Raw genomic sequence first — 115,343 nt, forward strand, 5'->3', positions numbered from 1 at the left:
CCGGGCTCAGCAGCCGTTCGGCGACGAGATCAGGCACTTCCAGGGTGAGGACGCCGCTGCCCCAGTCGGCATCAACGGTCCACGTGAGCAGCGCACCGAGCGTCCAGGTATCCAGTCCGTCCAGGAAGTCCCGGCTCCCATGTTGTGGCGTGGCTTCGGGTGCTTCCGGTATCTGCGCCGTCAGCCGGCATCTGTGTGCCCGGTCGGCCAGCGTCGCTGCCGTCCGGGCCTGTTCGTCCCAGGAGGCGATCAGGCGCGCTGCCTCGGCGCGGGCCTCGTCGTAGCCCTTCCGATTGCTGCGAATGCCTCGCACGATCTCGTACGAGAGGTACGCACGCGTCCCCGGACCTTCCCAGGGCCGCTCGGCCGCGCTCTGCCACCGGTGCCACAGGTCCACCAGTGCCCTGGACACCCGGCTGTTGCCGCCGAGCACCGCGAAAGCTGGATCCGCGTGCGGAAGCTCGGGCACAGGGAGTGCCGTTGCGGCAGCAGCCACGACAAGCTCCTCCGGGTCTACGAACCGCGCCGCCTGAGACCGAAGCGTCTCCAGGTACCGCGTCTTGACCGTCAGTGACGGCTTCGCCCACTCCTCCAGCCAGGGAAAATGAACAAGGACGGCCTGTGCCCGATGCAGGCTCCGTCCCGCGCCGCGCCAGTGGGCAAAGATCAGACCGCGCAGCTCCTCTGCATCCTCACGTGCCTCCCGCCGCGATATGCCGCCTTCCGCCTCCTCCTCGTCATCATCGGGGTCGACATCCTGTTCAGTGCGAAGGAGTTCGGCGGCTTCCCGTGCCTCGCGATCGGTCCAGCGTTCGTCCTCGTCCGGCTCCACGTAGGACTGCAACTGGTACAGCAGCCCCGTTCCGCCGAGAGCCCCGAGGAACATGCCCAGTCCGGTACCCGGCCGGCCCCAGACACCCCATGCCGCGCATCGCGAGCACAACCGCCGCAACATCGCCGTCTCCAGCGGCACGTCGGCGGTCCGCACCTCGGACGTGCGCAACTGTCCGCACTGCCTCGACACGTGCAGATTGGCCCCCTTGCTCTTGGCCGAATACACGGTGACCAACGAACCCTCGAACGGCCCGAGCGGAACGTCAGCCAACGACAGCTCGATACCCACAAGTTCCCCCGACTCTGCTCCTCGGCAACTCGAACCCCGCAACACCGCTACCCCTTCCAGGCACCAGAACGGCGTCTCGTCCAGTCTTTGAAGGACGCCGTTTCATCACTTGCATGCTCTTCATCAACACCGACACTGCGAGGCCACTGCGTGCACCATGCACTGGTCCCCAGGTCTGGTCCCCGACCGACGAGCATTTTCCCCCTCCCACCCGCACGCACGCAGTCATCGCCTGGCGCAGGCAAGGAGATCCCAATGTCCGTCAACGAACGCAGACAATGATCAGGAGAAGCGCCGGTTTGGCCAACCGGCGATCCCGTGTTATGGCCGCCAGGCATAGCCGCCGCCGAGGCTGCCTCAGTGACGAGTGCAACAGGCGGCTTGCGAGCACTTGACGGCACGTTCGAGTCTCCGCCCGTATGCGGGGGACGTTTCTGATCACAGCAGCAAGCCACGCACAGGAGACCTGCCGGGCCGGTCCCCAAAGAGGGCAGAAAGGGGCAGTGAAAACTGAACATTGAAGCGGAACTCCACCACGTCGTCGACTCAGCGACTGACGATCTCCTCCTGCGCCAGGCGTACTCGGCCTCGGCTGCCGCCACTGAGACAGAGCAGGTGCCTTCTAAGACCGTGTCCTATGTGGGGCTGGGTCGTTGGGCTTGGTTATGGGGCGGGGTACGTGGAGTTGGATTGTTCCGGACGGGCTGTGGGAGATCGCGGAGCCGCTGATCCCGCCGTCTCGGGTGCGGCCGCAGGGCGGTGGGACGCAGGACACGCCTGATGAAACGCTGTTCGCGGCCATCATCTATGTGCTGGTCAGTGGGTGCGCCTGGCGGGCTTTGCCACCGTGCTTCGGCATATCGAAGTCGACCGCGCATCGCCGGTTCCTGATCTGGTCCCGGGCGGGAGTGTGGGGTCGGCTGCACGAGGAGATGCTGCACCGGCTCGACGACGCCGGCCTGCTGGACCTCTCTCGCGCCGTGCTCGATTCCGCCCACGTGAGGGCGAAAAAAGGGGCGAACTCACAGGTCCGAGTCCCGTGGACCGAGGCAAGTCCGGTTCCAAGATGCACGTTCTGTCGGACGCGAACGGACTGCCCCTCCTCGTCGGACTCTCGGCCGCCAACGTCCACGACAGCCTCGCGCTGAAGCCCATGATCACCGGGCACCAAACGAGACACGACCCCTACAGGGGACGCTACTTCAAGCCTCAGCGTCTCCACGCCGACAAGGCCTACGACATCCCCCACCTGCGGAAATGGTTACGCGGCAGGCGCATTGGCGTTCGTATCGCCCGCAAGGGCATCGAGTCAAGCGAACGGCTGGGACGCCGAAGGTGGGTCATCGAACGGACCATGTCCTGGCTGACCGGCTACCGCAGACTCAACCACCGCTACGAACGCCACCCCCGCAACTACCTGGCGTTTCTCGGCCTCGCCGCAGCCCTCTGCTGCTACAAACGACTCGTCCGCCTCACCACATAGGACACGGTCTAAGCACCTGCTCCTTCCCTCTTCAGCGATCGGGTCGGCACAGACCGCCGTCCAGACAGCGCTTCGACACCCTGTGCGGGGTCGCTCATGGGCGACGAACGGAAGTCGTGATCTGCTCCACGGCGGCGATGTCGCCGCGATTTGGTCAACGGGGGTTCGACTGTCAGACCGAGGTTTTAGTGTGGAACGGTGACTTCAGACGTCAGCAAGGTCTCAAGCGAAAAGGCAGCGCTATCTGTAGAAGAGACCATCCTCGGGCAGAGTGCCTGGTTCCTTCATGAGCGAGGAGACGTTCAGGCGGCAGCCCTTCTACTGGATGTGGAAGGAATCGAGTGGTCTCCCGGCAACAGGTTCGGCGACTGGATGGATGCCCGCCTTCTGGTTCCCGGATGGCTGATGGACCGGTTCTCTGAGGACTTGCTTGCGCAAATCCGGGACGCCCTCCTACCGATCGCTGAACGGAACGGCGTCGAAGCACACTCCGTCTACGTCGGGCCAGCGCTGCCAGACGTGGCCGCGGACTGGAGGTCAGCTCTTCAGGGGCGGCTCACCGCCGATACCACAACGAACCACGCCGCGCGTGTCACCGATCCGAAACCGGAACTGCGACGCGACGGATTCGTTTTTGACTCCTGCGAGGAGATACGGGTCTATGAGGCGCTTAAGCGCGCCCAGGCTGCCCTCCCCGCCGATGCCACCATCTCCATCTTTCCTTTGTCGCTGGGACGCGTAGGAGTCGGCAACACATGGACGCCCGACTTCCTAGTCGTTCGCGAAGGCAGGGCGGGCCTTATCGAAGTCGACGGACCCCATCACCGCGGCCGACTGGCGGCTGACGGGACCAGGGATCGACACTGGCGGAACAGCGGGTTCGTTCACATCGAACGAATCCTGGTGGAAGAAACGGCCAAGGACGCTGAGTTGGACGCCCTGGTCAGGACGTTCCTCAAGCGGCTGCGCACACACTAGCCGTCCGTACTCGACTCCGTCCCGCATGTCTGTCGGGCACTCGGACACTGCTGGGTCCCGCCCTCCGACGGAAGCGCCGTGCCCAGCATGTGCGGCACGGTCAGCGGGCGCTGCGATCGATGAGAGGGCCGTGCCTCCAGCGGATCACGTCGCCAGCGGCATGATGACCCCGTCCAACAGCGCGATGCTGTGGACGCCACCAAAGAGTCCGCACCCATCATCGAGATCGGCCCCGCCGGGCGGGTCGCGTCAGTGAACCTGGGCGCGGAGTCCCCGTGCGTCCGTATCAACGCCTCCACGAGCGACGGCAAGTCGGTGACTCTGCGGTGCATCGCCCTCCTCTTGACCGCAGCCCGCGCCTGGTTCCCTCCGAGAGGGGCAGGCGCTACCGGGTGCGCCGGGTGGTGACGAGTTGGCCGTTGTGGAGACGGTGGTCGAGGTCGAGGCCGCTGTCGAGCATCGCAAGGACATCGAGGTGGCGGTCCGCCGGCACGGTCGCCACCCGGCGGCGGTCGCGAGCGACGCGGATGGTCGGGTGACGCTCGTTGGGCCGTGCGACGTTGACCGGGCCGTCGGGTGTCCCTGCCATCAGCCGGGTCAACGGAGTGGTGGCGGCGCGGTTCTCGAGGAGTTGGTTGATCGGGTCGGATGGAGTGCGGACGTAGTCGAGGAGATCCTGGATCTCGTAGTCGCTCGCCCCATACTGCTGCGTCCAGCCGTCGATGTGGTGCTGGGCGGTCCACTGCCGCAGGCCGGCCGACCGGTGCCCTAGGCGGGCGGCGTCGCGGCCAAGGAGGTGGGCGATGCGTCGGGAGGTGATGCCGGAGGTGAGCAGGGTCAGGGCCTGCTCGGTGTCGACGCCGTGGCGGATGTGCCAGGCAGTGTGTGTGTTGAGCCTGGGTACGCCGGGAGGGAGCGCGGGGCTGGTATGGACAAGGTTGATCAGGGCGCCGACGGTCCAGCTCAGGGCGTGCCCGAAGGCGGTGCTGATGTTGCGTACCGCCTGTTCGAGCGCCCACCCGGCAGCGACGCCGGGCTGCCAGGAATGGGCGAGGTCGGGGATCGTGGTGCCGGAGATCCACTCGCGGAGCGCGGGGGCGATCGGGACGTTCATCTGAGTGCCCCGCGTCTCCTTGTCCTTGAAGCTCCACGTCTTGGTGACCTCCGGTACGTGGTCGAGCAGACGGTCGAAGACCTGGTGCTCGGTGAGGAAGTCGAGGGTGCGCTGCAGCGGCCATTCCTCCGGCTCGGCGAGCCGGTCGCCCCCAGTGGTTCCGGTGGCGTCGTCCACCGTGTGCCGCTCGAGCAGCACGGCCAGCTGCTTCGCGAGCCAGTCGAGGTAGCGGGCCGACCCCAGGCTGGTGCCGGTGGCGGCCCACCGGCCGGCCTGGGTGGGGTCGGTGTTCTCGAAGACGGTGGCGACCCTGTCCGCGAGGGTGAGCCACCGGCTGGTGTGCCGCCCGTTGCCGCTCTGGGACAGGGCGAACAGTGCGTCCAGGGCGTCGATGGGATTGCCCTGCGGTGCCGGCGAGGTGGCATGGAGCTGCAGGACGAGCCAGACGAACGAGGCGAAGTCCGCGGCGATGCCGTCCGCCAGCGCGAAGACTCCGTCAGCGTCCTGCCGCAGGGTGTCCTCGGCGGCGGCGAGTTCGGCCAGGGCCTCGCCGGTCAGCAGTGCGGAGACGACGCGCAACTGCTCCGGGTCGGGGCTGAGGGAGTCGAACTCGGCAGGTCGGGGCGGGTAGGGGCGGGTCAGGAAGATCCACCCCTCACTCTCCCGGCCGGCCCGCCCGGCGCGGCCGATGGCGTTGAGGAGTTCAGCGGGGGACAGAGCGCGCTGGCCGTCGTAGGTGAGCGGGTCGCCGTCGACCTTGTGGTGGACGATGACGGTGCGCACGGGCAGGTTGACGCCGTCGGTGAGGGTACTGGTGCTGGCGATCGCCAGGAGCGCGTCGCGGCGCAGCGCGCCCTCGACAGCGTGGAGGACGTCTTCGGGCAGGGCGCCGTGGTGGTAGGCGACGCCGTGCAGGGTGCAGCGCACCAGCGGGTGCTCCGCGCCGAGGGTGTCGGCGAGGTAGTCGGTCAGGGCCGCGGACTCGGGCCGCTCGGGCAGGCGTTCGGCGATGGCGAGTGCCGCGTCACGGGCTGCCCGCCTGGTGCCGACGACCATCAGCACGCTGCCGTTCGCGGTGAGTTCCGCGGCGCCAGCTGCGAAGACCTGGTAGTCGGCGATCCCGCCTGGCAGGCGGGTCCGCGCATTCCACCGACCTGCGGAGCTGGCGAAGCGCCGCGTGCCTACCTCGCCGGTAGTCAGCCGGGCGATGGCAGAGGAGGCGGTCGGCCGGACATCGAGGAGTGTCTCGACGGGCACGGCGGCGAGCACCGGCGAGGCGTGCTTCGCGGTCGGCCGTCGCTCCGTCAGCTCGGCGTGCTCCGCCATGAGGTTCGGGTACATGAGCCCGTGCATCCGGCGCGGGCCCCGCCAGGTGTCGGTGAAGTAGACCTCTCGTTCGGGGCGATGCGGGTCGAGCCACGAGGCGATGTCCCCCTTGTTGCCGACTGCCGCGGACAGCAGCACGAGTCGGATGTCGCTGCGGGCCTGTAGCAGCGTGAGCAGGCTCTCCAGCACGAAGCCGCGCCGCCCCTGGCCCAGGTGGTGGGCCTCGTCGACGACGACCAGCCCGACCTCCGCCAGTGCTTCGCCGGGGTTGTTGCGGATCATGTGCATGAGCCGCTCGGGGGTGACGATCTCCACGTCCCCGCCGTCCGGCTCGGCCGGGGAGGTCCAAGGGCCCAGCGGGAACTCCGGTTGCTCTGCGGCCAGGCGCCGCCCGAGCACCCGCAGCCGGCCTCGTAGCGTCCCGCGCATCTCCCGCCCCAGGCTGCGCATCGGGGACACATACACCACGCGCCCAGGGCGCTGCGCCAGGTGCGAGCAGATCACCAGCTGGGCCATCAACGTCTTGCCCGCGCTGGTCGGCACGCTGATCAGACTTCGTGACGTCGCCGGGTCTAGCGGGTTGCCACGCTCGAGCTTCAGGAGCTGGCGCTGCGGCGGCCAGAGCGTCATCACCGGCGGCTTCGACAGTGCAAAGCTCCGCGCCACTTCTGGGGGAGTTCCCGGGGGGAGCAGCTGGTACAGGCTGCTGGCCGCCATCTCCCCGCTCAGCTGGAACAGGTGCGCGGCAACCCACCGCGCCAGCCGGTCGCCTCGGCCGGCCGTCTGCGTCATCACGTCCCGCAGCAGCCGCTGCGCCGCCAGCAGATCCCGCTCCTCGCCGAACCCCAGGAACCTGTAGAGGTGGACAACGGCCTCCACGACGGCCTCTGCGGGCCCGTACATGGTCCCTGCCAGGGACTCGCGGCGCATCAAGGCCCGCACCCCGCGCAGCTGCCGCCGCCACGCACGCACCGCCCGGCCCAGCTCCGGGCGGTCGAAGCCGAGGAAGACGACGCCGGCCTCCACCGCCAGGGTACCGATGTGCCCGCGCAGTTCACCGGTGATGTCGACGAGAGCGCGAACCTGCCGGTAGACGGCGGTGGCGTTCGGGTCCTGCTCGCTGCGCCGGTACCCGGCTTGGGCGGCGAAGGCGATCTGGAGCCGCTCAGCCTCGGGTCGGCGTTCGTCGCCCAGGGCGAGGTCCATCAGGTGCGCGCTTGTGGCGAAGGCTTGCCGCACCCGCACCGCGTCGTAGCCAGGAGTCTCCGGGGCGAGCGCGGCGAGCCCGTGCAAGTACCACGCCGTGGCGAGGGTCTCGTCCTCGATCTCCCGCTCACCGCGGAAGGCCGCGACCTCTAGCTCGGTCATCGCCGCCAGCAGGTCCTGTGCGCTGGGCAGCACCCCGCCCGCCCGGTGCTCGCCGAGCGCGGACGCGAGTAGCTCCGGGTCTAGAGTGCGCTCCATACGTACCTCCTCACGTCCTTCGCGAAGTCTTCAAGATCCTCGATCGCCACCACCACGCCCTGCAGCGCGCCCGGGTGAGTGTGGGTGGTGAAGTGCTGGTGCGAGCGCTCGAAGGCCGTGTCCGGGGTGTACGTGGCGTCGAGCGCGATGCTGACCCCGCCGTTCCCCGACGCCTTCGCGTCCACCCATTGCCGAGCCATTGAGGCGACGAACTCCCGGGTGTCGGGGGTCAGCTCCCGACCTCCCCACGAGATCTGGCCCAGGTACCGCGCCCCCCAGGTGTTCAACTGCTGCCATGCCTTGCGGATCGTGTCGCTCGGCTTCGTCTTTTCCGCGGTGAATTTCTTCATCTCCCACAACCGGAAGACGAACCCCAGCTCGCTGCCGGGCACTCGGTGGATCACCAGCCCATCCGGCCCGCTGTCCGTCACCGTCGATGAGGGCGGGTCCAGGATCTCCACGCTGCGCCCCGGCTCGGGGGGAAGGTCGCGGGTGGAGAGGTACCAGAGCCACTCGCCCACGTAGCCGGTAACACCGGTGGGGTCGTTGGCCTCGAATACCGGGCCGGTGTAGAGCAGGACGTGCGCGCGATCGGGGCCGGCCAGCGGGGTGCCGGCCAGGGCACTGTCGCGCCAGAGCCGGTATGCGAGGTCGTCCAGGTCGGTGCGGGCCCGCATGATCTCGTCGGCGATAATCCAGGCTGCCGCATCACGGTCCTCGGGCTCCGGCCCGATGGTTGCCACCAAGTCCCACAGGCACACCTGTCCGATGCCGCGGCTCTCCCGCTGAGTGAAGTCCACGAGGCGGCCTCCGGCGGCCCGGGCGCGCTCCATGGCCTGCAGAGCGGGTATCGACACCCGTCCCCACCCCCGCTCCTGACTCAGTGCCGAGCCCTGCGGCAACACGGATCACCCTACCCAGCAAGATCTGGTCTGTGAGGGCGGCTTCTCTGCGTGAGCATGGCCGTGGGCCTGCTGCGAGCGCGGCTGTCCGGGCGCCGGGCTTGAACCCATGATCGGTGATGGCTACCCCGTCACCACCGACTACGGGCCAGACCTACATCTCGAACAGTTGCAGCTGCCCTTCCGTGTCGACGTCGAGCGCCTCCAACTCCAAGTTCGGCACAGGCTGTTCCACCGGCGATGCGTCCTGCGCGTCATCCACATCGTCCGAAGCACCGGATTGAACCGCGGCCCCTGCGTCTCCCGTTTCCGCCTCGTCGTCCTTCGGTGTCGGCAGGACGTACTCCTGCGCCAGGCCAGCCAGGTGGAGCGGCAAGGGCAGGGCGAGGGCCTGGTCGTAGTCCGAGGGCTGGCGAAGAACATGGGTGAGGAGCGCGAGGGACTTCGGGTCGTCTCCGTCATCCCGGTGGCAACCGACGACGGCGATCTCCACCAGCCCCGGCATCCAGGCGGCCTGGCCGGTGTCAATGGTGGGTTCACCCTTGCGTTTGCCCTGGGCGATCGGCCGGGGCGAGAGCTTGTCGGCGGCCACCGCCGCGTGCTTGAACTGCACGGGCTTGGCCGTCGTACTGAAGAACACGCGGGCGTCTTCAGCGGCATCCTCTGGCACCCACAAGCCCTGCTGGATGCCGTTCGCGGTGCCCTCCGGGGCATTCCCCCACCACTGCGGTGTCTCGTTCCGGGCGCCTGCGCGGACCCGGACCATCCGCAGGTCTGGGTCGAGGCGGCGAGCAGGAGCGAGGCCGTCCTGCAGGCGATCCCGTTCGATCCGGCCGTCCTGGAGCCAGGTCCAGTGCGAGCGGGCGTTGTGGGCCTCGGCGAACAGGACGGTTGGCCCGGTGCGCAGGGAGGCACGCAGGCCCTGGAGCCACTCGGCGGCCTCACGGCGCTGCCGTTCGCGTTCTTGGTAGCGCTTCGGACGCTCAGTCCCACTTTCCTTCTGCGCATCCGAGATGTCGGCCTCGTCCTCCTGTGAGCCGCGCTGGCTGGGCAGAACGGGCTTAACCTCAGCCTTGATGGTCAGCCTAAGCAGGAGTTCGGGGTAGGGGACCCAGGCGCCGGCGCCAGAGCGCGCCTCGGGGTCCCAGCCTTCGACGCGGGCCGCGCCGGTGCCGGCCGGGTCGGGGGTGACCATGACGCCGACCGGGAGGTAGGCGGCCCAGCGATTCCGGGTCGTACGGTTCTTGCGGACCATCCACAGAGCGGCATATCGCAGCCCGTCGGGCAGTCCGTCGTCCTCGGCGAGCCGGGGGAGAGTGCGCGCGCCGAGCTGCCGTAGCCCGTCGTTCCAAGCACTGAGCGTGCGGTGCCTCAGGCTGGACGCTGTCTCCGCGCCCTTGCCGCTCTCGTCGCCTGTCACAGGCACCGTGGTGAACTGTGTGACGAAGCCCGCCTTGGCGCAGCCCAGTCGCATGGCGAACTTCGGGTCGTGGAGTCTGCTCGGATAGGACGCGGCGCGGCCGATCTCCACAAGGGCGAGGGCCGGCGCGTCGAAGGTGCGTTCCGCGGCCAACCACTGTGCGGCACTGTCACGGCGGGCCACTGTCGCAGCGGCCACCTGGGCGTCCTTGACGTGGGTGCCGGTGGGCAGATCGAGGGGAGCAAGGAGGCTGTCGGCGGTACGGTCACCGAGCGCGACGAGCGGGCGCAGGCAGTGGACCCGCACGGTCAGCTCCGGAGCGGACCACTCGTGCACAACCGGTGCGCCGGCCGTGGCCTCGTCGTACTGCTGTGCGGTGAAGGACCCGCCGTCGCCCTTGAGGCCCAGATGCTCGGCGAGAGAAGCCAAAGCGGCGTCGCGCAGCCGCGGCGACTGCCACAGCAGCCGTGTCTCCAGCACGGGAGTGCCATCCTGGCGTGCCACGCCGTCGAGAGCGTCCAGCGCGTAGGCCGTCGCCAGTCGGCGCTGAGCGCATCGTTCCGCTTCGACCGTCTCCTTGTCGCCCTTGGGGATGTTCGCGGGCGTGCCCCGATCGATCAGCGCGAGGTCCGGGGCACGGCGCAGCTCGGACTTGAGGGCGCCTTCCGCCCAGGCGGTGAGCTGCGAGAGCTGGTGTGCCATGAAGCCGGGGCCCACGTCGTGCCGGCCCATCGCGGTGCGGTACAGGATGCCGGCCCGGGCGTCGTCACGCAGCCAGGACGAGGGGTCAGTCAGGAGCGCGTCGGCGTCTGGGAAGGGCTCGCCCAGGGGCAGCCCGGCGAGCATCGCTGCGGGGCCGCCCGCGCGCCACCGGTCGGCGAAGTCGCCCTTCTCGCCCAGGTTCTTGTCCCAGTAGCGCTCCAGAGCGGCGACGGCGAACCGCTCGCTGCGGGGGGTGCCCGGCAGGAACGGCCTGCGCGGGCGCAGCAGGACGGTGGTGCTCGCACCCCACGGGAGGCGCAAACGGCCCGTCTTGGCGCTGGTACGAGTGGCCCAGCGGCGAACCGACCAGCGGAGGTTAAAGCGTGGCAGCGGGTCGAACGGCACAGTTTGGAGCGTGATCGACAGCGTTACTGACCACCAGGAGTCCTGCTTCTCGTCCGGCCCGGGGAACCGGATCGGCTCGGAGACGAGTTGAGCACCCTGGTCACGCGGTCCACGTGGCATGGCCCGGAAGGTGAGCTGCCCCCCGTCGTACGGGTACGGGCCCAGGGCGAGGATCCGGCGTGCCAGCCAGTCCGGGCTGAGGCTGTACTGGTGCGTTGACGGACGTGCGGTGCCACCGTCGGTCGGGGTGTCACGCGGCATGAGTTCGTGGTGGACGGTCTCCCAGCGCGGCGGATGGGCGGCCAGTTCTGCGATGGTCTCCTTCAACAGGCCGCGGTACTCGGGCTCGGGCCGCAGGTCACGCAGCCAGTGCTTGAGCACGGTGTCCAGGACCGGGCCGGGGAGCGGATCGGGGAGGTCGGCGGGCGCGCAGAGCCAGTGGGCCGGCGCGCCCGGGTCGCGGTCGTGGAATGGGCGTGGCAGAGCGAGGACGTCGGGGGCGAACGCTTGCAGGACCTGTTCCAGGCGCCAGGTCGGTGCTGTCTTCCAAGGTTCCTGGCCCGCTGCCACCCGGGGCGCGTTGCTCAGGGTCAGGACGGCGTCGCGCCACTGCTCGGGGAAGGGCAGGACGCGGTAGGGCGCGGTGTGAGAGGCCAGGGCGTCGGCTGGACGCCAGGCCGTGGTGCGGGCGGAGCGGTAGACGGGTGGCATGTGACGGCTCCTCGCGAGCAGAGTCCGGGGGGGGTCAGCGGTGCGTCATCGTGCGGAGGGCGTTGTAGAACGGCTGGTACAGGAGACGGACGAGAGAGCGAGCCGCCGGGTCGGGGTGGGGCGGGGCGGTGTCGGGCCGGTCCGTCAGGTAGGGGTCAAGGATGCCCGCGAGGGCGTGGAGCAGGCCGTCGGTGCCCGGCACATCGGTCCCGGGGGACGGCTGGCCTGTGCTGGCGGGTGCGAGCTGTCTCGCCAGGCGAGGCGAGAAGGCGGCATCGATGAACACCACTCGGGCGGGCACTCCGCCGCGCACCAGACGGCCGATGACCTGCCACAGCGTGACGAGCTGGTCCCAGGCGAAGGCGCGCTTCTCCCAGGCGGGCAGTGAGCTGTAGGCGTACCTGCGGTTGAGCAGTCGGCGCCACTCGCGGCGGCCCTGCTGGCGCAGGGCTCCGGCCGCCTCGTCCAGCGATCCCACTTTCTCCATGAGTTCGGTGAGCGTGTGCGGGCCGTCGAGGCTGTCGCGGCGCGGCTGGTCGCGCAGCATGCCGCTCAACCAGTCGTTAACGGCGAACACAGACAGGTCGAGGTCGTCGGGGCGGGGGTGCGGGCGGACCAGGAACAGGGCCGTGCCGAAGGCCGCTTTGCCCTCGTCGTTGAGGATGTTGTGGCCGCGCTCGACGGCCAGCAGCGGAGCGACCAGGACTTCTGCCGTCTGATCGTCGGCGAAGCGGGCGACGTCGCCACGCCGTAGCGTCGTCGGAGTCTCGTCCCGCTGCCCCGGGGCGGTGGCCGGTCCGTCGCTACCGCGGGCCTCGTCGTCCGGGATCAGCGCACTCACCTTGCCGCGCCAGGCGTCGAACCGGTGCAGTGCCTCGGCGACCGCAGCGGCTTCCCTGTAGCTGCCCACGAGGATCAGCGCTCGGCGCCGGGTCGTCTCAGGGATACGGCTGATCTCCTGGCCCAGCACCGAAGTGCCGCCCGGGCCCGGTTCGCCGAGCCTCCGGGCCATCGCGACCGCCTGGGCTAGCCGGTCGCGCGGTGGTGTGCCGGACAGGCTCATCGGGCGGCCGTCCCGGTCGTATAGGAAACGGGTGGCGAACGAGGTTCGGGCCACCGCAGCCAGGGACGCGTTGGTGGGCTTGAGGACGAGGCTCACCGGTACGCGGACATGGGCGCGGCTGGACTCGCCGGCCCAGCTGGTACCGGACATCAACACAATGTGCGGGCCGCCACGGCCGGTGGCCGGGTCGGCGCCGAGGCTGTTCAGGTTCAGCAGCAGCTCGCGTCCCACTCCGGCACACCGGAAGAAGCGCAGGGTGCCGCCGCGGCGGCCAGCGTCGTCGCGTTCCTCTCCGTCCGGGAGGTACTGGTAGCCGAGAATGTTGCCCATGGGCGCCTCGGGCACCAGCGGGGCGTAGTCCAAGGGGACTCGCCGGGCAAGCTCCCTGCCCTGGGAGTCCAGTCGCAGGGCGGCCTCCACGTGCGGCCACAGGAAGGTGAGCCGCTCCAGCCTGTGGTGGAGGGTGCTGAGCAGCAGGAGGAAGGAGAGCCGCAGGCACAGGACGTCCCACCAGTCCTTAGTCGGCTCGGGCGGGGGCGTGGCGGATGCGGGCTGTTCGGCCCGTACCTCCTCTGTCACCCGATCGACGAGCTGACCGGCCAGCTCACGCACCCGATCCCTCGTGCGGCCCGCTGCCATGTGGTGCAGGAGGGCGTCGGCAGTGTCGGTGAGGACGCCAGTGAGCGGGTCGGGGGCGTCGCCTTCTCCGAACGGATCATCGCGGAAGGCGTCCCAGGCTTCCTCGAGCAGGCGGCGTGCCGGTGAGAGCGCGAGGTGCGGGGAAGAGCCGGGCTCGTGCACCACGTCGTCGTAGCCCTCGTAGAGTTCAGCGCTGTCGTCGACCATGTCGTCCGCGGCGGACGCGTCCCCTTCCGCCTGACGCTGCACGCCTTCGCGGTGGCGTCGGGTCACGTCGCGGAACAGGTCGTCGAGCAGGCTCTGCTGGAGGGTCCACGGGCTGAAGTAGGCGGGATCAGCCCACTCCCGGAGGTCCTCGTCCTTGATCAGCAGAGCGCAGAGCGGATCGACGGCAAGAGTTACGGTTCCCAGGGCCCGGTTCCACTGGGCGACCTGGCCGTCGGTCAGCGGCAGGCGGGCGCGCCTGCTCAGTTCCTCGATCTTGTAGCGGTTCAGCTGGTCGAGCCAGGAGTCGGTGTCGGGGCGAACCAGCGTGCCGGACGGAGTGAAGAGGCGGTCCAGTGCCATCTGGACGCTGTCCGCCTCGTCCACAAAAATCAGATCGCTGCGTAGACAGGCCAGTTCCAGCTGGCGCAGCCGCTCGTCGTTCAGATGCGCGGGCACCTGGCTCTGCACCAGGCTGGCCGGGTTGGCCACCCAAATCAGAGCGTCGACCTGCGCGCGGGCAGCCGCGTGGCGCGGGCAATCGGCCCACAGAGGGCAACCGTGCGGGCGGCCGGGCAATCGGTCCGGGGCGTGGGCCTGGCGGGGTGCGGTGTTCCTCCGGTCGGGAGTCCATTGCTCCAGAACGACCGACTCCGGTTCCGCCGGGCCGCGCTGTGGCTCGGGATGCAGACGGGCGCATGGTGCGTCGCGGTATTCCAGCGGATCGCCGTCCACGCCGCGCAGACCGCTCACCGCGCAGGCAGTGCTCAGCAGGTCGAAGCCCGAGTCGTCGTGGTCGAGGAGGTTGTCCAACCCTCGGGCCGAGAGCCGCCGGTGCAGCCGCTGGACGTGCTGCTCGCGTGTGGTGGTGCCGAGCACCGGCGCGACGGCGATGTCGAGCGCCTCGAAGAGACCGCACAGCCGTAGCTGTTCGGCGACGTCTCCGACGACGAGCGTGGTGCGCAGCGGAATCTCGCGCCGGGCGGCCCAGACTGCCACCAGAATCATGAACGTGCTCTTGCCGGCACCCACCATGCCGGCCAGGTGCACCATGCCGGCCAGTTCGACCTCGTCGGCCTCGGTGTAGTCCGTTCCCGCGACATCGCGGGGCGCGAACCTGACCCCCTCCAGCCGGTGTTCCCAGTGACCCGGATGCGGGACTTCCGCCTCACGCTCATCCATCCACCTGGCCGTCGCGCGCAGTTCGGCGCGGCACACCCGGAGTGGCTCGCCGCCCCCGGGCCGTCCTACGGCGAGGTCGTGGCCGGGTGGGTTGGCGCGGACGAGTTCCTCGGGAATGGTGACCGAGGCGTTGCGGCGGCGTTCCTGGAAGGAACTCGGCCCTGCGGGGGCTGGTTTGAGGGCACGGGTGACCAGGTCCGGCAGCCGGCTGAGGGCCTGGTCGTAGACGTCCATCCGGCGCCCGGCAACCATCGGCACCACGGGTCGAGGACCGCCGGTGGTTCCGGCCGGCGGCAGCTCGTAAGCCCTCAGCCTGTCGGAGACCGACCGGTAGGCGTCGAGCGCCTGCCGCCAGGCGCGCCGCCGCATCGGCCACAGGAGGTGCCGGGCGGCGGCGAGGGCCGTGCGCTGCCACGGATGTTGTGCCAGCCCGGCGTGTTGCGCGAACGGATAACCGCCGAACAGCGCATAAACGTCCCCGGCATCCGACGTAGGGGAAAGCCGTTCGAGCAGCCGCAGCCCGAGCTCGACGCGGCACAACTCGACCGGGCCGAACCCGTCCGGGGCACCGGCCTCGGGCCACTCGTCCCTCAACTCCCCAGCTACTGCCTCGCACCAGGCTTTCTCGTCACGCATCTGTGCCCTCCTGGCTGTCGGCGTGGGTGCCACGGCGCGACTCGGCCAGCCGCTGCCGGGCAGCCCGGAGCAATTCGTCGTCTGTGAGCAGGCGTACGGCAGCGGCCGCCGCGGGCCGGGCTCGCTGAAACGCCTGCTGATACCCGGGGCGCTCGCGCACTCGGTAGACAGGCACCACATAGAACGCCTCGTCGTACGAAGGCTCGGGCCGCACGGGGCGGGCGGCCCGGCCGAGGAAGGCCGGATGAGCCCAGTCCTTGACGTCGACGGCCCAGCGGTGGCCGTCAGGGAAGACCACCAGCACGTCGTAGGCGTCGAAACCAGGCCACATGGTGACGTCGAGGCCCAGACTGGTGAGCCGGTCCTCCAGTTCCACCTCGGCCAGTCCGGGCCCGGTGACGTGTCGGCGCAGCGGGCGCTCCAGCTGATACACAGTGCCGGCGTGAGCCGCTTCGATCAGACGGCCGACCGGCGGGTCTCCCTGCCGTCGGCAGCGATCCCGCTCGCACCACCACTCTCCGCCCGCAACCGGCGTCAGCAGTGTTCCGCAGCGGCCACACACCGCGTAGCAACCGTGCCGACTCCAGGAAAGAGGGACTTCCGGATAGATCAGATCGATGAGCTCCCAGACCGGCTCCAGCGTGAAGTCACCGTGCAGGGCGAAGAGTTCGTGGGCCGTCAGCACCGGCCGCCGCACCAGCAGGCTGCGGAACTCGGTGTACGCGTCCTGCTCTCCGTGGCTACGGCAGCGGTCCAGAGCGGTCCGCATCACCTGCTGGTCGCGATGCCGCACGGCCGGGTCGGGCGCCGAACGTTCCCATTCGCTCCACTCATGGCACAACTGGGTGGGGCGGTGCGAGTACGGGTCGAGCAGAACGTCGTCCGGGCCGACGGCGTCCGACGGCAGCGACAGCGGCCAGTCCTCCAACGGGATGTCGGCACACCGCTGGACGAATTCGGCCAGTGAGGCGGGAGGCCGGAGCCCGCCGCGCAGCCAGGCGACGACCGCCCGGTCCAGGGCGAGCTGGACGACGGGAGGATACGGAAGACGGAAGGCGTCCAGCCCAGTGGTGTGGTCCAGGACGCACAAGGCCCTGGCCACGGTGGCTAGCAGCGGCACGCCGTCATGGGCGGCCCAGGCATCGAGCGATTCGGCGGACGAATCGAAGGTGGCAAGGGGACTCGTGGGCACGGTTTCCACTCCAGGTGGTGCGATGAGCGACGTGGAGGAGACAGCAGGAACTTCCCTCAGCCGGCGGCAGCCACGCGCTCTTTACCGGTGGCACACCAGGGCAGTGCCTCGCAGCCGATGCAGTCGTAGCCGGGCCGGGGCACCGCGTCGTAGCGGGTCTCGGCGGACCAGGGCACGGTGTACGAGGCAAGGACGGTACGGGCGTGGTCGATCGTGGCCTCGTCGCCCGGATCGAACTCCTCAAGGGACACCCCGTCCGGTCGCAGGATCTCCAGTTCCACGCGGGACCGTCGCGAATCGCCGCCGAGTACGCCGGCCGCTAGCAGCAGTACGGCGAGGGCGAGTTGTGGATGCTTCTCCAGCAGAACAGACCGGCTGCCCGGTGGAAACGCAGTGGTCTTGGTCTCGCGAACGACGACGCCGCCGCGTTCCTCGTAAATCAGATCGCACGAGGCGATGACCATGACGTCGGACTGCGGGTCGTGGGCCGTCACTCGATGCTGCGGGCGGAACCGCGTCGCCGCCGGATTGTCGAGCGGGCACCGGGCCTGGTGGGCCCGGAGCATACCGAGGGCGGGGGCCAGCTCGCCGTCCGTGAGGCCGGGCAGGTCTGCGGGTAGAGGCACTTCGCGGCACGGCGGGGCGTCCGCCGAGGCGTGCCGGACGTTGAGCCAGCTGTCGACGGCCCGGCCTCTGCGCACAGCCTCGTTCTCCTGACCCGGGTTCGGCAGCTTGAGTACGCGGGTCAGGTGGTAGCGGGCGGGACAGTCGTGGTGTGCTCTCAGGTCGCTGACCGATACCGTGCGCCGCTTGCGAGGCCGCGTGGGGGGTGGGAGCACGAGGAGAGCGGGCACCCGCGGTACGACGGAGCACTGGGGTAACACCTTGCAACCCGCGCAGTGGGGGCCGGCGATGCGTTCGCGGCCGTCGAGGACACGGCCGAGCCGGGGCACGACGTGCTGCTCGTGCAAGTCCATGATCTCTTCAGCGGTCCAGTCCGCGAAGACGTCGGTCTCCGTTGTGCGCAGAAGACGGACCCGGCCCTCGGTGAGACCAGCGGAGTAGACCCGGACGCGTTCTGGCCGCGGCGGTGGCACCGGGTGTCTGAGGGCTGGGCAGTGGTGCTCGAAGGAAGGAATGCGGGCCGGAGTCCCGTAATACAGGACAGAGGCGACAGCTGCGAGTTCAGGCAGCGGGAGACGCTCCTTGGCACTTCCTTTGGCGGGAATCACGAGTTCACGCAGCGTTGCGTCGTCCGAGACGTACTGCCTCCCCCAGACAGTGCGCTCGTAGGCGGTGATGCCACGCTCGTCGGGTTCCTCAGGCGTGCGGAACGCGATCCATGCGTCCGGGGCACGGAACGTGCGGGGGAGGCCGGCGCCGTTGCGGCTTTCCTGGTCTCTGCGCCAGGCACCAAGGTAACGCTCGGCGGCCGCCACCGACCAGGTCACGTGCTGCGGCAGGCACCGGGACCGGGTCCGGCGACATCGTTCCAGGGCTTCTTCAATGCTCTGCGCCGCGCCGGACTCCAGTTGGTCGAGCAGTTCCTGCACGAGCGCGAACGGGAACTCCTCGCGTGGAGTCTTGGACGAAACCCGTTCCGCAGCGAACACGTCGCGGCGAACACTGAGAGCACGGTTCATCGGACAACCGGGCTCCTCGTCGCGCAGATGACGGACCGGGATGCGGGCCAGACACCCGACGCCGACCGTACCGGGGGGATTGGCCCAGGGCTGCACGGTGCGGACTCCTTGCGGTCTCGACGGTGAGGGCATCACCGTGACAGAGGCGTGTGAACAAAGTCAAGGCACGCAAGAATCTGCTGTAGCTTGATGTCTGACGGTTCGCCAGGAGAGGCAGGGAGTGTGCGTGGTGGAGCCATGGCCGGCGGGGAGGAAGCTCGCGGGCAGATTCAGCCGCGCCGGCGAAGGCGCCTGGGGTGGCATGGGGGTCGTCTACCGGGCGACCGACGAAAGGCGTCCCGGGCAGGTGGTCGCGGTGAAGTTCCTGTGGCCTCGAGATCCGGACGCCGCCCTGCGCGGGTACCGGACTCCCACCCCACAAGAGCTACAACGTTTCGACCGCGAGTGCGAGATGCACCGACGCTTCGGTGGCCGGGGTGTGCCAGCCTTCGTCCACGCGGATCTCTCTCCGCCACGGCCGTACCTCGTCACCGAGTACGTCGACGGCGATGACCTGCATGCTTTTCTCATCAGGAACAGACCCACCCTGTCGGCCGCGGCGTGTGCGATCGTCCCGCTGTTGGAAGTGCTCGGGCGGGTGCACGGCGCGGGCGTGGTGCACCGGGACGTCAAGCCAGCCAACATCCTGCTGGCCCGACGCGACGGGGTCCTATACCTCACCGACTTCGGCATCGCCCTGCCGAAAGATCCGGCGGCCACCCGGTACACCAACGGCCGGACGCCCGGCACGATCGGCTACATGGCCCCGGAGATCCACCGAGGCGAACGCAACCCGGGCCCGGAGGCCGACCTCTACAGTGTCGCCTGCATCGCGTTCCAGATGGTGACCGGACGGCTGGTCTTCGAGGCCGGCCACTCCGACTACGACTTGGCCCGCCTGCACTGCGAGGAGCGGCCGCCGCTGCTCAGCGACGACGTTCCCGGCCTGCCGTCCGAGATTGTGGACATCACGGACCGTATGCTCGCCAAGTCGCCCGCCGATCGGCCGCCTCTGCAACTGGCGCTCGAGATCTGGCGGCCCCTGCTGCCCTCGCCGGGCGACCCCGCTCCACGCCCCGCCCTCGACCCGGACCCGACGCTGCCCCATCGCGCCCCGGAGACCGCTGCGGCCCCGCTCCCGGAATCACCGCCCACGGGTCCGCGCCGCCCTCGGGTGCATCGCCGACCCGTCGGCGGTCCCACCCGGTCCGCGCTCCGGAATCTGTGCGCCGAGGCCGAGATCGAAATCGAACGCGGCGAACCGGGCAAGGCCGTCGATGAGCTGACCGCCATACTGGTGCGCGCCGAGCAGTGCCTTCCTGGGGCAGTCCGCGAGGTGCAGGGTGCGCGCCTCGTCGTGGCGCGTGCTCAGCTGCTGCGCGGGGAGACCGCCTCCGCAGGCCGCACCTGCCGGGATGTCGCCAGGCGGCTCGCGGACGCGTCGGCCGGCACGGATACCGGTGAACTGCGGGCACGGGCACGGCTCGGCGCGATTCAGGTGATGACCGCGGAAAGGAGCCCGGTCCAGGCAGTGGCCGACACCTGGCTGACGCTGGCCGAGGAACTCGCGTCCTGGCCCGGGCCGGGACCATCCCGCCAGACCGTGGAATTCTGCCGAGAAGTGGGACTCGAAGTGAAGGAACAAGTTCTCGACGCGAGACAGGACGAAGTGTCCCCGGCGCTCCCCGAGGCAATCCGCAAGCTGCTGGATCGCCTGCCAGGGCCAGCTTGACAAGCTCCGCGGAAACTGGGGCCCGGCCTCTGCCGGGCCCGGGCCCCGCCCCTCACTCCCCCGTCAGCCTGCCCTGGGCCAGCAGCCCCGACAACGTGGCGGAGAGCGAATCACCGTGCCTGCCCAGGTCGGCCACCGACTCCTGGAACCGGACGAGTCGGCGGTGGACCTCCCCGATCCGCCGCTGCTGCGTCGCCGGCGCGCGCAGGACGCGCAGTCGGCGTACGTCGACCCGGGAGGAAGAGGAGGCACGCGTCCCTGCCCGCTGGTCGTTGCCTGGCGCACTCAGACACGCGGCGAGGAAGAACGGATCGAGCACAGCAGGGTCGGTCCGCAGCCGGACGGTGTGGGCACCGAGCAGTCGCGGTCCAGCCGTCTCGACCCAAACGTCGAATCCGCCGGCCGCGGTCACGACCACTACATCGCCGAAGGACGTCAGAACCCCCTGTCCTTCAGCCTCCAACTCGGCGGCGTGCGCCGCGGCAACCCAGGGTTCCTCACCCCGTACGGCCCAGGGGGTGACGACGCGCAGAGCATCCTCGGCCGGCGCTCCCTGCTGGATCAAATCGTCGGCGACAACCTTGCCGGGCGTCACGTCCAGAACACCGGAACGCTCCAAATCACCCACGAAGGTATAGCCGAAGTCGTCCGGCACTGCGGCACTCGCCTCGTGTTCGCGAACGGCCTTGGCCGCATCGTCCATGTCCATCAGCGCCTTGTCCCAGCCGGTCCAGGCGCGCCGCAGTTCCACCGGCCCCACCGGTCGCTCGGTCACGGTACGGCGAGAGGGCGTCAGGTCGGTCTCGTCGTCGAGCAGTTCAGCGGTCGGCACCCGTGTGACGCCATGTAGGTCACTGCCACGCAGGGCCGCCAGGGTGCGCTGACGCAGACTGTCCCAGTCGACGGCCGTGCCGCGACCGGTGAGCGCGGTCGTCCGGCAGTCCGCAGCGTCGACGAAGGTCACGTCGTCCGCGGAGTGTTCACGGGGTGTCGCCAGCAGCCACAGGTGCAACCCCACCCCATGCGGCGGCGCGCTCCCGGGTGGCAGCGCGACTACGGCTCGCACGGCCCCGGTGCGCACCAACCCCGCCCGGATTCGCCGTCCGGCCCGGCGCGAAGCGACACCCGGCGGCAGTACCAGCACTGCGACTCCCCCGGGTTCCAGCACGGACAGGCAGTGCTGCACCCACGCCAGCTCAGGCTCGGTCCGTGGTGGCGTGCCGTACGTCCAGCGAGGATCGGTCGCCAGTTCGTCGTGTCCCCAGGAACGTTCGTTGGTCGGTGGATAGCTCAGAACCACATCGGCACGGGAGGCGTGCCGCAGGGGGGCATCAAGCAGTGTGTCCCCAGACTGCACCTGTCGCTCACAGCCAGGCAACTCCAGAGCCAGCCTGGCTCGGGCCAGGCGAGCGAGTGCGGCATCGTTGTCGACACCTGCCAGCACAGGCGGAGGAACCTGCCCCGACCACCGCCGACCGGACGCAGCCAGCAGCGAACCCATTCCGCACGCAGGGTCCAGCACCCGACGCACCGGCGCACTGCCCTCACGTAGTTCGTCCGCCAGGGCCACCACGGTGTCGGCCAGTTGCCGGGGACTGACGATCAACTGGCGTACGTGGACAGCATGCCAACGATCCAGCAGCACGGCGAAGGCTTCCCTCGGCGACTGACGAAGAGCCAGCCTCACGACCTCGTCCGCCAGCCCCCGGTCGGCAGCACCGAGTTCCGAGGATCCACGCGGCGGGTTCATCGCCGGGATCGCCAGGCGCTCCCCCGCCGAGGCTAGTAGATGGGCCATCCCGTCCCGGTCGCCGAGGTCCTCGATCCGCGGCCAGAGACGGTCCCAGCCACTGGAGGACTCGTCGATCTTGCCGTGCCTTAGAAGCCAGGACTCCGCATCCGCCAGGGAGAACAAAGGGCTGGCATCCGTGCCGCCGACCGGTTCCGGGAAGTCGCTGTGCCGCCGCCTCCAGTTGCTCACGGCGGCACGACCGACTCCGGCAAGCCGCGCGATCCCTGCAAGGCTGAGCGTGACCGGTTCATCGTGCTGCTCCATGGTCTCTCGTTTCAGGGATGGTCCAGCTGGATATGGCGGGCAACGACGCACCTGAGGCACGGTGCAGCCGACGAGCGAAGCCTACGCGTTGACTCTGTCAATGCACTAAGACCCAGGGTGCACGAGAGCCGTGCCCTGCAGCGAGCCACACGCACCGCTGTCATTCTCGACGCCGGCCCGCTCCTAAGCAGATGCCACAGTGGAAGGGCAGATGTCTGGATTCAGTGGACGCTCCGCCTGGACAGCTCAAGCGTGGATCCCCGGCTACTCCGCCACCAAGCTGGTCGTGGCCTGGCGCTCGGGAGACTCACGAACCCTCGTGCGGTTCGTTCCGGCCGCACATACGTTGACCGTACCGAAGTCATGACCAGGTTCCCGGTTTCGACTGGATGAACTGGGCCCGCCAGCAGCACCCGCTGGCCGACCCTGTAGTCGAGGCCACCGGGGACAGCTTCGCCTCTATCACCGTCACGGTCTTCGAGAACATCATCGCGGTCCCTTACCCGCCCGCTCGAAAATCGCCACGCACTCCACATGATGCGTCACCGGCAGCAGGTCGGCGAACTGCTCATGCGCGCGTCACCGACCGCCCCGCCGTTCCGGCCCGTCAGGGCTCCATCCCCTGAGATATGGCTTGATTTCCTCCGGCGTGGGTTCTCGTACGTCTGGCATCTTCGGCAGCTCACTCAAGGGGTCGATCGACCTCACGTACGCCCGTGCCCACTCCAACCAGCGCCGGGTCTGACTCAGAGTCGGCTCGTCTACAACGCCGTGAAGCTCGCCAATACGATGTTCCCATGCCGTGCAGTACGCGCTGAGGGCAGCAGACTCCTGCCAGCGCCCGGCCTCTTCGCGTAGTGCCTGGGTAAGTTGTTCGCGAACAGCCTGTTCTTTCGCCGCCTCCACGGCCGCTCGCCAGCGAACTTCGCGTTCCACAATGGCCTGCTGCTCGTCCTGCCTGCGCCGGGCGTCTTGTGCCGCTCGTACCTCGATCTCTGCAAGGACCGCGTCCAGGGCCTCTTCGAGCGTCCGGGTCTTCCGATCTCGCCAGCGGCCGGGCCGGTCGGTCAGGCCATGAGCGAGCTCCACGACGAGGCGAGAGGAGCGGTCGGGATCCAAGGACTGCGGGAACTCCTGCCTGACACTGACGGTGTAAGGGAGGCCGTCGATAGCAATGTCCACTCCGCCCTCGCGTGGGTGGAAGAACGAGTGGGCCTTCCGCACCTCGTACCCTCGCCGGACTGCCTCAGCCGACAGTCCCTGCAGCAGAAGGAGCGACCTTCGGCGGAGCACAGAAGGCATGACGAGTCGGCGCTCGTCGTCTTTGAGCGCGGTCACGATCGGATGGAGGTTCCCCAGCCGTGAGGGAACGGGAACTGGATCCCCGCCTTCCTTCGGCCGTTGACTCCGCGCATTGGGATGCGGGCCATCCGCAAGGAAAAGCTCCAGGCCCGGCCCACCGTACGGAACCTTCTCAATGCGCTTGCCCGCTGGTTCCAGGCCGTGCCGTTTCGCATAGTTGACGACGCGCCGCCACTCCGCGACCTCGCCGTCATCAGGGCCGGTGATCCGAACGCGGTCCTCGGCGACGAGCCGCTCGATCAGCTCATGAGCCTTCGCCCGCCGGGCCCGCGCGACGGGCCTCTCGCTGTAGGGCGTCCGAGGTCTGGCGGACGTTGCCGGCTCACCGCCACCAGCGACCGCAGAGTCGTCGTCGATCATCAGACCCCACCATCCCGCAAGGCATCGGCCGAGCGCCAGTCACTCGACATCCAGGCTCCACCACCTTCGCTGGAAACGAGGCCGTTCGACGGCCCGTACGCCCGTACAGAGCCGAAAGACACCCGTCAGCAGTGGGAGTCCCCTGGGACTTTTCTGGGACTTCCGGCCCCATCAAGCGGCACGAACGTGAAACAGCCGAAAGGTCATTCGCGCAGGTCATCGACCACAAGTCACTCATCGCGGCAGGTCACCGCGTTCCCTGGTCTCTTCCGGGACATCTGACCGTCAGGAACCAGCAACTCTGCGCAGAGCGTCGCCCACCCTCGGCGCCCCATCGATATACGCCACCCTGACAGGGCCCGGCCTGCCCAACATATCGCCTGACACCCCATCAGAACGAGCGTCAAATGAGCGTCACGAACGTCAGTTCAGCGTCAAGATATCGCCCGTAACGCCCACATCGCACATAACACGCATGCATAAAGCCGCAGGTCAGGAGCCCTTTGCCACCGGCTCCAGGATCGCCACGCACTCCACGTGATGCGTGCCGTCGACGATGTAGACGGTGTCCTTGCGCGGCCGACGCGCGGGCGAGATGGCCAGCAGCGGTGCGAGATGGTCCACGATGCGGTCGGCCGTGGACTTCGAGACTCCGAACAACGGCGCCAGCTGCCGCAACGTGAGGTTCGTGCGCCAGTACGTTGCCACCAGCAACACCCGGTCCTTCAGTGACAGCCGCCACGGCCGGCCATGCTGAACGTCGCCACCTCGGCGCCGTACCAGTGCCACCAGCCTCGCGAGCGGCACCTCGGTCAGACCCGCAAACGGCTGGTCCACTTCGGATCATCTGCTGAGATCACCCCACCCACGCCCGACCAACGCACCAGCCGCACCACCGGTCACGGGACAACCTCTAGGAGAACCTAATGTCCACCACCGTCACCGTCCGCCGCGTGCAGGCTGCACGCAAGTCCCCCGCCAAGCCGACCCCCACCGTGAAGGTGGGCACGGTGGTCCAGGCCGCCGTAGACGCGGGCCTGGTCCCGAACACGAAGAGCGGCCGCAGCGACTACGCCGCCTGGTGCCAGCGAGACTCGACCGCCGCCGTGCAGGCGTTGGTCGGCTACCGCAAGATCGCAGCCGCCGCGAAGACCGCGCCGCCGCCCAGCACGCGACCGGCCCCCGCCACGCCCAGCGCCGAGCCGCAGTACCCATCGTCGTGGACTCCGCCCGCGTCGCAGGCGCAGTCCAAGGGCGTACGGCGAGACTCCGCAGGACAGCCGTCGGTGGTGCGCGCGGCGCAGGCCAACGGGTTCCGCACCCGCGCCAGCGCTGCGCGAAAGTCGGCCGTGCGGGCAGACCAGACCATCCTGGCGCCGAGCGACACCGGGGACTACCTGGCCGCCCAGGCCAAAAATCGCCGCCGACACCCAGGCGCAGGCCCAGCGGCGCCTGCACGCCCACACCGACCGGCGCACGGCTGTCGCCGCTGCCAGCGCCCCGGCGCGGGCCCAGCAGGCCGCCGAGCGCGCCGGGCCGGACCGCCGCGCCGCAGGCCACGCCCGCCGGTACGGGCGCTGACCCCATGACTCCTCGCGCTCGTCCCGGTGTCGCTTCCGGGAAGATGTCAGCCACCGCCGACGAGCGCGAGGTCGCAACACCCAGCCGGGCCGACCGCCAGGAGGTACGCCTTCCCCCCGAAGCGGTCGGCCCGGCTGGTGTGCGAGCAGCCCGTCGTGGACCCGGCCGCCGACTACAACGACGGCGGCCCGCACTCGTACTGCGCATGGAAGGCCAAGCGCATAGAGCGCGACCTTGCAGGCCCTCCGCCCGCGACGGGCTGGTCCGACGTTCGCTGGTAGATCCGGACGTCAGGCAGCGGGAAGCGCGGCGGCAGCAGCAGCGATCTTGGCGGCGACGGCGTCGAGCGACGACTCCTTCGTGCTCAGCCCGGAGTGCGACGCGAGCATGGGGCTGACGTCATAGAGCTCGTCGAAGGTCACCCCGTGCGTCACGGGCACGACGCGGTTGGTGCCGAGCAGGACGGCGAGCTCCTTCTCGGCGATCCCCTCGTTCTTGATGCTCTCGAGCAGGGCTGGCGTGACCAGCACGATGCCGATCCGGGAGTTACGAAGCCCCTTGTCGATCTCCCGCATCTGCAGCGAGCCCAGCGGGATGTCTTCCTCGCTGAACCACACCGTCGCACCGGTCGTCTTCAGGTGACCGTAGAGCTCCTTCGCGCTGCCCTCGCGGTCGTTCCAGGCGTGGCAGAGGAAGAGGTCTCGCTTGTCCGGGTGTACCTGTGCCTGTACCGCAGCCTTGTCGGCGTAGGGCTCGACCGCCCGCCACTCGGTCGGGGTGTACGACACCGTCCTGCCGGACCTGGTGCGCCGCGAGGTGCCGCCGCCATACGACCCGCCGGACGACCGACCGCCACCGCCGCCACCACCGTAGGAGGGTCCGGACGAATACGACGGGGTGTGCGACCTCCGTCCCCAGCTGCTGCACGCTGGGCAGTTCGCGGCCCCACTCGCGGTGCGGTGGCCTCGGGAGGGTGCTGTGCATTGCGCCATGCGCCCATGGTAGAGCGAACCTCCGACACAGTGTCGTGGTTTGTTGAACGGTCGGCAGCAGCACGTTCAGGGCCGTCGCGGGTGTGGTTCGTCGGTGGTGCGACGTACGCTCGTTGCCCAACGCGGAAGGACGCAGGATGACGGATCCCACGCCCGACCAGATCGCCGCCGCGCAGGCCGACGCTCGGCTCCGACGGACCGACGTCGGGCACCAGCCCGATCATCGAGCGCTACCTCGTGCGGTTACCGCTCGACAACAGGTGCGCGCACCTGCGCGCGGTGCCGTTGCAGCCGATGTTCCTACTGATGCCGACCGACCTGTGGCGCTGCCGTGACTGCGTCGCCGCGTACGCCGCCAACCCGCTCCAGCTGACCGACGTCGAGGAGAACACCTGCGACATCTGCACGATCCGGCGGCTCCGCATTGAGCGTCACCAGCCCTCGGCGTCACATCGTCACTCGCAGCTTTGACGCCACCTGACCTGCCCAATGCACACCTGACACCCCATCAGAACAAGCGTCAAATGAGCGTCACGAGCGTCATTTCAGCGTCAAGATATCGCCCGTAACGCCCACACCGCCCATAACGCGCACGCGCAAAACCGCAGGTCAGACACCCTTAGCCACCGGTTCGAGGATCGCCACGCACTCCACATGATGCGTCATCGGAAAGGTATGAATCAGCACGGCACCTGATACGCCAACCATGTACGCGATCGTCCACGCATCCGGCGAATCTCGTCACCCCGTGGGAGCCGCGCTCCGGCGATCTCGTCGTGAGCGAGGGGAACATAGCCGCACATCGCCGGTTAGCCAAACCGGCGTTCCTGCAGACGATTGTTGTCCAACGTCTGCCCCGAGCACCACCGCGGATCGATCCATCGGCGAGAACTCACCACCGCTGCTGAGGTGGAATCCCTGCTCTCCGTCTGCGCGTCGTCCGTCGCCGGAGGTTCTTCTCCCGTACCCGTTTGGTGCTCCATAACGCCCGGAGATCCACCACCCTTGCCCCCCGAACCGATAGCAGCTTCCACAAACCGTCAGCCGCGCAAGCAACAGGAGGGCGCGCCACCCTCCGTAGCCAGACGCACTGTCTCCGTCCAAGATGACAACCGTTCGTCTCTCCTGGCCGACGCCTGGTATTCGACGAGCGACCTCGCCGCCCGTCTGCACGTGGACGCCTCGACTCTGCGGCGCTGGCGCACCGCTCGGCCGCCGCAGGGCCCGCCGTTCGTCTCCATTTCGGAACGCGTCGTCCTGTACAGCGCGCTCGACGTGGCGGAATGGCTGCGCAGCCGCCGGACCGTCCCGGGCCGAGAAGCCTGATGGCCGAGAAGGCCATTGTTCCGGTCGGTGTCCGACTCTCCACCGACATCGAATACCGGCCCGATCGCCCCCATCCCTACCGAGCGCGAGTCCGCTGGTTCGATCCCGCTACGAAGCGGCGTCTGTCCCTGTCCGAGGGGAAGGCGGACGAGGACGAGGCGCAGGAGTGGCTCCAGGACATCATCGAGGCCGCGCAGGCCGGGCTGTCCCCGTCGCTCGCCACCATGAAACTCGCCGAATACGGCGACGCGAACATGGATCTCGCCCTGCGCGGGCTGGAGTTGAAGACCCTCGACCCCTATCTCGCGGGATGGCGGATGCGCGTGATCCCTGCCCTGGGCCACCTCGCCGTAAGGATGATCACCAACGGCATCGTCGACCGCACGGTACAGAACTGGATCGTCGACGAACTCAGCCGCTCCACGGTCAAGAACACCATCGCCGTCCTGGTCCGCGTCATGGAACAGGCGGTCCGCGACGGCATCATCAAAGTCAACCCCGCCCGCATCAGCGGCTGGCAGAAGCTCTACAAGCAGGCCGAGGACGAACTCCGCGACCCCCGGGCCCTCGCCCTGCCCGACTGGGACACGCTCGTCGAGCTGGCCGACGCACTCGTGGCCGCCTCCTACAACCAGTACCGCGGCTGGGGCGACGTCGTTCTGTTCGCCGCGAGCACCGCTGCCCGGATCGGGGAAGTCTCCGGGTGCCGCGTCGGAGATATTGACACCAGCCAGTGGATCTGGACGGTACGGCGGCAGACCACGCCCGCGCCCGGCGGACTCACCGACAAGGGCACCAAGGGCAAGCGCGCCAGGAAGGTTCCCATCATCGAGGAGATCCGCCCGCTCGTGGCCCAGCGCATCCTCTCCGCCGGCCCCGCCCCTGACGCACGTCTGTTCACCGGCCCGCGCGGAGGACGCATCTCCACCGCGGTCCTGCGCGACGCGACCCACTGGGACGAGGTTGTCACCCGCCTCGGCTACGAGCACCTGCGCCGCCACGATCTCCGCCACACCGGACTGACCTGGTTCGCGGACGCCGGAGTCCCCCTCCACGTACTGCGCAGGATCGCCGGCCACGGATCGCTGACGACCACTCAGCGCTACCTGCACCCGGACGTCCACAAGATCACGGCTGCCGGTGCGGCACTCTCCGCACACCTCAGCGTGCTGCGCGCCCCGCGCACGCTTCCCGCAACGACTGTCCTCACCCGCTGACACCGGTCAAGGACCGCTGGTCCCCATCTGGTCCCCAAGAATGATCGAGGGGCGGTTTCGGATTCCTCCGAAACCGCCCCTCACCTGCGACTCCATAGAGTCGGGACGACAGGATTTGAACCTGCGACCCCTTGACCCCCAGTCAAGTGCGCTACCAAGCTGCGCCACGTCCCGATGCGCTTCGTCGCGGTGAACCGCGTGATCGCGCGAACAGAACTTTACCCCACTTCGGGGGCTGCTTCGCCGAGGGCGTGGTGCGGGGGACAATCGTGGGATGAGCAGCACTTCTGGTGACGGACGGGACAGGGACACCGAGGGGCGGGCGCGCAACGCGCGGCCCCGCGACGGCCTCGGGCGGCCACTGCCGTACGGGACCGACGGCGTGGAGCGCCAGCCCGAGGGCGTGGTGCGCACGCCCGAGGAGACGGTCGCCGAGGCGCAGGCGCTGCTGACGGCGGGGAAGCCGTTCCACGCGCACGAGGTCTTCGAGGACGCCTGGAAGTCGGGGCCGGAGGCGGAGCGGTCCCTGTGGCGCGGGCTGGCCCAGCTCGCCGTGGGGCTCACCCACACGGCCCGGGGGAACCTCACGGGCGGCGTGCGCCTGCTGCGCCGGGGGGCCGGTGTGGTCGAGGAGTGGGGCGCGGACTCCGGCCGGAGCCGCCCGCACGGGCTCGACCTGGCCGGACTGGGCGCGTGGGCGACGGAGTTGGCGCGGGAGGTGGAACGCGACGGCAGGCCGGTCGACGCGGGCGAACGGGCGCCGCTCCTGCGCGGCGGGACGCCCGGTCGACCGTAGGGCCGGGGCCCACCGGACGCACCGCACGCACCAGACGCACCGGACGCACCGGCCGGAGACGTGCCGCGCCTCCCGGGACCGGCACCGCGCTGCGAAGCCCGCGCCCCGGGGTCAGCGGAGGAGGAGCTGGAGTCCGCCGACCACGGTCGCCGCGATCACCAGCTGCTCGAACAGCCGCTGGTTGATCCGGTCGACGGCCCATTTGCCGATGACCGCCCCGGGCACGACGAAGGCCGCGAGCGCGGCGTCCAGGAGCAGCGAGCGCCCGTCGATCAGGCCGAGGCCGACGCTGAAGGGCACCTTGGAGACGTTGACGATCAGGAAGAAGAAGGCGGAGGTGCCCAGGAAGCCGAGCTTGCGGAAGCCCGCGGACAGGAGGTACATCGACATGACCGGCCCGCCCGCGTTGGCGACCATGGTGGTGAACCCGCCGAGCACTCCGTACGACCGGGCCTTGACTCGCCCGGCCCGCGTGACCACCGCGTCGGGGTCGTCCTCCGCCTCGGCCCGGCGGCGCCGCCACACCGTGACACCGGCCATCAGCAGCAGGATCGCGCCGATCGACGTCCGGACGGCGGCGTCGTCGGCCCACACCAGGAACAGGGTCCCGACGACCACGCCCGCGGCCACCGCCGGGAACAGCCGCCAGAGCGTCGGCCAGTGCGCGTGGCGCCGGTAGGTGAGCACGGCGAGCACGTCCCCGACGATGAGGATGGGCAGCAGCACCCCCGTCGACGCCCGGGCCGGCAGGACCGCCGCGAAGATCGCGAGGCTGACCGTGTTGGCGCCGCTCACGGCGGTCTTCGAGAAGCCCACGAGGAGGGCCGCCGCCGCGAGTACGGCGAACTCCCACAGGGATATGTTCCAGAGCGTCATCGTGTTCATGCGGGGACCGATGCTATGCCCACGCATCCGGCGGCGTACGGGCGGTCCCGCGGGGCGGACCGCCGCGCCGACGGCCGCGTGCCGCGGACCGGCGCACTCCGCCGCCTGGAAAGATCCCTCCCGAAGCTTCGCCGACGCCGATGGAGGACCCATGGCCGACTCCCGCGAGCACGTCCTGACGGGCACCCGGTGCAGCGTCACCGCCCGCGAGTGGCCACTGGACCGGCCCCGTTACGTCGCCCTGCTGGCGCACGGCCACGGAGAGCACATCGGCCGGTACGCGTATGTGGCGGACGTCCTGCGCGGGCACGGCGCCGCGGTGTTCGGCCCGGACCACATGGGCCACGGCAGGTCCGCGGGCGAGCGGGTGCTGATCGAGGACGTCGAGGACGTGGTGACCGACCTCCGCGCGGTCGACGCGCTGGCCCGGGCCGCCCACCCCGGTGCGCCGGTCGTGCTGGTCGGCCACTCCATGGGCGGACTGGTCGCGGCGCGCTTCGCCCAGCGGTACGGCGACTCCCTGGCCGGGCTGGTCCTGTCCGCTCCGGTGGTCGGCGGCCCGGAACCGCTCCGCCGGCTCCTGGCGCTCGATCCGCTGCCGGACGTGCCGATCGACCCGTCGGCGCTGTCCCGCGACCCGTCGGTCGGCAGGGACTACGCGCGGGACCCGCTCGTCTGGCACGGACCGTTCAAGCGGCCCACGCTGGAGGCCTTCACGCACGCTCTGGAGACGGTCGCCGGACACGGTGACGTGGGCGCGCTCCCGCTGCTGTGGATGCACGGCGACGACGACCGAGTCGTACCGCTGTCCGCCACCCGCGCGGGCATCGAGGACCTGCGCGGCACCGAGTGGACGGAGCGGCTGTACGCGGGGGCGCGGCACGAGCTGTTCAACGAGACGAACAAGGACGCCGTCCTCGGGGACGTGACCGCCTTCGTGGACCGGGTCCTGCCGGCCCGACCCTCGCAGACCGAAGCCTGACCTGCCCCACGGGACGGCTGCCGGCGTGCGGGAGTGCGGCGGTGTCCAGGCGGGCGGGCGCCACCCGCCCGGAGCCTGCGGGCGACACACGGTCGAACAGGCCGGCGCTCAACCCACACTCCATCAAGTTAGCTTAGGCTAAGCTAACTTCCTCGTATCCGGACTCGGCAGCCACTCCACCAGGGAGGAGTCCGCCCATGGGCTTTCCGGTCATCAGCTCCTATCCCATGCCCGACCGTTCCGCGGTCCCTCCGTCCGGGCCGCCGTGGACGATCGATCCGGCACGGGCCGCTCTCCTCGTCCACGACATGCAGAACCACTTCGTCCAGGCCTTCCCACCGGACCTCTCCCCCGTCGTGGAACTCGTGGACAACATCGCCGCCCTGCGCGAACTCGCGGGCACCCTCGGCATGCCGGTGGTGTTCAGCACCGAGCCGGCCGCCCAACGACCGGGCCAGCGCGGCCTGATGACCGACATATGGGGTCCGGGCATCGGCCAGGAACCGGGGGACGGCGCGGCGATCGTCGCGCAGCTCACGCCCCGGGTCGGCGAACACGTGCTGGTCAACGTCCGCCACAACGCCTTCCTCCGCAGCCACCTCGGCAGACTGCTGCGCTCCACCGGGCGCGACCAGCTGATCCTCTGCGGTGTACGGGCGCACCTGGGCATCCTGCTGACGGCGGCGGACGCCTTCATGAACGACATCCAGCCGTTCGTGGTGGCCGACGCGGTGGCCGACTTCACCCCGGAGGACCACTCCATGGCGCTGCGCTGGATCGCCCGCACGGGGGTCGTGTGCACCACGGACCGGTTGATACGCCACCTGCTGCACGGCAGGGCCGCGCACAGCGTGTGAGGCAGCGCGGGCCCGAACCGGACCCGGCGTTCACGCAGTCGACGGCCGCCGACCCCGGTCAACGGCCCTGCGGTCACGGCCCGGCCGTCACCGACAGCGCCCCCGGTCGGCGGGAGCGCCCGGGCGCCCGGGGGCGGGGCCCGGGCCGACGGTCACGCGCAGGGGCGCCCCGGGTAGTCGCCGCTCTCCGGAACGCCCGCCGCGCGCATCCGGCCCAGGACGTCGGGCAGCACGCTCTCGTCGTCGAAGTCCACCAGGCAGTTGGTCTCCCGGTCGAAGACCAGGACGTCGCCCGCCGTGTCCCAGAGCACCCACCGGTGCGGGTACGCGGGCTCCTGCCACAGGTGCTCGTACCGCTCGACCTCGTCCGTCCGCGTGCTCACAGCGCGTCCTCCTCCGTCTCTCGGCCGCCGACGAATGTCGCGACCACGTCGATGCCGCCGATGCGCGAGGCGTCGACGCGCGTGGGGTCGTCGCCCAGGACGACCAGATCAGCCCGCCTGCCCGCGGTGAGGCTGCCCGCACTGTCCTCCCAGTGGCAGGCGTGGGCGCCGTCCACCGTGTAGGCGCGCAGCGCCTGTTCGACCGTGATCCCCTCGTCCGGGCCGATCGCACGACCGGACAGGGAGGCCCGCTCGACCATGAACTGGACGGCCCTGAGCGGCGATCCGTCCGCGACGGGCCGGTCGGAGCTGCCGACGAGCCTGATCCCATGGTCCAGGAAGCCCTTCCCCCGGTACAGCCAGGGTGCCCGCTCCTCCCCCATGATCTCCGCGTAGTCGTCGCCGAAGTGGCGCAGGAAGTTCGGCTGGACCACGGCCGCCACCCCGAGGCGCGCGAAGCGGGGCAGTTGGTCGGGCCTGACGAGTCCCGCGTGCTCGATGCGGTGCCGCGCGTCCGGGCGCGGCCGGATCCGCTGGGCCCGCTCGATGGCGTCCAGGGCGACGTCGACGGCCCGGTCGCCGATGGCGTGGACGGCGAGCTGCCAACCGCCGAGGTGGCCGTCCACGATCGTGCGCGCCAGGTCCTCCGGCTCCTCCTGCAACTGGCCCGCGTGGTCCAGTCCTTGGTAGGGGCCGGTGAGAGCGGCCGTCCGGGCCATCATGCCGCCGTCCGTGTAGACCTTCAGCGCGCCGACCGAGAGCATCTCGTCGCCGAAGCCGGTGCGCAGTCCGAGGTCGAGGGCGCGCGGGATGCCGTCGGCCTCGTGCGCGGCGACCGGGCGCAGCCGGTCCGCCGACACCATGAGCTGCACCCGCAGGGGCAGTCTCCCCTGCTCGCGCGCGAGTTGGTACGCGCCCAGCTCGACCGGGGTGTGTCCGAAGAGGGCGCCGCCGATGCCCGCCTCGGCGCAGCCGGTCACCCCTTCGGACAGGCAGGCGCGGGCGGCCCGTCCGATGGCCTCGGCCAACTCCTGCTGGGCGTACGGCAGCCGCAGGGCCCGCGCGGCCCCCATCGCGCCCTCGGCCAGGAAGCCCTGGTCGTGTGCGATGTCGGCGGGCAGCCTGTCCAGCACGGCGGTGTTGACCATGCAGCCGTGGCCCGAGTCGTGCAGCAGGTACACCTTGCGTCCCGCGCTGACCCGGTCCAGTTCGGCTGCGGTCAAGTGGCGCCCCAGACCGCGCTGGTCGTACCCGGCGAGGTTGGTCCAGCCGCCCTCGGGCGTGCTCAGTACGGCCTCGGCCACCGCGGCGAGGACGTCCTCGACCGAGTCGCAGGGGGCCACGCTGGGCGTGACCGCCTTCAACCCGGTCCAGGCCAGGTGGACATGGCTGTCGATGAATCCGGGCAGCACGGTGGCGCCCTGGAGGTCGACGACGCGGCGCGCGGGGAGCCGGGCCACCTCCTCGTCCAGGCCCACGATCCGGTCCCGCCAGATGCCCAGTTCGCGGGCGACGGGCCGGTCGGGGTCCATGGTGAGGAAGCGCGCGTTCGTCAGTCTCGTGGTGAGCATCGGGGGTGTGCCTCAGCCGGTCCGCTCCATGTGCTCCACCAGGCTCTTGGGCCGCATGTCGGACCAGTTGGCCTCGATGTGGTCCAGGCACTCCTGGCGGGGAGCCGGTCCGTGCGCGACGGTCCAGCCGGCCGGGACGTCCACGAAGTCGGGCCACAGGCTGTACTGGCCCTCGTCGTTGACCAGTACGGAGTAGACGCCGTCGGGGTTCTCGAAGGGGTTGGTGCTCATGAGGATCCTCCGCCTCTGCAGTGCCGTATGGGGGTGGTCGGGGCCGGCGCCGGGAGCGCCGGCCGGGCCGTCGGGGTCGTCGGGGGTGTCGGTGTCGCGGTGTCGTCGGTGTCGTTCGGGGAGTCCTGCTTCGTTCCGGGTCACGCCGATCCGGACGGCTCCTCCCGGTCGCGTGACGCGGCGCGCGCGACCAGGGCCCTGAGCGCGCGGAACCAGGTCTCGGCGAGGTCCCGGACCGCCTCCTCGGCCAGGACCGCGCCGGGCCAGGACCAGTGTGCGGCCAGCACCGGGCCGTCGGCCCGGTCCTCGGTCACGACGTTGATCCCGAGTGCGTGGCCCTCGCGCATCCCCGGCTCGGAGCCGATGTCCGCCACGTCCTCCTCGGGCGCGTACGACCAGTCCGTGGCTTCCGGGATGCCGAACCGGCCGAGGTAGTTGAACTCGATCGGCGGTGTCGCGTGGGCCGCGAGGACCGGCGCGGTCCGCGGGTTGAGGTGGCGGAGCATTCCGTAGCCGGTGCCGTTCGCCGGCAGCACGGCGAGGTGGCCGCGGATGCGCCCGAGTGCCGCCTCCACGGCGGGGCCGCCGTCCAGGGCCTCGTCCAGGTCCACGGGGCCCGGGTCGAGGAGGACGGGGAAGACGCTGGTGAACCAGCCGACCGTGCGCGACAGGTCGGCGTCCTCGGTCAGTTCCTCGTCACGGCCGTGGCTCTCGAGGTCGACCAGGACGGGACCGCCGGGGCCGTCGTCGTGGCGCCGGCGCCAGTCGGCGACGGCGAGTCCCAGGGCCGTGAGCAGGACGTCGTTGACGTTGGCCGAGAAGGCGGTGGGCACCGCCGACAGCAGCGGCCCCGTGTGTTCGGCGGGGAGCCGCAGCTCCATCTCCCGCACGGTGGCGGTGGTGTCGCGTTCCGGGTCGAGCGGGCTGCTCAGCGGAAGGGGCGCGGCGCCTTCCAGCACAGCGGTCCAGAAGGGCAGTTCCGCCTCGCGCGCCGGGTCCTGGGCGAGTTCGTCGAGCCTGCGCGCCCAGGTGCGGAACGACGTCTCGACGGGGGCGAGTTCGGCGGGGCGCCCGGCCCGGACGGCGCGCCAGGCCGTCTCCAGGTCGGGCAGCAGGACCCGCCAGGACACGCCGTCGGTGACGAGGTGGTGGGCCATCAGCAGCAGCCGTCCGGGCTCCGTGCCCGCGTCGAACCACACGGCCCGCACCATGGTGCCGGCCTCCGGGTCCAGTGCCGCGCGGGCCCGGTGGGCGTGGTCCGAGACCGCCGTACGCAGCGCGTCGGCGTCGAGTCCGGCCACGTCGACCCGTTCGATCCAGGTCTCGGGGTCGACCGAGCCGGCGGGCGGCACGTGCACGCTCCAGTGCTCCGCCCCGCGTTCGGACCGGGAGTCGCGGCCCGCGTCGGCGGTGCCCTCCCCGTGCTCCTCGGAGGCTGCCGCCCCGGTCCTCACGAGGGTGCCGCGCAGCATGGCGTGCCGGTCCGCGAGCGCCCGCAGGACGGCCGCGAGCCCGGGCCGTTCCAGGGCGGCGGGCGTCCGGACCAGGGCCGACTGGTGGTAGCCCGTGAACGGGCCGCCGAGTTCACGCAGCCAGTGCATGACCGGTGTCAGCGGCACGACGCCCGTGCCCTCGTCCGCCGTGCGCGCGTCGGCCGCGCCGGTGGCGGTCGCGACGTCCGCGAGGCCGGCCACCGTGCGGTGCCGCAGGACGAGGCGCGGGGTGATCCTGACGCCTGCCGCGCGGGCCCGGCTGACGAGCTGCATCGCCATGATGCTGTCGCCGCCGAGGGCGAAGAAGTCGTCGTCGACTCCGACTTCGTCCAGGCCGAGGACGTCGGCGAAGACACCGCACAGCGTCCTCTCCAGTTCGGTTCCCGGGGCCCGCCCGGTGGACAGGGCCGCGAAGTCCGGTGCGGGCAGGGCCGCTCGGTCCAGCTTGCCGTTGGCGAGCTCCGGGAGCCGGTCCAGGAGGACGACCGCGGCGGGGACCATGTGGTCGGGCAGCCGGCCCGCGACATGGCCGCGCAGCCTGCCGGGGTCGGGCTGCGCACCGGGCGCCGGGACGACGTACGCCACCAGCAGCTTGCGTACACCTTCTTGACGTACCGTCACCAGAGCCTGTGCGACGTCCTGGTGGGCGGTGAGCACGGACTCGATCTCGCCGGGCTCGATCCGGAAGCCGCGGATCTTGACCTGGTCGTCGGCACGGCCGAGGTAGTCGAGCCGTCCGTCCGGCGTCCAGCGGGCCAGGTCGCCGGTCCGGTACAGGCGCGAGCCCGGCCCGCCGAACGGGTCGGCGACGAAGCGCTCGGCGGTCAGGGCCGGCCGGCCCAGGTAGCCGCGGGCGAGTCCGCCGCCGGCCAGGTACAGCTCGCCGGTGACCCCGGGCGGCACGGGCTGGAGGCGGTCGTCGAGGACGTAGGCCCGGGTGCCCGCCACGGGGCGTCCCACGAGGGGCCGTTCGCTGTCGCGCACGCGTGCCACGAGGGCGTCGACGGTGGACTCGGTGGGCCCGTACAGGTTGAACGCCTCGGTGCCGCGCAGGTTCCCGAGCCGCTCCCACAGGGCGGCGGGGACGGCCTCGCCGCCGACGCCGACGACCGCGAGCGGGCAGGTCCCGTCGTCGCGGACGAGTCCGGTCCCGGCCATCTGCGCGAAGAACGAGGGCGTGACCTCCAGGAAGTCGAAGCCGTGCTCGACGACGGCCGCCGCGAGCAGGTCGGGGTCTCGGCGGGTCTCGTCGGACACCACGTGGACGCAGTGTCCGTCGAGCAGCCACAACTGCGGTTGCCAGGAGGCGTCGAAGGAGAACGCCCAGGCGTGCCCGGCGCGCAGCCTGCTGCGGCCGGTGATCGCCTTGGCGGGCTCGTACAGCGTCTCGCGGTGGCTGTGGAAGAGGTTTCCGACGCTCTCGTGGGTGACCACGACGCCCTTGGGGCGGCCGGTGGATCCCGAGGTGTAGATGACGTACGCGGGGTGCCGCGGGGTCAGGGGCGCGATCCGGTCGGTGTCGAGGAGGTCGCCCGCGTCCTCGGCCGCGAGCAGTTCGGCGGTACGGGGGGCGTCGAGTTCGAGCACCGGCGGCCCGTCCGGGGGCAGCAGGGGCGCGATCCGGCCGGTGGTGAGGGTCAGGACGGGCCCGGCGTCGGCGAGGGTGTCGGCCAGGTGGCCGGCCGGGGCGTCCGGGTCGAGCGGCAGGTAGGCGGCGCCCGCCTTGTGGACCGCGAGGACGGCCAGCAGCGTGCGGGCGCTGCGGGGCAGGGCCAGCGCCACCAGGGTCTCGGGGCCCGCCCCGTGCGCGACGAGGACGCGGGCGAGCCGGTTGGCCTCGGCGTTGAGCTGGGCGAACGTGAGCCGGACGCCGTCGGAGGCGACGGCCGGGGCGTCCGGTGCGAGCGCGGCCTGCCGTTCGAAGAGTGCCGGGACGGTGGTCGGTGCGGCGGGCAGGGGGCGCGCGTTCCACTCGGTCAGGATGCGCCGGCGTTCGGCGTCTCCGAGCACGTCGATGCGGCTGATCGGGGCGTCGGGTTCCGCCACCACGGCCCGCAGCAGCCGGACGAGGCGCCCGGCGATCGCCTCGGCGGTCGCGTGGTCGAAGAGGTCTGTGCTGTACTCCAGCACTCCGTCGACCCCGCCGTCGCCGCCGTCGCCGCCGTCCTGTTCCACGAAGTCGAAGGACAGGTCGAACTTGGCGCCGGCCGCGCCGACCTCCTCCCGCCGCGGACGGAGTCCGGCGAGGCCGGGCCCGTCACCGCCGGCGGCCAGGTACACGACCATGACCTGGAACAGCGGGTGCCTGGACAGTGAGCGGGCGGGGCTGAGCGCGTCCACGACACGTTCGAACGGCACGTCCTGGTGGTCGAAGGCCGCCAGGTCGGTCTCCCGCACCCGGGACAGCAGTTCGCGGAACGCCGGGTCGCCCGAGGTGTCGGTGCGCAGCACCAGGGTGTTGAGGAAGAACCCGACCAGGTCCTCCAGCGCCTCCTCGGTCCGCCCGGAGATCGGGCTGCCGAGCGGGATGTCGGTGCCGGCTCCCAGCCTGGTGAGGAGTGCGGCCACCGCGGCCTGGACGACCATGAACATGCTGACGTTGCCCGAGCGGGCCAGTTCGCGCAGCCCCGCCGTCAGCGCGGGGTCCAGGGCCATGTCGACGACGCCGCCCCGGTAGCTGGCCTCCAGCGGCCTCGACCGGTCTGCCGGCAGTCCGAGTTCCTCGGGCAGTCCGGCCAGCGTCCGCTTCCAGAAGTCGAGTTGGCCGAAGGCCAGGCTCCCCGGGTCCTTCTCGTCGCCGAGCAGGGCCCGCTGCCACAGGCTGTAGTCGGCGTACTGGACGGGCAGCGGCTCCCGGTCGGGCGCACGGCCCGCCGCGCGGGCCTCGTAGGCGGCGGCGAGGTCGCGGGTGAGCGGCTCGTCGGACCACTCGTCGCCCGCGATGTGGTGGAGCAGGAGCAGCAGGACGTGCTCGTCCTCGGCGGCGCGGAAGAGGTGCGCGCGCAGGGGCACCTCCCGGTCGAGCTCGAAGCCGTACTCCGCGGCCTCGGTGAGCATCCGGCCGAGTTCCGCCTCGTCGGGGGCGTCGGCGGTGCGCAGTTCGACGCGGGCCTGTTCGGGGGCGAGGATCCGCTGGTGGGCGCGGCCGTCCTCCTCGGGGAAGACGGTGCGCAGCGGTTCGTGCCGGGCGACCAGGTCGTCGACGGCCCGTTGCAGCGCGTCGGCGTCGAGCCGCCCGGTCAGCCGCCAGGCGAGCGGGATGTTGTACGTGGGGCTGGGGCCCTCCACCCGGTACAGCACCCACAGGCGCTGCTGGGCGAAGGAGAGCGGCAGCCGCTCCGGGCGCTCGACGGGGGCGAGGACGGGCGGTTCGGGCCGCTCGGTGGCGGCCTCCCCGGTCCCGTCCCTGAGCCGCTCCGCGAGCCGGGCGACCGTGGGCGCCTCGAACACCGCGCGCAGCGACACCTCGGTGGTGAGTACGGCACGGATGCGGGCGGCCAGTCGCATCGCGACGAGGGAGTGGCCGCCGAGGGCGAAGAAGTCGTCGTCGACACCGACGTGTTCGAGCCCCAGGACGTCCGCGAACAGGCCGCAGAGGATCTCCTCGCGGGCGGTGCGCGGCGGCCGTCCCGAGACGCCCGCCGTGAAGTCGGGGGCGGGCAGGGCGGACTGGTCGAGCTTGCCCGCGACGGTGCGCGGCAGCGCGTCGAGGACGACGAGGGCGGCCGGCACCATGTGCTCGGGCAGTGCGCCCGCCACGTGGGCGCGCAGGGCGGCCGGGTCGGGCTCGCGCCCGGGGGCCGGGACGACGTAGGCGACGAGCTGCCGGACTCCCGGTGTGTCCTCGCGTACGACGACGGCGGTCGCGGAGACGTCCGGGTGGCCGGTGACGACGGCCTCGACCTCGCCCGACTCGATGCGGAAGCCGCGCAGTTTGACCTGGTCGTCGGTGCGGCCGAGGAATTCGAGGGTGCCGTCGGCCCGTCGGCGCACGAGGTCGCCGGTGCGGTACATCCGCTCACCGGGGCGTCCGTGGGGGTCCGCCACGAAGCGTCCGGCGGTGAGCGCCGGGCGGTCCAGGTAGCCCCGGGCGAGGCCCTCGCCCGCCAGGTACAGCTCGCCGGGCACGCCGACGGGGGTCGGGCGAAGCCGTCCGTCGAGGACGTGGGCACGGGTGTTGTCGAGCGGGGCGGCCCAGGGGTCCTGTCCGGTGTCGCCGCCGTGCCAGCCGTAGGCGTCGACGGCGCACTCCGTGGGCCCGTACAGGTCGTGAACGGCCGTGCCGGGGAGGGCGCAGAGGCGCTGCCAGAGCTGCGGCGGCGTGGCCTCACCGCCGACCGCGACGACGGCGGGGACACGGCTGCCGGGCGCGAGGAAGCCGTGGTGCAGCAACTCGCGCAGGTAGGTGGGGGTGAGGTCGACGAAGTCGATGCCCGCGTCGTCGAGGTGGGCCAGCAGCGCGGCCGGGTCCATCATGGTGGCCTCGTCGACCACGTGCAGTTCGTGGCCCGCGAGCAGCCAGATGAACGGCTCCCAGGAACCGTCGAAGCTGAACGAGGCGGCGTGCACGGCGCGCAGGACGTCCCGCCCGGTGTCCCGGACGGCGGGTTCCATCACGTCGCGCAGGTGCGCGGCGTGGAGGTTGCCCAGGCCCCGGTGCGTGCCGATCACACCCTTGGGCCGTCCGGTGGAGCCCGAGGTGTATATGACGTAGGCGGCGGACCGCGCGTGCGGGGTGACCGGTTCGGCCGGCGGGGCCGCGGGCAGCGGCCCGTCCAGGAGGAGACGTGTCACGCCGGGTGCGGCCGGCAGCCGCTCAGCGAGGGCGGAGGTGGTCAGCAGGCACACGGGTGCCGCGTCGGCGAGCATGAACTCCAGCCGGTCGGCCGGGTGTTCCGGGTCGAGCGGCAGGTAGGCCGCGCCCGCCGCGAGCACCGCGAGGATCGCCGGCACCATCTCGCGCCGGGGCAGGGCCAGGCCGACGACGGACTCCGGCGTCACGCCCTGCTGCCGCAGCAGGGCGGCGAGGGAGTCGACCCGGTCGGCGAGTTCGGCGAAGGTCAGCCGTACGCCGCCGGTGACGAGCGCGGTCCGGTCCGGGTGGGCGCGCGCGGTGTCGGCGAACACCTGGGGCACGGCACGGGTCTCGACGGGGTGGGCGGTGTCGTTCCACGCGCCGGTGGCGGCCTCGCGTTCGGCGGCGGTCAGGACGTCGATCGCGGCGAGCGGGGCGTCCGGAGCCGCGGCGGCCCGCCTCAGCAGCAGGACCAGGCGTTCGGCGAGGAGTTCGGCGGTGCCGGGGTCGACGAGGTCGGTGGCGTACTCGAGGAGCAGGACGATCCGGCCGCTCTGCTCGCCCTCGTCGACGAAGGTGAAGTCGAGGTCGAACTTGGCGGTGCCGGTGTCGGTGTCGGACCACTCGGTGGGCAGGCCCAGCAGGTCCGGGTCGCCGTCGGGGCGGTAGTGGTAGCCCAGCATGACCTGGAACAGCGGGTTGCGGCCCGCCACGCGGGGCGGGTTGAGCGCCTCCACCACCCGGTCGAAGGGGAGGTCCTGGTGCTCGAAGGCGGCGAGCGACGACTCCCTCACCCGGTCGAGGAGTTCACGGAAGGTGGGCTCGCCCGTCAGGTCGGTGCGCAGCACGAGGGTGTTGACGAAGAAGCCGACGAGGTCGTCGAGTCCGCTGTCGGTGCGGCCCGCGATGGGCGCGCCGAGCGGGATGTCCTCGCCCGCGCCCAGCCGGTGCAGCAGGGCCGCCGTGGCGGCCTGGAGCAGCATGAACATGCTGGTGCCGGTGGCGCCGGACAGTTCGCGCAGCGCGAGGGCCAGTTCGGCGGGCACCTCGTGGCGCACGGTGCCGCCTCGCCCGGTGGGCTCGGCGGGACGGGGCCGGTCCAGGGGCAGTGTCAGGGCCTCCGGCAGGTCGCGCAGCACGTCGGTCCAGTGGGCGAGTTGTGCGTCGCCGACCTCCGCGAGCAGTCGTTCCTGCCACAGCGTGTAGTCGGCGTACTGCACCGGCAGCGGGGCCCAGTCCGGTGCCGCGCCCGCCGTGCGCGCCGCGTACGCGGTGTTGAGGTCGGCGAGGAACGGCCGGTCGGACCACTCGTCGGTGGTGATGTGGTGGAGCACGACCGCCACCACGTGGTCGGCCGGTCCGATCCGGAACACCTCGCAGCGCAGGGGCAGTTCCCGGCCGAGGTCGAAGGGGCGGCGGCGGGCGGCCTCGATCGGGCCGTCCAGCGCGTCCTCGGCGCAGTCCGTGACGGTGACCTCGGGTTCGGCCTCGTCCACGGGGACGACGTACTGGTACGGCTCTCCCTCGTGCTCGCGGAACACCGTGCGCAGGGACTCGTGCCGGGCAGCCACGTCCCGCAGTGCGGCCCGCAGGGCGTCGGTGTCGAGAGCGCCGCGGAGCCGGACGACGAGCGGGAAGTTGTAGGCGACCCCGCTGCCGGTGATCCGTTCGACCAGCCACAGGCGGCGCTGGGCCGCGGACAGGGGGACGCGTTCGGGCCGTGCGGCGGGGGCGACGGCGGGGCGGGCCGGACGCCCGGAGTCCGCGCGGGCCGCCAGGAGTTCGGGCGTGGGCGCCTCGAAGAGGTCGCGGATCGCCAGTTCGGCGCCGAGTTCGGTCCGGGCGCGGCTGATCAGCCGGGTGGCGAGCAGCGAGTGCCCGCCGAGGTCGAAGAAGGCGTCCTCGGCGCCGACTTCGGGCAGTCCCAGGACCTCGGCGAACAGCCGGCAGAGCACCTCCTCCTGCGGGGTGCGCGGTCCGCGGCCGGTGCCGAGCGCGACGGCGGGCTCGGCCTCGGGCAGGGCGCGGACGTCCAGCTTGCCGTTGTCGTTCATGGGCAGCCGGTCGAGGGTGACGAACGCCGCGGGGACCATGTAGTCGGGCAGTTGCTGCTTCAGGTCGTCGCGCAGCCGCCGGATCAGGCTGTTGGCTCCGCGTGCCACGGTGGGTTCGTTGGCGTACGGGGCCTCGCCGCCGCCCGGGAGGTAGAGGCCGGCGGTGCGGCCGGGGGTCCGCTCTCCGTCGGTGGCGGGCAGGAACACGGCGTCGTAGGTGCCCGGTTCGCGGGACCAGGTCGTCAGGACGGGGTGCCCGAGCGCGCGCAGCGACTCGGGGTCCACTCCGCCGGGTGCTGCGACGCGGGCGTCGGGGATGCCGCTGAGGCGCACGGGTGCCGTGCGGGCGACCTCCGCCGGGTCCAGGCCGGCGGTGAAGGCGACCACGGGCACGTCGTCGAGGCGCAGTGCCGGCTCGCCCGCGTACAGGACCACGTCGTAGCGGTGGCGGGTGAGTTCGTTGTGGTGCCGGGCGCGCTTGGTGCGCAGGTCGACGCCGTGGCCGAGCGTGGTGAAGTAGTCCGGGTCGACGAGGAGTTCCTTCTCCAGGCGCAGGCCGCGTTCGACGGACCGCTCCAGGCACTCCCCCGTGATGCCCTTGGCCTGCTGGATCTCGGTCTGGAAGGTGCGGGCGAGCCGCAGGTTCCGCACATCGCCCACGAACAGCGCGCCGCCGGGGGCGAGGAGCGCCATGGCGCCCTCGATCACCGAGGTGAGGTAGTCGATGCTGGGGAAGTACTGGATGACGGAGTTGATGACGATCGTGTCGAAGTAGCCGTCGCCCGGGAGTCCGGAGAGGTCGTCGGCGGGCTGGGCCCGGAGTGTGACCCTGGCGGCGAGTTCCGGGTCGCGGCGCAGTTCCTCGCCGATCTTGCGGATGACGGGGGCGGCGAAGTCGGTGGCCCAGTAGGCCTCGGCGTCGGGGGCCAGCCGGGACAGGAGCAGGCCGGAGCCGACGCCGATCTCCAGGATGCGGCGGGGCGCCAGCGAGCGGATCCGCTCGACGGTGGCGGCCCTCCACTCGTGCATGTGGTCGAAGGGGATCGGCTGCCCGTCGTAGGAGGAGTCCCAGCCCGCGTAGTCCTCGGTGAAGACCGCGGTGCTGATCTCCTCGTACTCGTCGGAGTAGATCTCCTGCCATTCGCCGACCTGGTCGCGTTCGGCGTCGTAGCGGTCCGGGCCCGTGAGCCGGGCCGGGACGACATAGCCGACGAGCCGCTCGTCGCGGACGACGACGGCCGCGTGCGCGACCTGCGGGTGCCGGGAGAGCGCGGTCTCGATCTCGCCGAGTTCCACGCGGTAGCCGCGGATCTTGACCTGGTCGTCGGTGCGGCCGAGGAAGTCCAGGTTGCCGTCGGGGTTGCGGCGTACGAGGTCACCGGTGCGGTACATGCGCTCGCCGGGTTCGCCGAAGGGGTCGGCGACGAAGCGTTCGGCGGTCAGGCCGGCCCGGTCGAGGTAGCCGCGGGCCAGGCCGATGCCCGCGATGTACAGCTCGCCCGGTACGCCCTCGGGCACCGGCCGCAGCCAGGCGTCCAGGATGTGGGCGCGGGTCCCGCGGATCGGACGTCCGACGGTCGGGGTGGCGCTGTCCAGGGTGCCGCCGCCGAGCGTGTTGATGGTGTACTCGGTCGGCCCGTAGAGGTTGTAGCCGTAGGTGCCCTCGGTGTCGCGGAGCCGGTTCCACACCGTCTCCGAGACGGCCTCGCCGCCGAGCAGCACCAGCGGCGGCCGGTGGCCCTCCAGCAGGCCCTGCTCGATGAGCAGATGGGCGTACGTGGGCGTCACGTTGACCACGTCGACGCGGTGGCGCTCGCAGTAGGCGACCAGGGCCTCGGCGTCGCGCCGCAGCTCCTCGTCGCAGATGTGCACCTCGTGGCCCTCGACGAGCCAGAGCAGCTCCTCCCAGGACATGTCGAAGGCGAACGAGACGGTGTGCGCGATCCTCAACCGGCGACCGCCCGCCGAGGCGATGGCCGGTTCGAAGATCTCCCGCTGGTGGTTGAGCTGCATGTTGGTCAGACCCCGGTACGGGGTGACGACGCCCTTGGGGCGGCCGGTGGAACCGGAGGTGTAGATGACGTACGCGGGGTGCTCCAGGCTGAAGACGCGCCGCTCCAGGTCGCCCGGCAGGGCCGCCAGTTCGGCGGTGACGGCCGGGTCGTCCAGCAGGACGCGGGGGGTGTCCGCGGTCAGCCGCGCGGAGACGGCGGCGGTGGACAGCAGCAGCGTGGGCCGGGCGTCCTCCAGCATCGCCACGAGCCGGTCGTCGGGGTAGTCGAGTTCCAGCGGCAGGTAGGCGGCACCCGTGCGCAGGACGGCGAAGAGCGCGACGACCATGTCGAGCGTACGGGGCAGACCGAGCGCGACGACCCGCTCGGGTGCGGCACCCCGGGCGAGCAGCAGCCGCGCCATGCGGTTGATGCGGGTGTCGAGTTCGGCGTAGGTGAGGGTCTCGTCGCCGAAGACCAGCGCGGTGGTGTCGGGGGTGGCGCGCGCCTGGAGCGCGAGCAGGTCGGCGACGGTGTCCTCGGGGTCGGGCACCCGCCCGGCGGCCCTCTCCTCCTCCAGGGCCGCGTGCTCGGCCGGCAGGAGGTGGTCGAGGCGGCCCACGGGGGCGTCGAGGTCGCCGGTCAGCCGCTCCAGGAGCAGCGTGAAGCGGTCCAGGAGTTCCTGGGCGCGCGGGCGGGCCACGACGTCGGCCCGGTGGGTCAGGGTGACCCGGATGCCGCGTCCGGGCGTCACGACGAGGTTGACGGGGTAGTGCGTGGCGTCGACGTTGGCGACGGCGGTGGCGCCGTGCCGGTCGGCGAGGTCGGCGAGCCGCTCCTCGGTGTCGCTGTTGCGGAGCACGAAGAGGGTGTCGAACAGCCGTCGGTGCCCGGTCTCGGCCTGGAGCACGCCGAGTCCGAGGTATTCGTACGGCATGACGGCGAGCCGCTCGTCCTGGACGCGGCGCAGCAGGGCGAGGACGGGCTCGGCCGGGTCGTAGGCGATGCGGGCGGGGACCGTGTTGAGGAACATGCCGATGACGTGCTCGATGTCGGGCACCTCGCTCGGCCGGCCCGCGACGGTGGTGCCGAAGACGACGTCGGTGCGGCCGGTCGCGCCGGCCAGGGCGAGGCCCCAGGCGGCGTTGAGCACGGTGTTCAGGGTCAGTCCGTGCCGGCGGCCGATGCCCCGCAGCCGTTCGCCGACCGCCTCGGGGACGAGGGCTTCGAGGCTCTCGGGGATGTCGGGTTCGAGTCCCTGGTCCGCGGCGACGAGCAGGGTGGGCTCGTCGAGTCCGGTGAGCGCGGACCGCCAGGCGGCGGTGGCGACCGCCGTGTCCTGGGCCTCCAGCCAGGTGAGGTAGTCGCGGTAGGAGCCGGGCGGGGGCAGGCTGCCCGCGTCGCCGTCCGAGGCGTACAGGGCGAAGAGCTGGTCTAGGAAGAGCCACGCCGACCAGCCGTCCCACAGCAGGAGGTGGCGGCCGACGACCAGTCGGTCGCCGCGTTCGGCGCCGAGCCGGACGACCAGGATGCGGAACAGCAGCGGGCGGGCCAGGTCGAAGCGCCGCGAGCGTTCGGCGTCCGTCAACTCCCGGAGGCGCACGTCCTGTTCGGCGGGGGTGAGGCCGGACAGGTCGACCTCCTCCAGCGGGATCTCCGGGTCGCGGACGATGAACTGCACGGGTTGGCGCAGTCCTTCGCTGGTGAAGCCGGCGCGCAGGCTGGGGGTGCGCTCCAGGAGGACGCGCACGGCGGCCCGCAGACGGTCCGTGTCGAGCGGGGTCGCGATGTCGAACGACTCGTGGACGGTGTAGACGTCCAAGGTGCCGTCGTCGTACGTCGAGTGGAAGAACAGCCCTTCCTGGAGCGGGGCCAGCGGCCAGATGTCGTCGACCGGGCCGGGGCTCAGCCGGTGGACGCGCTCGGTCTCCTCGGCGGTGAGGCCGAAGTCGGAGCGCAGGGCCCGGGTCTCGGCGACCGGGGTGGCCGCGGCGGCCAGCGCGGCGGGGGTGCGGTGCTCGAACACGTCACGCGGGCTCAGGTCGAGTCCTGCCCGGCGGGCCCGGCTGGAGACGCCGATGGAGGTGATGCTGTCCCCGCCGAGCATGAAGAAGTCGTCGTCGATGCCGACCTCTTCGAGCTTCAGCACCGCGGCGAAGATCCCGGTGAGCGCGCGCTCGCGGTCGTCGCGCGGGGCGCGGGCCTCGGCACGTACCGCCTGCGGGGCGGGCAGCGCGGCCCGGTCGAGCTTGCCGCTGGGGGTCAGCGGCAGCGCGTCCAGGACGACGTACGCGTCGGGCACCATCGGGGCGGGCAGCGACGCGCCGAGCGCGGCCCGGAGGGCGGCGGGTTCCGGCCGCCCGGCGCCCGCCGGGACCACGTGGGCGACCAGGTGCCCGCCCATGACGGTGACGGCGGCCTGGGCCACGGACGGGTGGGCGGCCAACGCCGCCTCGATCTCGCCGGGTTCGACGCGGTTGCCGCGGATCTTGACCTGGCGGTCGGTGCGGCCGAGGTACTCGACCACCCCGTCGGCGCGGCGCCGCACGAGGTCGCCCGTGCGGTACATGCGCTCGCCCGCGCCGCCGTAGGGGTCGGCGACGAAGCGCTCCGCCGTCAGGCCGGGCCGGGCGTGGTAGCCGCGGGCGAGCTGGACGCCGGTCAGGTACAGCTCGCCGGGTACCCCTTCGGGCACCGGGCGCAGGCAGGAGTCCAGGACGCGCAGCCCGGTGTTCCACACCGGGCGCCCGATCGGCACGGTGGTGCCGGGTGTGCCGTCGTAGCGGTGGTACGTGACGTCGACGGCGGCCTCGGTGGGCCCGTAGAGGTTGTGCAGGGGCACCCCGGTGAGGTCGTGCCAGCGTGCGGCGGCCGCCGCGGGCAGGGCCTCGCCGCTGCTGAAGACGTGCCGCAGGGACGCCGCCCAGGCCGGGTCGGCGGTGATCTCCTCGGCCCGCAGGAAGGCTTCGAGCATCGACGGCACGAAGTGCAGTGCGGTGACGCGCTGTTCACGGATCAGTCCGGCCAGGTACGCGGGGTCCCGGTGGCCGTCCGGGCGGGCGAGCACCACCGCGGCGCCCTCGCGGAGCGCCCAGAAGAACTCCCAGACGCTGACGTCGAAGCTGGCCGGGGTCTTCTGGAGCACCCGGTCGGCGGGCGTCAGGCCGTACTCGCCCTGCATCCACGCCAGGCGGTTGGCGATCGCGCGGTGCGTGACGACGACGCCCTTGGGGCGGCCGGTGGAACCGGAGGTGTAGATGAGGTAGGCCGGGTCGTCCGGGCCCGCGGGGGCGGCCTCGACGCGCGCGGAGGTGGTGTGCTCGGCGTCCACGGCGGGCTCGGCGTCCGCGGCGTCCCCGTCGTGCTCGGCGTCCACGGCGGGCTCGGCCGGGTCGTCGAGGAGAAGCGCGGTGAGGCCGGGGACCTCGGGCAGCGCGGGCGCGGTGCGGGCCGTGGTGACGACGGTCGCCGCGCCGGAGTCGGAGAGCATGTGGGCCACCCGATCGGCCGGGTGGTCGACGTCGACGGGCAGGTAGGCGGCGCCGGACTTCAGCACGCCGAGCAGGGCGACCATCAGCTCGGCGGAACGCGGTACGGCGACCGCGACGACCCGGCCCGGCCGGGCTCCCGCCGAGCGCAGCCGCCGAGCGAGCTCCGCGGCGCGCGCGTCGAGCTGCGCGTAGGTGAGGGTCTCCCGTTCGTACACGACGGCCGTGGCGTCGGGCGTGCGCGCGGCGCTGGCCTCGAACGATCCCTGAAGCGTGGTCGCGGGCACGTCCCGCACCTCGCCCGCCGGGTGGGCGCCGGAGAGTTCGTCGGCCGAGAGCAGTTCCAGGGCGGCGGCGGGCCGTGCGGGGTCGGTGGCCAGTGCGTGCAGTATCCGGGTCAGGCGGTCCCCGATGCGCCGCACGGCCTCGGTGTCGAGCCGCTGCGCGTGGTGCTTGAGGCGCAGGTCGAGTCGCCGGCCCGGCTTGACGATGAGGGCGAGCGGGTAGTGCACGGCGTCGTGGAACGCGTGGCCCGTGATCCGTACCGCTCCCGAGGGGTCGGTGAGTCCGTCGGCGGCCGGGTAGTTCTCGAAGACGACCAGGGTGTCGAAGAGTTCGCCGCCGCCGGCGGGGCCCGCGAGGCGCTGGAGCTCGGAGAGGCCGAGGTGCTGGTGGTCCAGCAGCGCCGCCTGCTCGTCCTGGAGCCGGGCGACGAGGTCCGCGAGGGTGTCCGAGGGCTCCCAGCGGAAGCGGGTCGGCAGGGTGTTGATGAAGAGGCCGACCATCGACTCGATGCCCTCGACCTCGGCGTCGCGGCCGGAGACGGTGGTGCCGAACAGGACGTCCTGGCGTGCGGTCAGCCGTCCGACCAGCAGGCCCCAGGCGCTCTGCACGACCGTTCCCAGTGTCACGCCCAGTTCGCGGGCGCGGGCCGACAGGCGTGCGGTGACCTCCTCGGAGAGTTCGACGCGGACCTGGGCGGGAACGATGGGCGCGCCGGTGTCCTGCGGGCCGACGAGGCGGGTGGGCCCCTCCACCCCGGCCAGCGCGGTGCGCCAGGCCTCACGTGCGGCCTCGCGGTCCGCGGTGGCCAGTCGGCGCAGGAACCCGCGGTACGGGGCGACTTCGGGCAGCGGCTCGGGCGTACGGCCGTAGCAGGCCATGAGTTCGCGGTGCAGGACCGGCAGGGACCAGCCGTCGGCGACGATGTGATGGAACGTCAGCATCAGTCGGCTGCGGTCCCCGCCGAGGCGGACGAGGGCGCATCGCAGCAGCGGCGGCCTGGCGAGGTCGAAGCGGCGGGCCCGCTCCTCGCCCGCGACGGCGTCGGCGAGGCGCTCGATCCGCTCCCGCGGGTCGGAGGCGTCCGATGTGTCGGTGCGCGGCAGTTCCCCCGCGTCCGTGACCGTCAGGTCCAGTTCGCGCCAGGGCAGCTCCAGGCCGTCGGCGACGAGCTGCACCGGGCGGCCGTCGGGGAGCGGGCGGAAGCAGGCGCGCAGCGGGGCGTGCCGTTCGAGGACCCGCTGGGCGGCCAGGCGCAGTGCCTCGCCGTCGACGGGGCCGGTGAGGTCCAGTGCCTGCTGCACGACGTAGGCGTCGCGGTCGGCGCCGTCCACGAGGGAGTGGAAGTAGAAGCCCTCCTGGAGCGGGCTCAGCGGCAGCGCTTCGCGGACGGCGACCGGGTGCTCGCCCCCGAGGCCGTCGAGTTGGGCCTCGGTGAGGGCGAGGAGCGGGGTGTCGTCGCCGGAGCCGGGGGCCGCGTCGGCGCGCACCTCCGCCGCCTCGGCGAGCGCGGCGACCGTGCGGTGCCGGAAGACGTCGCGCGAGGTGAGGCGCAGTCCGGCCCTGCGGGCGTGGACGAGGAGCTGGATGGCGGTGATGCTGTCGCCGCCGAGGGCGAAGAAGTCGTCGTCGATGGTGGCCGAGCGCAGGCCGAGGACCTCGGCGTACGCGGCGCACAGCACCTCCTCGCGGGCGTCGCGCGGCGGGCGCCCGGAGCTGAGGGCCCCGTAGTCGGGCAGCGGCAGCGCGGCCCCGTCGAGCTTGCCGCTGGGGGTGACCGGGAGGCGGTCCAGGGGGACGACGGCGGACGGGACCATGTACTCGGGGAGGTACTCGCCCGCGTACGAACGCAGGGCCCTCATGAGGGAGTTCACGTCCCGGAAGGGGGCGGGGCGGTTCGCGTGCGCCACCGTGCCGCCGGGACGGTACGCGCCGGGGGCCGGGGTGTCCCCAATGCCGAACAGCACGTCGAGACCGCCGTCGTCGGCGGACCCGTTCCAGGTGACGACGGTCGTGAGGCCGTGGCGGGTGCCGAGCGCGTGCAGGACCTCCGGGTCCGGGGCGCCGGCGGCCGCGGCGGTGCGGCTGCTGTCGTCCAGGGCGGCGAGCGCGGCCAGGTCCTCGGTGAGGCGGCTGTTGGGCACACCGGTGACCCGCAGCGGCGTCGAGCGCTCGGAGAGGAGCGCGTCGAGGGTGTCCAGGGAGGCGGAGCCGTCCACGCCGTGCAGGTCGGACCAGGTGATCTCGTCACCGGCCGGCGGGCGCGGGGTGTCGGTGCGCCTGCTCAGGACGACGTCGTAGCGGTAGCGGGTCAGTTCGTTGTGGTGGCTTCCCCGCTTGATCCGGATGTCGGCGTCGAAGCCGTCCAGGGCCGTGAAGTAGTCGGGGTCGAGGAGCAGTTCGCCCTCCCAGGCCACCGAGCGCTCCACCGCCGCGCGCAGGGCCTGCTTGTCCTGCGGGTCGCCGGAGCGCCGGGTCTCGACGGCGGCGCGCAGGCAGCGCAGCAGCCGGGCGTTGCGGACGTCGCCGACGAACAGCCGTCCGCCGGGGGCCAGCAGCCGGGCGGCGCCCGCGACGACGTCGGTGAGGTAGTCGGCGCCGGGGAAGTACTGGGCGACGGAGTTGAGGACGACGGTGTCGAAGTACTCCGTGGGCAGCCCGGAGAGGTCGTGGGCGGGCCGGGCGCTCAGGTGCACCCGGTCGGCGAGGCCGGGTACCGCCGCGACCTGGGCGCGCAGGGCGCTCACGGCCTCCTCGGAGAGGTCGGTGCCCCAGTACGCCTCGCAGCCGGGGGCGATCCTGGAGAGGATCAGGCCGCTGCCGACGCCGATCTCCAGGACCCGGCGGGGTGCGAGTGCGCCGATGCGGGCGAGTGTGGCCTCGCGCCACTCCCGCATCTCCGCCACCGGGATGGGCAGGCCGTCGTACATGCTGTTCCAGCCGGCGAAGTTCTCGCGGAAGCCCTCGGCCTGGTCCCGGTGGCCCTCGGACCCCGCGGCCGCGTACAGCAGTTCGTGCAGGTCCTTCCACTCGCGGACCTGCTCGCCGAAGTCCTCGGCCGCGTCGAGGGAGGGGACGACGTAGGCGGCGAGCCGGCGGTCGCCCGGCCGGTCCTCGCGGACCACGACGGCGGCCTGCTCGACGGCGGGGTGGGCGCGGAGCACGGACTCGATCTCGCCGGGCTCGATGCGGAAGCCGCGGATCTTGACCTGGGAGTCGGCGCGGCCGAGGAACTCCAGGCGGCCGTCGGACTTCCAGCGCACCAGGTCGCCCGTACGGTACAGACGCTCGCCCGGCTCCCCGAAGGGGTCCGCGATGAAACGTTCCGCCGTGAGGTCCGGCCGTCCGAGGTAGCCGCGGGCCAGGCCCGCGCCGCCGAGGTGGAGTTCACCCGGCACGCCGACGGGCACGGGGCGCATCCGGGCATCGAGCACGTAGGCGCGGGTGCCCGGGTCGGGGACGCCGATGGGCACGACGGTGCCCGCCGGGGTGTCGGGGTCGCACAGGCCGAGCGTGGAGTTGGTGGTGGCCTCGGTCGGACCGTAGGCGTTGAACATCATCCGGCCGCGCGCGTACCGCCCGACCAGCTCGGGCGAGACCCGCTCGGTGCCGGCGAGGAGCGTGGCGGGCGGCAGTTCGACGTCCTCGGGCATCGCGGCGAGCAGGGCCGGCGGGAGGATCATGAAGGTGATGCCGTTGGCGTGGGCGTAGTCGGCCAGCGGGGCTCCGGGCACCCGGAGTTCGGCCGGGACGACCACGAGCCGCCCGCCCGACAGCAGCCCCAGGCACAGGTCCCAGAAGGCCACGTCGAAGCTCGGCGAGGCGAACTGGAGCACCCTGCTGTGCGGCCCGATCCCGAACCGCTCGGTCTGCGTGGCGACCAGTTTGGCGACGCCCGCGTGGGAGAGCACGACACCCTTGGGGCGACCGGTGGAGCCGGACGTGTAGATCACGTAGGCGGCGTTGGCGACCGTGAGCGGAACGGGCGGCGCCGACTCGGGTGCGCCGTCGGCCGGCTCCTCCGCGGTCGCCGGGTCGTCGAGCACCAGGACGTCCATGCCCGCGCGGGGCGGGATGTCCCCCGCGATCTCGGCAGTGGTGATCAGGCAGACGGGTCCCGCGTCGGCCAGCATGTAGGAGATGCGGTCGGCCGGGTAGTCGGTGTCCACGGGGAGGTAGGCGGCGCCCGACTTCAGTACGGCGACCTCGGCGACGATCAGCTCGGCCGACCGGGGCACGGCAAGCGCGACCACGCGCTCCGGTCCCGCCCCGCGCGCGACGAGGGCCCGGGCCAACCGGCCCGCGCGGTCGTCCAGTTCGGCGTAGGTCAGGCGGGTGTCGCCGAAGACCAGCGCGATCTCGTCGGGCCGCTGACGCACCTGGTCGGCGAACATCTCGGGCCAGGTCCGCAGCGGAACGGCGTGCCCGGTGTCGTTCCACTCCTCGAGGACGCGCCGGCGCTCCTCGGCGCCCAGCAGCTCCAGCTCCCCGACGGGGGTCTCCGGCCGGGCGATCCCGTCGGCCAGGAGCGTGGCGTAGTGGCCCGCCGTGCGCCGGGCCGTCTCCTCCTCGAACAGGTCCTGCCGGAAGGTCACCCGCACCTCGCCGTCACCGGCCTCACCGGCCTCGGCGCTGTCGACCTCGACAACGAGGTCGAGCGACTCCTCCCGCGCGGGGCCGAAGGCCGTGTTGAACAGCAGTCCTCCGCCGCGGGTGGGTTCCGGCCTCAACCGGGCCACCAGCTCGGCCGGTTCGACCGGGTGCGCTTCCGCCTCCGCGCACGCCTCGGCGACCCGCCGCACCAGTTCGGCGAACGGCGTGGAGCCGTCGAGGGCGACCCTGACGGGCAGCCCGCCGTGTCCGACGGTGATGTCCTGCCCGCCGCCGTAGCGGTGCAGCAGTGCCACGTGGGCCGCGAGGTGCGTCGCGCCGTCCGCCGTCGCCCCCAGGGCGCGGCGGACCGTCCGTGTCGCCGCACCGGGTGTGAGCGGGTACGGGAAGTCCACCGGCAGGACGGCCTCCTGGGGGAGGGGGTCGAGCCGTCGGCGCCAGTACGCCGTCGCGTCACCGCCGTCGTCGACACCGGACACACGTGTTTCGAAACCGGACACAGCTGACGTGCCTCCAGAGTGTGCGGAACCGGCAGAGCCGGAGGACCGCAGGTCATACTAAGGTAAGGATTACCTAACCAAAAGGCCCTGTCTCGGCGGACCTCGCGCTCCCCACTACGATTAAGGCCTGCCTAACCTAAGGGAGTTGGCCGTTGGAGACCGCAAGGTGACGGGCAAGCGAGTACGACCCGTCCTTCTCGTGACGCTGCTCGGTGCCGCACTGGCCGTGCTCTGCCTGCTCTCGCTGGCACTCGGAGCGGCGAACGTCCCCCCTGACCAGGTGCTCCGGGCCCTGGCCGGCGACGCGCCGAGCCGGTTCGTGGACAACGTCGTCTGGTCGGCACGCGTCCCGCGCACCGCGCTCGCCCTCACCGCCGGCGCCGCCCTCGGACTGTCCGGCGCGCTCATGCAGGCCCTGACCCGCAACCCCCTCGCCGACCCCGGAGTGCTGGGGGTCAGCGCGGGCGCGGCCTTCGCCATCGTGCTGGCCGTCGGAGTGCTCGGCATCAACTCCCTGTACGGATATGTCTGGTTCGCGTTCGCCGGCGCCCTCGTGGCCACCGTCGTCGTCTACCTGCTCGGCGGACTCGGCCGCTCCGGCATGACACCGGTGAAACTGGCGCTCGCGGGCGTGGCCGTCACCTCGCTGCTGTGGTCGTTCACCCAGGCCATCGTCCTGACCGACGTGGACGCGCTCGACCGCTACCGGTTCTGGTCCGCCGGGTCGCTCGCCGACACGGACGACGGAACGGTCTGGCGGGTCCTGCCCTTCCTCGCCGTCGGCGCGGTCCTGGCCCTGGCCTGCGCACCGGCCCTCAACAGCCTGGCGCTGGGCGACGACGTGGCGGCCTCCCTCGGCCGGCGCCTCGGCCTGGTGCGGCTCCAGGGCGTGGCCGCGATCACCCTGCTGACCGGGGCCGCGGTCGCGGTGATCGGCCCGGTCGTCTTCATCGGCCTGGTGGTCCCCCACGTCGCCCGCGTACTCGCCCAGGCGGCGGGGATCGGCCCCGACCAGCGCTGGCTGCTGCCGCTGTCCGCGGTGCTCGCGCCGATCCTGCTGATCGCCGCCGACATCCTCGGACGCCTCGTGGCCCGGCCCACCGAGATCCAGGCGGGCGTCCTCGTCGCGTTCATCGGCGGACCGTTCTTCATCGCCATGGTCCGCCGGCGCAACCTGGCGGAGGTGTGAGCGTGACGAACTCGACAAGTACGGACCATCCTCCGAAGTCCCCCCTCAAGTCGGGCCCCCGGAAGGGTGGTTCGGCGGGCACCGCCGGGTTCCGCACCTACCGGCTCGCCCTGCCGCCGGTCTCCGGGGTCCTCCGGCCCCGGCTGGCGGCTCTCTGCCTGCTGCTGTCCGCGGGCGTGTTCCTGCTGTTCTGCTGGGGTCTGTCCATCGGCGACTACCCGATCGGCTTCGCCGACGTCGTACGCGCCCTGACCGGCTCGGGCGACCCCGGCACCGTGCTCGTGGTGCAGGAACTGCGGCTGCCGCGCGCCCTGGTGGCGCTGCTTGCCGGGCTGGCCTTCGGCGTGTCCGGCGGGCTGTTCCAGACCATGACCCGCAACCCCCTGGCCAGCCCCGACATGATCGGCCTCACCCAGGGCGCCGGCACCGCGGTCGTGGCGGGCATCGTCCTGGGCTGGGACGGCGGGCTGGGCACCCAGGCCCTCGGCCTGCTCGGCGCGTTCGTCACGGCCGTGACCGTGTACCTGCTCGCCTGGCGGCGCGGCACCACCGGGTACCGCATCATCCTGGTCGGCATCGGCGTGGCGTGGATCTGCACGAGCGCCACCGACTACCTGGTGGCCAGGGCCGGCCGCTTCCAGGCACAGGCCTCCCTCGGCTGGCTCGTCGGCAACCTCAACGGCCGTACGTGGGACCAGGTGGGCCCGCTCGCCGCGGCCTTGGCGGTGCTGCTGCCGGCGGCACTGCTGCTCGGTCGGCTGCTGCGCACCCTGCAGCTCGGCGACGACGTCGCCACCGGCCTCGGCACCCGGGTGCAGCCCGTGCGCCTGGCCATCCTGCTCACCGGTGTCGGCCTGATCGCCTTCGCCACGGCGTCGGCGGGACCCGTCGCGTTCGTGGCGCTCGCCGCCCCGCAGATCGCCCAGCGGCTCGCGGGCACCGCCTGGCCGCCGACCCTCGCCTCAGGTCTGACCGGGGCCCTCGTCGTCCTGGGCAGCGACCTCATCGCCCGTACGCTCGTCTCCGGCATGGAACTGCCGGTCGGAATCGTCACCGGCGTGCTCGGCGCACCGGTCCTGCTCTGGCTGCTCGTCCGCGCCAACCGCGCGGGTTCAGGAGGTTGATCACATGTCGGCTGAACCCCTGTCGACCGGCCGTGTGTCGGACGCCGTCCCGTCCGAGGGACGCGCGCCGGCCGCCGACCCCGACCTGCGCGCGCACGGGCTGCGGCTCGCCTACGACAACCGGCTCGTCGTCGACGACCTGGACCTGGCCGTGCCGCCCGGCCGGATCACGGCCATCGTCGGCGCCAACGCGTGCGGCAAGTCGACCCTGCTGCGCGCCCTCGCCAGGCTGCTCGCGCCCCGAGAGGGGGCCGTCCACCTGGACGGCCGGGCCCTGCACTCCATCCCCAGCCGGGAGTTGGCCCAGCGGCTGGGCATCCTGCCGCAGAGCCCGGTCGCGCCCGAGGGGCTGACCGTGATCGACCTGGTCAATCGCGGCCGGTCACCGCACCAGACGTGGTGGCGCCAGTGGTCCAAGGCCGACGAACTGGCCGTTCACCGGGCGCTGGACGCCACCGACATGACCGATCTCGCGGACCGGCCCGTCGACGAACTGTCCGGCGGGCAGCGCCAGCGCGCGTGGATCGCGATGGCGGTCGCGCAGGGCACCCCCGTGCTGCTGCTCGACGAGCCGACGACGTATCTCGACCTGGCCCACCAGATCGACGTCCTGGACCTGATCACGGACCTCAACCGGCGCGAGAACCGGACGATCGTGATGGTGCTGCACGATCTCAACCAGGCCTGCCGGTACGCCGATCATGTCGTCGCGATGAAGTCCGGGCGGATCGTGGCGGAGGGGAGTCCTGAGGAGGTCATCACCGCCGGGACGGTGGAGGACGTCTTCGACCTGAGCTGCCGGATCGCGATGGATCCGGTCAGCGGGACTCCGCTCGTCATTCCGATGGGACGGCATCATGGTGGGGCTCCGCCGGTTCCGGGGGCGTCGGGGACTTCGGAGTCTCCTGGGTCACCTGGGTCTCCGCTGGAGGGGGCCGTGCGTACGGGGAAGTGAGGCGGGTGGCGTCTCTTTCAGGGGTGCCTTGCGTCGGCCTCCGGGGTGGGGCGCGCCACCCGTTCGCCTGCCGCGGGCCCTGGTGTCGTTGGCCGCCGGCCGGGGTTGCAGCGGGAGGGCGAGCCCTTGTGAAGCGCGCAGTTCCCCGCGCCCCCAAGACGGGCGTTGCCCTCCGACCGAGGTGGCAGCCTGCGGACAAACGCCCGCTGAGTGCGCCGTTCCCCGCGCCCCCAACAAGGGCGTTGCCCTCCGACCGACGTTGCAGCCTGCGGGCAAACGCCCGTTGAGCGCGCCGTTCCCCGCGCCCCCAAGACGGGCATGGCCTCCGGCCGGTGGGTGCCCGGGGCGGGTGGTGCCCGCCGGACGGCGCGGGGTGGGCGCGGGCGTCCGGCGGGGGCGGGTCAGTCCGGGACGATCGTCGTGCCGGTGCCGACCGCGCCGGTCAGACCGTCCAGCAGGGCGTGCGGCGCACGCCCGTCGAGCACCCTGACGGCGGCGACACCGGACCTGACGGCGCGCAGGCACGCCTCCATCTTGGGTCCCATGCCGCCGTCCAAACCCGGCAGCAGCCGCTCCAGTTCCCGCGCGCCGATCCGGGCGACGACCCGGTCGCTGCGCGGCCAGTCGGCGTACAGGCCCGCCACGTCGGTGAGGACCACCAGCGCCCGCGTTCCCAGCGCGGCGGCGAGCGCGCCCGCCGCCGTGTCGGCGTTGACGTTGTAGACCTGCCCGTCCTCACCGCGGCCGACCGACGAGACCACCGGGATGTGGCCGCTGTCCAGCAGGATGCGCACCACCGCGGTGTTGACCCGCGTCACGTCGCCGACCAGCCCGATGTCGACGCACTCGCCGCCCACCTCGGCGTACCGCTTGACGGCGGTCAGGGTGTGCCCGTCCTCGCCGCTCAGCCCGACCGCGTACGGCCCGTCCTCGTTGAGCAGCCCGACAAGCTCCTTCTGGACCTTGCCGGACAGCACCATCCGGACGACCTCCATGGTCTCCTCGGTGGTGACCCGCAGCCCCTGGAGGAAGCGGGACTTCAGGCCCAGCCGGTCCAGGTGCGCGCCGATCTGCGGTCCCCCGCCGTGCACCACGACCGGCCTGACTCCGGCGCGCCGCAGGGCGACGACGTCCTGCGCGAAGGCCCGCCGCAGTCCGTCGTCGGTCATGGCGTGACCGCCGTACTTGACGACGACCGTGGTGCCGCGCAGGGGTTCGAGCGCCGCGAGCCGGTCGTCGGCCGGCGCGGCGGGGGCGACCGGCTCGATCACGGCGGCGTCGCTCACGGACGGGCCGTCAGGTAGCCGCCCATCGTACGGAAGTAGTCGGTCGCCGCGAGTTCGGTGCCGTCCTCCGTGCGCACGCGCTTGACGACCAGGCCGGGCAGCCTGCCGTTGCGTGCCTGGGCGCCCGCGACGACCACGACACCGTCGCCCTCGCGGATGAAGATGCGGCCCGGGGTGCCGCCGTAACGGCCCTGCGACACCTCGGACTCGACGATCCTGATCCGTGCCCCGCGGTGGTGGGTGAAGGCGTTGGGGTACGGGTCGCACTGGGCGCGCACCAGCCGCTCGATGTCCTCGGCGGGCCAGGTCCAGTCGATCCGGCTGTCCTCCAGGGACCGCTTGTGGAAGAAGCTGGCCCTGCTGCGGTCCTGCGGTATCCAGCGGGCCCGGCCGGAGGCGATCAGGTCGAGCGACTCGTTCACCACGGGCCCGATCAGGTCGACCGTGCGGTGGAACAGGTCCGTGACCGTGTCCTTCGCGCCCACCGGCACGGCACGCTGCAGCAGCACGTCGCCCGCGTCCAGTTCGGCGTTCATCCGGTGTGCGGTGACCCCGACCTGGCGCTCGCCGTTGATGAGGGCCCAGATCAGCGGCGAGAAGCCCGCGTAGGCCGGCAGCAGCGAGTCGTGCACGTTGAGAGTGCCGTGCTGCGGGAGGTCGAAGACCTCCGGGGGCAGCACGGTCCGCCAGTTGTTGGCGACGATGAGGTCCGGCTCCACGTCCCGCAGGGCGGTGAGGAGTTCGGCGTCGTCGGGCCGGTTGCGCAGCAGCACCGGGACGTCGTGCTTCTCGGCCAGTTCGGCCACCGAGTCGTCCCAGATCTTCTCGTACACGTGGTCGCTCTTGGGGTGGGTCACCGCCATCACCACCTCGTGGTCGGACTCCAGCAGAGCCTGGAGCGTGCGATGCCCCCAGGTCTGATAGCCGAACATGACGACCCGCATAGTCGATCCTCTCCTAGGACACACCATTGCAAGGTAAGGCTAACCTTATTTAACATCAGTGGCGCCTAGGGGAAGGAAAGTTGCGGTGAACGCACTGCACGACGAACCGGACGCCGTCCTTGACGTGCTCGGAATCGGTTTCGGGCCGTCAAATCTCGCTCTCGCCATAGCGGTCGAGGAACACAACGCAGGAGCCGCTCCGGAGGACCGGATCAGCGCGGCGTTCCTGGAGCGCCAGCCGTCGTTCGGCTGGCACCGGGGAATGCTCATCGAAGACGCCACGATGCAGGTCTCCTTTCTCAAGGACCTGGTCACCATGCGCAACCCGACCAGCGACTTCAGCTTCCTGTGCTTCCTGCGGGACCGGGGCAGGATGGTGGACTTCCTCAACGCGAAGACCCTCTTCCCGCTGCGGATCGAGTTCCACGAGTACTTCGAGTGGGCCGCGGCCCGGGTCTCGCACTTGGTCGAGTACTCCGACGAGGTCGTCTCGGTGGAGCCGGTGACGGGGGACGACGGGGAGGTCCGCTGGCTGGACGTGGTCAGCCGGGTGCCCGGCGAGCCCGGGCGGACCGTCACGCGAAGGGCCCGCAACATCTCGGTGGCCGTCGGACTGGAGCCTCACCTGCCGCCCGACACCGCACTGTCGGACCGCATCTGGCACAACAGCCAGCTGGTACCGCGCGTACGGGAGTTGAACGAGTCGGACACCCCGGTGGGCCGGGTCCTGGTGCTCGGTGCGGGCCAGAGCGCCGCCGAGGCGGTCGACTACCTGCACCAGTCGTTCCCCGAGGCGGAGATCTGCGCGATCTTCGCGAAGTACGGGTACACCCCGGCCGACGACAGCCCGTTCGCCAACCGGATCTTCGACCCTGAGGCCGTGGACGTGTACTTCCGGTCCACACCGGAGGTGAAGCAGTCCCTCGTCGACTACCACCGCAGCACCAACTACTCGGTGGTCGACATGGATCTGATCGAGTCGCTGTACGCGACGATGTACCGCGAGAAGGTCCAGGGCAAGGAACGGCTGCGGCTGCGCAACGTGTCGCGCATCCGGGACGTACGCAGCCTGGACGACAACCTGGAGGTCACCGTCGAGTACCTCCCCACTGGCGAGCGGGAGGTGCTCTCCGCCGACCTGCTCGTGCACGCCACCGGCTACCGGCCCAGAGACCTCGACACCCTGCTGGGCAGGACCGCGAAACTCTGCCTGCGGGACGACAAGGACGCCGTGCGCGTCGGACGCGACCACCGTGTCGAGCTGTCGCCCGAGGTCACGGCCGGCATCTACCTGCAAGGAGCCACCGAGCACACCCACGGCCTGACCTCGACCCTGCTGTCCACCACGGCGGTCCGGTCCGGCGAGATCCTCGGTTCACTGCTCGCCCACCGCGCCGACGACCTGGTGGCGGGGCAGGCCGGCTGAACCGCGCACGGGCCCGGGACGCGGTGACCCCGGACCGGCACACACGGGGTGGCGGCACGGCCGCCGCGCCCGGGTGCGGCGGTCCGGACCGGCGCACCGCCATCCCCGCACCACCGGGCCCGACTTGGCGCTCCGTCACTGGGCACCACATGGCACTTAGAGTAGCCTCACCTAAGTTTTCTTTGTCCGATCCCGGAGGGGTGCGGGTGAGTCCTTCATATCCGACAGGGCGGGACGTCCTTCGGAAATCGGTCGGAGGTCAGCGACGCGACGTCGCCCTCGGCTCGTTGCTCGGTTCCGGCCACCAGATGGGCGAGGCGCTTGTCCCCGTCCTCATCGGCGTGGTCATCGACCGGGCCGTCACCCGCTCCGACACGGGCGCCCTGCTCCTGTGGCTCGGCGTCCTCGCCGTGGTCTACGTGGCACTCGCGCTGAGCTGGCGCTTCGGCGCGTGGTCCGGCGACCGCTCGGCGGCCATGGCCGAGCACGAGCTGCGCGTCACCCTCGTACGGCGGGTGCTGCACCCGTGCGGCGGGGCCGAGGAGGGCAGGCTGCCCGGCGCGCTGGCCAACATCGCCACGGAGGACGCCAAGCGGGTCGGCGCGGTCAACACCGCGCTCATGTACGGGATATCGGCGCTGGTCGGCATCCTCACCTGCGCCGTCGTCCTGCTCCGCAGCTCGCTCACACTCGGTCTGGTCGTCCTGCTCGGCACCCCCGTGCTCCTGTGGCTCGGACACCTGCTGAGCAAGCCGCTGGAGACCCGCAGCGAGGCCGAGCAGGAGCGGGCCGCGCACGCCTCGGCCGTCGCCGCGGACCTGGTGGCCGGACTGCGCATCCTCAAGGGCATCGGCGGCGAGCGCACGGCCATCGACCGCTACCGCACCACCAGTCGCGAGTCGCTGCGGGCCACCCTGCGGGCCGCCCGCGCCCAGGCCTTCCAGAGCGGCATGGTGCTCTCCCTGACGGGCTGCCTGATCGCGGTCGTCGCACTCGTCGGCGGCCGACTGGCCGCCGAAGGCGCCATCAGCCTGGGCCAGTTGGTCTCGGCGGTCGGACTCGCGCTCTTCCTGCTCGGCCCGCTGGAAGTGCTCGCCTGGGCCAACGCCGAACTGGCCCAGGGTCGGGCTTCCGCCAACCGCATCGCGGAGGTCCTCGCGACGGGCCACACCGTGACCTCCGGGGACCGCGGCCTGCCCCAGCCGGTGCGCGGCGCCGTACGGCTCACCGGTGTCAGCCACGGCGGCCTGCGCGAGGTGGACCTCGACATCGCGCCCGGCGAGCTGCTCGGCGTGGTCGCCACCGACCCCGCCCACGCGACGGACCTGCTGCGGTGCCTGGCGCGAGGGGCCGACCCGGACACCGGCACGGTCACCCTGGACGACGTGTCCCTGCGGGACCTCGATCCGGCGGAGCTGCGTACGGCGATGCTGGTCGCCGACCACGACGCGGACCTCTTCGAGGGCACGGTCCTCGACAACGTCACTGCCGCCGCGCCCGATTCGGCCGACCCGGGGCCCGCCATGGCGGCGGCCGGGGTGACCCAGGTGACACTGGCCCTGCGCGACGGAGAGCACACGGCGGTCAGCGAGCGCGGCCGCTCCCTCTCCGGCGGCCAGCGCCAACGAGTCGCACTGGCGCGGGCGTTGGCCGCGGACCGGCCGGTCCTCGTGGTGCACGATCCGACCACCGCTGTCGACACCGTGACCGAGGCGGGCATCGCCGCAGGCCTCCGCGAGATCCGCAAGGGCCGCACCACCGTCGTCGTGACCACCAGCCCCGCCCTCCTGGCGGTCACCGACCGCGTGGTGCTGCTCGACGGCGGCCGCATCACCGACACGGCACCCCACGCCGACCTGATGGACCGTCACGCGACCTACCGTGCGGCGGTGCTGGCATGACCGAACAGATCGACCGGGCGTCCGGGAAGCAGCAGGACGGCCCGCCGCCCAGCACGACCGAGGCGACCGAGGCGACCGAGGCGACCGGGGCGGACTCAGCGCGTGGGCGGGAGCTGCTGCCCACCGCGACCGCGGCCCGCACGCGCGCGGCGGTCCGCGCGCTGACCCGCCCGCACCGCGGCCTGGCCGCCGGCGGCTTCGCCCTGATGGTCGCGGCCACCGCCGTGGGCCTGCTCGTCCAGCCGCTGCTCGGCCGCATGGTGGACCTGGTCGCCGACCGGCGGCCGACCGGCGACCTCACCCTGCCCTTCGTCCTGCTGGTCGCGGTCGCGCTCGTACAGGGCGCCACCACCGCGCTGGGCCTGTCCCTGGTCTCCCGGCTCGGCGAGACCGTCCTCGCACAACTGCGCGAGCGGTTCGTGTCGAAGGCGCTGCGGCTGCCGCTCGAACAGGTCGAGAAGGCCGGAGCGGGCGACCTCACCGCGCGGGTGACCCGGGACGTCTCGGTGGTGGGCGAGGCCGTGCGCAACGCCCTGCCCGAACTGGCGCGCTCGCTGCTCGCCATCGCGCTGACCATGCTCGCGATGGCCGCGCTGGACTGGCGATTCTTCCTCGCGGCGCTCATCGCGGTACCCGTCCAGGCGACCACGGCCCGGTGGTACGTACGCCACGCCGTACCGCTCTACGCGCAGCAGCGGATCGCCACGGGTGCCCAGCAGCAGCAGCTCCTGGACACCATCGCGGGCGCCCGTTCCGTACGGGCCTTCCGGTTGGAGCGGGAGCACACCGAGCGGGTCACCCGGCGTTCGTCGGCGGCGGTCGAGCTGACGATGCGCGGCGTCCGGCTCGTGCTGGACTTCTACAACCGGTTGCACGTGGCCGAGTACGCGGGACTCGCGGCCGTCCTCGTCACCGGGTTCCTGCTGGTGCGCGGCGGGTCCGTGTCCATCGGCACGGCGACCGCCGCGGCGCTCTACTTCCACAGCCTCTTCGCACCCGTCAACTCCGCGCTCGTACTGCTCGACGACGCGCAGTCGGCGACCGCGGCGCTGGCCCGCCTCGTCGGGGTGGCCGACCAGCCCGTGGACGGACCCGAGGACCGACCGGTGGACCGGCACTCCGATCGGCCCGGCGACCGGCCCGGCGGGCGGCTTGCGGGCCTCGCCCCGGACGGCGCCTCCGAGGCCGCCGACGGATCGCCGCAGCAACAGGCGTCGGAGCGGGCATCGGAGCAGTCGCCGGAACGGGCTCCGAACCGCGTGCCGCGCCAGTCGACGTCCGTCGGGCGCGACGCGAACGCACCCCGGCCGCCGCGCGCCGGCACGGCCGGAACCGTCAGCGTCACCGGTGTCCACCACGCGTACGAGCCGGGCCGCCCCGTCCTCGTCGACGTGGACCTGACCCTGCGGGCCGGCGAACGGGTGGCCCTGGTCGGGCCCAGCGGCGCCGGCAAGACGACCCTGGCCAAACTCATCGCCGGGGTGCACCGCCCGACCTCGGGATCCGTCGTCGTGACGGGCGGAACCGGGGTCCCGGACGGCACGTCCACCGACACGACGGACGCGACGGACACGGGCCCGGTCCACGGCAGCCGGAGCGGCCACGGCAACGGTCACGGGCCGACGGTCGCGCTGGTCACCCAGGAGACGCACGTCTTCGCCGGGCCGCTCGCGCAGGACCTGCGCCTCGCCCGGGACTCGGCCACGGACGACGACCTGCGCACGGCACTGACGGCGGTGGACGCCCTGGAGTGGGTCGAGGCCCTGCCCGAGGCCCTGGACACCGTCGTCGGCGAGGGCGGACACCGGCTGACCTCCGCGCAGGTCCAGCAACTCGCCCTGGCACGGCTCGTGCTGGCCGATCCGCCGGTGGCCGTGCTGGACGAGGCGACGGCCGAGGCGGGCAGCACCGGCGCCCGGCTCCTGGAGCAGGCGGCCGACCGGGCGGTCGACGGGCGTACGGCACTCGTCGTCGCACACCGCCTCACCCAGGCCGCCACCGCGGACCGGATCGTCGTCATGGACGGCGGCCGGATCGTGGAGAGCGGCACGCACGAAGAGCTGTGCGCGGCGGCCGGGCCCTACGCCTCCCTGTGGCAGGCGTGGTCCGGCACCCGTACCGCGGCCCACCAGACCCCCACGCACGACCACCGCCCTGACACCACCACCCTGAAGGACGTCTGATGCTCGGCTCTTCCAGAGGCGCACGCCTCGTCGCGGCGCTCGCTTCCGCGCTCCTCCTCTTCAGTACCGCCGCGGCCTGCGGATCCGAGGACGAACCCGAAAAGGCCGGCTCCGACAAGGCCTCGTCCACGAGCAGCGCCTTCCCGGTGACCCTCGCGCACAAGTACGGCAGCACGACGATCAAGTCCGAGCCGAAGCGCATCGTCACGGTCGGGCTGACCGACCAGGACGCCGTGCTCGCGCTGGGCAAGGTGCCCGTGGGCACCACCGAGTGGCTCGGCGGCTACAAGGGCGCCATCGGCCCCTGGGCGGCCGACAAGCTCGGCGGCGAGAAGGCGCCGACCGTCCTCAAGGACACCGGCACGGGACCGCAGACGGAGAAGATCGCCGCGCTCAACCCCGACCTGATCCTCGCGGTCTACGGCGGCCTGACGAAGGAGCAGTACACGACGCTGTCGAAGTTCGCCCCGGTGGTGGCCCAGCCCAAGGAGTTCAACGACTTCGGCGTGCCGTGGCAGCAGCAGACCGAGGTCATCGGCAAGGCGCTCGGCCAGGAGAGCAAGGCCAAGGACCTGGTGAAGGGTGTCGAGGAGGGCTTCGCGAGCGCGGCCGAGGAGAACCCCGAGTTCGCCGGTTCGTCCGCGGTGATGGCGACCCCGTACGACGGGATCTTCGTGTTCGGCAGTCAGGACGCGCGCTCGCGCGTGCTGACCGACCTGGGCTTCAAGCTGCCGGCGGACCTGGACAAGGTCATCGGTGACGAGTTCGGGGCGAACATCAGCAAGGAGCGCACCGACCTGCTGGACACCGACGCGATCGTGTGGATCGTCTCCGACACGGCCAAGGACAGCGCGAAGCTCCACAAGAACGCGCTGTACTCGGACCTGAAGGTCGTGAAGGACGCCCGCGAGGTCTTCGTCGCGGAGACCGGCGACTTCGGCAACTCCGTCTCCTTCGTGTCCGTCCTGAGCCTGCCGTACATGCTCGACCGGCTCGTTCCGCAGCTCGCGGCGGCCGTCGACGGCGACAAGTCGACGAAGGTGACCGCGCCCACCTCCTGAGCAGCGGCCCGCACGGGGCTGAGGCCGGGATCACGTCTGCTCGTGATCCCGGCCTCAGCTCTGTGCGGCAACACCCACATCGGACGACGGCGAAAGTATGATCAACCAATGTCTGACTTGACCGAAACCACGCCCGGCTGGCTGACGAACGACGAGCTGGAGCAGGCGCGCGCCCGCATGCCGATCCTCTACGTCGAGGCCGTACCGGTACGCGTCGACGACAGCGGTGAGGTGACCAGTATCGGTCTGCTGCTGCGGATCGGTCCGGACGGGACGGTCAGCCGTACGCTCGTCTCCGGCCGGGTGCTCCACCACGAACGCGTCCGGGACGCCCTGTTGCGTCACCTGGAGAAGGACCTCGGCCCGGTGGCCCTGCCCCGGATCCCGACCGCGCTCCAGCCGTTCACGGTCGCCGAGTACTTCCCTACGCACGGGGTCACGCCCTTCCACGACCCGCGCCAGCACGCGGTGTCCCTCGCCTACATCGTCCCGGTGACCGGTGACTGCCGTCCGCGGCAGGACGCGCTCGACCTCGTCTGGTTCAGCCCCGAGGAAGCCCTGTCGCCGATGGTCCTCAACGAGATGCCGGGCGGCCACGGGGCACTCCTGCGCCAGGCCCTCGCCCACGTGGGACGCCTGTCCTGAGACCGGTGCGGGGCCGTGCGGGACGGCGGACGGGGCGCGGGTCGGGGCCGCGGACGGGCAGCCGGGACGCGCAGGGCCCCCGTCGGGCGGGCGGCAAACGGCCGTTCAGGCCCCGACGTTCGCCGCGGCGCCCGCGGGAGGGCCGCATGTCCGGGCGTCGACCGAACCGGCGTGACACACCATCAGAGTTCTGGTGACGCGGCTGCGAGGCCGGGCGACCACCCGTCTCCCGTCTGAAGAAGGAGCGGGCCGGCCGCGTCGGCGGAGACGGCCGGCAAGCGCGCGAGTGCGGGCCGCAACCCCGGCGGGGACCGTCGGCCGCCGCCGGGCCCTCCGTCGGCGGAGGCCCGGGGCTGCCGAGCCGTTCTCGATCTCTTCGACTTCACTGCCGGTCACCCGGTGTGACGCGACAGCGAATTCCTGATTCCGCATTGATTGCGGACGACACCTTCGCAATGAATCCGACGGGGCGTTGTCGATCAATTCATGGAGACGTGGACCAGTGACAACGATTTCGCCGGTTTCCGCGTGATCCGCTCCGCACGCGCGTGGCCCCGACAGCCTCGCCCGGCCTCCCGTCGACGCCGTCCGCCCCTCTGTGCCGGTGCCCGCCGCCGGGAGTCGGGTACGTGCCGCGTGGCGACTCCTCGCACCAGGGCCCACGGGCAGCGGACGACTGCCCGCGTCGGGGTCGGCCGCCCGCAGAATCCGGCGGCGCCATCAGTGAGGTCCGTCTCCAAGAGATGACCCGGGAGGGTCGACGATGCCGCGCGCCTGCGGCGAAGCGTCACCCGATTTCGGCCGACCCGCTCCGCACCATTGGACAGGGCAACCGGTCGCTCCATTTCTCGCAATTGACGGCATTGCCCTGCGACGCCGATTTCGACGCGCCCTCGATACGGCGAGGCAGGCGTGAATTGCACGGAACGAATTCGCCGTAATCAATTCAGGAACGCCGACTCGAGGAACTGCCGGGCTCGTCGACGCGGCCGGAGACAGGCCGACCGGGCGGCACGGAGTGGGCAAAACCTCCCAGGGGAACCGGAGTTGGCCGTGCACGCCGCATACCGCCGGCCATTTCGTGCGCGTGGAAGTTGAAAGACGTACAGCCCGGGGCGGGGCAGCGACATCACAAAAAGTGCACGAACCGTCGCGCTCGGTAAGGATGCGGATGTCGCCCCTGCCGGGGCATGACATTCGATTTCACGACATCAGGAGAAAGCGCATGAGTCCTGACTCCAGGACCCGTTCCTCACTCGGCCCGCTCCCCCTCACCCGTCGCAGCACGTGGATCGCGGGCAGCAGCTTCGCATCCCTCGCTCTCGTACTGACGGGCATGGCAGGCCCCGCCCTTGCCATGCAGTCCACGAAGCCTGTCGTCGGCATAGCCTCCGCCGCCGACCGGGGTGACGACGGATGCCGCAGCGTCGACGCGGAACCGCGCAGGGGCAGCCACTGCGACGACCACGGCCCCGACCGTGACCACGAGCACGGCCAGGGTCACCAGGGCGGCCACCACGACCAGGGCGGCCGGGGCGAACCCGGACCGACGGGCCCCACTGGCCCCACGGGACCGAGGGGTGACACCGGCCCCGCCGGCGTCGACGGAGCCACGGGCGCCACGGGCGCCGACGGTGCGGACGGCGCCACCGGAGCGACGGGCGCGGATGGCGCGGACGGTGCCACCGGAGCCACGGGCGCCGACGGTGCGGACGGCGCCACGGGTGCCACGGGTGCCACTGGTGCCACTGGCGCCGACGGAGCCACGGGCCCGACGGGTGCCGACGGTGCCACGGGTCCCACCGGTGCTGACGGTGCCACGGGTCCGACGGGTGCCGACGGTGCCACGGGTGCGACCGGCGCTGACGGAGCCACGGGTGCGACCGGCGCCACGGGCGCCACGGGCGCTGACGGTGCCACCGGCCCGACCGGTGCCGACGGTGCCACCGGTGCGACCGGTGCCGACGGAGCCACCGGTGCGACCGGAGCCACGGGTGCCACCGGCGCCACAGGCGCCACCGGTGCTGATGGAGCCACGGGTCCGACGGGTGCCGACGGAGCCACCGGTGCGACCGGCGCCACGGGTGCCACGGGTGCCGACGGAGCCACCGGTGCGACCGGCGCCACGGGTGCCACCGGTGCCACGGGTGCCACGGGTGCCACGGGTGCGACCGGCGCGACGGGCCCCTCCGGACCGGCCGACACGACCATCGTCCAGCAGAACTACAACGTCCTGCTGGGTGTCAACGCGTCCTACGACTCCCCGGCGTGCCCGGCCGGCACCAGTCCCATCTCCGGAGGGCTGTCTGCCGTCGGCCTCGCCACCGCCCTCGGGCAGAGCTACCCGTCAGGTGACCACTGGGTCGTGACCGCGACAGCCGGCGTCGCCACCACCATTACGGTCTACGCGGTCTGCGGCTGACCGCAGCCCCGAACGACCGCTTTTGACGCAGGAGTCCCCGCCGGTGTTCCGGCGGGGACTCCTGCGCGTTGAAACAGCCCTTGACCCGGTCCGGCGGAAGAGTTCTCGGTGGCCCGCCGCCACGGTCGGGAGCCCGACGGCATTGGCCCCCGACCCGTCCCGAAACGATCGAGGGGCCGTTCCAGATTTCTCTGAAACGGCCCCTGATCTGCGACTCTCACGAGTCGGGACGACAGGATTTGAACCTGCGACCCCTTGACCCCCAGTCAAGTGCGCTACCAAGCTGCGCCACGTCCCGATGCCCGTTGTGACCTGGGGTTTCCCCTGGCCGAACGTGCACCGAAACAATACCGCACTCGGGTCGGTGGTCGCGCACTCCTTTTGTCCTCGGGGTACGGGTCGGCTTCCAGTTCGACCGAGACCGCATGCCGTACAGGGCTCGGCGGGCGACACCGGCATCGGCCGCCGCAGACCGCGCCCACGGAGGCCCGCCCCGGACAGCCTTCGATCGCGCCTGAGCCACGCGCGAGTCGTACAAGGTCGCTCGCCCCACGAGGGGCGGGGCCAATCCGGGCCGCCCCCCTTCTCAGTCGCGTCAGCGGTGACGTGCAGTGGCCGAAATGCCCTCGCGCGCCAGGTGGCCCCCTCCGCACCGGAGGCGGTGGCGCGCCGGAGCCCGATCCCGTCCGGGTCAGCCCTTCCGGGAGCAGGCCGCCGGCCCCGGTATGCCCGCCGCGGCACCGCGCACCACCGGTGCCCCGGGAGCATCGGCCCGGACCAGGTCGCGTATCGCGGGCACCGAGAGCAGCGCCGCCGCGACGACCAGGGCCATGACACCCGCCACGAGCAGGACGCGGTCCGCGCCGAGCGCCGCCGCGGCCGGACCCGCGAGGGCCTGGCCGACCGGCATCATCGCGAGGGAACCGGCGACGTCGTAGGAGTGGATGCGGTTGAGGACGTCCGGCGGGACCTGCGTCTGCACGCTGGTCGCCCACATGACACCCCAGAAGGACATGCCGGCGCCCGCGACCGCCGCGCCACCCGCCATCGCCGGCACGTCGAGGCCCGCCCCCACCACGGCGGGGAAGCAGGCGAACGAGAACAGGGCGAGCGAACCCGCACGGAGCATTCGGCGGGGTCTCAGCCGCAGGGCGATCAGACCGCCCACGACCGTGCCCGCGCCCAGGGCGGAGTTGACCAGGCCGTACGCCCGGGGGCCGTGCTCCCGTACGACCTCCGTCGCGACCAGCGGGACTGTCGGGCCCCACACCGAAATCATCAGGACGCACCAGATGAGGATCACCGCCCACAGCCAGGTGCGGGACCGGAACTCCCGCCAGCCCTGGGCGAGGTCCGCTCCGAAGCCGCGGGTGCGGGCGGGGCCGTGGGGATCGGCCGGCGGCAGCCGGAGGAGCAGCAGGCAGAGGCCGCTCACGGCGTAGGTCGCGGCATGGGCCGCGAAGACCCCGCCGGGCGACACGAAGGCCACCAGCAGGCCGGCCAGCGCGGGGCCCGCGAGCTGGGCCGTCGACTCGGCGACCCGTATCGCGCCGTTGGCCGCCTGGACGTCCGCGGCGAGCCGGGGCACGGTGCTGGCGACGCCGGGCTGGAACACGGCTGCCGCGGCGCCGTTGACCGCGCCGATCAGGCAGATCTGCCAGAGCACCACATGGCCGGTGAAGAAGAGCACCGCGGCGAGGGACTGGGTACCCACCCGGACGAGGTCGGCCCCACTCATCAGCAGGCGGGTGCTGAAGCGGTCCGCGAAGACCCCTCCGAAGATCACCAGGCCCGCGAAGCAGGCGGCCGAGGCGGCCATGGCGAGGCCGACCGCGCCCACCCCGTGGCCGTGCTGGAGCAGCCCGGCCGCCAGCGCCACCGGGAGCATGGTGTCCCCCAGCTTGGCCACGGCCCGGGCCGTGAAGAACAGCCCGAAGTCGCGCGACCAGATCCGCCGGGCCCCGGCTCCCGCGTCCCCCGTACCCCCAGCGGCCACGGCACCCCGGCCCGGCGTGACCCGGCCGGCGGTACGGCTCTCCTCCGGGCCCCCGCCCGGAGGCACACGTGACGACACCCCCGTCATCCCGCCCCACACCCCTCCCCCGACGCTCCCGCACCCCGTCCGCCCGGGCGGGACCGTGGCGCCCCCTCCGCGCCACGCTCCCCACCCGCTGACGGATCATGTCACCCGGCACTGACAACGGCCTCAGCCGGATGCCGGGAGCCCGATCTCCGGGTGCGCTTCGAGCAGTTGGTTCGGGGCGGCCTGCCGCCAGGAGTCGGCGAGGATGTCCCGCAGCTCGGCCGCGTCGTCCAGCGCGTCGAGCCGTACGCGCACCCAGGCGAAGCCCGCTTCGTGGTCGGCGATCCAGAACTTGCCCGGCTCCGCGAGCACCAGTTCGTCGCGCTCCTCCTTGGGGCAGCGCACGGCGATCGAGGTCTCCTCCTCGGGCAGCGTCGCGAACATCTTGCCCGCGACCCGGAAGGTCGGCATGCTCCAGGCGATCTTCTCCGTCGTGTCCGGCAGCGACAGGCAGATGCGGCGTACGTCTTCGGCTTCCTGCATGGCACGCACCGTAGCCAATGCCACTGACAATCACCTGGTGGGAGCGTGTTCCCGGACCTCTGTGACCGCTACGCGCCGGTAGTAGAGCGTGGTCGGGCGGAGTTCGCCCGAGGGTGCCGCCGCGTAGTCGGGGATGACACCCGCCCGGACCCATCCCGCCGACCGGTACAGCGATTCGGCGGGGCTGCCCGTCTCCGTGTCGAGGCTGAGCAGGGTGACGCCCGCCTCGGCGGCCCCCCGTTCGGCCGCGTCGAGCAGTGAACGGCCGATTCCGCGTCCGCGTCCCCTGGGGTGGACCATCAGCTTCACGACCTCGGCACGGTGCCGGCTGTTGGGGCTTTCCGCGAAGGCCAGGCCGACGGTGCCGACGATCCCGTGCTCGTCACGGACGGCCCACACCGCGAGGAGGCCCGCGGAGAGGGCGGCGCTCCGCCCCCGCCACCAGGCGGCGGCCTCGGCGCGGCGCAGCGGGGCGAGGAAGCCGACCGACGCGCCCGCGTCGACGGTGTCGACCAGGAGGTCGGCCAACTCCCCGACTCCCGCCAGGAACTCATCGCATGTCAGTCGCGCGACGCTCACGGCAGCACCACCGCCAGCACATAGCGCGCGTCCTGCGGCCCCGGGCACCGGAACCTGGTGGGGCCCCACACCCGCAGTCGGAGGCAGTCGCCCGTGCCGAGGCGGTGCTCGGCGTCCTGCGCGGTGATGTCGAGCCGGCCGTCGAGTACCCAGATGTGCTGTTCGAGCCCCGCGACGGGCGGCCGGTCGTACGCGATGTCGGCACCCGCCAGGAGCCGCCCCTCCACGAGTTCGCCGCGCAGGCCCGGATGCGGCGGGGACACCGACCGGCGTACGAAGCCGGAGGCCCGGTCCTCCCAGACCGGCTGCTCGGCGGCGGGCACCAGCGGGGCGGGAGCCTCCTCGACCTCGCTGAGCAGCTGCGACATCGTGCGGCCGTACACCGCGCAGAGCCGGTTGAGGAGCGAGGCGGTGGGACTGGTCTCGGCGCGCTCGGCCCTGGACAGCGTCGAGCGGCTCACACCACTGCGATCCGCCAACTCGCCCAGGGACCAGCCCCGTTCGGACCGCAGCTCGGCGAGGCGCGCCCCCAGCCGCACGTCGACCGGGTCCGGCACCGCGCCCGTGCCGCCTCCATCGCTTCCCATATTCGGGATGCTATCCCATATTCGGCACACCTTGACGGCTGGCCGACCCAGGGGCACCACCACGCACCACGAGTCACGCCGAGGCGGCGTCAGCCGACCGGGGCGACCTCCCCGAGCGCCTCCAGCACCGGCCGGATGAGGGGATGCCCCTCGGCGCCCCGGCGTACGGCCGCGAAGACCCGGCGCGTGGGCGCGGCGCCGTCGACGGGACGCACCACCACGCCCGCGAGGTCCATGCCGCGCAGGGCCGAACGCGGCACCAGCGCGACCCCCGCGTCCGCGGAGGCGAGGGCCACCACCGCGCGGAAGTCGTCCGAGGAGTGCTCCAGCCGGGGCTGGAAGCCCGCGTGCTCGCAGGCCAGGACCACCACGTCGTGGCAGGGGTTCCCGGGGTACGGGCCGATCCACGGGTCCTTGGCCAGCTCGGCGAGCGGCACCTCCGTACGGTCGGCGAGGCGGTGGCTCACCGGGACGACCGCGTCGAACGGCTCGGCGTACAGCGGCAGGTGCGTCAGCCGGGGGTCGTCCGCGTCCGGAGCGCCCCGGTACTCGACGGCGACGGCGACGTCGACCACCCGGTCCAGCACCATCGGCAGGCTGGCGTCGCCCTCGGCGTCCTGGACGCGCAGCGCGATGCCCGGGGCCGTGCTCGCGAGCCGGGCCACGGCGGGCGCCACGACCAGCGCGATGCCGGTCGCGAAGGAGGCCACGGTGACCGTGCCCGCCGAGCCCGCGCTGTACGCGGCCAGCTCCGCCTCGGCCCGTTCGAGCTGGGCGAGGACCGCGTTGGTGTGGCCGAGGAGGATCTCGCCGGCCGGGGTCAGCCGTACGCCCCTGGCACCGCGCTCGACGAGGCGGTGCCCGGTCTCCTGCTCCAGTGCGGTGAGCTGCTGGGAGACAGCGGAGGGCGTGAGGTAGAGCGCGGCGGCGGCGGCCGTCACCGTACGGTGGTCCGCCACCGCCCTGAGGATGTGCAGCCGCCGAGCTTCGATCATGCGACCGATTCTCTCAAACGTTCGCATTCCTCCCGTCCGGCCGCCGCGGAGCCGTGCCCCGCGCCCCGGCTGTGCCGCCCGGAGCGCGGGCGGGGTGCCCCGAGGGGCGCCCGGCTCAGCCCTCCAGCTCGGCGCGGGCCGACACGAACGCGTCCACGGCGCGGTTGACGTCCTGCGTCGAGTGCGCGGCGGAGAGCTGTACGCGGATGCGGGCCTTGCCCTGCGGGACCACCGGGTACGAGAAGCCGATCACGTACACGCCGCGCTCCAGGAGCAGCTCGGCCATGCGGCCGGCCACGGACGCGTCGCCGATCATGACGGGGGCGATGGCGTGGTCGCCGGGCAGGATGTCGAAGCCCTCCTCCGTCATCCTGGAACGGAACAGCGCCGTGTTCTCCGCGAGCCGCTCGCGCAGGTCGCCCGCCGACTCCAGCAGGTCGAGCACCTTGAGCGAGGCGGCGGCGATCACCGGGGCCAGCGTGTTCGAGAAGAGGTACGGGCGCGAGCGCTGGCGCAGCAGGGCGACGATCTCGGCGCGGGCGGCGACGTAACCGCCGGAGGCGCCGCCGAGGGCCTTGCCGAGGGTGCCCGTGATGATGTCGACGCGGTCCATGACGCCGTGCAGCTCGGGGGTGCCTCGGCCGCCGGGGCCGACGAAGCCGACGGCGTGCGAGTCGTCGACCATGACCATCGCGTCGTAGCGGTCCGCGAGGTCGCAGATCTCGCTCAGCGGGGCCACGTAGCCGTCCATGGAGAAGACGCCGTCGGTGACGATCAGGCGGCGCCTGGCGGACTGCGCCTCCTTCAACTGCCGCTCCAGGTCCGCCAGGTCGCGGTTGGCGTAGCGGAAGCGCCGGGCCTTGGACAGCCGGATGCCGTCGATGATCGAGGCGTGGTTGAGGGCGTCGGAGATGACCGCGTCCTCCTCGCCGAGGAGGGTCTCGAAGACTCCGCCGTTGGCGTCGAAGCACGACGAGTAGAGGATCGTGTCCTCCTGGCCGAGGAACGTCGACAGACGCTGCTCCAGCTCCTTGTGCACCTCCTGCGTACCGCAGATGAAGCGTACGGACGCCATGCCGTAGCCCCAGCGGTCGAGCGCCGCGTGGGCGGCGGCGACGACCTCGGGGTGGTCGGCGAGCCCGAGGTAGTTGTTGGCGCAGAAGTTGAGGACCTCGCCGGGCCGCCCGCCCGCCGTGACGTTGACGGTCGCCGACTGCGGGGTGCCGATGACCCGCTCGGGCTTGTGCAGGCCCGCGGCGCGGATCTCGTCGAGGGTGGTGCGGAGGTCGTCGCGTACGGAGTCGAACATCATCAGTTCCTTAAAGTCCGGAGTTCCTCAGTGCGTCCAGTCGAGGATGACCTTGCCGCCGCGGCCGCTCGCCGCGTCGGCGAAGGCCGCCTCGTAGTCGCGGTAGTCGTAGCGGCCGGTGATCACGGGCGCGAGGTCGAGGCCGCCTTCGAGCAGGACCGACATCGCGTACCAGGTCTCGAACATCTCGCGGCCGTAGATCCCCTTGATCGTGATCATGGAGGTGACGATCCGGGACCAGTCGACGGCGAACTCCTCGGCCGGCAGCCCGAGCATCGCGATCTTCCCGCCGTGCGTCATGTTGGCCAGCATGTCGCGCATCGCGACGGGGTTGCCGGACATCTCCAGGCCGACGTCGAACCCCTCGCGCAGCCCGAGCGTGCGCTGCCCGTCCGCGATGGTCGACTCGGCGACGTTCAGCGCGAGGCTCACGCCGACCTTGCGGGCCAGCTCGAGGCGCTCCTCGCTGACGTCGGTGACCACCACGTGCCGGGCGCCCGCGTGCTTCGCGACGGCGGCGGCCATCAGGCCGATGGGGCCCGCGCCGGTGATCAGCACGTCCTCGCCGACCAGCGGGAAGGACAGCGCGGTGTGCACGGCGTTGCCGAACGGGTCGAAGATCGCGGCGACGTCGAGGTCGACGGGCACGCGGTGCACCCACACGTTGGAGGCGGGCAGCGCGACGTACTCGGCGAACGCGCCGTCGCGGCCGACGCCCAGGCCGACCGTGGCGCGGCACAGGTGGCGCCGTCCGGCCTGGCAGTTGCGGCACTTCCCGCAGACGAGGTGGCCCTCGCCGCTGACCCGGTCGCCGACGGCGATGTCCACGACGTCGCTGCCCGTCGAGACGACCTCACCGACGAACTCGTGGCCGATCACCAGAGGGGTCCTGATGGCCTGCTGCGCCCAGCCGTCCCAGTTGCGGATGTGCAGGTCGGTGCCGCAGATCCCGGTCCTGAGGACCTTGATCAGTACGTCCTTGGCGCCGACCTCCGGCTCCGGGACGTCCATGAGCCGGAGTCCCGGCTCAGCCTTCTCCTTGACCAGCGCCTTCACGCAACGGCTCCTGAGGATGAGGTCCCGGATCCGGACATGCCGAAGGAGGCCCGCACCGGGGAGAGGAGTGGTATCGCCCAGCAATCTGCCGCACTGCGGCACCCCTGGTCCATCGAGGATTTCTTAAGCGCCGCCGCAGCTTTCCTTCACACCCTGCACGTACGACCGCCCCGGACGGACACGCCACGCCGCGCCGGGCACGTGCCGGGACCCACGCCGGGCACCTGCGGGGACCCGCGCCCGGGGGCCCGACGGGACCGGCGGGACCGGCGGCGGGGCCCGGCGGGACTCCCGCCGGCGTCTGCCCGGACCTCCCCGGGGCGCCCGCCCGGCCCCTCCGGGAGCGCCTGCCGGGATCAGCGGCGGATCGCTGCCGGGCCGGGCCGGGCCGGGCGGTGGCAGTGCGGGAGCGGGGCCGGGTCAGAAGCCGCCCTCGCGCAGCCCGATCTGCCCGACCAGCTCCGCGGCCAGCGCCTTGATGGTGTCCAGGCCGGGTCTGCCCCACGGCCGGGGTTCGACGTCGGTGACGCACACCGTGCCGAGCGCGAGGCCGGTGCGGTCGATGAGGGGGGCGCCCAGGTACGAGCGGATGCCGAACTCGTCGACGAGCGGGTTGCCCGCGAACCTCGGATAGTCGCGGACGTCCTCCAGGACCAGCGCCTTGCGCCGCACCACCACGTGGGGGCAGAAGCCGTACTCGCGTGCCATGCGGCGGCCGATCCGGGGCTTGGCCGCGGGTGCGGGGCCGTCGGTCCCCGGGCCGGGAGCCGTCAGCCGACCGGCCTCGCGCTCACTGTCCGGAGCGTGCAGCCCGGCGAAGAACTGGCGTTCCTCGCCCACGAAGTTGACCATCGCGTACGGGGCTTCCGCCAGCTCGGCGAGCCGGTCCGCGAAGGAGTCGAGGGCGGGCTCCACCCGCTCCCCCAGATCGAGCACTCGCAGGCGCCGCGTCCTCGCGGGCGCCTCCTTGTCCTCCGGCGTGAGCAGCAGCCGACCGGCCGGACGCGGCGGGTCGTACGTCATGTGTGGGCTCCGTGGCTCGGGGCGTGCGAGGGCGCGTGGGCGAGCAGGTGACGGACGAGGGTGAGCAGGGTCTGCACGCCGGAACTGGAGATGCGCGCGTCGCAGCACACGACCGGGATGGCCGGGTCCAGGTCGATGGCCGCCCGCACCTCCTCGGGGTCGTAGCGGAAGGAGCCGTCGAACTCGTTGACGGCGACGATGAACCCGAGGCCGCGTTGTTCGAAGAAGTCGACCGCCGCGAAGCACTCCTCCAGCCGACGGGTGTCGGCGATGACGACCGCGCCCAGCGCTCCTTCGCACAGCTCGTCCCACATGAACCAGAACCGCTCCTGCCCGGGGGTGCCGAACAGGTAGAGGACATGCTCCGGGTCGAGGGTGATGCGCCCGAAGTCCATCGCGACGGTCGTCTCGACCTTGTTCTCGATGCCGTCGAGGTTGTCGGTCGCGGCGCTGACCGTGGTCAGCAGCTCCTCCGTGCTGAGCGGCGCGATCTCGCTCACCGCGCCGACGAAGGTCGTCTTTCCCACCCCGAATCCTCCCGCCACCAGGATCTTCAACGCGGTGGGGAACGGGTCAGAGCTGTCGTCGTAATCCATCGAGCACTGCCTCCAGAAGAGACCGGTCAGTGGGGTTGTCGTGGACGGTCGGGGACTTCGTCGAGAGCGCCCCGCAGTCGACGAGATCGGAGAGGAGCACCTTGGTCACGGCCGCCGGCAGTCTCAGGTGCGCGGCGACCTCGGCGACCGACACGGGGTCCCGGCACAGTTCCAGGGCCTGTGCGTGCTCGGGCCCGAGATAGCCGAGGGGGGTGACTCCGGTGGCCATGACCTGGGACAACAGGTCCAGCGCGGTGCTCGGCCGGGTCCGGCCGTTGCTGACCTGGTAGGGACGCACCAGCCGCCCGGCCGCGTCGTCGAGCCAGGGCTCGTCGCCGGCCGCGGCCACCCTCAAGGCCTCATCGCAGAGGGTTCTGCGGCGGGCTGCCTCGGCGCGGTGATCAGGTACGGGCGGACGCCCTTGACCAGCATCGCCATCTCGTAGCCGAGCACGGCCGCGTCGGCCTCGCGTCCGGCGAGCACGGCCAGACAGGTGCCGGAGCCCGCGGTCGAGACGAACAGGAGCGTCGAGTCCAGTTCGACGACGACCTGCCGTACGTCGCCGCCGTCCCCGAACCGCAGGCCCGCGCTGCGTCCGAGGGAGTAGAGCCCGGAGGCCAGGGCGGCCATGTGGTCGGCGCTGTCGGGGTCGAGGCCGTGCACCGACTTCACGAGGCCGTCGCAGGAGAGCAGGACCGCGCTCCTGGTGTGCGGTACTCGCTGCACCAGGCCGCTCATCAGCCAGTCGAGGTCGGTTGCATGCCCGGTCGGCACGTCGCTCGCCATGGGGGATCGACTCCTTGAAGTACGCGGATCTGCGGGAGCGTTCGTGGGGGTGGGGGTGGCGTGGTTCATCCGGCTGGTGTGCTCCCGTCGTGCCGGTCGGTCGGTTCGTGGCCGGACGCGGGGGCCGACTCGCGCGCCGCCTGCGCCTCGGGTGATGCCTGCGCCGTGTGCGGTTCGCCCATGGGTGAACCGGTCGAACCTGGAGGCGCGGTCGGGCGGATCGGGGTGGCGTCCGACGGCAGGACGCCCAGGGACCCCGTGTCCCAGTGCTGCGCGCGGGCCTGCTCCTGCGCCTGCTCGTGTGCCCGCGCCTGCTCCTCGGCCAGTCCGATCCCCCGCTGGAAGGCGGCCATCAGACCGGGGTCGTGGCCGACCGGCGGTCCTGGGTCCGGCCGGGGCGCCGGTGCGTCGCGCAGCTCGGGCACGATGTGCTCCTGCGCCCGCCGCTTGGGCAGGTGGGGCCTGGCCATGGTGCCGCGCACGGCGCCGTTGCGCGGGGTGGGCGGAGTGACGGTGTTCTCCGCCACGAGCCTCCGGTCGTCGGCCCTGATCCCGGGCACGGCCTCCGCCGGATTGTGCCGGGACTCCGCGCCGCGCACCGGCAGCGGGGCGGGGCCCGCGCCGTTCGCGGCCGACAGCCGGGCGCGCGCGTCACTCAGGTCGTGCGACTCCTGCGCGGTGCTGTCCAGCGGCGTCGCACGTCGTACGCCGACCGGGGAGGTGCCCGTAGCGCCGCCCTGCGCCGGAATCGGCGCCCCGTGCGGGGGCGCGCCCTGTGCCTGGACTCCACGTGCGGGGACTCCATGTGCGGGCGTGCCATGCGGTGGCGTGCCGTGGGCCGGGGTTCCGTGGGCCGGGGTGCCCTGCTTCGGGGTCCCGTGCGTCGGCCCGTCGTACCCGGCGGGCATCCCGTGGAGGCTCGTCCCATGTGCGGCCGAGCCATGCGAAACCGAGCCATCACGGGTCGGCACCCCATGGGTCGGCACACCATGGTCGCCGGCACCACGCTCCGCGGCACCACGGGTCAACGCCCCCCGGGCGGAGGTCCCCTGTGCCACAGCGCCCCGGCCCGAACCGTCCCCTGCGGACCGACCGGACTCCACTGACCGACCGGACCCCGTGAACTGATCGGGCCCGGCGGACCGGTCGGACCCGGCGGACCGATCGGGTGCCCTGGACCGATCGGTCCCAGCCGGCGGACGCCCGGACGAACCGGAACCGGCCCTGGTGGCAGGGCCGCCACCCGCACCGACCCCGCCGCCCGGTCCGCGCCCCGACCCCGGCGCAGGCGATGGCGAAAGCGAAGGCAGAGCTACCGCCGCCCCGGGCGACACCCCGCCCGGCGGCACGGCTCCCGACGGCAGCGCGCCCGGCGGCAGCGCGGCACCACCGCGCGCCCCGGCCGCCGCGCCGGCGATCCCGGCGCGCTGCCCGTCCTGGGCTCCGAGCAGTGCCTGCGGCACCACGAGCACGGCCTGTACGCCGCCGTAGATGTTGGTCTGCAACCGCACGGTGACCCCGTGCCGTCGCGCGAGCTGCGAGACCACGAACAGCCCGATGCGCCCGTCCTGCAGCAGACTCGCGACGTTCACCTGGTCGGGGTCGGCGAGCAGGGCGTTCATCCGGTGCTGCTCGGCCAGCGGCATGCCGAGCCCGCGGTCCTCGACCTCGATCGCGAGACCCGAGGTCACCGCGTTGGCGCGGAGCAGCACCTGGGTGTGCGGCGCCGAGAACACCGTGGCGTTCTCGACCAGTTCGGCGAGCAGGTGGATGACGTCGGCGACGGCGTGCCCGCGGACGGTCCCGTCGATCGGCGGTACGAGTTTGACGCGCGAGTACTGCTCGACCTCGGCGGTGGCGGACCTGAGCACCTCGGTCATGGAGACCGGATTGCTCCACTGGCGGCGCGAGACGGCACCGCCGAGCACCGCGAGGTTCTCGGCGTGGCGGCGGATGCGGGTGGCCAGGTGGTCCACGTGGAAGAGGCCCTTGAGCAGGTCGGGGTCCTCGATCTCGTTCTCCAGCTCGTCGAGGATCGAGATCTCCCGGTGCACGAGGGACTGAAGCCGCCGAGCCAGGTTGACGAAGACCTCGACCTTCTGCTCGCTGCCCACGTGGCCGGAGAGCCGGGACGCCTGGACGACCGCGCCGACCGCCCCGTCGTGGGCGCGCGCCAGGTCGTCGGCGAGCAGGTCGAAGTCGTCCGCGTCGGCCGCGGGCCGCACGCGTGGACGGTCGGCGGGCGGCGCCTCGCCGCGCCGCAGTGCCTCGACGACGGCGGTCAGGTCGGCCTGCCCGCGTGCGCTGGTCCGGCGCAGGACGGAGATGCGGTCCTGGACGGCGCGAGCGGCCCGGTTGGCCGCGACGGCCGCGATCACGATGCCCGCGAGGGCCACGGCGGTGGCGCCGCCCAGCACGATCCACAGCGTGGCGGCGGGTCGTACGGCGCTGGTCCGGACGGTGAAGAGCACGGCGGCGCAGGCGCTCAGGGCCACCGCGATGGGCGGCAGGACCGCCAGGCGCAGAAGCTGGGGCCGTATGTGCGTCTCGTGCAGCGTGGGGGTGGTGCGGGCTGCCGGTCGCCCGTGCCGCCCGCCCTCGCGGCGGTCTGCGCGTGCGGCCGGTGCGCGGAGGTGAGACATCGACGTCCTCGTACTGGGGTGTCGGGGCTGTGGGGGCTCCCGCGGTCTGCGAACAGGTCGTGCGCCGTCGCTGCGCCGGTCGGGAGAGCCGGGAATTTCGGCCCTGTGTCGATCAGCGGCCACTCACAGTAGTCGCCACCGCATCATGCGCGATGGGCAGTTGACAAAGTCCGGCGGTCGACGTCCCGCTCTGGTATGAGCGTTCGTACGACAGCCCGATAACCGCCTCGCACGCGCGTTCCCGAGGGCCGATGAAGCGATCAGAGCTGGTCGGAAGCGGTCAACGGCAAAAGGCGAGGGCCGAGGAGCACATGGCTCCTCGGCCCTCGCCGAACGGTCTCGCGCGGACGTCGCGCACCCGGAGGTCAGCCCGTGGGGACGGTCTCCGGGCTTCCGGTGCCTTCCGCGGTGTCACGCGGAGTGGCGTGCACGGGCCCGTCGGCCGCGGGCCAGCCGTCCTCCGGCGCGACGGCCACACCGCGCCACCAGGGCGCGGACGGCACGGTCTCCGCCGTCGGCTCGAAGGGCTCGCCCGGCCGGGGCAGCGCGATCCGGGTACCGGCGGCGCGGGCGGCGACGACCGTGCCCTCGCCGGGCTCCGCCCAGGGGTGCGTCGCCAGGTTGAACGTCGCCCAGTGGATCGGGAGCATCACTCCGGCGGGCCGGCCGCCCTGGAGGTCCAGGTGGGCGCGCACGCCCTCCTCCGGGGTCATGTGGATGTCGGGCCAGAACTCGCTGTACGCGCCGATCTGGATCATGGTGGCGTCGAAGGGCCCGTACGCGGCGCCGATGTCCTGGAAACCGGTGAAGTAGCCGGTGTCGCCGCTGTGGTAGATCCGGTGCTCGTCGCCCGCCACGACCCAGGAGGCCCACAGGGTGTGCTGGGTGTTGCGCAGGCCGCGGCCGCAGAAGTGGCGGGCAGGCGTCGCGGTCAGGGAGACGCCCCCGACCTTCGTCGTCTCGTGCCAGTCCAGCTCGCGCAGCCGGTCCGTCGGGACGCCCCACCGCTCCAGATGCGCGCCGACGCCGAGCGGCACGGCGAACACGGTGTCCGTGCCGGCCAGGGCCTTGATCGTGGGGAGGTCGAGGTGGTCGTAGTGGTCGTGCGAGATGACGACCACGTCGACCGGGCCGAGCGCCGCGAGCGGCAGCGGCACCGGGTGCAGCCGCTTGGGCCCGGCGAACGCGAAGGGCGAGCAGCGCTCGCCCCAGACGGGGTCGAAGAGCACCCGGTGGCCGTCGATCTCGGCCAGCACGCTGGAGTGCCCCATCCAAGTGAGCCGCAGGCCGTCGGCCGGGGGCGCGGCGAGGTCGGCGAGGGTCGTGGAGTGCACCGGGACCGTGCCGGACGGGGCCCGCCGCCTGCGCTCCTCCTTGCGGAAGAACGCCTGCGCGAACTCGCGCATGGCCCCGTCGGGCCGGGGGGCGCCTTCCGGGTTCCGGAAGACGCCGTCCGCGAAGTTCGGCGATCTGCGGATGCGCTCCATGCGCTCACCACTCGGATCCGCGCCGAAGGCGGCAGGCCGCAGCGCGCGGAGCCCGGAGCTCAGGGAACGGGAACCGGTCACGGCACCTCCATGTGGAGTCGGTCTGACTTTCCATTATGGTCGCCGCCTCCGACAGCGCCGGGTCGGGCGCGTGACGGAGTGGTGTCCGCGCCGCGTGCGGCAGGGGCCACCGCGCGTCCCCGCCCCCACTGAACACCCGGTCGGGGACCGACCGCGTTGACAGATTCGCCGAGCGCTTTCGATACTGACCGACTATTCAGTAATGCCGTCCGCGTCCGGACCTGCGCCGGGGCGGTGAGCACACCGGCTACAGGCTGGTCAACGTTCCGCCCCCGATTCTCGTTCCCGAGGAGACCCCATGACCGTCGCGGACAGCGGCCCCCTGATGACGCTCACCTGGACCGACCACGTGACCGGTCGGCAGGGCCACCTGGTCGTGGACCGGCTGGTGCGCGGCGTCTGCAGCGGCGGGCTGCGGATGCGGGCGGGCTGCACGCTGGAGGAGGTGGCCGGCCTCGCCCGCGGCATGACCATGAAGGAGGCCCTGCACTACAACCCCGAGGGCAGGTACGTCCCGCTCGGCGGCGCCAAGGGCGGCATCGACTGCGATCCGCGCTCCCCGGAGGCGTACGGCCTGCTCGTCCGCTTCCTGCGCGCCGTACGCCCCTATGTCGAGAGCTCCTGGACCACCGGGGAGGACCTCGGCCTCACCCAGGACCTCGTCGACCGGGCGGCGGCCGAGGCGGGGCTCGTCTCCTCGATCCAGGCGGTGTACCCGCTGCTCGACGACGAGGCCGAGGCCAGGCGGCGGCTGGCCGAGGCGTTCGCGGTCGAGGTGGACGGCATCGGCCTGGACGAACTGGTCGGCGGCTGCGGAGTGGCCGAGTCGGTGCTCGCGACGCTGGACCGGGCGGGCGTGGCGCACACGGGGACGCGGGTCGCCCTCCAGGGACTGGGCACCATGGGCGGCGCCACGGCCCGCTTCCTGGCCCGCGCCGGGCTGCGCGTCGTGGCCGTCGCCGACGTGAAGGGCACCATCGCCAACCCGGAGGGCCTGGACGTCGACGCCCTGCTCGCGGCGCGGGACGCGTACGGGACGGTCGACCGCGGGGTGCTGCGGCCCGCGGACCGGGAGCTGCCGGGCGACGCCTGGCTGACCGCGGACGCCGAGGTGCTGGTCCCGGCGGCGGTCTCGTACACGATCGACACCGCCAACCAGGCGCGGATCACCGCACGTTGGATCGTCGAGGCCGCCAACATGCCGGTTCTGCCCGAGGCGGAGGCGCTGCTCGCCGCGCGGGGGGTCACCGTGCTGCCGGACGTGGTGGTCAACTCGGGGACCAACGCCTGGTGGTGGTGGACCCTGTTCGGGGACATCGGGGCCGACGCGGAGGAGGCGTTCGCGTACACGAGACGCGCGATGCGCGACCTGATCGGACGGACTCTGGCCCGCGCGGACGCGGACGGGACGACGCCGCGGGCGGCGGCGCACGCGATCGTCGCGGATCTGCTGCCGGTGATCACCGAGCGGTTCGGCCAGTACCGGTGACCGCGGGCGGATGGCGGGTAAGCGTCCCTCGGCCGACACCGTGCGCGCCGACCCCATAGGGTTGTCCGGTGGCGAGAGTGCGGTTGAGCGTGGCGGAACGGCGCGAGGATTTGCTCCGGGCCGCGATCCAGCAGATCCAGGAACGCGGTGTGGCGGCGGTGCGGATCTCCGACGTGGCGGCCACGCTCGGGGTGAGCAACGCCCTGGTGCTCTACCACTTCTCCACGAAGGAGAAGCTGGTCGCCGCGGCCTTCACCTACGCGGCCGAGGACGACCTCGCACATCTGCGCAAGCTCCTCGGCCGCCGCACGACGGCGCTGCGCCGGCTGCGCGCGGCGGTCCGGTGGTACGCGCCGACCGGCCAGGCCAAGGGATGGCGGCTCTGGATCGAGGGCTGGGCGGTGGCGCTGCGTGAGCCCGCGCTGCGGGACGTGACCGGAGACCTCGACCGGCGGTGGAAGGCCGCCATCGCCGAGGTCGTCGCGGAGGGCGTGGCGGCGGGCGAGTTCAGTTGCGCGGACCCCGCGGGCGCCGCGCTGCGCCTCACGGCGCTGCTGGACGGGCTCGCCGTGCAGATGACCGCGTACCCCGGCGCGGTGTCGCGGGCGCGGACCCAGGAGTGGGTGGACGACGCTCTGGCCCGTGAACTCGGCCTGGCACGCGAGGCGTTGACGTCACAGGGCGACTGAGGCACTTCTCGCGCGCCCGCTCGGGCGTGCGGGAACCCCCGGCGGCGAAAGCCACCTCCCGCCCGGTCCCAGCCAGTCCCGCCCGGTCGGCGGGACGGCTCCGGGCCCGCCCGGGCCCGGAGCCCAGGGCTGCGGGAACCCCGTCGCTCCGGACCCGGCACGCGAGCGTCGGACCGCGCGGCGGCCGGTGTCAGGCGACCGCCTCGATGCGCATCTTGATGTCGTAGGGCGACAGGCTCCCCTTCGCGACCACCCGGTCCCCGGAGGACTCGCCGCGCAGGCGCCGCCCGATCCACGGCACCAGGTACTCGCGCGCCCACTGGATGTTGTCCCTGCGCATCTCCAGGGTGCCGCGCGGCGGCAGCGGCGGCCAGGGCTGGTCCGGGTCGGCGGGCACCTCCAGTCCGAGGACCTGGCCCGCCCGCAGGGCGACCCTGGTGTGCCCCTCGGGCGAGAGGTGCAGCCGGTCGCCGTCCCAGGCCCGCCGGTCCTGGATGGTCTTGAGGGACCACAGGTCGAGCACGGGACAGCCGTAGCGGTCCGCGATGGCCCGTACATGCAGGTTGTACGTGGCGATCTTGCCCCGCAGGTGCTTGAGCACGGGGACGTCACGGGTGTCGAACCCGGTCGTCACGAGCACGGTGCCGACCGACGACGTGAGGTCCAGCACGGCGCGCTCGAAGCGCTCCGCCACCTCGTCGGGGTCGGTGCCCGGCCGGATGATGTCGTTGCCGCCCGCGCAGAAGGAGACCATGTCGGGCGCGAGGTCCTTGGCCCGGCTGACCTGGTCCTCGACGATCTGGTCGAGCAGCTTTCCGCGTACGGCGAGGTTGGTGTAGTCGAAGCCGCCCTCGGGCCGCCGGTCGGCGAGGAGCACCGCGAACCGGTCGGCCCAGCCGACGAAGGCCCCGTCCGGGCCGGGGTCGCCGACGCCCTCGGTGAAGCTATCCCCCACCGCCACGTACGACCCGATCACTGATCTGATGTCATTCTTCGAATCGTCTGCCACATCGGCCCATGATTCACCTTCGGGTGTGAGCTACGCGACCGTAGGAAGGGGTTGACGGGCGGTGACATAGGCCACTCGTCAAGGATTGGTCAACCCGGAATAAGCCATCGTCCGCCATCGCCCGCCGGTGCAAGCCCAGTTCAGGCACCGGAGGGCGGGCGCACCGGCAACTCCGCCCCGCGGGAGTGCCATCGGGGCCGCGCGTCCGCATGGCGAGACGCGTCCGGAGGTCGCCCCGGGCGGCCGACCGCCCGCCCGCGGCCTCGGGCGCCCGCCCCGGGGCACGCCGAAGGCCGGGCCCCGGGGGTCGTGGGGTCCGGCCTTCGGCGTGGAACGGGTGGCGATGTGAGCGCCGGTGGTCGGGCCGCGGGTCAGACGGAGACGCCCTTGCCGCGCAGGTAGGCGAGCGGGTCCACGTCCGAGCCGTAGTCCGGCGTGGTGCGGATCTCGAAGTGCAGGTGCGGTCCGGTGACGTTGCCCGTCGCTCCGGAGAGGCCGACCTGCTGCCCGCCGGTCACGGCCTGGCCGGCCGAGACGGAAAGGGACGAGAGGTGGGCGTACTGGGCGTAGTGGCCGTCGGCGAGCCGGATGACGACCTGGTTGCCGTACGCGCCGCCCCAGCCGGCGGAGACGACGGTGCCCGCGCCGACGGCCTTGAGCGAGGTGCCGGTCGGGACCACGAAGTCGACACCGGTGTGGTAGCCGCTGGACCACATGCTGCCCGACATCTTGTACGGGGTGCCGACCGTGGAGGTCCCGACGGGCAGCGAGAAGCCGCCGGCCGTGGCGGTCTGCGCGGTCTCGGCCGGAGCGGAGGTGTCGGCCGCCCGGGTGACCGCGGTGGTGCCGGCGGCCTTCTTGGCGGAGGGCTTCTCGGCGGAGGACTTCTTCGCCGACGACTGACCGGCCCGGTCGGCCGCGGTGTCCGGGCCGGGGGCCGCGGCCTTGGCGCCGATCGTGAGCTTCAGGCCCGGGTGGATGAGCGACGGGTCGGCGCCGATCGCCTTCCGGTTGTCCTGGTAGAGCTTCTTCCAGCCGCCGCTGACGTCCTGCGTCTCGGCGATCTTCGAGAGGTAGTCGCCCGACCGCACGGAGTACGTCCTGGTCGCGGTCTTCTTCTCGGCGGCGGCCGGCGCCGATTCGGCGGCCTTCGTCACGGAGTTGGAGACGCTCGCGACGGACGCGGGGGCGGTCTGCGGGGCTGCGGCGTGCGCTCCGGTCGCGCCGAGCAGCGGCAGCGCGAGTGCGGCGCCACCGGTTCCGGCGACGGCGATGGAGCGGGTGAAACGCACGGACTTGGGACGGCGGTGCTTACCCTTCGCGGGCATGGCGAATTCCTCTCCGGCGCCTGCGAGGTGAGCTGTCGGGTGCGAGCTGGAGATGCCCGGCCGTGCTTGCGCACGACTTAACCCCTAGCCGTTCCGGAGACCGGAACAGGCGTCGTACCTGTGGGTCCCCCGCTCCTGCCACATACGGGTGAGTGCGGATTCCGGGCGGCGGCAGGATTGGGCGTCCGTCCGGATTGGTGGCGAACGTAAGCGACCTGAAGAGGCGGGGACAAGCTCCAGGGTTTCCTGTGTGTCCCGTTCTCTTGATCCCTGACCGAATTGACGGTCACCCTGCGTGAGTTCCGCACCCTCCGGCGCCGTCAAAGCCCAGAGAACCGACGTGAATTACGTGAGCATGGCGACAGCGGACCGTCACGGATATGACGCTGCTCACGGAGCCCCACCCCAGGAGCCCCCATTCCAGGGCGAGTTGGAATGAGAGCTCCATTACGGACAGATCGGTCAGATGCGACGCAGCCGCAGAACTGCGGCATCGAGGTCACCCTTGAGCCCGGTGGGCATCCCGTGGTGCAACAGCACCGAGCCCCGGTGCACTTCGCCCGTTTCGCGGCATTCGTACACCGCGTCCGCGTCGAGCCCCCGCAGCCTCAGCGGGGCGAGCGGCTCGCCGTAGCTCTGCGCCTGGAGCCAGGCGAGGACGACGACCTCGCCGCCCCGGACGTACTGGACGGCGCTCAGGCCGCCTTCGGGGGCCCGCAGCCGGTACAGGTCGCCGCCCTGCACGACCGGCCGAATGTCCTTGTAGAGCTCCACCCAGGTCCGCGCCTCCGCCAGCTCCTCGTCCGTCCACCGGGTGAGGTCGCCGCCCACGCCCAGCACCCCCGCCATGGCGCTCACGAAGCGGAAGCGCAGGGAGCTGACCCGCCCGTTGAGCTGCACGTTCGGGCTGTCGGTGACCCAGGCGGCCATGGCGCGCGCGGGATGCACCTGGGTGAAGCCGTGCTGGATGGCGAGCCGGTCCAGCGGGTCCGTGTTGTCGGAGGTCCACACCTGGTCCGTGCGGGCCATGATCCCGAGGTCGATACGCCCCCCGCCGCCCGAGCAGGACTCGAAGGCGACACCCGGGTGGGCGGCCCGCAGCCGGTCGAACAGGGCGTACACGGCGCGCACATGATCCACCCACAGGCGTTGCGGGTAGGCCTCTCCCGGCCATCCCGCGTCGGTGAAGCAGCGGTTGAAGTCCCACTTCACGTAGTCGATCGGCGCACTGGAGAGCAGCGTGTCGAGCTGTTCCCAGAGGTACTCCTGGACATCCTCGCGGGCGAGGTTCAGTACGAGCTGATTGCGAAGTTCCGTCCGCTTTCGACCTACTTGCGACTGCACCCAGTCGGGGTGCGCGCGGTACAGCTCGCTGTCCGGATTGACCATTTCGGGCTCGACCCAGATGCCGAACCGCATCCCGAGGCCGCGCACCTCGTCGGCCAGCGGCCGGAGGCCGCCGGGGAAGCGCTCCGGGTTGGGAGTCCAGTCGCCGAGCCCGGCGCGGTCGCTGGTGCGCGCCCCGAACCAGCCGTCGTCGACGACGAACAGTTCGACACCCATGTCCGCGGCCCGCCGGGCGAGTGCGAGCTGCTGCTCCTCGGAGATGTCGAACTCGGTGGCCTCCCACGAGTTGTAGAGCACCGGACGGTCCAGTCCCGCGTCCGGGATCACGTACATACGCTGGTACGCGTGCCAGGCGCGACTCGCCCCGCCGAAGCCCCCGTCGCTCCACAGCCCCGCGAAGACGGGCGTGACGAAGCTCTCGCCCGGTTCGAGGCGGACCAGCCCCGAATCGTCGTACCCGGCGCCGCCGGTGATCTGCACGCGCGCGTCCGGAAGCTGCGCGACGGAGATCCGCCACGACCCGGACCACGCGAGGGCGCAGCCGTAGACCTCCCCGCGCTCCTCGGTCGCCGTGCCCTGCTCGTCCAGCGCGACCCACGGCAGGTGCTGGTGCCCGGTGTGGCCGCGCCTGCTGCCGATGACCTTCTCGCCGTAGGTGAGGTCGGAGCGCACGAGCCGGGACTCGGCCGCCCACCGCCCGTGCAGTTGGGAGAGCCGCCAGCCGTCGCGGTGGGGCAGCGTCCAGGTCGCGGAGTCCGCGCGCAGCACCTCCAGGGCGGGCCCCTCGTTGGCGAGGGTCACCCACCGCTCCACGACGTCGGTGCCGGCCCGCATCCGGTAGTGCAGCGTGATGCCGAGTCCGGAGTCGCGGAACCGCAGCCGCAGCTCGTCGCCGTCGGTCTCGTGGCCCTCGAACCGCCACTCGGTGCCGCGCCGCTCCTCCGTGCGCACGGAGAGCGCCGGGCGCGCGAACCGGGCGCCGCCCTCGACCGGGTACTCCTCGTGCCCGTCGACGGGAGCCTCGAAGGGCCAGTAGCCGGGTCCGGGGCGTGCGGCCAGCGCCTCGGCGTCGGCCCGCGCGATCCTGGGGCCCCAGTGCAGGTGCAGGAGCTCGTCGTCCTCACCGAGCCGCAGGGCATAGCTGCTCGCCGGGCCCGAGAGAAGCCACGTGCGGCCGTCTTCGCCGATCTCCACCATCAAACCCTCACAAATACGAACAGGGACGCTCAAGTACAAACATCATCATCCCTACGAAGAGGCTCCCGGGCAACGCCTGTGGACAACTCCTTGGCCTACGAACCGATGTCGTATCGTCGGGAGCGCACCTCGCCGACGAGCCGCGTCGGCAGCCGAAGGGGAGGAGCCCCCGTGACGCAGCAGGTTCCGTCGACCGAGCCCGAGCTGGCCGGAGTGCGCAATTTCCGCGATGTGGGCGGACTCCCGACGGTGGACGGCCGACGCGTCGCGTACGGGCGCCTGTTCCGCAGCGGACACCTCGCCCACGCCACGGCGGAGGACACCGAGTTCCTCGCCTCACTGGGCCTGCACACGGTCTTCGACTTCCGCAACGCCGCCGACCGGAAGCTGGAGGGCCCCGACGTCGAGCTGCCCGGCGTGCGGAACGTGAACCTGCCGCTGAGCGACCCGGCCGACGGCGCCGAGTTCTGGAGGCTCGTGCGCGACGGCGACCTCGTCCAGCTGCGGCAGCTCCTCTCGGACGGCCGCGCGGCGAACCGCATGATCACCTCGTACCGCACGATCATCACGGAGCGCACGGCCGAGCACCGCGAGGTGCTGCGCGCGCTGGCCGACGACAGCGCCCCGGCCCTGATGCACTGCGCGGCGGGCAAGGACCGCGCGGGACTGTCCATCGCCGTGACGCTCCTCGCGCTGGGCGTCGAGCGCGAGGCGATCATCGCGGACTACCTGGAGTCGAACGCGACGCACCGCCGCTACAAGGTCCACCGCAGCAGCTCCGCCGCCTCGGCGTACTCGCCGGAGGTGATGGAGCTGCTCAGCCCCCTCTTCGACGCCCGCGCCGAGTATCTGGCGGCCGCCTTCGAGACGATCGAGGAGACCTGGGGCGGGGTCGACGCGTATCTGGAGCAGGGCCTCGGCGTCGACGCGGCGACGCGGGAGCGGCTGCGGGATCGCTTCCTGGACTGAGGGCCCGGGCCCGACGACCGAGGGCCCGGCCCGACTCCCCCTCCCCGTGGCCCTCTCACCGTGGCCCTCTCGCCCGGACGGGGGTCGCCTGGTGGCGCTCCCCTCCGGGCCCCGGCTCACTGCCCCTGGGCGCCGAGCGAGAACAGCAGGTAGACGAACGCGGCGAAGACGTGCCCGACCGCCACGTAGATGATGAGACGGACCCACAGGGCGCGGGGGAACTTCTCTTCCATGTCCTTCATCGGGTCTCTCCTGGGGTAGTGGGTCCGAGGCACAGCGCGGCCGTGGGGCTCTGCAGCAGGGTGTGGACGAAGAGCAGGTCCGCCCCGTCCCGGTCCGCGGCGGCGATCCGGTGCGGGGTCAGCGAGTCGAAGTGCGCGCTGTCGCCCGGGCCGAGCACATGGGCCGTGTCGCCGAGGCGCAGCCGCAGCCGCCCATCGAGGACGTACAGCCACTCCTCCCCGGGGTGCACCCGCACGATGTCGCCCTGCGCCCCGTACGGCACGTGCACCCGCAGGGACTGCATCCCGCGGCCGGCCCCGCCGGCCTGCCAGTACGTCCAGCCGCCCGCCCTGGTCGGTTCCATGTCGGCGGCGCGCACCACGGCGTCCCGCTCGGCGGCCGTCTCACCGAGCAGTTCCGAGACGGTGGTCCCGTAGACCCGGGCCAGCGCGAGCAGCATCGGCAGCGAGGGCTGGCGCTGCCCGGTCTCCAGCCGTGACAGATGGGCGGGTGAGAGCCCGGCGGCGCGGGCCGCCGACTCCAGCGTCAGCCCGCCGCGGCGGCGCAGCGCGCGGAGCTGGGGGGCGACGGCGGGCAGCACGTCGGCCGCGCCGGACGCGGCTCCGGTGACGTACGGAGCCGGTGGCGCGGTACCGGGCCCGATCCCGGCTCCGGCGTGACCGCCGGCTTCGGGATCGGCTTCGGCTTCGGCTTCGGCTTCGGCTTCGGCTTCGGCTTCGGCTTCGAGATCGGAATCAGCTCCGGCTCCCGCTCCGGTCTCGGGATCAGCTCCGGCGTGTACGGAATCGCCGACCCCGGCGGAACCGCCGAGGTCGGGGTGAGGGTGGGTGCCGGGATCGGCGCCGGGTCCGGGGTCGGGCGCCGGGTCGTGAGGGTTCGCGGCCTGGGACGGGCCGGACCCCCGCGGCGGCCTCGTACCCTTTGAGGGGCTCATACCGTAGATTCAGCCAGAGCTTTGCCCGCGAGGCAAATTTCTTGCCTCTCGGGCAAATCCCGAGCCGCCGCCCGGGACGCCCCCACGACAGCCTTGAACCACCCGAGGTCCGCGACGGGCCGCGCCGGCGCCACGGTCGGCGCCCGTCAGCGGTTGGCGACCGCCTGCTTCACCAGCGTCCTCCCGAAGTCCCACATCAGGCCGCCGCCGCTGTGGGCGTCGTCCATGACGGCGGTGAAGGCGTCCACGAACCGGTCGACGTCCCCCTCGTCCACGACCAGCGGCGGAATCAGCTTGATCACCTCCAGATGGTCGCCGGAGACCTGGGTGAGGATCCGGTGCCGCTGGAGCAGCGGCACGACCACCATCTGTGCGAAGAGCCCCTTGCGCGCCGCCTGGAGCATCGCCCACCGGCTGCGCAGTTTCAGCGAGGTGGGGCGGCCGAACTCGATGCCGATCATCAGCCCCCGGCCGCGCACGTCGCTCAGCAGCTCGTAGGTGTCCACGAGGGCCGCGAGCCGGGACTTCAGCCGCTCGCCCGTCGCGCGCACGCCCGCCACGATCTGCTCGTTCTCCATGACCGAGAGGACGGCCAGGCCCGCCGCCATGGCCTGCGCGTTGGCCCCGAAGCTCGCGGAGTGCACGAGCACGCGGTCCATCGAGGAGTAGACCTTCTTGAAGATCCAGTCCTTGCCGAGGGTGGCGCCCACCGGCACATAGCCGCCGGACAGGGCCTTCGCCACGCACACCAGGTCGGGCTCGACGCCCTCCTCGTGCTGGTAGGCGTAGAAGTCGCCGGTCCGGCCGAGGCCGGTCTGCACCTCGTCCGCGATGAGCAGCGCCTTGTGCCGGTGCAGCAGTTCCTGGGCGGCGCGCAGGTACCCGGGCGGCGTCTCGTGCACCCCCTTGCCCTGGATCGGTTCGACGATCAGCGCGGCCACGTCGCCCTTCTTCAACTCCCGCGCCAGGGCGTCGAGATCGCCGAGCGGGACCGCGGTGTCGGGCAGCAGCGGCGCGAAGCCGTCCCGGAAGCCGTCCTCGCCGTTGACGGACAGCGAGCCGGTGGTCAGGCCGTGGAAGGCGTGCGGGCAGTAGAGGATCCTCGGCCGGCCGGTGGCGTACCGGGCGAACTTCAGCGCCGTCTCGACGGCCTCGGTGCCGCTGTTGCCGAAGAACACCCGGTCCAGGTGCGGGCTGTGCGTCAGCAGCCGCTCCGCCAGCAGCCCGGGCAGCGGCTGGCAGTCGAAGCGGGTGAGGTCGGCGAGTCCGGCGTCCAGGACGTCGTGCAGCGCCTTGCGGACGACGGGGTGATGGCGGCCGAGGCCCATCACCCCGAACCCGGCGAGCATGTCCAGGTACTCGTTGCCGTCCGCGTCCCAGAAGTACGGGCCCTCGGCACGCTCGTAGACCTTGTCGAAGCCGATCGTGTGCAGCATGCGCGGCAGCTGGTGGTTCAGGTGCTTCGCGTGCAGCTCGTAGCGCTCGGCCCCCCGCTCGGCGAGCAGGCCCGCGAGATCGAACTCGGGCGGCTGGCTGGTGCTCATTCCTGTTTCTCCTTGGACACGTGCTCCTTCGCGGCCCGCTTCCGGGCGGCGCGTTCCTCGCCCGCGGCTCCGGCCGCCGCGCCGGCCCGGCCCGCCCCGCCGGCGGCCAGGCTCGCGCTGATCCGCCCCGCGACCTCGACGGGCGTCAGCCCGATGTCTGCGAGCACCTCGCCGCGCTTGGCGTGCGCGAGGAACTGCTCGGGAATGCCGAACCGCCGTACGGGCACGTCGACATCGGCGTCACCGAGGGCAAGCGCGACCGCCGCGCCCACACCGGAGGCCCGGCTGTTGTCCTCGACGACGGCGACCAGGCGGTGGTCCCTCGCGAGTGCCGGCAGCGCGGGGTCGACGGGCTTGACCCAGCGCGGGTCCACGACCGTGCAGTCGATGCCCCTGGCCTCCAGCAGCTCGGCCGCCTGGAGGCAGACGGGCGCCATCACGCCGACGGCGACGAGCAGCACCTCGGGCCGCTCCGCGCGGTGCAGCACGTCCATGCCGCCCACCCGGCCCACCGCCGGGAGCGCCGGTCCCACCGACTCCTTGGGGAAGCGGATCAGGGTCGGCGCGTCGTCCACCGCGACGGCCTCCCGCAACTGGGCCCGCAACTGGTCCGCGTCGCGCGGCGCCGCGATCCTGAGCCCCGGCACCACCTGGAGTACGGACAGGTCCCACATGCCGTTGTGGGAGGCGCCGTCGACGCCCGTGACCCCGGCGCGGTCCAGTACGAAGGTGACACCGCAGCGGTGCAGCGCGACGTCCATCAGCAGTTGGTCGAAGGCGCGGTTCAGGAAGGTCGCGTACACCGCGACCACCGGGTGCAGTCCGCCGGTCGCGAGCCCCGCCGCGGACACCGCGGCGTGCTGCTCGGCGATGCCCACGTCCCAGACCCGGTCGGGGAACCGCTCGGCGAACTTCCCGAGGCCCACCGGGTGCAGCATGGCCGCCGTGATGGCCACGACGTCCGCGCGCTCCTCGCCGATGAGGGCGATCTCGTCGCCGAACACCGAAGTCCAGGAAGGGCCGTTGGAGGGTGCCAGCGGCTCGCACGTGAGGGGGTCCATCACCCCGACGGTGTGGAACCGGTCCTCCTCGTGCGCGAGCGCGGGTTCGTATCCGCGTCCCTTCTCGGTCAGGCAGTGGATGAGCACGGGGCCGTGGAAGCGCTTCGCCCTGCGCAGCGCCGACTCGACGGCGCCCAGGTCGTGACCGTCGATGGGCCCCACGTACTTGAGCCCCAGGTCCTCGAACATGCCCTGCGGCGCGAACGCGTCCTTGAACCCCTTCTTCGCGCCGTGCAGCGACTCGTAGACGGTGTTGCCCACGACGGGCGTGCGCTGCAGCACCTCCTTGCCCCACGCGAGGACCTTCTCGTAGCCGTCGGTGGTGCGCAGCGTCGCCAGGTGGTTGGCGAGCCCGCCGATGGTCGGCGAGTACGAGCGCTCGTTGTCGTTCACGACGATGATCAGCGGCCGGTCCTTGGCGGCCGCGATGTTGTTGAGCGCCTCCCAGGCCATGCCGCCGGTCAGCGCGCCGTCGCCGACCACCGCGACGACGTGCCCCTTCTCCCCCTGCACCTGGTGCGCCTTGGCCAGCCCGTCGGCCCAGCCGAGCGCGGTGGAGGCGTGGCTGTTCTCGATGACGTCGTGCTCGGACTCCTCGCGCGAGGGGTAGCCGGACAGGCCCCCCTTGCCGCGCAGCTTGGAGAAGTCCTGACGGCCTGTCAGAAGTTTGTGCACATAGCTCTGGTGGCCGGTGTCCCACAGAATGCGGTCGACGGGCGACTCGAAGACCCGGTGGAGCGCGATGGACAGTTCCACCACCCCCAGGTTGGGGCCCAGATGCCCCCCGGTCCTGGCGACCGCGTGCACCAGGAACTCCCGGATCTCGTCGGCCAGTCGACCGGTTTCCGCCTCGGACAGCGCCTTCAGGTCGCGTGGTCCCCGGATGCTCTCCAGAATCGTCACGCTCGGGCCCCCTCTCGGTCCGTGCTGCCTCTACCTCACAGTGACGGCGGGTTTCCCCGGCGCTGTGACCTGCGGCTCGCCCGAGGCGATGCCGTCCGCCCGCATCTGCTCGGCGATCTTCATCGCCTCGTCGATGAGGGTCTCCACGATCTTCGACTCGGGAACGGTCCTGATGACCTCGCCCTTCACGAAGATCTGCCCCTTGCCGTTGCCGGACGCGACCCCCAGGTCCGCCTCCCGCGCCTCTCCCGGCCCGTTGACGACGCAGCCCATGACCGCGACGCGCAGCGGGACCTCCATGCCCTCCAGCCCGGCCGTGACCTCGTCCGCCAGCTTGTAGACGTCGACCTGGGCGCGTCCGCAGGACGGGCAGGAGACGATCTCCAGACGGCGCTGCCGCAGCCCCAGTGACTCCAGGATCTGCATGCCGACCTTGATCTCCTCGGCGGGGGGAGCCGACAGGGAGACCCGGATGGTGTCGCCGATGCCCTCGCTGAGCAGCGCGCCGAAGGCGACGGCGGACTTGATGGTGCCCTGGAACGCGGGGCCCGCCTCGGTCACACCGAGGTGCAGCGGATAGTCGCACTGCGCCGCCAACTGCCGGTAGGCGTTGACCATCACGACCGGGTCGTTGTGCTTGACCGAGATCTTGATGTCACGGAAGTCGTGCTCCTCGAAGAGGGACGCCTCCCACAACGCCGACTCCACCAGCGCCTCCGGCGTGGCCTTCCCGTACTTCTGCAGCAGACGCCGGTCCAGCGAGCCCGCGTTCACCCCGATCCGGATCGGGGTGCCGGCGTCCTTCGCCGCCCGCGCGATCTCCTTCACCTGGTCGTCGAACTGCTTGATGTTGCCCGGGTTGACCCGCACGGCCGCGCAGCCCGCGTCGATCGCGGCGAACACGTACTTCGGCTGGAAATGGATGTCCGCGATCACCGGGATCTGCGACTTGCGCGCGATCGTCGCGAGCGCGTCCGCGTCGTCCTGCGTCGGACACGCCACCCGCACGATCTGGCAGCCCGACGCCGTCAGCTCGGCGATCTGCTGCAGCGTGGCACCGATGTCCGACGTACGCGTCGTCGTCATCGACTGCACCGACACGGGCGCCCCGCCGCCGACCGCCACCGGTCCGACCTCGATCCGCCGCGACACGCGGCGTTCCGCGATCGGCCGGGCCAGCACCTCGGGGAGGCCCAGGGAGATGGCGGTCACGCCGTCACCCGCGGCTTCCGGAGACCGTCTCGCGGGCCGCCCGCAGGGACTCCTTCAGGGAACCCATGGTGGCCAGGACCGCGGTCGGCTCGTAGCCGCAGTGCGCCATGCAGTTCGCGCAGCGCGGGTCCTTCCCCCGGCCGTAGGAGTCCCAGTCGGTCTCCTCGATGAGCTTCTTGTACGTCGTGACGTACCCGTCGCTCATCAGGTAGCAGGGCCGCTGCCAGCCGAAGAGCGAGTAGTTCGGGATCGCCCACGCCGTGCACGGGAAGTCGACCTTGCCCTCCAGGAAGTCCAGGAAGAGCGGCGAGTGGTTGAGCCGCCAGCGCAGCCGGTTGCCGCCGGCGAAGGCCTTCTTGAACAGTTCCCTGGTCTGTTCGACACCCAGGAAGTGCTCCTGGTCGGGGGCCTTCTCGTAGGCATAGGCGGGCGAGATCATCATCTCGTCGACCTTGAGGTCGTCGTTGAGGAAGTTGAGCACCTCGATGATGGTCTGCGGGGTGTCCGTGTTGAAGAAGGTCGAGTTGGTGGTCACCCGGAAGCCGCGCTTCTTGGCCTCCTTGATGGCCGCCACGGCCTCGTCGAACACACCCTCCTTCGCCACGGACTCGTCGTGCCGCTCGCGCAGCCCGTCGATGTGCACGGCGAACGCGAAGTAGGGCGACGGCGTGAACTTGTCCATCTTCTTGCGCAGCAGCATGGCGTTGGTGCACAGGAAGACGTACTTCTTCCGTGCCACCAACTGCCGCACGATCTCGTCGATGTGAGGATGCATCAGGGGCTCGCCGCCGGCGATGGACACCATCGGCGCGCCCGATTCGAGCACCGCGCCCACGGCCTGGGCCACCGGCATGCGCTGCTTGAGCACACCGGCCGGGTGCTGGATCTTCCCGCATCCCTCGCACGCGAGGTTGCAGGCGTAGAGCGGCTCCAGTTCGACGATCAGCGGAAACTTGTCCCGCTTGCGGAGCTTCTGTTCAAAGAGATACGTCGCGACCTTGATGGTCTGGCGGAGCGGCATGGCCATCTGGCTCACCTCCGAGGGAGCAGCAAAGAACGGTGCCATTCATGGAAAGCAGGAAGAACGGCACGAAGAACGCGGAAAGCCGATATTCCACCGCGTACCGTGCCGATCCGGACCAGTTCATGTTCTGGAGCGTCCACGACCACCCGGACGGCCGCAACCGGGCGGACGCCCGCCCTGACGGCGCTGCGGAGCGTGGCCGCCGACTCCATGTCGACCGCGATCGCGCCGGTCGCGAGCAGCTCGGACCGCTCGTGACCGCGGACGACATGATCGGAGCCGGTCAGCGGCCCCGTGTGGACGGTGCGCCCGGGAGCGGCACGCACCAGTGCCTCGACCAGGAATCCGGCGCCCACGCACGGTGTGACGCCCTGCGGGTCCCGGGTCTCCTCGGCGACGACCAGGTCCCCGGGGTGCATGCCCGGGGCCAGCCCGGCGCAGAAGCCCGTGGCCAGCACCGCCGCCCCGCCGAGCGCGGGTGAGGCGAGCGCACGGGTCACGGCACGTTCGGCCGACTGGGGGCCCATGCCCGTGCGGAGCAGGGTGACCGGGCCTCCGGCACCGCCCCGGTCGCCGCCGGTGCGCAGGGCGAGGTGCTCGATGCCGAGCGCACAGGCGATCAGCAGCGGTACGGCGCCCGGCGCCGTGCTCATCGGCCCGACCTGCCGAAGGAGCCGAGCCGTCCGGCGAGCGGTTCGCCGTGCACGTACCGGCCGAGCGCGGTCAGCGGGAAGACCTGCCGGTAGAGGTGGTAATTGATCGAGAAGTCCCAGGGGAACCCGGTCCCGGTGAAGTACGGCTCGTCCCAGGAGCCGTCCGCCGACTGGGTGGCCGCCAGCCAGGAGACGGCGCGCTCCACCGCCTTGGACTCCCGCTCCCCGGCCGCCAGCAGCGCGAGCAGCGCCCAGGCGGTCTGCGAGGCGGTCGAGGCGCCGCGCCCGCTCCACTCGGCCGCGTCGTCGTAGGAGCGCAGGTCCTCGCCCCAGCCGCCGTCGTCGTTCTGCACGGTCTCCAGCCAGGCCACGGACCGGCGGATCGCGGGATGCGAGCCGGGCAGTCCGGCGGCCACCAGCGCGGGCACCACCGACCCCGTTCCGTAGACGTAGTTGACGCCCCAGCGCCCGAACCAGGAGCCGTTGGCCTCCTGTTCGGCGAGCAGCCACTCGATGCCCCGTCGGGTGCGGGGATCGTGGGCGAGCCCTTCGGCGGCCAGCATCTCCACGACGTGCGCGGTGACGTCCGCGGACGGCGGGTCGATGACCTCGCCGAAGTCGCAGAACGGCAGCCGGTTGGGGAAGGGGCTGGTGTTGTCGACGTCGAAGGCGCCCCACCCGCCGTTCTTCGACTGCATGCCCAGAGTCCAGCGCACCCCGCGCCCGATGGCCTTGTCGAGCCGCTCCGGGTCGTGGTGCTTGACGCGGCGCAGCGCGAGCGCCACCTCCGCGGTGTCGTCGATGTCCGGGTAGTTGTCGTTGTGGAACTCGAACGCCCAGCCACCGGGCGGCAGTCCGGGTCGTTTGACCGCCCAGTCGCCGGGGCGGACGATCTCCTCCCCCAGCATCCAGTCCGCGGCCTTGACCAGCTGCGGATGGTCGGCGGGCAGCCCCGCGTCGGCGAGTGCGATGGTCGCGAGGCAGGTGTCCCACACCGGCGACTGGCAGGCCTCGATCATCCGGGCCCCGTCCTCGCGCCAGATGGCGAACCGGTCCAGGGACTCCAGCCCGGCGCGCATCACCGGGTGCTCGAGGTCGTAGCCGAGCAGGTGCAGCGCGATGACGGAGTACACGGCGGGCGGTTGGATGCCGCCCCAGCAGCCGTCGTTCTCCTGCCGCTCGATGATCCAGCGGGCGGCGGTGTTCATCGCGGCCCTGCGCAGCGGCCCGGGTGCGACCTTGCGGTAGGCGTGCAGCGCCCTGTCGAGCCGCTGGAAGGCGCCGTCCCAACTCGCCACGGGTGCCAGGGGCCTGACGGGGCTGGGGTCGGCGGGATCGGCGTGCAGTTCGTCGAGCGCGAACGGCGCGGGTCTCACCGGCCGCTTGGCCGAGACCACGGTGAGCGGCACGATCGTCTGGCGGGCCCAGCACCCGAAGTCGTAGATGTTGAGCGGGACCCACTTCGGGAGGTAGATCAGCTCGGGCGGCAGCTCGGGCAGGTCGTCCCACTTCCACCAGCCGAACAGGGCGAGCCAGATCCGGGTGAAGACCCGGGCCGAGGCGATGCCGCCCTGGTCGCGGACCCACGCGGACGCGCGCGCCATGTGCGGCTCGTCCGGGGCGTCCCCGGCCAGCCGCAGGGCGACGTACGCCTCGATGGTGGTGGAGAGTGCGCCCGGCCCGCCGAAGAAGGTGGCCCAGGTGCCGTCCTCGCGCTGTTCGCCGCGGATGAAGAGCGCGGCGGCCCGGGTGGTCGACTCGTCGCGGATGCCGAGGAACTGACGGAGCAACAGGTCTTCGGCGTCCATCGTGACGTTGGTCTCGAGGTCGCCCTTCCACCAGCCCTCGGCGTCCTGCGAGGCGAGCAGGAAGTCGGTGGCACGCTGTATGGCGTGCGCCGCGACGTCTCGGACATCGGCCGTGCCGGCCGCCGCGGAGGTTGTCGTGTCGGTTTCGCTGGCCGAGGCAGCGCGGGGCGGCAGGGCTCCGGTGCTTCCGTCGGTCGTCGCTGTCATGGCTTCCCCTTCGTGCAGGATGTCGTCTGCTGTGGGTCCGCCGTCGGCCGGTGCGTTCGTTCGGATGGGTCCCCCGAGGGGGAGGCACCGGCCGGCGACTACGCGAGGTTTATTCGACCGATAGTGATCATCTCTTTCGGACGACGACGAAGTCGGCGAGCTCGACGAACTGGGCCCGTACCTGGTCCGGCATGTGGATCGAGTCCAGTGCCTCGATGGCGATGGCGTGCTGGCGGCGCGCCTCCCCGGCGGTCCACTCGCGGCCGCCCGCCTCCTCGATGAGGGCGGCGCGCGCGGCGAACTCCTCCTCGGAGAAGGTCTCGAAGTCGCTGCTCCTGGCGTCCGCGGCGAGCAGTTTGCCGAGGTGCTCGGAGGCGGGTCCGCCCGCCGCGAGCGCGGCCACGACCGGCAGCGACTTCTTGCGCTGGCGCAGATCGCTCCACGTCTGCTTGCCGGTGGCCTCGGGATCGCCCCAGATGCCGAGCAGGTCGTCGACGGCCTGGAAGGCGAGGCCGAGGTGGTAGCCGTATCGTTCCAGCGTGTCCGCGGTGTGGTCGTCGGCGCCGCCGAGCACCGCGCCGATGGAGCAGGCGCAGGCGAGCAGGGCGCCCGTCTTGTTGCCCTCCATCTCCAGGCACTCCTCGACGCTGACCCGGTCGCGGTGCTCGTAGGAGATGTCCTGCGCCTGGCCGTCGATCAGGGCGCGGGTGGCGGAGGTGAGGCGGCGCGTGGCGCGGCCGGCCTCGACGGTGCCGATCTCCAGGAGCAGCTCGTTGGCCAGCGCGAACAGGGCGTCGCCGACGAGGATCGCCTGCGCGGGCCCGTGCACCTTCCACACGGTGTCGCGGTGGCGGCGCTGCTCGTCGCCGTCCATGAGGTCGTCGTGCAGCAGCGAGAAGTTGTGCACCAGCTCGACGGCGACGGCCCCCGGTACGCCCACCTCCGGAGCCGCGCCCGTGACCTGCGCCGACAGGACGGCGAGGGCGGGGCGGACCGCCTTGCCCCCGTCTCCGTCGGCGGGCTTGCCGGCGGCGTCGATCCAGCCGAAGTGGTAGGCGGCGACCGTGTCCATCGGGGGCGCGAGGCGGTTGATGGCCGCCCTCAGCACCGGAGTGGTCAGGGTCCGGCCGCGCTCCAGGAGCGCGGTCACGTCCACCGCGTCGGCAGTCGTCGATGCCGGGGGCACAGTGGGCACAGTCTCTCCTCTTGTTGCGATACGGGGGGTGCGGGCGCCTGCCGCGCTCAGATCGAGCGTCACGCCGCCTCCTCGAAGAGTTCGAGGAGGTGGTCGCGGGGCCGGCCCAGCGCGCTCAGCGCGGCATCGGCCGCACTCACGCCGCTGCGGACCGCACTCTCCATGGTCGCGGGCCACCCAGTGGCGGTCCACGAGCCGGCCAGGTACAGGCCGGTTGCCTTGGTACGGGCGCCGGGCCTCAGCCGTCCGACGCCGGGGGCGGGAGCGAACGTCGCCGTGCGCTCCCTGGTGACGAAGAAGTCCAGGACCTCGGCGCCGCGGGTGGTGGGCAGCAGCCGCTCCAGCTCCGGCAGGTACCGCTCGCGGAGCACGGCGACGGGTGCGTCGATCTCGTCCTGCGCCGCGGACTGCGACAGCGCGAGGTACTGCCCGTGCGCGAGCCCGGAGGCCTCGGTGCGGTCGAAGACCCACTGCACCGGGGAGCCGAGCGCGGCGAAGAACGGCCGGGCGAGGACCTTGCGGTCGTAGACGACGTGGATGTTGAGGATCGGCGCGGTGCCGATGCCGAGCAGCCGTTCCGGTGCGTCGATCGCGCCCTCGGGCAGCAGGTCGTACGCCTCGCGCTGGGGTACGGCGAGCACGACCGCGTCCGCGTGGATCGTCTCGCCGGGAACCTCCACGCTCCAACGCCCGTTCGCCTGAGGGGAGATGGAGGTGACTCGTGTCCGGAGTTCGGTTCGGACGCCCGCGGAGTCGAGCGCCTTGCGGGCGAGAGTGTCGTGCAGTTCGCCCAGCGGGACGCGCGCCCAGCCGATGTCGGCGGCACCCGGGTCGGACAGCAGACCGGTCTTGAACACCATCGCGGCGAGCCCGAGCGACGTGTCGCCGGCCACCGCGTTGAGGGTGGCGACCCCCACGAGGTCCCACAGTGCCTCGACGGCACGCCGCGACTGGCCGTGCTCGGCCAGCCAGCCGCCGAAGTCCCGGGCGTCGAGCGCCGGGTCCGCGAGGTCGAGCCGTTTCAGCGCGAGGGCGGCACGGCCGACCTTGGCGCGCTCGGCGAGCGAGAGATGGGGATAGGCCGCGAGGCTTCGTGCGAGATGCAGCGGCACGGGCAGCGCGCTGCGGCCGATTCTGCCGAGCCGTCTTCCCGGTGGGGCCTGCGCGTCGAGGACGGGCAGGGCGAGACGATCCTGCAGGGGTGCCAGTTCGGCCCCGTCGACCCGGTCGAGGAACCAGCGGTACGCGGTGCAGCAGCGCAGGTAGACGTGCTGGCCGTTGTCGACGGTGAGCGCGCCGCGCCGGAAGGAGAAGGCGAGGCCGCCCAGGCGCGGCCTGCCCTCCAGGAGGGTCACACGCACGCCCGCGTCGGCGAGTGCCAGCGCGGCGGTGGTCCCGGCGAGGCCTCCGCCGACCACTACGGCCGTGGCGGGCCGTGTCGGCCGCTCCCCGTCGAGCCCTCCGGCCTGTGCGGTGTCGTTCATCGTGCGCCCTCCCCCGAGGCCCCGCCGTGCCGGTGGAACGCCGCACGGCGGGCTGTTGAAGTCTGGGACGCCGTCCCCGACCGGAGGGTTGCGCGCCGTTTCATCGGACTTGTGTCGTCCTGGCCGACGGTGTCCATCAGGCACGCCTCCTGAGGGTCCGACGGGAGATGTTCCGGCTGTCCAGTCCGGACAGCCCGCGCACGGCGACGTAGGCCTTCTCGCGTCCGGGCAGGGAGACGCGGCCGCGCAGAACGGCCTCCGGCTCCCGCTCGATGCGGTCGAGGAGCCGGCGGTAGATGCCGGCCATGGCCGCGACGCAGGCTCCGCTGCGGCGGTCCAGCATGGGCAGCAGCCGGTACCCCTCCGCGAACAGCGCGCGGGCCCGTCGCACCTCGAAGTGCACGAGACCCGCGAAGTCGGAGCCCTCGGGCGGTCTCGGTCCGTCGAACCCGGCCGAGCAGCCGAACTTCGCGAGGTCGTCCGCGGGGAGATAGGTTCGTCCGCCCTCGGCGTCCTCGCGAACATCCCTGAGGATGTTGGTGAGTTGGAGCGCGAGCCCGAGCGTGTCGGCGTACTCCGGCGCCCGCTCGGTGCCGCGCGCCCCCGGTTCGGTTCCGAACACGCCCAGCGAGAGGCGGCCGATGGCTCCGGCGACACAGCGGCAGTAGACCTTCAGGTCGTCCCAGGTCTCGTAGGTCTCGCCGCGGACGTCCATGAGGACGCCGTCGATCAGCTCGTCGAGACCGTCGAGCGGGACCGGGAAGTGCTCGGCCGTGTGGCTGAGGGCGACGGCGACCGGATCGGTGTCGTCCTCCTCCACCGCGCCGGCCCGGACCCGGGCGAGCAGCGCCCGGGTGTCCTCCAGCCGCGACGCCTTGACGTCGGGCGCGAGCGCTCCGTCACCGATGTCGTCCACGCGTCGTGAGAACGCGTAGAGCGCCGACATGGCGCGGCGTCTGGGCGTCGGCAGCAACCTGATGCCGTACGCGAAATTGCGGGCCTGCTGCCCGGTGATCGCCTCGCAGTAGCTGTAAGCGGCGAGTACCGGTGCGGACGCGCGCTGTTCCGACTCCACGGTCCGGATCACCCCTCTCCTCGCAGAGTCACTCCCACCGCGCGCAGCAACTGGATCTTGCTGGGCTTCGGCGGGCCGGGAAGTACGTCGTATTCGGCGGCGGCGATCGCCTTGATCGCCGCCCTTCCCCCCGCCACGAACCCCGCGAGCAGCAGCCTCAGCCTGCCGTGGACGCTACCCACCAGGGGGGTGCCTTCATTCAGGAGGTTCCGGGCGCGTTCTGCTTCGTATGCAACCAGTGCGCGCACCGATGCGCCTGCCGTGGGCGTGGCGAGATCCGCTTCCTGGACGTGAAAGCGCTTCATGTCCTCGGCGGGAAGGTAGATGCGGTCGCGGCCGAGGTCCTCGGCGACGTCCTGGAGGTGCTCGACGATCTGCAGCGCGGTGCACACGGCGTCGGAGCGGCGGATGCGCTCGGGGGTCGCGGTCCCGGTGACGGCGAGGACGAGCCTGCCCACGGGGTTGGCGGACAGCTCGCAGTAGGCCAGGAGGTCGTCGTAGGTCTCGTAGCGCCGGACGAGCTGGTCCTGCCGGTTGGCCGCGATCAGGCCGAGGAAGGGCTCGGTGGTGAGGCGGGAGCGCCGTACGGTCGGCTGCAGGCGACGCAGGATCGGGTGGCGGGGCGTCCCGTCGAAGACCCTGAGCAGGTCGGCCTCGAAGGCGTCCAGGAGGACCGTGCGGTCCTCCGCGGCCTCGGGCGGGACGCCCAGGAGGCGGGCGTCGGCGCCGCCGGGCGCCAGGTCCCCGTCACCGATGTCGTCGACCAGCCGCGCGAAGCCGTAGACCGCCATGAGGTCGGTGCGCCAGGCCCTGGGCAGGAAGAACGGCGCCACGGGGAAGTTCTCGTCCGTGGCCTTGGCGAGGGTGTCGCGCTCCGGGTCGCCGGCCCGCGCCTTCCCGGCCGGGGTCATCGTTCGCTGCCCGGACCGGGGACGGCACACGCACAGCGGACCTGGAGAGTTTCCGTAGCCATTGCCGTCACGTCTCCCGTTCTACACTGCTGACCCAATTCAGACTATTTCGGACACGCCGCTCGGACGCCCGTGCTATGGACCCTATGCCGGGTGTCGCGCATTATCGCCCTACTTGCCGCGAATCAGCACCGGTACAGCTTACGTTGTACAACCCGACATGCCTCGTCGGGGTGTCCCGCGCATCACAACAACACACCGATTGGAGTCAAGATTCCTACAGGCGCCCGGAGTTGGCGTTTCCTGTGCAGACGCAAGGCCCCGTCGAACCGTTCCGACGGGGCCTTGGGCGAATCGGGCTACTTGCCCGTGAACTTCTCGTATTCCTTGAGGACCTCGTCGGTCGGGCCGTCCAGGCGCAGCTCGCCGCGCTCCAGCCACAGGACACGGTCGCAGGTGTCACGGATCGACTTGTTGTTGTGACTGACCAGGAACACCGTGCCGGCCTCCTTGCGGAGCTCGCGGATCCTGGCCTCGGAGCGCTTCTGGAACTTGCGGTCGCCGGTGGCCAGCGCCTCGTCGATCATGAGGACGTCGTGGTCCTTGGCCGCCGCGATGGAGAACCGCAGGCGGGCGGCCATGCCGGAGGAGTACGTCCGCATCGGCAGGGTGATGAAGTCGCCCTTCTCGTTGATCCCCGAGAACTCGACGATGTCCTGGTAGCGGGCCTTGATGTCCTCACGCGTCATGCCCATGGCGAGACCGCCGAGGATGACGTTCCGCTCGCCGGTCAGGTCGTTCATCAGGGCCGCGTTCACACCGAGCAGCGAGGGCTGACCGTCCGTGTAGACGTGCCCCTGCTCGGCCGGCAGCAGTCCGGCGATGGCCCGCAGCAGGGTCGACTTGCCGGAGCCGTTGGATCCGATCAGGCCGATGGCCTCGCCGCGGTAGGCGATGAAGGAGACACCCCGCACGGCGTGCACCTTGCGCACGCCGCGCTCCTCGCCGCGCTTGAGGATGCGGCTCAGGGCCGCGGTGGCACTGCCCTTGCCCGTCTTGGCGCCGTTGACGCGGTAGACGATGTGCAGCTCGTCCGCGATGACGGTGGGGATGCGGGTGTCGGTGATCTGCTCAGCCACGGCCGTAACGCTCCTCAGCCTTCCAGAAGTACACGAATCCGCCCACGGCGGCGAGGAGGGCCCAGCCGGCCGCGACCGCCCACACGTGCGGGGGCAGGTTCTCGGCGCCGTATCCGTCGATCAGCGCGAAGCGCATCAGGTCCATGTAGATCGCGGCGGGGTTCCACTGCAGGACGTCGGCGATCCAGGCCGGCTTCCCCTCCAGCATCACCGGGATGGAGAACATGACGCCGGACGCGTACATCCACGTACGCAGCACGAACGGCATGAGCTGCGCGAGGTCCGGGGTCTTCGAGCCCATCCGCGCGAAGATCATCGCGAGACCGGTGTTGAAGAGGAACTGCAGGGCCAGCACCGGGACTATCAGCAGCCAGGACAGCTGCGGGTAGCTGCCGAAGCCCACGGACACCACGAACAGCACGATCATCGAGAAGAGCAGCTGCTGGAGCTGCTGCAGCGAGAACGAGATCGGCAGCGCGGCCCGCGGGAAGTGCAGCGCCCTGACCAGGCCGAGGTTGCCGGAGATCGCCCTGACGCCCGCCATCACCGAGCTCTGCGTGAAGGTGAACACGAAGACACCCGTCACGAGGAACGGGATGTACACCTCGCGCGTGAAGCCCCGGTCGGCCTCCAGGATGAGGCCGAAGATGAGGAAGTACACCAGCGCGTTCAGCAGCGGGGTCGCCACCTGCCACAGCTGGCCGAGCTTGGCCTGGCTGTACTGGGCGGTGAGCTTCGCCTGCGAGAAGGCGAGGATGAAGTGACGCCGTCCCCGGAGCTGGCGGACGTACTCGACGAGTCCGGGCCGGGCACCGCTCACGGCCAGCCCGTACTTGGCGGCGAGGTCCGCCGCGGAGAGCCCTTCATCGGGGGACGGAGGGGCGCTCACCGCGACGCCGCCGTCGTGCGTTGTCTCACTCACAAGTGGAAACTTTCGTCCTCAAGATGCGCAGCCTGGTCGGGCATAGGCAGGAGCCAGGGACCGGGATACGGCCCGAATGCTCTCAGACACGAGCTTGTCAGATGACAGGAGGTCGGCCCAGTCGGGTCAGGCGCCACACCGTACGCCACTTCATCGGGCGCCGGGGACCGCACGGGCTGGTCCAGCCCTCCTTGAAACCGCCGAACCAGGCCGCGAGGGCCGGTCGTGACGGACGGCGGACGAGCGTCAGCAGCATCCACACGCCGAGGTACACCGGCACCAGCGGGGCGGGGAGGTTGCGGCGGGCGAGCCAGACCCGGTTGCGGGCGACCATCCGGTGGTAGACCGCGTGCCGCGAGGGCGCCGTCGTCGGGTGGTTCAGCACCATGTCCGAGCGGTAGTCGATCATCCAGCCCGCGTCGAGGGCACGCCACGCGAGGTCGGTCTCCTCGTGGGCGTAGAAGAACTCGTCCGGCAGCCCGCCCACCTCGCCCAGCACCTTCGTACGGACGGCGTTGGCGCCGCCCAGGAAGGTGGTGACGCGCGAGTTGCGCATCGGGTCGGAGGCGCGCAGCCGCGGCACGTGGCGGCGCTGGGTGATGCCGGTCTCGGGGTCGGCGATCCGGAAGCTGATGATGCCGAGCTCCGGGTCGGCCTCGAAGGCCGCGCGGCACAGCTCTGCCGTGTCGTGCCGTTCGAGCAGGCCGTCGTCGTCCAGGAAGAGCAGGACGTCGACGTCGCTGCCGCCGGGGCCGAACGCCTCGATGCCGACGTTGCGGCCGCCCGGGATGCCGAGGTTCTCCGGCAGCTCGACGGTCCGCAGCCCCGGTACGACACCCTCGACGTCCGGCACGGGCGAGCCGTTGCCCACCACGACCACCCCGACCGGGTCGCCGTCCTGCTTGGCGACCGAGTCGAGGAGGGCACGGAGCTCGTCGGGGCGGTTGCCCATGGTGATGATCACCGCGCCGACCTTCATGGAGGTGCTCATTTCAGCCTGCTCGACGCGAGGATGGACACCAGGTGCAGCAGGGTCTGCAGGAGGGCGATGCCCGCCAGCACGGCCACACCGAGGCGGGCGAAGAACAGATCGCCCCTGATCGTGTCCAGGACCGCGAGGAGGAGGATCAGCAGGGACGCCTCGACTCCGAGGACGAGCCGGTGGAACTTCAGCGCGGCGGCGGCCCTGCGGGCCAGCGCCATGCCGGAGGACCGCGGCTCGGAGGCCGACTCCTGGACGGGCGGCTTGCCCGTCTGGTGGCGGGCCACGCCGACGAGGTCGGTCTCGGCCTTGATCAGGATGGCACCGAGCGCGGCCAGCGTGCCGAGGAAGGCCCACAGCCAGTCGATCCGGCCGGAGCCCCACAGGTCGGAGGCGCGCAGGCCGAAGCCGACGAGGACCGCCGCGTCGCACAGGTAGGCCCCGACGCGGTCCAGGTACACCCCGCCGAGCGAGTACTGCTTCTTCCAGCGGGCGATCTCGCCGTCGACGCAGTCGAGCAGCAGGTAGAGCTGGACCATCAGCACGCCGAGCAGCGCGCCCGGGATCCCCGGCACCAGCAGCGCCGGGGCGGCGAGGACGCCGCAGACGGTCATCAGGTAGGTCAGCTGGTTGGGCGTGACCCGCGTGTTCACCAGGTGCCGGTCGATGCGCAGCGAGATCTCGCGCATGTAGAGCCGGCCGGCCCAGTGCTCACCGCTCCGCCGGTCCTTCACCCCCGGGGGGTGAACGACCGGGCGGAGTTCAGCTACCGATGGCTTTTGCATAGTCGGCGTATGCGTCCCTGATCTGGTCGGTGGAGAGGTCGAGGTGTTCGAGGATCGTGTAGCGGCCCGGCCGGGTCGTCGGAGCGAACTCCACGACCTGGACGAACTCGTCCACGGTGAAGCCGATCTCCGCCGGCAGCACGGGAAGCCCGTGGCGGCCCAGGACCTCGGCCATGTAGGCGGACTCCTCGTGGGCCCCGCGCAGGTGCATCGCGAAGGCCGCGCCCAGGCCGCACTGCTCGCCGTGGCTGGCTGCGCGCTTGGGGAAGAGCAGGTCGAAGGCGTGGTTGATCTCGTGGCAGGCCCCCGAGGCGGGACGCGAGTCGCCCGCGACCGACATGGAGATGCCGGTGAGGACCAGGCCCTCCGCGAGCACCTGGAGGAAGCCGTCGTCGCCGACGCCGCCCGGGTGCCGCAGTACCGCCTCGCCGGCCTGGCGGGCCATCGCGGCCGCGAGGCCGTCGATCTGCTCGCCCTTCTCGCGGTTGGCCAGTTCCCAGTCCGCGACCGCGGAGATGTTGGACAGGGCGTCGCCGATGCCGGAGCGCACGAAGCGGACCGGTGCCTCACGGATCACGTCGAGGTCGATGACCACGGCGATCGGGTTCGGCACTCCGTAGGAGCCGCGGCCCGCGTCGTTGTCGAGGGTCGCGACCGGCGAGCACAGGCCGTCGTGCGAGAGGTTCGTCGCGACGGCGACCAGCGGGAGGCCGATCCGGGCCGCGGCGAACTTCGCGCAGTCGATGATCTTGCCGCCGCCGAGCCCCACGACCGCGTCGTAGTGCTGCTTCTTCATGGCGTCGGCGAGCTTGATCGCGTCGTCCAGGGTGCCGCCGCCGACCTCGAACCAGTCCGCGCCCGGCATCGCCGGGGTCAGCCGCTCGCGCAGCCGGGCGCCCGAGCCGCCGCTGATGGCGACGGCCAGCTTGCCCGAGTGCGAGATGCGCTGGTCGGCGAGGACACTCGCCAGGTCGTCCAGGGCTCCCGGGCGGATGTCGACGACGACCGGCGAGGGGATGAGCCTCGTCAGTACTGGCACGCGATTTCACGTCCCTTGGCGAGGTCGTCGTGGTTGTCGATCTCGACCCACTTGACGTCGCCGATGGGGGCCACGTCGATCCGGAAGCCGCGGTTCACGAGCTCCTGGTAGCCGTGCTCGTAGAACTGCTGCGGGTCCGTCTCGAACACCGTCTTCAGGGCGTCGGCGAGCTCGTCGGCCGCGTCGCCCTCGATGAGGGTGACGCCGATGTACTCACCGGTCGCCTCGGCCGGGTCCATCAGCTTGGTGATCTTCGTCATGCCGCCCTCGGGGCCGACGACGACCTTCATCTCCTCGTCGGCGAGGGACTTCACCGTGTCGAGGGCGAGGATGATCTTCTTGCCGTCGCCGCGGGCGGCGAGCAGCGTCTTCTCGACGGAGACCGGGTGCACGGTGTCGCCGTTGGCGAGGATCACGGAGTGCTTGATCGCGTCACGGCCGCACCACAGGGAGTAGGCGTTGTTCCACTCCTCGGCCTTGTCGTTGTCGATCAGCGTGATCTTCACGCCGTACTTCTGCTCCAGCGCCTCACGGCGCTCGTAGACGGCCTCCTTGCGGTAGCCGACGATGATCGCGACCTCGGTCAGGCCGATCTCGGCGAAGTTGCCGAGGGTGAGGTCGAGCACCGTGATGCTGTCCTCGTCGCCTTCGGGTCCCACCGGCACCAGAGCCTTGGGCAGGGTGTCGGTGTAGGGGCGCAGACGCCGTCCGGCGCCGGCAGCCAGCACGAGGCCGATCATGCGGGTTCTCCTTCATCGTGTACGGCGGGTGCGCCGCGCCTGTGGGCGGTCACCCAGAAGCGGATGCTCTCGACGAGCACCAGCAGTGCCACGGCCACGGCGAGTGCCGTGAGCGCGACCTTGAAATCTGTGGCGGCGAGCAGCGCGGCCAGGACGGTGACCAGCAGCGTCCTGCCTTCGTGCCCGCCGATCGCACGCACCAGCCAGTACGGCGGCGCGCCGGCGTTGCCGCGAATGCGGTACACCGTGTCGTAGTGATGGTAGGCGACGGCCGCCACCAGTCCGAAAGCTGCCGGAAGGGCTCCGTTCACGTCGGCCTTGGCGGCCAGTACGAGTACGGTCCCGTATTCCGCGGCCCGGTAGAACGGCGGAACCAGCCAGTCGAGGGCGCCCTTGAGCGGCCGCACGAGAGCCGCCGGCGACAGCAGTACGTACACCGCCGCGCCCAGGACGGGCAGCCAGCTTCCGTAGGGCGCGAGCCAGGCCGTGAGCACGGCGACGGCTCCGGCGGCGAACGCCGTGACCGGGGCGGGCACCCCGCGCAGGACTCCGCGCAGCGGGCCGGTGAGGGCGTGCGCGAGCGGTCCCGAGTCGGTGAGGTCGAGCAGCGCGGCCGCGGCCCGGTCGGTGCGCCGCGCCTTGCGCGTCAGGGAGCGCAGCAGGCGGCCCGCCGTCGTGTAGCAGGCCGCGAGGGCGCAGCCGACGAGCAGCGCGTAGAAGGTGATGCGGGGCGTGGTGAGCGCGGTGAGCACCGCGATCATCGCCCAGCGCTCACCGATGGGCAGGACGATCATCCGCCGCACCCAGACCGTCCAGCCGACGCTGTCGAGCTTGTCCGACAGGGCGGCGGTGGGACTGGTGTTGGTGGACGTGCTGTCGACGTTCGCCTCGTTGAAGGAGAAGTCGACGACGTGCCGGCAGGTCTGCAGGACCATCGCGCCGAGGGCCAGCGCCCACACGTCGTCGCCCCCGCGGGCCGCGCCGAGCGCGAGGCCTGCGTAGTACGCGTACTCCTTGGCACGGTCGAAGGTCGCGTCGAGCCAGGCGCCGAGCGTGGAGTACTGCAGGGAGTAGCGGGCGAGCTGGCCGTCCGTGCAGTCGAGGACGAAGGAGAGGAGGAGCAGCACTCCCGCCGCGACGAACCCGGTGCGGGTGCCGGTCGCGGCGCAGCCCGCCGCGATCAGCGCGGTGATCAGCGAGGCGGTGGTGACCTGGTTCGGGGTCATCCCCCGGCGGGCGCACCAGCGGGCGAGGTAGCGGGAGTAGGGACTGATGCAGTACGTGGTGAAGAAGCCGTCGCGGGACTTCACGGCGGTCCTCAGCCGGATCGCCTCGTCGTCGACCTGCGAGACGGCCTGCCGGGCCTCGTTGCGGGCCTGCGGGTCCCTCGGGACCTCGGCCACGAGGTCGCCCAGCTCGGGGCGGTGCAGATCGCTGTCGAGCACGTCGGCGACGTGGTCGGCGAGGATGCCGACCACGACGGAGCCGTTGGACGCGTCGCCCGAGGTGGTGCGCAGTGCCTTGGTCAGCGCCGGGCGGGCGGCCGGGCGGGCGGTGACGGCGCCGGGGATGGCGGCGGCGTCGAACCGGGGGTCGGTCAGGCCGAGGCGCAGCGCGTGGACGTGGCCCACGAAGCGGGCGTCGACGACGGCGACCCGTTCATCGGCGGGCACGGCGGCGAGGAGCGTCTCGGCGTCGGCCGCGTCGGAGGCGGCCCGCACGTCGAAGCCGAGGGACCGCAGATCGCCCTCGAGCGGCGACCCGGGGACCGGCTGACCGGTGAGGATGGCGGTCGACAGACGAACTCACTCCTCTGGGTTCCGGCGTGCACGACGCCGGGCATGTGCGTGGTGGGGGCGCCCCGGACCGGGGACGGCCGGGCGGCATGTCGGCAGAGGCTATCGGATGATGGGAACGGGCCGTTCACCGCCCGTTCATGGCCCGATCAGCACCGTCTGAGCGGCCGTTCGCCGAGATCATCATCGTGGATCCGGGTCCCGCGCGACAAACCGCGGACCATTCCCGACCAATTCACGGCATAGCTCCCGCGCCGATACGGACCGGGCCGTCCGGCATAGGGTGGGCGCCCATGACATGGCTGATCACAGGCGGAGCTGGATACATCGGAGCCCATGTGGCGCGGACCATGGCCGGGGCCGGGGAGCGCGTCGTGGCGCTCGACGACCTGTCGGCCGGGGTTCCCTCGCGGCTGCCCGACGGCATTCCCCTGGTCCGGGGCTCCTCGCTGGACGGGGAGCTGCTGAAGCGGGTGTTCGCCGAGCACGCGGTGACGGGTGTGGTGCACCTGGCGGCGCGCAAGCAGGTCGGCGAGTCCGTGGCCCAGCCCACCCGTTACTACCAGGAGAACCTCGGCGGCCTGGCGACGCTCCTGGAGGCGGTGGCCGGGGCCGGCGTCGAGCGCTTCCTCTTCTCCTCGTCCGCGGCGGTCTACGGCAATCCGGATGTGGACCTCATCACGGAGGACACCCCGTGCGCGCCGATGAGCCCCTACGGCGAGACGAAGCTCGCCGGTGAGTGGCTGGTGCGGGCGGCGGGCCGCGCGCACGGCATCTCGACCGTGTGCCTGCGCTACTTCAACGTGGCGGGCGCCGCCGCGCCCGAACTGGCCGACACCGGTGTCTTCAACGTGGTCCCGATGGTCTTCGACCGACTCACCCGCGACGAGGCCCCGCGGATCTTCGGCGACGACTATCCGACGCCGGACGGCACCTGCGTACGCGACTACATCCACGTCGCCGACCTCGCCGAGGCGCACCTCGCGGCTGCCGGGCGGCTGGCGTCGCCGGGCGCGCGGGGCGATCTGACGGTGAACATCGGACGCGGCGAGGGTGTTTCCGTACGCGAACTCGTGACCCTCGTCGGCGAGGTCACCGGCGACGCACGGGCCGCGCTCGTGGAGCCGCGCCGCCCCGGCGACGCCCCGCGCGCGGTGGCCTCGGCGGCACGGGCCGCCGAGGAGCTGGGCTGGACCGCTCGGCGCGGGATGCGCGAGATGGTCGAGTCCGCCTGGCAGGGCTGGCGGCTGCACCACTCCCTGTGACCGGGCGGGGCCGGGCGGGCCCCGGACCCGTCTGACCTCGAACGTTCGTGCGGTGATCCCGGCGGGCACGATCAGGTGTCCGAGCCCGCGCCGCATCCTGCCCGCGTACGCCGTGATGTCCGGTTCGCCCACGACGGAACCGGACATGCGGGACTCCGCGTGATGCCGGATGTGCCTGTCTCATACGGCAGACTTGAGGCTTGAAGACCGATGCGAAGGATGGGTATGCCGATCACACCTGCCACCGCGACGCACAGCTCGTCGAACGGCACCGCCGAAGCCATCTTGCTCGAATTGGTCGACGAGGACGGCGTCACGATCGGCACGGCTGAGAAGCTCACCGCCCACCAGCCCCCGGGGCAGCTCCACCGGGCCTTCTCGGTGTTCCTCTTCGACGAGCGCGGCCGGCTGCTCCTCCAGCAGCGGGCACTCGGCAAGTACCACTCCCCGGGCGTCTGGTCCAACACGTGCTGCGGCCACCCGTACCCGGGAGAGGCCCCCTTCGCCGCGGCCGCCCGGCGGACCCATGAGGAGCTGGGGGTCTCACCTTCGCTGCTCGCCGAGGCGGGCACCGTGCGCTACAACCACCCGGACCCGGAGTCGGGCCTCGTGGAGCAGGAGTTCAACCACCTCTTCGTCGGCATGGTGCAGTCGACACCGCGGCCCGATCCCGAGGAGGTCGGCACGACGGCGTTCGTGACCGCGGCCGAACTGGCGGAGCGGCACGCGAAGGACCCGTTCTCGGCGTGGTTCATGACCGTGCTGGACGCCTCGCGGCCGGCGATCAGGGAACTGACGGGCCCGGCCGCGGGCTGGTGACGACCGCCGCGCGGCGGCGTGGAACCGCGGGCCGGCCCGGGCCGGTCGCGCGGTGGGCCGCGCCTCGCGGTGGGCGGGGAGCGGACTTCCGCGCCTTCAGAGGAGTACGGACTTGAGCGGCAGGGCGGACCAGATCACCTTGCCGCCGCTCGCGGTGTGCTCGACGTCGCAGACACCGCCCGCCTCCCTGGTGACCTCGCGGACCAGCAGCAGGCCCCGGCCGCCGGTCTGGCCGTGGTCCGCCTCCAGGGCGGTCGGCCGGTAGGGGTGGTTGTCCTCGACGGAGACCCGCACCCACTCGGCTCCGACGGCGACCTCCACGGCGAGCATCGGGGAGAGCACCGCCGCGTGCCGGACGGCGTTCGTGGCGAGTTCGGAGACGATCAGCAGCAGCCCCTGGACCGTGTCGTCCGAGACGGGTACGCCCTGGCGGGCCAGCAGGTCACGGACTGCGTGCCGGGCCTGCGGCACCGAGGCGTCGACGGCGGGGGCGGTGAACCGCCAGACTCCCTCGTACGGCAGTGGGCCGGGCGGTCTCGCCTCGGGAAGCGCCGCCCCGACGTCCTCAGGGCGTGGGGCGGGCCCCCGCCCGTGGTCGTCCATCGTCCGGTCGCCACCCTTGCGCTCGATTGTCACCACACGTCGAGTGTTGGTAACTCACCGGCCCGCACCGGATAACTGAACAGAAGTCAGCCAGTATCGGCGATTCCTGATCAGTCACGACCGAAAAAGTCGTCAGAACGACAGAGCCTGTGCGGCGCCTGGCGCATCCGGAACTATTCGGGTTGTACGTGTTTGATCCGAGACGAGCCGGACGATGTGCCGTGACCGAACGGGCCCGCCCCGCGCACGGGCACGAGCGCCCGGACGCGACGGGTGCCGCCCCGACCGGCCCCCGACCGGCCCCGGACCGGTCCCCGCACACGAGCCGGTCCGACGACCAGCGGGGCGGCGACCAAC

At 71.8% G+C, this 115,343-nt stretch carries 79 protein-coding genes, 2 tRNA genes, 1 pseudogene and 1 riboswitch (1 of these 83 cut by a window edge); of the genes and pseudogenes, 25 read left to right on the forward strand and 57 right to left on the reverse strand.

Annotated elements, in window-relative coordinates; genetic code table 11:
* On the reverse strand, positions 1 to 1,123 hold the 5' portion of the coding sequence (locus tag IE265_RS03555; RefSeq protein ID WP_229916009.1) for a hypothetical protein. The gene continues 1,118 nt to the left of window position 1, outside the view; only the first 1,123 of its 2,241 coding nucleotides appear in the window; it begins with the start codon at positions 1,121 to 1,123; its stop codon lies off the left edge, out of view.
* A gap of 665 nt (positions 1,124 to 1,788) precedes the next feature.
* Between IE265_RS03555 and IE265_RS03560 the strand changes: the two genes are divergently transcribed.
* Positions 1,789 to 2,606, forward strand: a protein-coding gene (locus IE265_RS03560) for an IS5 family transposase (protein WP_190033828.1) whose coding sequence is annotated in 2 segments (ribosomal slippage) — positions 1,789 to 2,137 and positions 2,137 to 2,606 — 819 coding nt in all. Because the reading frame shifts where the segments join, the coding sequence is not laid out codon by codon here.
* Between the two features lie 198 nt (positions 2,607 to 2,804).
* Positions 2,805 to 3,584: a hypothetical protein gene (locus IE265_RS03565; protein WP_190033829.1), complete on the forward strand. Its 780-nt coding sequence runs from the start codon at positions 2,805 to 2,807 to the stop codon at positions 3,582 to 3,584.
* A gap of 385 nt (positions 3,585 to 3,969) precedes the next feature.
* On the opposite strand, the gene IE265_RS03570 is transcribed toward IE265_RS03565, so the two are convergent.
* The 6 genes from IE265_RS03570 to IE265_RS03595 form a co-directional block, all read right to left on the reverse strand.
* On the reverse strand, positions 3,970 to 7,488 hold the full coding sequence (locus tag IE265_RS03570) for a DEAD/DEAH box helicase (protein WP_190033830.1): 3,519 nt from the start codon (positions 7,486 to 7,488) through the stop codon (positions 3,970 to 3,972).
* The gene (locus IE265_RS03575) at positions 7,473 to 8,345 is read right to left on the reverse strand and encodes a hypothetical protein (RefSeq protein ID WP_190033831.1); all 873 of its coding nucleotides are present in this window, start codon (positions 8,343 to 8,345) and stop codon (positions 7,473 to 7,475) included. Before IE265_RS03575 ends, IE265_RS03570 begins: the two co-directional genes overlap by 16 nt.
* Before the next feature lie 199 nt (positions 8,346 to 8,544).
* Positions 8,545 to 11,628 carry a pPIWI_RE module domain-containing protein gene (locus IE265_RS03580; RefSeq protein ID WP_190033832.1) on the reverse strand — a complete coding sequence of 1,028 codons (3,084 nt, stop codon included), beginning with the start codon at positions 11,626 to 11,628 and terminating at the stop codon, positions 8,545 to 8,547.
* A 34-nt stretch (positions 11,629 to 11,662) separates the two neighbouring features.
* Positions 11,663 to 15,352: a pPIWI_RE_Z domain-containing protein gene (locus IE265_RS03585; RefSeq protein WP_190033833.1), complete on the reverse strand. Its 3,690-nt coding sequence runs from the start codon at positions 15,350 to 15,352 to the stop codon at positions 11,663 to 11,665.
* Positions 15,345 to 16,544 (reverse strand): pPIWI_RE_Y domain-containing protein, encoded by a 1,200-nt coding sequence (locus tag IE265_RS03590; RefSeq protein ID WP_190033834.1) that lies wholly within the window; start codon positions 16,542 to 16,544, stop codon positions 15,345 to 15,347. Before IE265_RS03590 ends, IE265_RS03585 begins: the two co-directional genes overlap by 8 nt.
* A 56-nt stretch (positions 16,545 to 16,600) precedes the next feature.
* Positions 16,601 to 18,283: a PD-(D/E)XK nuclease family protein gene (locus tag IE265_RS03595; RefSeq protein WP_190033835.1), complete on the reverse strand. Its 1,683-nt coding sequence runs from the start codon at positions 18,281 to 18,283 to the stop codon at positions 16,601 to 16,603.
* A 130-nt stretch (positions 18,284 to 18,413) separates the two neighbouring features.
* Between IE265_RS03595 and IE265_RS03600 the strand changes: the two genes are divergently transcribed.
* Complete coding sequence (locus IE265_RS03600; RefSeq protein ID WP_190033836.1) at positions 18,414 to 19,958, forward strand: serine/threonine-protein kinase; 1,545 nt, start codon at positions 18,414 to 18,416, stop codon at positions 19,956 to 19,958.
* Between the two features lie 52 nt (positions 19,959 to 20,010).
* Here IE265_RS03600 and IE265_RS03605 read toward each other — a convergent pair whose 3' ends face one another.
* The 3 genes and pseudogenes from IE265_RS03605 to IE265_RS03615 form a co-directional block, all read right to left on the reverse strand.
* A complete protein-coding gene (locus IE265_RS03605) occupies positions 20,011 to 22,014 on the reverse strand; it encodes an N-6 DNA methylase (RefSeq protein WP_190033837.1) in 2,004 nt (667 codons plus the stop codon).
* A gap of 579 nt (positions 22,015 to 22,593) precedes the next feature.
* Complete coding sequence (locus IE265_RS03610; protein WP_229916010.1) at positions 22,594 to 23,736, reverse strand: hypothetical protein; 1,143 nt, start codon at positions 23,734 to 23,736, stop codon at positions 22,594 to 22,596.
* Between the two features lie 543 nt (positions 23,737 to 24,279).
* A pseudogene (locus IE265_RS03615) lies at positions 24,280 to 24,605 on the reverse strand (helix-turn-helix domain-containing protein); the annotation flags it as partial.
* Positions 24,606 to 25,454: 849 nt separating this feature from the next.
* Between IE265_RS03615 and IE265_RS03620 the strand changes: the two are divergent.
* Positions 25,455 to 25,598, forward strand: a complete 144-nt coding sequence (locus tag IE265_RS03620; RefSeq protein ID WP_190033838.1) for a hypothetical protein — start codon at positions 25,455 to 25,457, stop codon at positions 25,596 to 25,598.
* Positions 25,599 to 25,607: 9 nt separating this feature from the next.
* Here the strand turns inward: IE265_RS03620 and IE265_RS03625 are convergent, their stop codons facing one another.
* On the reverse strand, positions 25,608 to 26,105 hold the full coding sequence (locus IE265_RS03625) for a toll/interleukin-1 receptor domain-containing protein (RefSeq protein ID WP_190033839.1): 498 nt from the start codon (positions 26,103 to 26,105) through the stop codon (positions 25,608 to 25,610).
* A gap of 510 nt (positions 26,106 to 26,615) precedes the next feature.
* Here IE265_RS03625 and IE265_RS03630 point away from each other — a divergent pair.
* The 3 genes from IE265_RS03630 (at position 26,616) to IE265_RS03640 (ending at position 28,852) form a co-directional block, all read left to right on the forward strand.
* Positions 26,616 to 26,780, forward strand: a complete 165-nt coding sequence (locus IE265_RS03630; protein ID WP_190033840.1) for a hypothetical protein — start codon at positions 26,616 to 26,618, stop codon at positions 26,778 to 26,780.
* Between the two features lie 702 nt (positions 26,781 to 27,482).
* Positions 27,483 to 27,635, forward strand: coding sequence for a hypothetical protein (locus IE265_RS03635; RefSeq protein ID WP_229916011.1), 153 nt, complete (start codon positions 27,483 to 27,485; stop codon positions 27,633 to 27,635).
* Positions 27,635 to 28,852 (forward strand): tyrosine-type recombinase/integrase, encoded by a 1,218-nt coding sequence (locus IE265_RS03640; protein ID WP_190033841.1) that lies wholly within the window; start codon positions 27,635 to 27,637, stop codon positions 28,850 to 28,852. The genes IE265_RS03635 and IE265_RS03640 overlap by 1 nt, the downstream gene beginning before the upstream one ends.
* A gap of 100 nt (positions 28,853 to 28,952) precedes the next feature.
* Here the strand turns inward: IE265_RS03640 and IE265_RS03645 are convergent.
* Positions 28,953 to 29,026 (reverse strand) — tRNA-Pro (locus IE265_RS03645).
* Positions 29,027 to 29,126: 100 nt separating this feature from the next.
* On the opposite strand from IE265_RS03645, the gene IE265_RS03650 reads away from it, so the two are divergent.
* Positions 29,127 to 29,648: a DUF309 domain-containing protein gene (locus IE265_RS03650; RefSeq protein ID WP_190033842.1), complete on the forward strand. Its 522-nt coding sequence runs from the start codon at positions 29,127 to 29,129 to the stop codon at positions 29,646 to 29,648.
* Positions 29,649 to 29,759: 111 nt separating this feature from the next.
* Here IE265_RS03650 and IE265_RS03655 read toward each other — a convergent pair whose 3' ends face one another.
* Positions 29,760 to 30,533 (reverse strand): sulfite exporter TauE/SafE family protein, encoded by a 774-nt coding sequence (locus IE265_RS03655; RefSeq protein WP_190033843.1) that lies wholly within the window; start codon positions 30,531 to 30,533, stop codon positions 29,760 to 29,762.
* Between the two features lie 151 nt (positions 30,534 to 30,684).
* On the opposite strand from IE265_RS03655, the gene IE265_RS03660 reads away from it, so the two are divergent.
* Together IE265_RS03660 and IE265_RS03665 are read left to right on the forward strand one after the other, a co-directional pair.
* The gene (locus IE265_RS03660; RefSeq protein ID WP_190033844.1) at positions 30,685 to 31,515 is read left to right on the forward strand and encodes an alpha/beta hydrolase; all 831 of its coding nucleotides are present in this window, start codon (positions 30,685 to 30,687) and stop codon (positions 31,513 to 31,515) included.
* A gap of 197 nt (positions 31,516 to 31,712) precedes the next feature.
* Positions 31,713 to 32,372: an isochorismatase family protein gene (locus tag IE265_RS03665; RefSeq protein WP_190033845.1), complete on the forward strand. Its 660-nt coding sequence runs from the start codon at positions 31,713 to 31,715 to the stop codon at positions 32,370 to 32,372.
* Positions 32,373 to 32,524: 152 nt separating this feature from the next.
* Here IE265_RS03665 and IE265_RS03670 read toward each other — a convergent pair whose 3' ends face one another.
* The 4 genes from IE265_RS03670 to IE265_RS03685 form a co-directional block, all read right to left on the reverse strand.
* Entirely contained in the window at positions 32,525 to 32,755 is a 231-nt protein-coding gene (locus IE265_RS03670) for a hypothetical protein (RefSeq protein ID WP_190033846.1), read from the reverse strand.
* Positions 32,752 to 34,326 (reverse strand): amidohydrolase, encoded by a 1,575-nt coding sequence (locus IE265_RS03675; RefSeq protein WP_190033847.1) that lies wholly within the window; start codon positions 34,324 to 34,326, stop codon positions 32,752 to 32,754. The genes IE265_RS03670 and IE265_RS03675 overlap by 4 nt, the downstream gene beginning before the upstream one ends.
* A gap of 12 nt (positions 34,327 to 34,338) precedes the next feature.
* Entirely contained in the window at positions 34,339 to 34,557 is a 219-nt protein-coding gene (locus IE265_RS03680; RefSeq protein WP_190033848.1) for an MbtH family protein, read from the reverse strand.
* Positions 34,558 to 34,697: 140 nt separating this feature from the next.
* Positions 34,698 to 53,750: a non-ribosomal peptide synthetase gene (locus IE265_RS03685; protein ID WP_229916012.1), complete on the reverse strand. Its 19,053-nt coding sequence runs from the start codon at positions 53,748 to 53,750 to the stop codon at positions 34,698 to 34,700.
* A gap of 166 nt (positions 53,751 to 53,916) precedes the next feature.
* On the opposite strand from IE265_RS03685, the gene IE265_RS03690 reads away from it, so the two are divergent.
* From IE265_RS03690 to IE265_RS03700, 3 genes are all read left to right on the forward strand, one after another.
* Entirely contained in the window at positions 53,917 to 54,960 is a 1,044-nt protein-coding gene (locus IE265_RS03690; RefSeq protein WP_229916013.1) for a FecCD family ABC transporter permease, read from the forward strand.
* A gap of 110 nt (positions 54,961 to 55,070) precedes the next feature.
* On the forward strand, positions 55,071 to 56,084 hold the full coding sequence (locus tag IE265_RS03695; RefSeq protein WP_229916034.1) for a FecCD family ABC transporter permease: 1,014 nt from the start codon (positions 55,071 to 55,073) through the stop codon (positions 56,082 to 56,084).
* A 4-nt stretch (positions 56,085 to 56,088) separates the two neighbouring features.
* Positions 56,089 to 57,039, forward strand: coding sequence for an ABC transporter ATP-binding protein (locus IE265_RS03700; protein ID WP_190033851.1), 951 nt, complete (start codon positions 56,089 to 56,091; stop codon positions 57,037 to 57,039).
* 401 nt (positions 57,040 to 57,440) lie between these two features.
* Here IE265_RS03700 and argB read toward each other — a convergent pair whose 3' ends face one another.
* Together argB and IE265_RS03710 are read right to left on the reverse strand one after the other, a co-directional pair.
* A complete protein-coding gene (gene argB / locus IE265_RS03705; RefSeq protein ID WP_268255781.1) occupies positions 57,441 to 58,250 on the reverse strand; it encodes an acetylglutamate kinase in 810 nt (269 codons plus the stop codon).
* A gap of 71 nt (positions 58,251 to 58,321) precedes the next feature.
* Complete coding sequence (locus IE265_RS03710) at positions 58,322 to 59,269, reverse strand: methionyl-tRNA formyltransferase (protein ID WP_190033852.1); 948 nt, start codon at positions 59,267 to 59,269, stop codon at positions 58,322 to 58,324.
* An 85-nt stretch (positions 59,270 to 59,354) separates the two neighbouring features.
* On the opposite strand from IE265_RS03710, the gene IE265_RS03715 reads away from it, so the two are divergent.
* The 6 genes from IE265_RS03715 to IE265_RS03740 all read left to right on the forward strand — a co-directional run bounded on the left by IE265_RS03715 (position 59,355) and on the right by IE265_RS03740 (position 68,907).
* On the forward strand, positions 59,355 to 60,695 hold the full coding sequence (locus IE265_RS03715; RefSeq protein WP_190033853.1) for a lysine N(6)-hydroxylase/L-ornithine N(5)-oxygenase family protein: 1,341 nt from the start codon (positions 59,355 to 59,357) through the stop codon (positions 60,693 to 60,695).
* Between the two features lie 308 nt (positions 60,696 to 61,003).
* Positions 61,004 to 62,596 (forward strand): ABC transporter ATP-binding protein, encoded by a 1,593-nt coding sequence (locus tag IE265_RS03720; RefSeq protein ID WP_229916014.1) that lies wholly within the window; start codon positions 61,004 to 61,006, stop codon positions 62,594 to 62,596.
* Entirely contained in the window at positions 62,593 to 64,779 is a 2,187-nt protein-coding gene (locus IE265_RS03725) for an ABC transporter ATP-binding protein (RefSeq protein ID WP_190033855.1), read from the forward strand. The genes IE265_RS03720 and IE265_RS03725 overlap by 4 nt, the downstream gene beginning before the upstream one ends.
* Complete coding sequence (locus tag IE265_RS03730) at positions 64,779 to 65,840, forward strand: iron-siderophore ABC transporter substrate-binding protein (protein WP_190033856.1); 1,062 nt, start codon at positions 64,779 to 64,781, stop codon at positions 65,838 to 65,840. The genes IE265_RS03725 and IE265_RS03730 overlap by 1 nt, the downstream gene beginning before the upstream one ends.
* A gap of 108 nt (positions 65,841 to 65,948) precedes the next feature.
* Positions 65,949 to 66,485 (forward strand): NUDIX hydrolase family protein, encoded by a 537-nt coding sequence (locus IE265_RS03735; protein WP_190033857.1) that lies wholly within the window; start codon positions 65,949 to 65,951, stop codon positions 66,483 to 66,485.
* Positions 66,486 to 67,710: 1,225 nt separating this feature from the next.
* The gene (locus IE265_RS03740) at positions 67,711 to 68,907 is read left to right on the forward strand and encodes a hypothetical protein (RefSeq protein ID WP_229916015.1); all 1,197 of its coding nucleotides are present in this window, start codon (positions 67,711 to 67,713) and stop codon (positions 68,905 to 68,907) included.
* Positions 68,908 to 69,131: 224 nt separating this feature from the next.
* On the opposite strand, the gene IE265_RS03745 is transcribed toward IE265_RS03740, so the two are convergent.
* From IE265_RS03745 to IE265_RS03810, 14 genes are all read right to left on the reverse strand, one after another.
* Positions 69,132 to 69,205: transfer RNA gene (locus tag IE265_RS03745), tRNA-Pro, on the reverse strand.
* 393 nt (positions 69,206 to 69,598) lie between these two features.
* Positions 69,599 to 70,903, reverse strand: coding sequence for an MFS transporter (locus IE265_RS03750; RefSeq protein WP_229916016.1), 1,305 nt, complete (start codon positions 70,901 to 70,903; stop codon positions 69,599 to 69,601).
* A 210-nt stretch (positions 70,904 to 71,113) separates the two neighbouring features.
* Entirely contained in the window at positions 71,114 to 71,473 is a 360-nt protein-coding gene (locus IE265_RS03755; RefSeq protein ID WP_190033860.1) for an MmcQ/YjbR family DNA-binding protein, read from the reverse strand.
* Between the two features lie 30 nt (positions 71,474 to 71,503).
* Positions 71,504 to 72,052, reverse strand: coding sequence for a GNAT family N-acetyltransferase (locus IE265_RS03760; protein WP_190033861.1), 549 nt, complete (start codon positions 72,050 to 72,052; stop codon positions 71,504 to 71,506).
* Positions 72,049 to 72,639, reverse strand: coding sequence for a helix-turn-helix domain-containing protein (locus IE265_RS03765; protein WP_190033862.1), 591 nt, complete (start codon positions 72,637 to 72,639; stop codon positions 72,049 to 72,051). The genes IE265_RS03760 and IE265_RS03765 overlap by 4 nt, the downstream gene beginning before the upstream one ends.
* 89 nt (positions 72,640 to 72,728) lie before the next feature.
* Complete coding sequence (locus IE265_RS03770) at positions 72,729 to 73,634, reverse strand: LysR family transcriptional regulator (protein ID WP_190033863.1); 906 nt, start codon at positions 73,632 to 73,634, stop codon at positions 72,729 to 72,731.
* Positions 73,635 to 73,749: 115 nt separating this feature from the next.
* Positions 73,750 to 74,943, reverse strand: a complete 1,194-nt coding sequence (locus tag IE265_RS03775) for a glycine C-acetyltransferase (RefSeq protein ID WP_190034084.1) — start codon at positions 74,941 to 74,943, stop codon at positions 73,750 to 73,752.
* 27 nt (positions 74,944 to 74,970) lie between these two features.
* Positions 74,971 to 75,999: an L-threonine 3-dehydrogenase gene (gene tdh / locus IE265_RS03780; protein WP_190033864.1), complete on the reverse strand. Its 1,029-nt coding sequence runs from the start codon at positions 75,997 to 75,999 to the stop codon at positions 74,971 to 74,973.
* Positions 76,000 to 76,419: 420 nt separating this feature from the next.
* A complete protein-coding gene (locus IE265_RS03785) occupies positions 76,420 to 77,022 on the reverse strand; it encodes a GAF domain-containing protein (protein WP_190033865.1) in 603 nt (200 codons plus the stop codon).
* Positions 77,019 to 77,618, reverse strand: coding sequence for a GTP-binding protein (locus IE265_RS03790; protein ID WP_190033866.1), 600 nt, complete (start codon positions 77,616 to 77,618; stop codon positions 77,019 to 77,021). The genes IE265_RS03785 and IE265_RS03790 overlap by 4 nt, the downstream gene beginning before the upstream one ends.
* Complete coding sequence (locus IE265_RS03795) at positions 77,596 to 77,967, reverse strand: DUF742 domain-containing protein (RefSeq protein WP_190034085.1); 372 nt, start codon at positions 77,965 to 77,967, stop codon at positions 77,596 to 77,598. The genes IE265_RS03790 and IE265_RS03795 overlap by 23 nt, the downstream gene beginning before the upstream one ends.
* Positions 77,968 to 77,969: 2 nt before the next feature.
* Complete coding sequence (locus tag IE265_RS03800) at positions 77,970 to 78,404, reverse strand: roadblock/LC7 domain-containing protein (protein WP_190033867.1); 435 nt, start codon at positions 78,402 to 78,404, stop codon at positions 77,970 to 77,972.
* A 65-nt stretch (positions 78,405 to 78,469) separates the two neighbouring features.
* Positions 78,470 to 81,046, reverse strand: a complete 2,577-nt coding sequence (locus IE265_RS03805) for a sensor histidine kinase (RefSeq protein WP_190033868.1) — start codon at positions 81,044 to 81,046, stop codon at positions 78,470 to 78,472.
* Positions 81,047 to 81,411: 365 nt separating this feature from the next.
* Positions 81,412 to 82,614: an MBL fold metallo-hydrolase gene (locus IE265_RS03810; protein WP_190033869.1), complete on the reverse strand. Its 1,203-nt coding sequence runs from the start codon at positions 82,612 to 82,614 to the stop codon at positions 81,412 to 81,414.
* 298 nt (positions 82,615 to 82,912) lie between these two features.
* On the opposite strand from IE265_RS03810, the gene IE265_RS03815 reads away from it, so the two are divergent.
* Together IE265_RS03815 and IE265_RS03820 are read left to right on the forward strand one after the other, a co-directional pair.
* Entirely contained in the window at positions 82,913 to 84,103 is a 1,191-nt protein-coding gene (locus IE265_RS03815; RefSeq protein ID WP_190033870.1) for a Glu/Leu/Phe/Val dehydrogenase dimerization domain-containing protein, read from the forward strand.
* 68 nt (positions 84,104 to 84,171) lie between these two features.
* Positions 84,172 to 84,792, forward strand: a complete 621-nt coding sequence (locus tag IE265_RS03820; RefSeq protein WP_190033871.1) for a TetR/AcrR family transcriptional regulator — start codon at positions 84,172 to 84,174, stop codon at positions 84,790 to 84,792.
* A 190-nt stretch (positions 84,793 to 84,982) separates the two neighbouring features.
* On the opposite strand, the gene IE265_RS03825 is transcribed toward IE265_RS03820, so the two are convergent.
* The 3 genes from IE265_RS03825 to IE265_RS03835 all read right to left on the reverse strand — a co-directional run bounded on the left by IE265_RS03825 (position 84,983) and on the right by IE265_RS03835 (position 89,673).
* Positions 84,983 to 85,768, reverse strand: coding sequence for an SGNH/GDSL hydrolase family protein (locus IE265_RS03825; protein ID WP_190034086.1), 786 nt, complete (start codon positions 85,766 to 85,768; stop codon positions 84,983 to 84,985).
* Positions 85,769 to 86,172: 404 nt separating this feature from the next.
* Positions 86,173 to 87,129 carry a M23 family metallopeptidase gene (locus tag IE265_RS03830; RefSeq protein WP_190033872.1) on the reverse strand — a complete coding sequence of 319 codons (957 nt, stop codon included), beginning with the start codon at positions 87,127 to 87,129 and terminating at the stop codon, positions 86,173 to 86,175.
* Positions 87,130 to 87,131: 2 nt separating this feature from the next.
* Positions 87,132 to 87,307, reverse strand: a riboswitch (cyclic di-AMP (ydaO/yuaA leader).
* A gap of 284 nt (positions 87,308 to 87,591) precedes the next feature.
* Complete coding sequence (locus IE265_RS03835; RefSeq protein WP_190033873.1) at positions 87,592 to 89,673, reverse strand: alpha-galactosidase; 2,082 nt, start codon at positions 89,671 to 89,673, stop codon at positions 87,592 to 87,594.
* 171 nt (positions 89,674 to 89,844) lie between these two features.
* Between IE265_RS03835 and IE265_RS03840 the strand changes: the two genes are divergently transcribed.
* Positions 89,845 to 90,642: a tyrosine-protein phosphatase gene (locus tag IE265_RS03840; protein ID WP_190033874.1), complete on the forward strand. Its 798-nt coding sequence runs from the start codon at positions 89,845 to 89,847 to the stop codon at positions 90,640 to 90,642.
* Positions 90,643 to 90,758: 116 nt separating this feature from the next.
* Here IE265_RS03840 and IE265_RS03845 read toward each other — a convergent pair whose 3' ends face one another.
* Both IE265_RS03845 and IE265_RS03850 read right to left on the reverse strand, forming a co-directional pair.
* Positions 90,759 to 90,884 carry a DUF6126 family protein gene (locus IE265_RS03845; protein ID WP_190033875.1) on the reverse strand — a complete coding sequence of 42 codons (126 nt, stop codon included), beginning with the start codon at positions 90,882 to 90,884 and terminating at the stop codon, positions 90,759 to 90,761.
* Positions 90,881 to 91,528, reverse strand: a complete 648-nt coding sequence (locus IE265_RS03850; protein WP_190034087.1) for a helix-turn-helix domain-containing protein — start codon at positions 91,526 to 91,528, stop codon at positions 90,881 to 90,883. Before IE265_RS03850 ends, IE265_RS03845 begins: the two co-directional genes overlap by 4 nt.
* Before the next feature lie 12 nt (positions 91,529 to 91,540).
* On the opposite strand from IE265_RS03850, the gene IE265_RS03855 reads away from it, so the two are divergent.
* Positions 91,541 to 91,810 carry a hypothetical protein gene (locus IE265_RS03855; RefSeq protein WP_190034110.1) on the forward strand — a complete coding sequence of 90 codons (270 nt, stop codon included), beginning with the start codon at positions 91,541 to 91,543 and terminating at the stop codon, positions 91,808 to 91,810.
* Positions 91,811 to 91,965: 155 nt separating this feature from the next.
* On the opposite strand, the gene IE265_RS03860 is transcribed toward IE265_RS03855, so the two are convergent.
* The 18 genes from IE265_RS03860 to IE265_RS03940 all read right to left on the reverse strand — a co-directional run bounded on the left by IE265_RS03860 (position 91,966) and on the right by IE265_RS03940 (position 112,302).
* Positions 91,966 to 93,363, reverse strand: coding sequence for an aspartate aminotransferase family protein (locus tag IE265_RS03860; protein ID WP_190033876.1), 1,398 nt, complete (start codon positions 93,361 to 93,363; stop codon positions 91,966 to 91,968).
* Positions 93,360 to 95,327 (reverse strand): 1-deoxy-D-xylulose-5-phosphate synthase, encoded by a 1,968-nt coding sequence (gene dxs / locus IE265_RS03865; RefSeq protein ID WP_229916018.1) that lies wholly within the window; start codon positions 95,325 to 95,327, stop codon positions 93,360 to 93,362. The genes IE265_RS03860 and dxs overlap by 4 nt, the downstream gene beginning before the upstream one ends.
* Positions 95,328 to 95,357: 30 nt before the next feature.
* On the reverse strand, positions 95,358 to 96,539 hold the full coding sequence (gene ispG / locus IE265_RS03870; protein WP_190033877.1) for a flavodoxin-dependent (E)-4-hydroxy-3-methylbut-2-enyl-diphosphate synthase: 1,182 nt from the start codon (positions 96,537 to 96,539) through the stop codon (positions 95,358 to 95,360).
* Between the two features lie 4 nt (positions 96,540 to 96,543).
* A complete protein-coding gene (gene hpnH / locus IE265_RS03875; RefSeq protein WP_190033878.1) occupies positions 96,544 to 97,566 on the reverse strand; it encodes an adenosyl-hopene transferase HpnH in 1,023 nt (340 codons plus the stop codon).
* Between the two features lie 5 nt (positions 97,567 to 97,571).
* Positions 97,572 to 98,216: a 5'-methylthioadenosine/S-adenosylhomocysteine nucleosidase family protein gene (locus tag IE265_RS03880; protein ID WP_190033879.1), complete on the reverse strand. Its 645-nt coding sequence runs from the start codon at positions 98,214 to 98,216 to the stop codon at positions 97,572 to 97,574.
* Positions 98,213 to 100,231, reverse strand: coding sequence for a squalene--hopene cyclase (gene shc, locus IE265_RS03885; RefSeq protein WP_190033880.1), 2,019 nt, complete (start codon positions 100,229 to 100,231; stop codon positions 98,213 to 98,215). Before shc ends, IE265_RS03880 begins: the two co-directional genes overlap by 4 nt.
* 127 nt (positions 100,232 to 100,358) lie before the next feature.
* Positions 100,359 to 101,489: a polyprenyl synthetase family protein gene (locus IE265_RS03890; protein ID WP_190033881.1), complete on the reverse strand. Its 1,131-nt coding sequence runs from the start codon at positions 101,487 to 101,489 to the stop codon at positions 100,359 to 100,361.
* Positions 101,486 to 102,910 (reverse strand): hydroxysqualene dehydroxylase HpnE, encoded by a 1,425-nt coding sequence (hpnE, locus tag IE265_RS03895; protein ID WP_190033882.1) that lies wholly within the window; start codon positions 102,908 to 102,910, stop codon positions 101,486 to 101,488. Before hpnE ends, IE265_RS03890 begins: the two co-directional genes overlap by 4 nt.
* The gene (locus tag IE265_RS39225; protein WP_373302900.1) at positions 102,907 to 103,047 is read right to left on the reverse strand and encodes a DUF6380 family protein; all 141 of its coding nucleotides are present in this window, start codon (positions 103,045 to 103,047) and stop codon (positions 102,907 to 102,909) included. Before IE265_RS39225 ends, hpnE begins: the two co-directional genes overlap by 4 nt.
* Positions 103,047 to 103,997, reverse strand: coding sequence for a presqualene diphosphate synthase HpnD (gene hpnD / locus IE265_RS03900; protein WP_190033883.1), 951 nt, complete (start codon positions 103,995 to 103,997; stop codon positions 103,047 to 103,049). The genes IE265_RS39225 and hpnD overlap by 1 nt, the downstream gene beginning before the upstream one ends.
* A complete protein-coding gene (hpnC, locus tag IE265_RS03905) occupies positions 103,994 to 104,896 on the reverse strand; it encodes a squalene synthase HpnC (protein ID WP_190033884.1) in 903 nt (300 codons plus the stop codon). Before hpnC ends, hpnD begins: the two co-directional genes overlap by 4 nt.
* Before the next feature lie 359 nt (positions 104,897 to 105,255).
* Positions 105,256 to 106,035, reverse strand: a complete 780-nt coding sequence (locus IE265_RS03910; RefSeq protein WP_190033885.1) for an ABC transporter ATP-binding protein — start codon at positions 106,033 to 106,035, stop codon at positions 105,256 to 105,258.
* Positions 106,028 to 106,957, reverse strand: a complete 930-nt coding sequence (locus IE265_RS03915) for an ABC transporter permease (RefSeq protein WP_190033886.1) — start codon at positions 106,955 to 106,957, stop codon at positions 106,028 to 106,030. Before IE265_RS03915 ends, IE265_RS03910 begins: the two co-directional genes overlap by 8 nt.
* Positions 106,958 to 107,054: 97 nt before the next feature.
* On the reverse strand, positions 107,055 to 107,936 hold the full coding sequence (locus tag IE265_RS03920) for a glycosyltransferase family 2 protein (RefSeq protein WP_190034088.1): 882 nt from the start codon (positions 107,934 to 107,936) through the stop codon (positions 107,055 to 107,057).
* A gap of 8 nt (positions 107,937 to 107,944) precedes the next feature.
* Positions 107,945 to 108,724, reverse strand: coding sequence for a CDP-alcohol phosphatidyltransferase family protein (locus IE265_RS03925; protein ID WP_190033887.1), 780 nt, complete (start codon positions 108,722 to 108,724; stop codon positions 107,945 to 107,947).
* Positions 108,702 to 109,763, reverse strand: a complete 1,062-nt coding sequence (locus IE265_RS03930) for an iron-containing alcohol dehydrogenase family protein (RefSeq protein ID WP_190033888.1) — start codon at positions 109,761 to 109,763, stop codon at positions 108,702 to 108,704. The genes IE265_RS03925 and IE265_RS03930 overlap by 23 nt, the downstream gene beginning before the upstream one ends.
* Complete coding sequence (locus tag IE265_RS03935) at positions 109,751 to 110,503, reverse strand: phosphocholine cytidylyltransferase family protein (RefSeq protein ID WP_190033889.1); 753 nt, start codon at positions 110,501 to 110,503, stop codon at positions 109,751 to 109,753. Before IE265_RS03935 ends, IE265_RS03930 begins: the two co-directional genes overlap by 13 nt.
* On the reverse strand, positions 110,500 to 112,302 hold the full coding sequence (locus tag IE265_RS03940; RefSeq protein WP_190034089.1) for a DUF5941 domain-containing protein: 1,803 nt from the start codon (positions 112,300 to 112,302) through the stop codon (positions 110,500 to 110,502). The genes IE265_RS03935 and IE265_RS03940 overlap by 4 nt, the downstream gene beginning before the upstream one ends.
* A gap of 290 nt (positions 112,303 to 112,592) precedes the next feature.
* Between IE265_RS03940 and galE the strand changes: the two genes are divergently transcribed.
* Both galE and idi read left to right on the forward strand, forming a co-directional pair.
* Positions 112,593 to 113,564 carry a UDP-glucose 4-epimerase GalE gene (gene galE, locus IE265_RS03945; protein WP_190033890.1) on the forward strand — a complete coding sequence of 324 codons (972 nt, stop codon included), beginning with the start codon at positions 112,593 to 112,595 and terminating at the stop codon, positions 113,562 to 113,564.
* Positions 113,565 to 113,789: 225 nt separating this feature from the next.
* On the forward strand, positions 113,790 to 114,383 hold the full coding sequence (idi, locus tag IE265_RS03950; protein WP_190033891.1) for an isopentenyl-diphosphate Delta-isomerase: 594 nt from the start codon (positions 113,790 to 113,792) through the stop codon (positions 114,381 to 114,383).
* Between the two features lie 96 nt (positions 114,384 to 114,479).
* On the opposite strand, the gene IE265_RS03955 is transcribed toward idi, so the two are convergent.
* Complete coding sequence (locus tag IE265_RS03955) at positions 114,480 to 114,986, reverse strand: ATP-binding protein (RefSeq protein WP_190034090.1); 507 nt, start codon at positions 114,984 to 114,986, stop codon at positions 114,480 to 114,482.
* Between the last annotated feature and the right edge of the window lie 357 nt (positions 114,987 to 115,343).

This window comes from Streptomyces fructofermentans (assembly GCF_014651055.1).
Classification (GTDB): Bacteria; Actinomycetota; Actinomycetes; order Streptomycetales; family Streptomycetaceae; genus Streptomyces; species Streptomyces fructofermentans.

Excerpts from the sequence above, each read along its gene's own strand:
- IE265_RS03570 (WP_190033830.1), bottom strand. The coding sequence starts at position 7,488 with ATGGAGCGCACTCTAGACCCGGAGCTACTCGCGTCCGCGCTCGGCGAG.
- IE265_RS03580 (WP_190033832.1), bottom strand. The coding sequence starts at position 11,628 with ATGCCACCCGTCTACCGCTCCGCCCGCACCACGGCCTGGCGTCCAGCC.
- IE265_RS03585 (WP_190033833.1), bottom strand. The coding sequence starts at position 15,352 with ATGCGTGACGAGAAAGCCTGGTGCGAGGCAGTAGCTGGGGAGTTGAGG.
- IE265_RS03605 (WP_190033837.1), bottom strand. The coding sequence starts at position 22,014 with ATGGAGCAGCACGATGAACCGGTCACGCTCAGCCTTGCAGGGATCGCG.
- IE265_RS03610 (WP_229916010.1), bottom strand. The coding sequence starts at position 23,736 with ATGATCGACGACGACTCTGCGGTCGCTGGTGGCGGTGAGCCGGCAACG.
- IE265_RS03630 (WP_190033840.1), top strand. The coding sequence starts at position 26,616 with ATGCCGACCGACCTGTGGCGCTGCCGTGACTGCGTCGCCGCGTACGCC.
- IE265_RS03640 (WP_190033841.1), top strand. The coding sequence starts at position 27,635 with ATGGCCGAGAAGGCCATTGTTCCGGTCGGTGTCCGACTCTCCACCGAC.
- IE265_RS03650 (WP_190033842.1), top strand. The coding sequence starts at position 29,127 with ATGAGCAGCACTTCTGGTGACGGACGGGACAGGGACACCGAGGGGCGG.
- IE265_RS03655 (WP_190033843.1), bottom strand. The coding sequence starts at position 30,533 with ATGAACACGATGACGCTCTGGAACATATCCCTGTGGGAGTTCGCCGTA.
- IE265_RS03660 (WP_190033844.1), top strand. The coding sequence starts at position 30,685 with ATGGCCGACTCCCGCGAGCACGTCCTGACGGGCACCCGGTGCAGCGTC.
- IE265_RS03665 (WP_190033845.1), top strand. The coding sequence starts at position 31,713 with ATGGGCTTTCCGGTCATCAGCTCCTATCCCATGCCCGACCGTTCCGCG.
- IE265_RS03675 (WP_190033847.1), bottom strand. The coding sequence starts at position 34,326 with ATGCTCACCACGAGACTGACGAACGCGCGCTTCCTCACCATGGACCCC.
- IE265_RS03680 (WP_190033848.1), bottom strand. The coding sequence starts at position 34,557 with ATGAGCACCAACCCCTTCGAGAACCCCGACGGCGTCTACTCCGTACTG.
- IE265_RS03700 (WP_190033851.1), top strand. The coding sequence starts at position 56,089 with ATGTCGGCTGAACCCCTGTCGACCGGCCGTGTGTCGGACGCCGTCCCG.
- IE265_RS03710 (WP_190033852.1), bottom strand. The coding sequence starts at position 59,269 with ATGCGGGTCGTCATGTTCGGCTATCAGACCTGGGGGCATCGCACGCTC.
- IE265_RS03720 (WP_229916014.1), top strand. The coding sequence starts at position 61,004 with ATGGGCGAGGCGCTTGTCCCCGTCCTCATCGGCGTGGTCATCGACCGG.
- IE265_RS03725 (WP_190033855.1), top strand. The coding sequence starts at position 62,593 with ATGACCGAACAGATCGACCGGGCGTCCGGGAAGCAGCAGGACGGCCCG.
- IE265_RS03730 (WP_190033856.1), top strand. The coding sequence starts at position 64,779 with ATGCTCGGCTCTTCCAGAGGCGCACGCCTCGTCGCGGCGCTCGCTTCC.
- IE265_RS03735 (WP_190033857.1), top strand. The coding sequence starts at position 65,949 with ATGTCTGACTTGACCGAAACCACGCCCGGCTGGCTGACGAACGACGAG.
- IE265_RS03740 (WP_229916015.1), top strand. The coding sequence starts at position 67,711 with ATGAGTCCTGACTCCAGGACCCGTTCCTCACTCGGCCCGCTCCCCCTC.
- IE265_RS03755 (WP_190033860.1), bottom strand. The coding sequence starts at position 71,473 with ATGCAGGAAGCCGAAGACGTACGCCGCATCTGCCTGTCGCTGCCGGAC.
- IE265_RS03765 (WP_190033862.1), bottom strand. The coding sequence starts at position 72,639 with ATGGGAAGCGATGGAGGCGGCACGGGCGCGGTGCCGGACCCGGTCGAC.
- IE265_RS03770 (WP_190033863.1), bottom strand. The coding sequence starts at position 73,634 with ATGATCGAAGCTCGGCGGCTGCACATCCTCAGGGCGGTGGCGGACCAC.
- IE265_RS03775 (WP_190034084.1), bottom strand. The coding sequence starts at position 74,943 with ATGTTCGACTCCGTACGCGACGACCTCCGCACCACCCTCGACGAGATC.
- IE265_RS03785 (WP_190033865.1), bottom strand. The coding sequence starts at position 77,022 with ATGACGTACGACCCGCCGCGTCCGGCCGGTCGGCTGCTGCTCACGCCG.
- IE265_RS03790 (WP_190033866.1), bottom strand. The coding sequence starts at position 77,618 with ATGGATTACGACGACAGCTCTGACCCGTTCCCCACCGCGTTGAAGATC.
- IE265_RS03800 (WP_190033867.1), bottom strand. The coding sequence starts at position 78,404 with ATGGCGAGCGACGTGCCGACCGGGCATGCAACCGACCTCGACTGGCTG.
- IE265_RS03805 (WP_190033868.1), bottom strand. The coding sequence starts at position 81,046 with ATGTCTCACCTCCGCGCACCGGCCGCACGCGCAGACCGCCGCGAGGGC.
- IE265_RS03815 (WP_190033870.1), top strand. The coding sequence starts at position 82,913 with ATGACCGTCGCGGACAGCGGCCCCCTGATGACGCTCACCTGGACCGAC.
- IE265_RS03830 (WP_190033872.1), bottom strand. The coding sequence starts at position 87,129 with ATGCCCGCGAAGGGTAAGCACCGCCGTCCCAAGTCCGTGCGTTTCACC.
- IE265_RS03835 (WP_190033873.1), bottom strand. The coding sequence starts at position 89,673 with ATGGTGGAGATCGGCGAAGACGGCCGCACGTGGCTTCTCTCGGGCCCG.
- IE265_RS03845 (WP_190033875.1), bottom strand. The coding sequence starts at position 90,884 with ATGAAGGACATGGAAGAGAAGTTCCCCCGCGCCCTGTGGGTCCGTCTC.
- IE265_RS03860 (WP_190033876.1), bottom strand. The coding sequence starts at position 93,363 with ATGAGCACCAGCCAGCCGCCCGAGTTCGATCTCGCGGGCCTGCTCGCC.
- hpnH (WP_190033878.1), bottom strand. The coding sequence starts at position 97,566 with ATGGCCATGCCGCTCCGCCAGACCATCAAGGTCGCGACGTATCTCTTT.
- IE265_RS03880 (WP_190033879.1), bottom strand. The coding sequence starts at position 98,216 with ATGAGCACGGCGCCGGGCGCCGTACCGCTGCTGATCGCCTGTGCGCTC.
- shc (WP_190033880.1), bottom strand. The coding sequence starts at position 100,231 with ATGACAGCGACGACCGACGGAAGCACCGGAGCCCTGCCGCCCCGCGCT.
- hpnE (WP_190033882.1), bottom strand. The coding sequence starts at position 102,910 with ATGAACGACACCGCACAGGCCGGAGGGCTCGACGGGGAGCGGCCGACA.
- IE265_RS39225 (WP_373302900.1), bottom strand. The coding sequence starts at position 103,047 with ATGGACACCGTCGGCCAGGACGACACAAGTCCGATGAAACGGCGCGCA.
- hpnC (WP_190033884.1), bottom strand. The coding sequence starts at position 104,896 with ATGACCCCGGCCGGGAAGGCGCGGGCCGGCGACCCGGAGCGCGACACC.
- IE265_RS03920 (WP_190034088.1), bottom strand. The coding sequence starts at position 107,936 with ATGAAGGTCGGCGCGGTGATCATCACCATGGGCAACCGCCCCGACGAG.
- IE265_RS03925 (WP_190033887.1), bottom strand. The coding sequence starts at position 108,724 with ATGCAAAAGCCATCGGTAGCTGAACTCCGCCCGGTCGTTCACCCCCCG.
- IE265_RS03935 (WP_190033889.1), bottom strand. The coding sequence starts at position 110,503 with ATGATCGGCCTCGTGCTGGCTGCCGGCGCCGGACGGCGTCTGCGCCCC.
- galE (WP_190033890.1), top strand. The coding sequence starts at position 112,593 with ATGACATGGCTGATCACAGGCGGAGCTGGATACATCGGAGCCCATGTG.
- idi (WP_190033891.1), top strand. The coding sequence starts at position 113,790 with ATGCCGATCACACCTGCCACCGCGACGCACAGCTCGTCGAACGGCACC.
- IE265_RS03955 (WP_190034090.1), bottom strand. The coding sequence starts at position 114,986 with ATGGACGACCACGGGCGGGGGCCCGCCCCACGCCCTGAGGACGTCGGG.